This window comes from Pedobacter namyangjuensis (assembly GCF_003313325.1).
Classification (GTDB): Bacteria; Bacteroidota; Bacteroidia; order Sphingobacteriales; family Sphingobacteriaceae; genus Pedobacter; species Pedobacter namyangjuensis.
Genome location: NZ_QMHQ01000003.1, coordinates 651,775 through 767,117, shown reverse-complemented (window position 1 = coordinate 767,117; position 115,343 = coordinate 651,775). Strand labels below are relative to the sequence as shown.

The following is a 115,343-nucleotide window of genomic DNA, read 5'->3' as shown; positions in this document are numbered from 1 at the left end:
TTACCTCACCAAACTGGTAGTATTTATTAATTTGGTTGATTACGGCCGAACCAATTTTACTTAACTCGTATTTTCCATCTAGCTTAGCAGACAAAAGCTCCGATTTTAAATTTAGGCTGTTCGAAGTTTCGTTAGAAATTGCTTTAACCTGTATTGTGTCTACATTAAATCTCCTACCATCTTTTACCAGTTGTAGTCCGGTGGCAAATACCTCTCCATTTAAGTAATCTACATCAGCAGTGCTAATATCTGCGTTTATTTTACCGGCTAATTTTAGTTCTGTAGTGCTAAAGTTAAGCTTTTGTAAGTCAATTTGCTTCAAGTCTACATCGGCAACAACGCTAGGATATTTGCCTGCTAAATTTGCTTTCGCAGTAAGATTAAAATTAGCGTTGGTATCTGGCATATTTCCTTTTACAGAAACCGTCTCATTTACATAACCGCCACTTAAGGTTAAATTTCTGTAGTTATACTTGTTGTAAACTGCGCTAAGAATAGTTGCATTAAACTTTGCGTTTATTTTCTTAGCATCTAAACCGGTACCAACAACGTTAGCTTTTGCAGTAACTCTACCTATTGTAGCCTGTTGTTTTAGAAGCTTGCCTACGTTAAAATTTTTCAGATCTACATTTGCTTTATAGCTTTCTTTGCCTTTAGGTCCGTTCAATGTGGCAGCTAAAACTGCAGAACCCATATCAGTTTGAATATTGAAATTGGTTTTAAAATCAGCCATTGAACCTACAAAATTTCCCCGGGCGCTAATTACATTTGGCAATTCGATACTCGGCGGTAGCGACTTTCTTGGCACTGCAACCAATAGATCGCTTTTGGTAAGGTATATCTTTTTTATATTTAGATTCAAATAGGTTTTGTTGATGTCTGGCAAACCTTTAGCTGTGCCACTAATGTCTATTTGCGTGCTTTTTAGACCTGCAATTTTAAGCTCTGGAATATTCAGGTTGTTCAAATAACCATTAACGTTAGCGTTAAGCGTAATTTTTTCATTCCTGTAGTTTGCTGGAATAGCGTCGCTGAAGAAACCGGCATCCTTTAAGCCGATAACAGTATTTTTAAAGCTTAAATTTAATTTCACTCGTTCCGGATGTTTGGTTAAATCATCCATAGAAGTAAAGTTTAGCTCGGTTGCATTGTCTATGCTCGTGTTTGGCGTTTTAAGTACAAAATTGGTTAGCTTAATCTGTTTATCGTTATAGACCGCATCGCCACGCAAAGCGGATAATATAAATCCACTTTTATCTTTCAACGAGCCATTTTTCACGTTAGCGGTAATTCCTGCGCCGCTATAATTAACATTGCCAGCGCCCAAACTTAATTCGGTAATTTTTAGGTGGTTAAAATCTATACCTTTTGCAAGCGGCTTGGCACCTAAATTATCAAACTGTATATTGTTATTTGCCAGAGAAATGTTTTTGATGGCTAATGCTAAAGGCGACGCTTCTTTAACTACGGTATCTTTAACTTTACTCAAATCATTGATAGGGGCGGGCTTAAAAGCAAATAAAATATTCGAGTTGTTAAGCTTTGCATCATCAACATCGTATTTGCCATTGGCCAAATCAACTTTTAGCTTTACTAAGCCAAGCTCGTTTATTTTAGCAATAGCTTTGGTAGTAGATAATTGATCATCGTAATTTACATTTACATTGTTGAAACTAAATTCATCAACCTCAATTAAAGGAAGTGTTCCTGTTTCTTTCTGCGCACTATCAACACTGTTGGTAATATGTTGTACCAATTGCGTTAAAGGCTTTTGTTGTAGATAGCTTAACGAAGTGTTTTTTAATTCTAACGATTTTATAGCAAAGTGCTGTTTTTGCAAATCAAAGTCTCTGATTTTAGATTTAAACTCACCTAAATATAATTTAACATCGTTACCTGCAACATCATCACGGTAGGTAATACCAATGTCGGTAAATAAGATTTTATCAATTCTAAATTTCAGTGCAGATGTGCTATCGGGATTTACTTCTTCAGGCTTTTTCTCTTCGGACATAAATGCATCTACCAAAAAAGAGAAGTTAAATGTAGTATCCGGATTTACTCTTTTAACATTTGCCCGTATATTTTTTAGTTCAATGTAATTTACTTCAACTGTATTTTTGAGTAATTTAAAAAGACTAATATCAACCTGCAGTTTTTCAGCATAAAGCAAAGTATCACCTTGTCTATCTTCGATGTAAAATTTGTTTAAAACAACGTCTTTAGGTAGCGCAATCTTTACGCTTTCTAATCTAACCTCGGTTTTAGTCTTGTTCTTTAGATAGGTAATGGCTTTGTCTTTTACAAAGTTCTGAACGGCAGGTATGTTTAAAGACAATGCAACGGCAAGTACCAGCACAATTATACTGGCAATAATCCAAAGCAATACTTTTAAACTTTTACGTAAAATCTTCTTCAAGCGATTAGAATTTGAGATGGTAAATGATGTTTTTAACTAAAACTATGCCATAGCGCAGTTAATTTTCAAACAAACAAGTATTTAAAATGTTCATTATTTTTTTCAGAAAAAATAGCTTAGGTTTATACCCCGCCAATAATTTTGGCATTTAAAATTTATGACTACACAAAGTTTTACAATAAGTTACGAAACATTCAATAATATAAGCGAGCTAAGCGAAGCAGATCAAGTTTTATGCGCTAAGGCAGAACAAGCTTTAGCTACTTCGCATTCTCCATATTCTAAGTTTAGAGTTGGTACGGCAATAGAATTGTCTGATAGCAAAGTTGTTTTAGGAAGCAATCAAGAAAATGTTGCCTATCCATCTGGCTTGTGTGCGGAACGCGTTGCACTTTTTACCATTGGCGCAAATTACCCTGATGCCATAATTACAAAAATGGCAATTACCGCACAAACGGACAGTTTTAAGATTGAAAATCCGGTTACGTCTTGTGGTGCTTGTTTGCAAGTATTGGCAGAAAGTGAACAAAGACAAGAAACACCAATAGAAGTATTATTTTATTGTCTCGGCGGTAAGATTATTAAAGTAAAAGGCGTAAAAAGTCTATTACCCTTTGTTTTTGTAGAAGAACGTTTAGGAAGCTAAGGCAATTTCTGTTTCGAGTTTAGCTAGTTTTTCTCGCAAAGCGATGGCAAGACCCTTATCTATCATATTGTCTAGCTCTTTATAAGCCACTTCAATTTTCGTAGTTGCGAGCTTTTTTTCGTTTTTCAGCAGGGCGATGGCTGCTTCGGTTGCAAAAACTTGTGCTTTCTGCGTCATTGCAGATGGTGTATATTTGCTCCAATACCATTCAGCTTTTTCTAAATCTTTTTTGGCGAATCCGTAGAAAAATGCTGCGTCGATCCAAACACCGCTATTTATGCCTTTGGGCATGTCGTCTACAAAGGCTATATGCGCTAATAAATGTTCTTCTGCAAGTTCAATTTCGTTTTTATCAAATGCTACCTGATGGTAAAATCCGGGAATATAAATTCTGAAAGGCGCATGTAATTTGTCGCCTAAAATTTTCGCTTCTTCTAAATCTTCTAAAGACATTAGTTTTGGTCTAACGCCACTTGTTGCGCTTGCCAACAGTTTCAAAATTAGCGCTTCAAATTTTGCTTTATCGCCACCTTGCAACATGCTTACAATTCTTGCGCCATCTGATGCCAAACCACCAGCGTTATAGGGTATTGCTGTTGTTACCATAATGATAAACGACAAAATGCCGATCATCACCAATAAAAATTTTAGGTTTACAAAAGATGAACCACCAGCATGCAGAGCGTAGGCAACAGCCAACGCAACTATCGACAGAATTAAACTTGCCAACGGTCCGCCGCCGGCATACCATGCAAATTTTTTGTTGATATTAGTTGATGATGTAGGTAGGCAGATTACTAAACCACCTGCCGTATTAATATTGTTATTCCATTTAAATTTCCAACCAGATGCTTCTTTGTTCCATAAAAATGGTCCAACTACATATGTTCTAAAATCAAATTTTACCAAAACCCCAGCAATTGCATGGCCAAGCTCGTGTATACCAATTACCACAATAAAAACAGGGACGAAAAATGCCAACATGTAAACAATGGTGCCTTTTGGTATAGAAAAAGCGCCTCCAAGTTTACCGATAAGGTAACCTGCAGAGGCGCCTATTATTAAAAATGCTATAAAAAAAAGATATTTACCTAAGTTGTTTTTCTTTTTTGTTCCCATAATTAGCTTTACTTAAGAGGCTAAAAATAGTACTATGTTACGGTTTTTCTATTTTTTCAAAGCTTTTCGTACTGCCGGAGCAATTTCATTTCCGTAAATTTCTATCGATTTCATCATTCTCGCATGAGATGGTGCACCGACATCCATGTGTGCAGAAAAGCGTGTTAAACCGAAGTTTTCTTGCATAGCCAAAATTTTATCTATGGCTTCATTTGCATCGCCGATTATTAATGCGCCATTTTTACTTCTGCCAGCGTCAAACTGACTTTTTTGATATGGAGGCCAACCTCGAGATTTGCCAACACGGTTCATCTGTGCGCCATATAAAGGATAATAGTAATCTGCTATTTCGCTACTGTTTTCGCCAAACAATGAGTGCATGTGTACACCAACCTGGAATTTCTCTGGATCGTTGCCATAGCCATCGTATACTTTTTTATAGTATTCAAAAAGGGGTTTAAATTGCGACGGCTCGCCGCCAATAATTGCAAACATTACCGGTAAGCCAAATTTGCCCGCTCTGTGTACAGATTCAGGTGTTCCGCCAACCGCAACCCAAATTTTTAGATCATTATCAATCGCACGAGGCAACACTTGCTGATTAGTTAATTCTGGCCTGAATTTACCTTTCCAGCTGATTTTTTCTTCGCTGTTTATTTTTAGCAATAAGGTTAGTTTTTCTTCGTACAGTTCATCATAGTCTTGCAAGTTGTAGCCGAAAAGAGGAAAAGATTCTATAAAACTTCCGCGACCGGCCATTAATTCTGCACGGCCATTAGAAATCAAATCTATAGTTGCAAAATTTTGGTAGAGTTTAACCGGATCTGATGAACTTAAAACCGAAACAGCACTACCCAATTTAATATTTTTAGTAACCGTAGAAGCTGCTGCTAAAATAATTTCTGGACTAGATACCGCATAGTCTGGTCGGTGATGTTCTCCCATGCCGAAAAAATCCAGACCAACTTGGTCCATTAATTTTATTTCTTCTATAATTTCTTGTAGCCTTTGCTGAGCCGGCTGTATATTGCCATTTGCGTCAACTTGCAAATCGCCAAACATTCCAATACCTAGTTCCATATTCTTAATTTTTAACAAAGTTAATTGTTGTAGCGTTTAAAGATTTTGATGTATGATAAGAAATTTGTTGCTTGTTGGTTTTGTTTATGATGAATCGGGATTTCGTTTTGCTCAAGTTGTTCTGCTCTTCGCGATTTGTAATCACGCAGTATTATCGCTGAATTTTAATCCGGTAATGTTTTGAGGATTTCAAATCCTTAGATAGGGATTTCAGATTGCAAATCTGGAATAGCAGGTTTTGCAAGTGTGGGATAACTTAAAATTCAATTTTTCTGTAGCATTACGATACCCAATCGAGTTGGGTATGACGCAAGTATTTGTGGCTCTCTCTTCGCGATTTGTAATCACGAAGTATTATCGCTGAATTTTAATCCGGTAATGTTTTGAGGATTACAAATCCTTGGATAGGGATTTCAGATTGCAACTGGAATAGCACTTTAATACTTTAATAATAACAATTTTTCTATATAAACTTTGCAACTGCGAATAGGAGTACCAACTTTATTTTTTAGACCTGATGGAAGCGAGCACGAAGTAAAGCGTACAGCAGGAGTGGCTTTTGAATGAAATTACTGCTCTTGTTCTTCAAAATCTACACTTTTGTAGTGGAAACTTAACAGTCTGTTAAAAACTTCGTTGGCAAAATCTGTTTGCAAGCGTTATATTTACGCATCCCAAATACTTTTATAGCGAATGAGTGAAGAATTAGAAAACAATTTAAACGAAGATGCCTTGCCGGCTACGCCGGAGAATAAACATTCGGTTATTCCAATTAACGGACTTTATGAAAACTGGTTTCTTGATTACGCTTCTTATGTAATTTTGGATAGGGCTGTACCGCACATTAACGACGGTTTAAAGCCTGTTCAGCGACGCATTATGCATTCGCTTAAGGAAATGGACGATGGACGTTTTAATAAAGCGGCCAACGTAATTGGGAATACGATGAAGTACCATCCGCATGGCGATGCCTCTATTGGCGACGCAATGGTACAAATTGGACAGAAAGATTTGTTAATAGATTGCCAAGGCAACTGGGGCGATCCGGTTACTGGAGATAGCGCTGCTGCACCTCGTTATATAGAAGCCAGACTTTCGAAATTTGCAAATGACGTTGTTTTTAATGCCGATACCACTATTTGGCAACTGAGTTACGATGGCAGAAATAACGAGCCGGTTACTTTACCGGTTAAATTTCCGCTGTTGTTGGCGCAAGGAGCCGAAGGTATTGCGGTTGGTTTGGCAACTAAGGTCATGCCACATAATTTTGTGGAGCTTTTAGATGCATCTATGGAGATTTTAAAAGGAAATAGAAGTAATATTTTGCCAGATTTCTTTACCGGAGGTATGGCCGATTTTTCTAACTACAACGAAGGCATGCGTGGTGGAAGGATTAGGGTTAGGGCAAAAATTACCGAAAAAGATAAAAAGACTTTAGTAATTACCGAGGTGCCATATAGCACTACTACGGGTTCAGTAATTGATAGTATTTTGGCCGCCAATGATAAGGGCAAAATCAAAATAAAAAAGATTGAAGATAATACGGCAGCTAATGTTGAAATTGTTATTCAGTTAGCACCCGGAATTTCGCCAGATGTAACCATTGATGCGCTTTATGCTTTTACGGCTTGCGAGGTTTCCATCTCACCAAATACCTGTATCATTAAAGAAGATAAACCGCATTTTTTAACGGTTAATGATATTTTAGAGCAAAACACCAAGCATACCAAACAGTTACTAAAACAAGAACTGGAGATTCGTTTGCACGAATTGCAGGAGAAAATTTTCTTTAGTTCGTTGTTAAAGATCTTTATACAGGAAGGCATGTATAAAAATCCTGAGTATGAAAATTCGACTGATTTTGATGGCGTGGTAACGGTGCTACATTTGTTGTTCGATCCGTTCAAACCATCGTTATATAGAGAGATTTTACCAGAGGATTTTAAGAAACTGATCGATAAACCGATGAGTAGCATCACCCGTTTTGATGTGAAGAAGGCCGACGAGCAGATGAAAAATCTGGAGGATGAGATTAAAGTGGTTAAAGGTCATTTACGTCACTTAACCGATTACGCAATTGCTTGGTTTCAGAAACTGAAGGACAAATATGGAAAAGGCAGAGAACGTAAAACGGAAATTAGACTTTTTGATAAGGTAGAGGCCAGTAAAGTTGCTTTAGCCAACGTTAAACTTTATTTAAATAGGGACGACGGTTTTATTGGAACCGGACTTAAGAAAGATGAATTTGTTGGCGACTGCTCTGACATTGACGAAATTATTGTTTTTAGAGAAGATGGTAAGTGTATTGTAACCAAAGTTGCTGATAAAACCTTTGTAGGTAAAAATATTATTCATGCGCAAGTATTTAAAAAAGGCGATGAGCGTACAGTTTATAATATGGTTTACAAGGATGGGGCTAGCGGCACAAGTTACATTAAGCGTTTTTCTGTTTTAGGCGTAACACGCGATAAGGAATATGATTTAACAAAAGGAAGCAAGGGCTCTAAGGTGTTGTATTTTACGGCCAACCCCAATGGCGAGGCAGAGGTGATTAACGTACAGCTAAAACCACATTCGAAATTAAAAAAACTACAATTTGATATAGATTTTGCAGAAACTGCCATTAAAGGTAGGGCATCGCAAGGTAATATTGTTTCGAAATATCCGGTTAAAAAGATTTTATTGAAGAGCAAGGGAGTTTCTACCTTATCGGGATTAAAAATTTGGTACGATGAACTGCTTAAGCGTTTAAATGTTGATGGCCGAGGCAAATATTTGGGAGAATTTGATGGCGACGACAAAATTTTGCAGGTTAACGCTGCGGGTTGGTACGAGCTTACTTCGTTTGATTTGACAAATCACTTTGATCCGGGTATTGTACTGATGCAAAAATTTGATCCTGAAAAGGTTTTTGGCTTGATACATTACGATACGAAGGCTAAAAATTACTTTGTAAAAAGGTTTGTTTTTGAAATGCAACCGGCAGGAAAAGAAGTTAGCATTATAAGCGACGAGCCAGGATCGAAAATGATTTTTATTACCGGCAAGTCGGATGCGCAGGTTCAAATTGATGTAGAAAAAGGTAAATCTAAAACACCAGAAACATTAGTGGTTGATTTAGCTGGTTTGATAGACGTAAAAGGTTTAAAAGCTAACGGGAACAGAATATCTCAGCATGAGGTGAAAAATGTTTTTTTGGTTGATGCAACACCAGAAATAGGGATGGAGGTTGTAGAAGAAATGGTTGTGGAACATGTAGAACCTACAGTTGCCGAAATAGATGACGATACCCAAAACTTCACCGAAGACAATACTACTGAGCCTGCTAAAGCAAAGGCTAAATTCGAAACTGTTGAAAAGATAGTGGTTGAAGAGGTGGTTCCGGAAATAGTTGAAGAGGTTGAATTACCGGAGATAAAAATTGAAGCTGAGCCAGTTAAGAAAAAACCTGTTTTTAAATCTGAAACGATAACTCCAAAAGCTGATGTTGTAAAGGAAGTTGAAAAACCAGAGGTTAAAAAAGCAACAGAAAAGATCGAACAAAAAGCTGAAGAGCCGAAGCCTGTCAAAAAGATAGATTTAGAAATTACCAATCCAGATGATATTAAAGTTGACGATAAAGGGCAATTAGGTTTCTTTTAATTAACTATAACACCACATAGAGGAGCAGAATGAAGAGTATTTTTCTTCATGGCTAAAAACTATGTTTCTATGTGGTTTATTTTGATGCTAAAATCAATATTTTAATAAAATCTTAATTTTTAGCTATTAAAAACTATATTTGTCGCACTCAAGGGGTGCTGGCTTTAGCAAACTCAAATGCAACAAGCCGGCTGAGATTACACCCATTTTAAAGGAGAAGGTAAAGAAGGTAAAAAGGAAGGGAAAACCCTCGACCTTAAGCCCTGTAGCCATTAGCCTTTAAATGTACCTGATCTGGATAATGCCAGCGTAGGAAGAGGTTTAGGATTACGGCTGTTCTGCCCCTGCAACAGTTTTTATTTAGTGTTAGCAGAAAAATTATTAATGGAAAATCTTTTGGATTGGTTGGCCTTGTTGCAAAACCAGATTTTAGCTACTTCTTTTTTGGAGTGGTTGGCCGTTGGCTTTGGTGTATCAGAAGTGTTGCTAGCCAAGCGCAACAATATCTTGCTTTACCCTACCGGGATTGTGTCTATTGTTTTATCGATGTATTTATTATTCAATGCACAACTTTACGCAGAAGTTTTACTGAGCTTGTATTATTTAGGTATGAGTTTATATGGTTGGATAATTTGGAAAAAACGAAACAAAAATCACGTTGAGTTGCCTATTTCGTGGACCACAAAAAACGAGATGACCACCGCTATACTTATCTCTGTTGTTGGCTACTTCCTATTGTATTTCATTTTAGTAAAATTTACCAACTCTGATGTGCCTATTTTAGATGCTTTCATTGCATCTACTGCATGGGCGGGAATGTGGTTGTTAGCTAAACGGAAAATAGAGAATTGGATTTTCTTAAACATATCAAACATCGTAGCCATTCCGCTAAAATTTCATAAAAACCTCCCGTTAATGGCAATGTTAACCATCTTTTTATTTGCGGTTGCCATTTTCGGTTTCATAGAATGGAGAAAAATTTATCGAGAACAGCACACGCCAAAACTTGCCTAAAATGGAATTGAATTGGAAAGATAAAGTAAAAGAACTAGCGTCAGCTTCTGAAGAATTGGGAACCCTACATCCAGAAATTCTGGAAATTGCCTACCAACAAGAATGGTTTAAATTATATGTACCCACAAAATACGGTGGGCCAGGTAAGTTGTTGCCAGAAATTTTAAGATTGGAAGAAGAGCTTGCTTACCTAGACGGAAGTTTAGGTTGGACAATAACTTTATGCAGTGGCGCAGGTTGGTTTGCTGGCTTTTTAGATCCGACCTTGGCAAATGAGGTATTTGCAGATAGAACTGTTTGTTTTGCCGGAAGTGGCGCAGTTGGCGGTACAGCAACCGAAACCAAAAATGGATATATAATTAATGGACACTGGAAATACGCAAGCGGTGCATTACATGCAACCATATTTACAGCAAATTGCAAAATGCTAACTGCAGACGGTTCCACAATGTTATCTGCCAATGGGGAAGAAGTGATAAAGTCATTTATCTTGTTTAAGGATGAAATAAATATTTTACCGGGTTGGTCTTATTTTGGTTTGGTGGCGACGGGAAGTCATGCATTTGATACCGAAAATTTGCTAGTACCAAAAAACAGAACTTTCGAGATAAATAAGGAAATAAAAGTAGATATTCCTGGTTTTGACTATCCATTTTTACAACTGGCAGAAACTACTTTAGCCGTAAACAGTTGCGGAATGGCTAAAAGATTTCTGGAACTAGTACAAACATCATTTTATGAAAGATCTGGATTAAAACGTTACAGCGAAGACCAAATAGTTTTCTTCGAAGCTGAATTTACGCGGTGCAAAAGTGAATTTGAAAACGCTAGAAAAGATTTTTTTGAAGTTTTTGATTTATCGTGGGATAGTTTGATGAACAAGAAAAGCATAGAGGCACATTTATTAACAAGTGTAAGCAAAACTAGTAGAAAATTGGCCCACACGAGCAGAGAAGTGTGTGATACACTTTTTCCATATTGCGGCTTGGAGGCGGCAAAAAAAAATACAGAGATAAATCGCGTTTGGCGAGACATACATACCGCTAGTCAGCATGCGCTGTTAACATTCTAAAAATTAAAACCGGCTCTTGGCCGGTTTTAATTTATTTAAAGTATTCGTATATAATGTTAAGTACATATGCTTCACCATATTCATCATTGTCTCTTTTGCTAAAACTCTTAATGCTAATCGGCTTTCCGTTAGTAATAACGTATTCAAGTTTTGTAGACTTGCGGCTATTTATTTCTTCAAGAACAAGATTTTTTTCGTCGTTTAATTTGTAAGTTATTTCAGACTTGTTGCTTTCATTCTCATAAGAGCGAGTATTGGTTAAGGTTAACGGAAGTTCCCAATTGGTATTGCTATAGCAAGTTTTTAGGGCTAGATCCCGTTCGTCTTGATATTCTGTTACACAGAAATTCGAATTTTTAGAGAGTTTTATATCAGCTCCATTGTTCAAAGTCATATTAGCATAGTTTTCCTTACTGATATTAAATCTTTTTACTTCAAAAAACATTCTATCAACCATTTTATTAACCTTTAAATATTGTTTTTCTTTAATGATAACGGTATCTCCTTGATAACAAAAGTTAATCGTGTTTTTGTAACGATCTATGGCTTGATAGGGTAGATTATCTTTATAGGTAATTACGGTACTATCACTTCTTTCTTTTAGCTGTACAAACTGACCTTTATTATTCAATTTAAAAACAACTTGCTTATTCGCTTCCTTAGCAGATTGAATAGTTATTTTGCTCACTTTATCAAAGTTGAAAAACTGAACAGGCAAAATCGTTTCATCAAAAATTTCCTGCTGTAAAAGCACATTCATGTTGCCTGCAAAATTTGGTGATGGATTTTTCGTTTGCTGAAATTTAACTACTGCAATACTATCTTTAGCGAAATTGGAATAATAAGAAGATGTTTTTTTCTCACCGCGAGCGCTCGCTACAGTTTCAGTTAACCTTGCCATGTCTTTTTTGCTAACTATGCTGTCGTTTTCTTTGCCACTCCAGTACAGAAAACCTTCGTGCCTTTCACCTCTGTCTAAAAGGCTAAGTATTTGCTTTTTGTTAGGTGTAGTTATCAAAGTACTTCTGTACACATAATGATAACTAAAGTCTCCCTCCGGAAAATTTTTTCTCAATTCTTCCCATTCACGCTTACCTAGTCCTTGCAATGCAAAATAGTTATTTGTTAAATCCTTTTCGGTGGGCTGTTTTCTAAACGTTCTACTTTGTCTATCTGCCATCCATTTAACATCGTAAATTATAATACTAGGCTTGTTAGCATCCAATGTTAAAGTGTCGCAATCTTGGCAAATCATGCTTTTTTCAAATTTGCTGACACTAGGGTCTGCCATTATTGTTGGCCCATAGCTTACATCTGGTTTAGGCGGGTTAACGGTTTTCACTTCCATTTGTTTTGGAACGGGTGGGGGAGGTGGAACGTTATAAATTTTTGGCGGTTTTATTTTTGGCGGATTTGATTTTTTTACCGGCGTTTTTTGTTGTGCTAAAGCTACATTAGCAACAGACAAGCAAAAAAATAATAGGAGTAGGTAGGTTTTCTTCATGCAGATAAACAAGAAAAAATCGAGCCAAAACGATGATTATCTATTCTCTGCTAATTTCAAAAAAAATGCTCCGAGATTTCTCGGAGCATTTTTTTATTTAAGGTTTATTATTTTGTAGCCTTTTCGTAAGCACTCGAACCGCCTACTACGGGTAATGTAAGTTGTGATCCGTTTAAATCTATCGAAATTTCGGTTCCAGCTTTTGGCCAAAGTGTAAATTCCTTATCGCTCGAAAATATCATTAAAGCAATTTGTTTTCCCGCTGGGATAATTTGATCGTCTGGCTGTAAGTCGAAACTTAGCTCATAGAACTTTCCGGGAGTTAAGGGTGCACTTTTGGTTAACGATTTATAGTTTTGCGGATCGGCCCAACCACGGGTAATTACATTATCCATTAGTTTCACTTCTTTTCCTTCGCTCCAAGGTAATGCTACTAACCAAACCGAAAAATTTGCTGCAGGTTTACTGCTGGCCAATTTAACTTTAATTTTTGCAAGGCCTGATAGGTGAAGTGCTTCTTTTAACGTTGGACTAACATATAAAAGCCTATGATCAGATTTTTCAGCTTTTGCCAAATCACTACCAGAAAATGAAACATCGTCACTTAATTTTTCTGTAGCTTGTTTTGTTGTTTTTTCTGTAGAAAGTTTGCCATAATTATTTCCGCCATTACCTAAAAATAATTTCACGTCGCTAGCAGCTGGGTTTGGATAATTTGCATAAGAAACCGGATTAGAATTAGGTTGATTTTCCCTTACAATCCAAGCTTTTGGTTCCTTTTCAACTCCATTTTCCACATCATACAAAAATCTGGTAAACCATCTGTTCATCATTTTCAATGGTGGTGGTCCACCATGCCCTTGTTGGTGGTAATAGATCTGAACAGGCAAGCCCTTTGCTTCTGCTGCTTTATAAATACGGTAGCTATGCTCGGGCATCACATTCCAATCGTTAAAACCGTGCGACATTAATAAGGCAGCTTTCATCGGCTTCATGGCATTTAAATAATCTCTTCCAGCCCAAAAGTCGTTATAATCGCCTGTTATGCGGTCCATACCCTTGGCCATTTCACCATCTCTAATAGTTTTGTTGTTGTAAGCTCTCTTGTCCTCAGCACCGCTGTGAATAAAATCATAAAGTACATCCACATCCTCACCTAAATATCCGCCGGGATTTCTAACTAAACCATTAGAGCGATAATAATGATAATAAGATGTATTTGGCGCAACAGGTATAATTGCTTTTAAACCTTCAACGCCAGTTGTAGCTGCAGCAAGAGGAAGCGTGCCATTGTAAGAGGTGCCTGTCATACCCACCTTACCCGTGCTCCAATAAGCTTTAACTTTTTCATTTCCATCTGGTGTGGTATAACCGATGTCTTTTCCAGATAGCCATTCTATTACAGCTTTTGGTGCTAACGATTCGTTAATACCGCCAACGGTCGGAGAACCTTGCGAAAGGCCTGTGCCAGGCGATGAAGAATGTACAACTACAAAACCTCTTCTTACCCATTCTCTAATCAATGAGTTCGAGATAATTGGTCGTTTACCCACACGCTTTACCTCAGGATGTACGCGTGGCACCGTGGTAGCTTCGCCAACTTCGTGTTTCACATCCCAGAATAAACCTTTAACATCGCCAGCAGTACCTGCAAAGTATGGGCTGGTTTCGTAGATTATAGGAAGCTTAAGGCCTTCTGTTTCTGTTTGGAAAGGACGGGTTACGCTTACGTGCATACGATCTAGCTTTCCGTCACCGTCTGTATCAAATGTAGTTTCTACCCAAAGGTCATGACGAATCCATTTGTCTGGCGTTTCAAAAGCACTAACAATTTGTGCCTCGCCATCTTTAATTATTGGTTTCGCTTTTTCTTGGGCGCCAGCCGTAATAGCAAGCAACAACGCAAAACACGCGGTCAGGTTATTTTTTATGTTAATCATGTTAATTGTTTAGGTTTTTCTACCGTTATAATTACCCTAAATATAAAAAATCACCACCTATAAAAGCATAAGTGGTGATTTTCTATCGTTATTTTTACGCTGTTGGCGTATGTTTATATTATTGGTATTGAATATAACTTGGTATTGGCTTAAGTTTCATCAACTCTTCAGGTGTCATTAACCTGTTCGGCGCTTTTTTCAAATCATTTTTGTAAAATAATTTAAATCCGGTAAACTGAACTGGTTCTCCAAAAATAAAATGTCTGTATGTGCCCAGTTTTAAATCTGGTTCGCCCCAACCATCCATGTGCATAACAATTTGCACTTCTGGTCTCAGTTTAATGCTTTGGTAGTTAGTAACCATTTTTTTAGTAAAACGGTGCACAACAAAAACTTTTGGAGGCAAGTTGTATTTCTTTACCATGTCTGCTAATAAACCAGTTACATAGTTTAAATCTGCTGCATCGTAAGTTCCAATTTTTTTACCAGGTAATGATCCATCTTTCATAGAAAATTCTGGGTCGATACCTAAATGCACATTTGGCAATTCTAGGTATTTCTGAATATGAGGAATCTCTGCTTTAAGGTTACTTAGCGCAACTTGCAAATCTAAAAATACAATGGTGTTTGGTTGCATTTTAGCAATTTTTAAAACAGAATCAATTTGCTTGTTACCCATTCTGTTAATGTATTTACCATCTTTACCTGGGGTGCCACTTGCTACTGCTGCAATATAGTGTAAACCAACTTGCACAGGCGTACTCGGATCTACTTTCTCCCAACGTTTTACTTCTGCATTTAATTTTGCCCACATTTCCTTCGGAGCATACTCGCCTAAAGCCCCCATTTTTTTAGAATGAAGATTTCCGTAGTAAACCACAATACGCTTAAACGGCAGAATTGCACCATCAAGTGGGTAAGGTTGGTTTTTTACCGGCCATTTGCCTGTAGTATCGCCGTTGGCTAACTTTTTAATTATCTGATTGTATTTTGCAGTATCAACAGGAGTACGTAGGTTTTCCTCTTCGGCAACTTTTGTAGTGTCGTTGGCCACGGTTTTTCCATCGGTACCTTTCTTAGCTTCGGATGTGCAGTAGGCGAAAGTGCTTATGGTTGCAACACCAATAAGAACTGCACCGGCAATTTTAGTAAATTTCATTAGCAGATATTTTAGGTTAATTTTTTATAAAAGCAAAAGTACAATTTTGTTAAACTATTCGCTTCTGCAATAATACTATTCTTTCTTAACATTAAAAATCCTCTTTTTTAAGTGGTTAAACATTAATTTTTCATTTTATTTGTAATTAGTCTAAATAAGAGTTATAATTGCCTCATTATTTGAAATCATTCTAAATAACTGACGTGAAATTATATTTACTTGCTTTTTTACTGCTAGTCTCCATTTCTTTAAAAGCACAAGACACCAATAAAAATCTAACCATTACAGGCAAAGTTTTAACTGCCGATGGTTTGCCAGCATCAGGCTTGCTAATCGTTATAAAAGATTCTAAAAACGTGGCATTTACGCAAAACGACGGAACATTTAGGATTTCCTCTTCCGCAGGAAGCAAACAAATAATTATTAAGTCGGGCTTATCAACTTTAGAGCAGAATATAGAAGTTGGGCAGAATCAGTTATCTATTCCAACCATCACTTTGAAAGAGAAATCTTATGAGCTTAAGGAGGTTGTAGTTACCGCACAGTATGGACCACAGTCTATGAAAAATTCGGTTTACAATGTACGAACAATTAGTGCCGAAAAGATAAGACTAAGAGGCGCAACTAATGTACAACAGGTTTTGAATACTGAATTAGGTTTTCGTTTTAATAACGATTTAACGTTGGGTACTACCGACGTTGAATTGATGGGAATGAGCGGAAGAAATATTAAAATTCTTTTAGATGGTGTGCCAGTAGTTGATAGATCTGATAGCAGGGAGAGTTTAAACCAAATAGATATAAACACCGTAGAACGAATTGAAATCGTTGAAGGTCCGGTTTCTGTGGTTTACGGGACAGATGCATTGGCGGGGGTAATTAATATCATTACCAAAAATGCAGGAAAGTCACTATTAAACATATCTGCTCGTGTGCAGGAAGAAACAGCAGGCGATGAATATGCAGCACTTAGTGGGGCAGGAGTTCATAATCAAAATATTAGCGCTAGCTGGCAAAATAAAGGTTGGAATGCTTTAGTCGGTTTTAGTCACAATGAATTTGGAGGCTGGAATTTGGCATCAAAAACGGCAACTATTGACGAGGTAAACTCAGTTACAAACCGTTGGAAACCAAAAGAACAATTTTTAGGGAATACTAAAATCGGCTACAGAAATGATAGGTTTAATATTTGGTATCGTTTAGATGGATTAAAAGAAGATATCGATTCTCGTTTCGGTATTAACCCGAATAACTACAGGGGTAAATTACAAACTTATACCACCAATCGTTATACGCAACAAATACAATCAGAATATAGATTTTCTAAAAAGTTGGACGTAACGGGCGTTGCCGGTTATACAGATTTACAAAGAGCTACAAAAACCGTTATACACGATTATACCAACAATACGGAGCAACTTACTGCTGATGCGGGCGAGCAAGATGTTGCAAAATTTAACGCAACGATCGTAAGAATAACCGCACAGTATTTTGCGAGCAAAATGGTAACTATACAACCCGGTTTCGAGTACAATAGAGATGCTGCAAGTGGGCAACGTATAAAAGGTAAGCCAGTAATTAATGATTACGCATTTTTTGCCTCATCTGAGATTAGACCTATGGATAGAATTAATATTCGCCCTGGCGTAAGGTTTATCAAAAACTCTGTTTACGATGCTCCGGCAATTATTCCATCTTTAAATACAAAATTCGGTTTATCTAAAAACTTTGACCTTCGCTTATCGTATGCCAGAGGTTTTAGGGCACCAGCTTTAAGAGAACTCTATTACGATTTCTTTGACGCAAGTCACGCTATAATGGGTAACGAAAATCTTAAGGCAGAGCAATCCAACAGCTTTAATGCATCGTTAGTTTGGGCCGGCATACAGAAAGACGATATGCAATTTAGAAGCACAGCCACTGGTTTTTACAATGTATTTAAAGATAGGATAGATTACGGTATGGATCCGTTGCAACCGACGGTTACAACTTTAATCAATGTTTCGAGATATAAAACTGTAGGCGGTACTATCGACAATACTTTTATCCTTCAAAATTTACAAGTTAATGTGGGCTTTTCTTACATCGGTAGATACAATAGACTAATTGAAGAACCAACTTTAGATGTGCCTGAGTTTATGTGGGCACCAGAGCTAAACGGAAATGCAACTTACAACATCCCAAAAATAAATGGTAGCATAAGTTTCTTCTACAAATACACTGGCAACAGACCGGGTTACCAAGTTACTACTTCAGGTGGTGTGCAAACGGCTAACCTAGTTAAAATAGGCGCATTTAGCTGGGCAGATTTAATGCTTAACAAAAATATTTATAAGCACTTTACGATTAATGCAGGTGTAAAAAACCTGTTTGATGTAACGCAGTTAACCAATACATCTACCGCAAGTGGTGGTGCGCATAGTACAGGCGGCGCAAGTGTGCCCTATAGTTACGGACGTTCTTACGTATTAGGCTTAATCTTCAATTGGAATAAAAACTAATAATTAAAATAAATCAAAAAATAAGATGAATAAATTTAACTCAATTTTTGCCGTAGCATTTTTAGCGGTAACCTTTACAGCTTGTAAAAAAGATAGCGAACCTGTTGTTGTGGTACCACCTTCTGATGGTAGTACGTTAACTTTAAACGGATTAATTGGAGCAGAGGCCGGTCCTTCAGCAGGTAATAGTGTTTTCGTAGATTTTAGTACTGACAAACAAGTTTCTGTAGATAGAACTTCATGGGATTTAGGATTTTACAATGGCGATGAATATAGAGTTATTTTAAATCATTCTGTTGGTGCAACCGCAATTGCGTTAGATAAAACCGATCTGAACCAGGTGACGGCTCAAGATACAATTACACTTGCAACTTCTGCTGCTTTAGCAATAGGTCAAGGAGCTGGAGGTTTTAGTTTAGTTGATGCCGTTGAAGGCTCTAAAGCCATTTATTTGAGTAACACTGTTATCAAAGAAGTATCAGCTACTGATGCTAACAATAAAGTATATATTGTAAATCGTGGTTCATCAGGAGTAACCGGAAATAGAGGTTGGCAAAAGGTGCGTGTATTACGTGCTGGAAATGGATATACGTTGCAATATGCCAAAATCAACGAAACATCTTTTAAAACATTAACCATTACAAAAGATTCTAATTACAACTTTAAAGCAATATCATTTGTTAATGGGGCAGTTAATGTAGAGCCGCAAAAGTCCGACTGGGATATTCAATGGTCATTATCAACTTATAAAGCATCTGCTACAATTCCATATACATTTTCTGACTTCGTTATTTTAAATTTTTTAGCGGGAGCGCAGGCTGCGGAAGTGTTAACAAATACGATTAGTTATGCCGATTTTAAAGAATCAAACCTGGCAACAGTTACATTTAAATCAGAACGTGATGTAATTGCTGGAAATTGGAGAATCACATCAGGAACTCCACTGGGAGTTAAAACAGATCGTTTTTATGTTGTAAAAGATGGCTCAGGAAATGTTTACAAATTGAAATTCAACAGTTTCATCTCTAATGATGGTGGTACTCGTGGTAAACCAGTTATCGAGTACAAGTTGATTAAGCAAGGATAATATAAGTTTATAGTTTGTTTTGTTAAGAGTAGGGCCTCCAAGGATTTGGAGGTCTCTCTTTTTATAAGCTTTGTGTTTTTTAAATATAAGAAAAGCAAAACCTGCAATAAAAACAACGCTAGCCCCGCTTTATGTTACAAGTTTCAATTAGTTTTCGACAAGCTCAAACTGACATTGAAAGCTTTCCACGTCAATCGGGTTTACAAAATCAGGTCTTTACAATTATTTAGGTCTGGGCGTATAACAACCCCAAATAGTATTAGAGACAGATTTTTACAAACGGGATATAAGTGAAAATCCTTTTGTAATCCTGCGCTTGTCGAAGGACAAAAGATTAAAACGGTTAGCCCGAATAACGTTAATAACTTTACTGTTATTGCTTTTCAAAACAAATTGAAAAAAATAAGCCACCGAAACTAATCGATGGCTTATTACAAATCAATAAATATTTTAAACCCTAATAGGTTCTAAATTTGCCGAAAACGCCCAAGGGCAATTTTACGCCAGAAGTAGCTTGCAAAAACAACTCACCGGTTTCTAAATTCTGTACTTGAGGAAAAGATGTTTTAATTAGGTTTTCTACAATAACCGACGAGAAGCCTAAAGAATAGGTGTTTAAAATTAAGAAGTGTTCATTTTCGTCAAGCAATTGAACAACATCTTGCATCATTTCTTGTATATGGTCTTCCAGTTTCCATTTTTCGCCATTTGGACCATGACCAAAAGCAGGTGGATCTAAGATGATACCATTATATTTTTTGCCACGCTTTAACTCTCTTTTTACAAACTTAAGTGCATCTTCAACTACCCAACGTACATCTTTTAATTTAGATAGTTCTTGGTTTTCGTTTGCCCAATTTACCACTTGTTTAATCGAATCTACGTGAGTGGTATCTGCACCTGCAGCTTTAGCAACCAAAGATGCAGCTCCGGTATATGCAAATAAGTTTAAGACCTTTGGCGATGGGGTTTTAAATTTTTTGATGGATGATGAAATATAATCCCAGTTTACAGCCTGCTCCGGAAAAACGCCAACGTGTTTAAAAGAGGTTAAGCCCAAACGTAAATTAATACTAATATCATCGTTTTTATAATTTACATTCCAGCGATCTGGCGTATTTTTATCAACTTTTAACCATTCTCCAGAAGTTGCAGAACGACCTTTAAAATTTATGTGCGTTCTTTTTTTCCACTCTTGCGCAGATAATACTTTTTTCCAAACTGCCTGTGGCTCTGGGCGAGACAAAACTAAGTTGCCGAAACGTTCTAGTTTTTCAAAATCACCACAATCTAATAATTCGTAGTCTTTCCAGTGTGTAGGGGTTAGAAGTTGTATCATTTAAAAATTTTCAGATTTGGGTAGTTTTTAATGTGTTGATCGTCAGTGATTAAAGTTAAATCATCAGCAATTGCTTGTGAGATAATCAATCTATCAAAGGATCTTTATGGATTAGTAGTAGTGTTAAATAAATATGCAATGTTGTTTTTGTATGTTTAGTATAGAAATATTGTTCTTATCTAAAAGCTGATACAACTCACTTACATTTCTTGTTATTGGCAATTTTCCAATGTTTATTTTACAATAATTTCCCATAAGCTAGCTACACTTAAATTTATATTATTTGCAGGATTTTCGATATCCTTTATAATACTTTTGTCTAGTTTTTCGTCACAGCATTAATCAAAAAAAGAAAAATATGTGTATCGACTAAAAATCGCATTACGAATATTCTTTAAAATCATCCAAAGGTTCATTGAAATCTTCTGGGATAATAAATAATCCTTTCGCCGCTCCGTATAATGCTCTAGGTTCTTCAACTTTGGTGTTTTCGGGCAATTGTTTTTTAGAATATTTCGCCTTTAAAAAATCAATACAATCTTCAACCTCGGTTACCAATTCTTTTGGCAAGGTTTCTAATTTATGAATGATGTTTTTTGTGGCCGTAGTCATACACAAAGATAATTAATTATTTAAAAATCGAATACCCGTAAAATTAAATAGGTATGCGACTAAAATTTTCCTTTGGCAGCTTTCATAAATCTACTCGCGAAAACGAAATCGTTTAACTCTGCAATATCCGTTTTTGAAATCTCCTTGTTAGAGCCTTCCCAGAATTTTTTTCCTTCGTACAAAAACATAATATAATCTCCAATACCCATTACCGAGTTCATATCGTGGGTAACCACAATTGTTGTGGTTTTATATTCTTCAGTAATTTCTTTAATCAGTTCGTCAATTACAATAGAAGTTTTTGGATCTAAGCCAGAGTTCGGCTCATCACAAAACAAATATTTTGGGTTCATAGCAATGGCACGAGCAATACCAACACGTTTTTTCATACCACCAGAAAGCTCTGCCGGAAATAATTTATTTTTCCCAGGTAGGTTTACACGCTCCAAGCAAAAATTAACTCGGTCTAATTTCTCAGCTTTGCTTTGGGTTGTGAACATGTTCAGCGGAAACATAATATTCTCTTCAACTGTCATCGAATCAAAAAGTGCCGAGCCTTGAAAAAGCATTCCGATTTCTTTTCTTATTTCAATACGCTCCTCGAAATTTAACTGGGTAAACTCTCGTCCGTCATAATAAACGTGCCCTTGTTCAGGGTGGTGCAAACCAATCATGCACTTTAGCAAAGTTGTTTTTCCAGAACCAGAACCACCAATAATTAAATTGGTAACACCTTCTTCAAACTTTCCAGAAATTCCTTTTAAAACCGCGTTATCGCCAAACGATTTATGGATGTCTTTAATCTCGATCATAATAATAACTGGGTTATAAGGTAATCGCAAGCTAAAATACTAATACAGCTAACAACAACTGCCCTTGTACTTGCCTGCGCAACTTCTAAAGCACCACCTTTTACATAAAAACCTTCGTAAGCCGGTACAGATGTAATAATGAAGCCAAAAACGAAAGCTTTGGTTAAGGCAACTACAATCGTATATGGATTAAAATCTGTTGTAATACCTTGAATGTACTCTGATGCCGTAACCGCACCAGAAAGCGTACCACCCAAATAACCACCACCGATACTTAAAACCATAGAAATGATAACCAACACTGGTACCATGGTAATACCCGCCAATATTTTAGGTAAAATAAGATATCCCGGCGCATTAATACCCATAATTTCTAAAGCATCAATCTGCTCAGAAACACGCATTGTGCCAATTTCTGATGAGATTGCCGATCCAATTTTACCTGCCAATACAATTGCACTAATAGTTGGGCTTAGCTCTAAAATGCTCGAATCTCTATTAACAGAACCAATAATTGTTTTCGGAATTAAATCGCTAACAAGCTGGAAGGCAATTTGTAAAGTCATTACCGCACCAATAAATGTGGATATGATACTGATTAATCCTAGCGAACCTACGCCGATAAAATCCATCTGCTGAAAGATAGCCTTTACGTATATTTTTGTTTTTTCTGGTCGTCTGAATACTGATTTTAATAACAGTATATACTTGCCAAAATTGGTAAAATTCATTTATTTGAAATTAGCTGGAAGGTAAACACATTAATATACAAAGAAACAACAAAAAAAGTTCTGCCATTGTGTATTTATTAAAAAATATTATTGTTTGTTATTATAAACACCGTTTTTTGCTCAAATAATTTAAAAACATGAATGCAATAATTACAGCTGCCACAAAAGGAATTGGTAAAGCAATAGCAATAAAGTTGGCACAAAGTGGATATAACTTATCGCTTTGCGCAAGAACCGCTGCAGATTTGGTAGAACTGCAAAAAGAGTTAGAAACTTACGGGGTAAAAATATTTGTTAAACCAACGGATTTAAGTAGCAAAGCTGATGTTCTGGCATTTGCCGAATTCTCGCTTTCATCATTTAATAAAATTGATGTTTTGGTAAATAATGCAGGTGTTTTTATACCAGGTTTATTGTTAGATGAAGAGACCGAAAGTTTTGAATTGCAACAGGGTGTAAACATTAACGCAACTTATTTAATGAGCAAGACAATAGGTAAATCAATGCAATTGAATAATACAGGCCATATTTTTAACATTTGCTCGGTAGCAAGTTTAGCGCCTGCAGATAATGCTGGTAGTTATAGTGTAACAAAAGCAGCGATGTTAAGTCTTAATAATGTATTGCGAAAAGAACTAGCGCAATATCAAGTAAAGGTTACGGCAATATTGCCCGGGGCTACATTAACATCATCGTGGGGCGAAACAGAAATAGACCCTAACAAGTTTGTACAACCAGAAGATATTGCAGATTCGTTGTTTAGCATTTTGAATTTAAGTAAAGGCGTAAATGTTGATGAAATAGTTTTAAAGCCTTTAAATTTTTAAGTATTAATTAGAGAAGGAGATTTTTTATGGAAAAGAGATTGCACAGAAACGAACACGATAAAGTAGTTGCAGGAGTGGCATCTGGTTTGGCAGATTACATGCAAACGGATGTAACGGTGGTAAGATTGCTTTTTGTACTTTCTACTATTTTTATTCCTACTTCTGGGGCATTAGTATATATTATTTTGTGGATAGTTGTTCCAGTAAATAATGATTTAACTGCCAAATACAACCACTTTAACGATTATTTTAAAAAGAACAATTTCGGGGGTGGTTTTTCTAATCCAGCCGATCCTTTTACACAGCAAAACGAACCACAAACCAAATGGAATACGCCGAATGCGGGTCCAGATTTTAACCAAACCGATATGAATAATTTTAGTCAGAAACAGCAAGGTAATGATACCGGAAGAACCATTGGCGGTTTAGTTTTACTGCTTTTAGGTGTGTATTTTCTTTTGAAACAGTTCGATGTATTGCCAGAGTTTTTTAATATCTGGAAAATTTATAAGCTGTGGCCTTTGGCAATAGTAGCAGTAGGTATTAGTCTTATTTTCAGAAATCAGCGTAAAAGCGAATGGGAAACTTTTAAAAAGGAAACCGAAGAAGCTCAAAAAGCGCAGACAGACAATTTAGGTGTAAATCAGAATTCTGGTAATACGACTAACGAAACTCAAGAAAATAATTCAGTTAATTAATAGATACACTTAACAAGATATAATATGAAATTCGACAGAATAATATGGGGTGTGTTGCTGCTATTTATAGGTGGCGTTCTCTTACTAGATAACTTTAACGTTATAGAGTTTTACTGGCGCAACATTTGGGATTTTTGGCCGCTTATTCTAATTATATTAGGGGTTAACATCCTTTTTAATAGAAATAATTCGCAAACCGGAAATATCATCTCTCTGGGTATATTGGTTATCGGTTTATCGGTGCTTTTTGTTAAAGGACAAGAAAAACCAGAAGGTGGTTGGTGGAACAGACACGTTAAGCATAACATTCAATTTGATGATGATGACAGTAATGACACCGCAAACAGTACGGATAAAAATGTATATAACGAACAGTTTTTGGCTGAATACGGTGATAAAAAAACGGAATTGAATATTTCTGGCGGAGGGGCAACTTTTGAATTAAAAGGTACAGCAGATAGTTTGTTTACCGCTAAAGTAAGCGAACGCAGAAATAATTTCTTGTTTACCAAAACGTTTACCGACAGTTTACATGTTTTAAATTTTAAAATGCGTAACCGTGGCAAAGAGAAATGGAATTTCGGTAATGGAAATAATGATATAGACATTTATTTAAATACAAATCCAATCTGGACGATTAATCTTAAAATGGGAGCGGGTGAAACGAAATTTGATGTGTCTAATTTTAAAGTTAGAACACTAAATTTTGATGGAGGCGCAGCAGAGCTGAATGTTAAGTTGGGTAGTTTATTGCCAATTACCGATGTTAATGTAAAAACTGGCGTAGCCGATGTAAAAGTTAACATACCTGAAGGTTCTGGTTGCAGGATTACCACAAAAACAGGTTTAAGTTCTAAAGATTTTACCGGTTTTACCAAAATTAACGAGGGCCTTTACGAAACGCCAAACTTTCAATCTGCAAGCAAAAAAATCTTTATCAAATTTGATGGTGGTTTAAGCAGTTTTGAGGTAGATAGATATTAAGGTTATAAGTTGTAAGTTTTATGTTTTAAGTTTGGTTGTATTATCGTTTTAGATTTAAATATAACTTTGAACTTAATACGTAAAACTTATTTCTATTTATGGAGTATACTGTAGTAATTAACGGAAAGCCAGAAGGTCCTTACAACTTTGAACAGTTGAAAGGAATGGGATTGCGACCAGAAATGTTTGTACGCAAACCCGGTATGGACGATTATAAAGAAGCTCATGAAATTGCCGAACTGAGGGAATTGTTCGGGTTTAAACATCAAAAAACTGCACCTCAGTATTTCGCATCCTTTGATCAGCGTTTACTTGCGTCGGTAATAGATTACTTTGCTTTACTTGTTATCTACGTTATCGTTGTACTATTTATTTACGTTTTTGTTTCAGAAAAAATGTTCAGAATTGGGACAGCTTTAGGATTGCTACTGCTGATTCCGGTTGCCAAAACAGTTTATTCCATTATAGCCGAGGCATCAGAAAAACAGGCAACTTTAGGTAAAAGACTATTAAATATAAAGGTGACCGATAATGTTGGAGATAGGATTACTATCGGGCTTTCCATTGCAAGAAACTTAAGTAAGATTTTATCTACGCTTCCGGTTTTTATAGGTTATCTGCTATGTTTCACAAATAAAAAACAGCAATGCCTGCATGATAGTTTAGTAGGAACGTTGGTTGTAAAAGACAGGTTGATATAATCTTTCAATTTAACACTCCATCAATATAACAATAAAACATTTAGCCTATCTTTGCACAGCATGCAGAAAGTAGTTGATCCAATTCTATTAGCGGGCGGTTATTGCAACAGCCTAACAGATTATTCGAGGTTTATAACACGCGAAGTTACCATTGGAAATATCCCAATGGGTGGCCAAAATCCAATACGTATCCAGTCTATGACAACAACAGATACGATGGATACTTTAGGTACGGTAGAGCAAACTATTCGTATGGTTGCTTCGGGTTGCGATTATGTTCGCATTACTGCTCCTAGCATAAAAGAAGCAGAAAACTTAGCTAATATAAAGAGCCAGTTACGTGCTCGCGGTTATGATGTGCCGCTAATTGCCGACATACATTTTACGCCGAACGCCGCAGAATCTGCAGCCAGAATTGTAGAAAAAGTGCGTGTAAATCCTGGTAACTATGCCGACAAAAAGAAATTCGAAAATATAGAATATACTACAGCTACTTATCAAGCGGAGCTGGAAAGAATTTATAAAAAATTTACGCCTTTAGTTAAAATTTGTAAAGAATACGGTACTGCAATGCGTATTGGTACAAACCATGGTTCTCTTTCAGATCGTATTCTAAGCCATTACGGCGATACACCCAGAGGGATGGTAGAATCGGCGATGGAGTTTATCCGCATGTGCGAAGATTTGAACTTTTACAACCTATGTATTTCTATGAAAGCCAGCAACACCCAAGTAATGGTGCAAGCTTACAGGCTTTTAGTAGAAACTATGGTTAAAGAAGGGATGAATTATCCGCTGCATTTAGGCGTAACTGAAGCAGGCGATGGAGAAGATGGAAGAATTAAATCGGCGGTTGGTATTGGTACTTTATTGGCTGATGGACTGGGTGATACGATTCGAGTTTCTTTAACAGAAGACCCAGAATTTGAAGCACCTGTTGCAATGGCTTTAGCTAAAAGATTTGAAGCAAATAAGTCAGGAAGTCCGAAGTCTGAAGTCCGAAGTGCTGACGCATTAACCTTCCAACCTTTCAACCTTCCAACCTTCCAACCCCTTTATAGTCCTTTTCAATATCATAGAAGAAATACAGTTGAGCAAGAGAACTTTGGAGGACATCAAGTACCACGAGTTATCATCAACTTAGAAAACCAAAATTTAAAAGACCCAGCAATTTTAAACGCTGTTGGGTTTAATTATTCGGCTTTGCTGGATAAATATAACCTCAGCGATCAAGCCTGCGACATGGTTTATTTGGGCGATAAATTGCCATCATTTTCTTTACCTGGCGGATTAAAACAACTTTATAACTATCAAACTTGGTTGAAATTAGCTGATAAACAGAATTGTCACCCACTGTTAAGTTTACAAGATTATCGGCAGGCTGCGATAAAAGATGAAAAAATAAATTTCGTTAAAATTTTAGCGGAAGATTTTCGTGTAGAGGAGTTGAAGGCCTTAGATAAGGTAGTTTTAATTTTAACTACCAATGCGCTTAATGCGATGCAAACCATCCGCTATGCGTTTGTTAAATTATTAAAAGCAGATTTAAATTTACCGGTAATTGTTGAACGTAACTTTGATGAGCTGAGTGATGTTGAAGAATTTCAGCTTTACAGTTCTACCGATTTGGGTGGACTTTTAATTGACGGTTTCGGTGATGGCGTTTGGATTAATGCAACTTCAATACCGCTTTCGGTAATTAACTCTGCTGCTTTTGGCATTTTACAAGCTACGAGAACTCGTATATCGAAAACAGAATATATATCGTGCCCTAGTTGCGGGCGTACCTTATTCGATTTGCAGGAAACCACACAAGCCATAAGGGCAAGAACATCTCACTTAAAGGGAATAAAAATTGGTATTATGGGCTGTATAGTTAACGGTCCGGGCGAAATGGCCGATGCTGATTACGGTTACGTAGGTGCAGGTGCAGATAGAATTACACTTTATCGTGGGCAAGAGGTAGTTAAGAAAAACGTTAAAACTGCCGATGCTATCGATGAGCTAATTGGTATTATTCAAGGAGATGGGAATTGGGTGGAAGTGGAGTAATATGGTTTAAGTAATACGTTTTTGAGTTGTGCATGCGAAAATAAGCGAGCTTGCGACCATTAACGCATGAATAAAAAGTACAAACTTATTATACTTAACTTAAGACCTATAACTTAACACGTAAACTTACATCTCAAACACCCCACGCCGTTAGTACAATATTTCTATTTCCGCCGTAATTTCTGTGTTCGCAAAGATAAATTCCTTGCCAAGTTCCAACATTTAGTCTGCCATTTCTTATAGGTATCATTAAGGAAGTATCCAGCAAGGCTGATTTAATGTGTGCAGGCATATCGTCAGATCCTTCGTAATCGTGTTTGTAATCTGGGTCATTTTCGGGTACTGCCTTATTAAACCACATTTCAAAGTCCTTGCGTACCGTTGGGTCGGCATTTTCGTTTATAGTTAGCGAAGCTGAAGTATGTTGTATAAAAACCTGTATCATTCCAGTTTTTAATGTCTTGATTTCCTGAAAGGCATCTAATATTTCGTCGGTTATCAAATGAAAACCTCTGCTCTTCGCTTTAAGACTAATTGTTTTCTGAAAAATCTGCATAAAAATAATGTTGACTAAGTTTTAAAATGTTACCAATACGTGCTACGGTTAGCAACTGATTGCTAAGAATTTTCACCTTCAATATTAGCCTGCACAGAATTATGCAGAACTAACCAATTGTGGGGTAATTCCTGATAGTTAAAAATTTCGATTATAGTAAAGCCAACTTTCTGTAAAACGTGATTTGATGCAATATTTTGTACATCAGCTATCGCATAAATTGAATCCAATTTCAATTTTTCAAAACCATATTTTATACTTGCTTTGGCCGCCTCGGTAGCAAATCCTTGCCCCCAATATTTAGGTAAAAAACGGTAGCCCAATTCGTAAAAATTCTTAAAGCCATTCATTTCTTCGGTAATCAACTTTAATCCGCCCCCAACCTATAAAAAGTCCGGTTTCTTTTTCAACAACCGCTAAACGACCTATGCCATTTTTTAAATATTGATTTTGAATAAATTCTATATCTCTACTTGCCTCTTCTAAACTTTTTATAGGCTTATTGCCAACATACCGTTGCACCTCAAGACTCGAATTAAGCTCAAACATTCCATTTACATCTTCGTTTCTGAGCTCTCGTAAAATCAGTCGCTCGGTTTCTATTAAGAATTGCATCGCACAAAGTATATTTATAAAACTATTTTAGTAAAGCCTCTTTAAAAAAAGCTATACTTTTCTCGCATACCTTAAATAGTTGAGCCGGCAAACTTTCTTGTTGGTAGGGATGTGATACTCCGTACACATGATTAGCGCCCTCAACTTTAAATAGCTTAGCATTAAGGTTAGCATCTGCTAGTTGTTGTGCCGTAGAAAAAGGTACGTTTACGTCATCATCACCTTGTACGATTAACCACGGAATATTTATTTGCTTTGCACTTTCTATAATATTCAGCTTTGCCTTATTCGATTCAAAATCAGTTAACAGTTCAATATTTAGTGGCATCTTCTCCTTTGTGCGGGCATTTTCAACGTAAATTTTCCCATTCTTTCTCCAATCATTTTCTTGATCTTTCTTCCAAAGGCTATCAAAAGCAGCAATAGCGCTCCAAGTTACCAAAGCTTGTACACGCGGATTGGCTGCAGCTTGCAAAATGCCCAAACCACCACCGCGGCTGTGCCCAATTAAAAAAACTTCGTTTACATTTAGGTTTTTTAAAGCATAGCTGATAACCAGGTCAACGTCAACCATTTCTTTCGAAACCGTATTGGAAGCAAAAGTTTCGAAGTCGCTAACATCAGTTGGGTTATTTTCTGTAACACCACTGTGCGAGAGGTTGAATTTCAAATATCTGAAACCATTCATCGCAAAATGACGAGCAACAAGGTTGTGTGCTCCCCAATCTTTAAAACCTTTAAAGCCGTGAATAAAAATTACTAAAGGGCCAATTGTGTTCTTATCGTCATAAGTAACATCGCCAAAAATGATTTTATTGTTCGAACCTGCTAGAGAAAAACTGTCTTGTCTGATCAAAATGTACCTCCAATGTGTAAAAATTAAACAATTATAACAATTTTAAAATAACAAGGTTTGTTAAGGAGTTGTTAATTTAAAACCTTTCTAAATTAGGCTAAATTACAGCTTAATGACAGATATACCACTTTGCGTATTTACTTTTGTTACGCAAAAAATAACAGGCACAACCCATTTTGGAATATTTAAAGATTATTGCATTTACACATAAACAAATAGACCTAAAAGCTTTAGGAAAGTTAGTTATATGTGAGCATACGCTGGATGATAGGTTGAGAAATATCCAATCAGAATTAAGCATCAAAGAAATTTTTTATGTAGGCACCTGTAACCGTGTAGAATTTATTTTTACAGCGGCGCAAGCGTTAGACAAAAGTTTTATCACTCGCTTTTTGCAGGTTTTGGATATGGGCTTGCCAGAAGAGTATATGGAAAAGTTTATAGATAACGTTTCCGTTTACGAGAAAACTGCTGCTTTTAACCACCTTCTACGTACATCTTGCTCGTTAGAGAGTTTGGTAGTAGGAGAGAAAGAGATTTTAGCACAAGTACGTAAAGCTTATGAGGCTTGTCGTTTAGCTGGTTTTACTGGCGATTACATGCGTATGATTATGAATCGCGTTGTTAAGACGGCAAAAGAAGTTTACACACATACCAATATTTCTAAAAATCCAGTTTCTGTTGTGTCATTGGCTTATCGCAAATTGCGTGAGCTGAATATGTGCGCTAATTCTCGTCTGCTAATCATTGGTGCCGGCGAAACCAACAACAACATCGCACAATATCTTAAAAAACATAAATATTCTAATTTCTCTGTTTTTAATAGAACTGTAGAAAAAGCAGAAAGCTTAGCAAAAGATTTAAATGGCACTGCTTATCCACTTTCGGCATTGGCCGACTTTAAAGGTGGCTTTGACGTAATCATTACCTGTACAGGTGCTACCGAGCCCATTTTTACGCCCGAAGTTTATATGCAATTATTAAACGGCGATACCAGCAAAAAAGTAATTGTAGATTTAGCTATACCGAATGATGTAAGTGCTGAAGTGGTTAAAAATTTTCCAATTCATTACATCGAAGTAGAATCTTTAAAAGAAACTGCCCGCAAAAATATTCAAGAACGTTATGATGAACTGATTCATGCAGAGCACATCATAGACGAAAATATCAAGGAGTTTGAATCTGTTTTACGCCAGCGCAGAATAGAGATTGCAATGAGCGATGTGCCTAAGAAAATCAAAGAGATTAAGCATACAGCTATAAACGGTGTTTTTGCTGATGAAATTAATGAACTTGATGAAAATTCTAGAGCTATTTTAGAGCGTGTAATGGATTACATGGAGAAAAAATGCATCACCATACCAATGGTAATGGCAAAAGAAATCCTTGTAAAAAACAGTTAATTAAGCTGAGTACATCTCGTTTATAAATATTCTGTCATACCTTAAATATGGCAATCCAACAATACAGCAATTTTCTTAATTTAGCAGAAAAACTAATCATAAAAGGTGAAGAAGATAATTATCGGTACACGCGGAAGCGATTTAGCATTATGGCAGGCAAATAACACTAAAGACAGACTTGCAAGCATTGGTATAGATGCAGAATTAAAAATCATTAAAACGCAAGGCGATAAAATATTAAACCTAAGGTTAGATAAGTTAGAAGGCAAAGGTTTTTTTACTAAAGAATTGGAAGAAGAGTTGCTGGGCGGAACAATTGATATCGCAGTACACTCGCACAAAGATTTGCCTACAACTAATCCTGCAGGACTAATTATAGCTGCGGTAACCGAAAGAGAAGACCCATCAGAATTACTGTTGATTTTGAAGGAAACGGTAGAGGTTAACCAAAAACTATCCTTAAAAAAAGGAGCAATGGTTGGCACATCATCTAATAGGCGTAAAGCACAACTGCTAGCACTTAGGCCAGATTTAAACATTACAGATTTACGCGGAAACGTGCCAACTCGTATTCAGAAATTAAGAGACGAAGACTACGATGCTATTTTATTGGCGAAGGCAGGCGTTAATCGTTTAGGTATAGATTTAAGTGAGTTTCATGTAGAGGTAATTGACACGACAGAGCTTGTTCCTGCACCGGCACAAGGTGCGTTGGCCATACAAATTAGAGAAACAGATACAGCGCTTTTTGAAGCTTTGCAAAAAATACACGATGCGGCAACAGCAGAAGAGATTGCGGTTGAACGTAAAGTTTTGAACCTTTTTGAAGGTGGTTGCCACATGCCATTAGGCTGTTACTGCAAAAAAGAAAATGGTCTTTTCGAGGTGTGGACTTCAAAAGCAGAAACTGATGAAGATTTTCCGGATCGCTTGTTTTTGAGAACAGAAACTACCGAAGGCTTAGCCGAAAAAATTGTAGCAAAATTTAGTGCCGATAGAAAGTTTCCGTCTAAAGTTTTTATTTCTAGGGAAATTGGCGAACACAGCTATTTCAGAAAAGCATTAGCAAAAAACAATATCGAAATTGATGGACGTTCGTTAATTCGTACGTTTCCAATTGTGAATACATTAGATCCGTTTTATTTGAAAAACATAGAATGGATATTTTTTAGCAGCAGAAACAGCGTTGAATATTTCTTTAAACTAAACCCCGCCTTATCTAAAAAGGTAAAATTTGGCGTGGTTGGAAGAGGCTCTGAAGATACGTTGCGCAAGTTTGGTCTTTTAGCAGATTTTGTTGGTGAAGGTGGCGGAATTGAAGAGATTGCGCAAGATTTTGCAAAAGCAGTAGATGGAAAAACAGTTTTGTTTCCGAGAGCTCAAGATTCTTTGTTAACCATACAAAAATCGCTAACCGAAGCTACAAAGGTTGTTGATTTGCCAATTTACGAAACAGTTGTTGAGGATAATATTGATGGCACAGCTGCAGAAATTTTGATTTTTACAAGTCCGTCTAACGTTGATGCTTATTTTGTTGACAATTTGCTTGAGCCAGAGCAACAGGTAATCGCAATTGGCAACTCTACCGGTAAAAAATTGGCAGAAATGGGTGTTAAATTTAATTTGCCTTATTCGCCAGATGAAATAGGTTTGGCCGAAGCAGTGTTTGGAATATAAATAAGGTAAAAGGTTGAAGGCGAAAGGTTTTTAACCGCTAAATCATTGCGGAGAATAGCTTTTGTCAGTTTTCGCAAAACCAATTTTAAAGCTGTGCCAGAAAAAGGATCTTATTAGCACTCAATTTTGTAACCTAAACCTGATAGCAGTGGATCCCGATTTTTCATCGGGAGAAACGAATAGCAGGACTGAAATACCCGAAAAGCACAGCAAATGCTTTTCAAAAATATAAATATAAAATAGACTAAAAGTCTAAATACTTGATAATATTATGCAAAGACCACGTAGGTTAAGGAAAAATCCAGTAGTTAGAGAAATGATTGCCGAAACGCGATTAGCTAAGGATATGTTCGTGTATCCCTATTTTGTGGTGCCGGGCACAAATGTTACAAAAGCGATAGACGCCATACCAGGTATTAACCATTTTTCTACAGATAATTTAATTAAAGACGTAGAGAAAGGATTAAGACTTGGTGTTAATAAAATTATGCTTTTTGGTGTTGGCGACGAAAAAAGTGATGATGCAAAGTCTGCATACGATCCACATTCTTTAGTGCCAGTGGCGGTTAAAGAGCTAAAAAAGAATTTTGGCGACGACCTTTACATTGTAACCGATGTTTGCGTGTGTTCATATACATCTCACGGGCATTGCGGGATAATGAAAGATGATTACATCCAAAATGACTTGTCGGTAGAGCTGATTGCAAAAATGGCCTTAAACCATGCAGAGGCTGGTGCAGATATGTTGGCACCATCTGATATGATGGATGGGCGAGTTAGTGCAATTAGAAAAAAATTGGATGGAAGCGGTTTTGTAAATACGGCTATTATGAGCCATGCTACAAAATTTGCATCGGCATATTACGGACCCTTTAGAGAAGCTGCAGATTGTGCGCCAAATAAAGGCGACAGAAAAGCTTACCAAATGGATTTCAGAAATGGAAACGAAGCCTTAAGAGAAGCCTTGCTTGATGAAGCTGAAGGTGCAGATGTGCTCATGGTTAAGCCTGCTTTGGCTTATTTAGATGTAATTAGCAATTTAAAACAAAACAGTGGTTTACCTATTGCTTGCTACAATGTTTCTGGAGAATACTCAATGATTAAAGCAGCAGCGGAAAAAGGTTGGATAGATGAACAGAAAGTAGTAATGGAAACGATGCACGCTTTTGCGAGAGCAGGCGCTAGTATTATAACCACCTACCATATTAGAGATATTGTAGAAAATAATTGGATGTAACTAAGGTAGAAGGCCAAAGGTATGGAGGTTGAGGGATTATACGCCCAAACCTTTTACCTTTCACCTTCTAATCTTTAACCTTATAATAATGTTAGAACAGTTGAAAAAGATGTTTACTGGAAACGAGGCAGAATTGCCAGTTAATACGGGTAGCAAGCCAGATATTAGCAGAGAGAAATCGGCTGCTTTGTACGAGAAATCTAAAACTTATTTTCCGGGTGGTGTAAACTCTCCGGTTAGGGCTTTTAAATCTGTTTATGGTACGCCATTATTTATACAAAAAGGTGATGGTTGTTTTATTTGGGATGCCGATGGCAACCAGTTTATTGATTTTTGTGCAAGTTGGGGTCCGCTAATTTTAGGGCATAACAACACAAAGATTAGAGAAAAAGTAGTAGAGGTAATGCAGAACGGAATGAGTTTTGGCGCACCTACGGCTTTAGAAAACGAATTAGCAGAACTGATTATAAAGAACAATCGTTTTGTAGAAAAAATTCGTTTTACGAGTTCTGGCACAGAGGCGGTTATGTCGGCGATTAGGTTGGCTCGCGGTTATACGCAAAAAGATAAAATCATCAAGTTCGAAGGTTGCTACCATGGTCATAGCGACTCGCTTTTAGTTAAGGCTGGTTCTGGTTTAGTAACCTTTGGCGAAACTTCTTCGGCTGGCGTTCCAAAATCGTTTGCCGAGGAAACTATTGTTATTCCATTAAATGATAAAAATGCCATTATTCAGGCATTTGAACAATTTAAAGATCAAGTTGCAGCGGTAATTATTGAAGGTATCCCTGCTAATAATGGCTTGCTAATGCAAGATGAGGAATATGTTAAGTTTTTAAGTGAAACTTGCAAAGCCAATAACGCACTTTTAATATTTGATGAAGTAATTACCGGCTTTAGGGTAGGTTTTGAGGGCGCAGCCGCACATTATGGCATTACCCCAGATATTGTAACTTACGGTAAAATTATTGGTGGTGGTTTACCTGTTGGCATGTACGGTGCATCGGCCGAAATAATGGGTCATGTTTCTCCAGATGGTGGCGTTTACCAGGCTGGCACACTATCTGGTAATCCGGTGGCAATGGCAGCAGGTATTGCAACTTTAACCGAATTATTGCGTGCTGGTTTTTACAAGGAACTAAATAATAAAACGCAGGACTTTGTTGCCAGCATACAGCGTTTTGCAGATGCTAGAAATTATAAGTTCAAAGTTTTTACCGTTGGGTCTATCTTTTGGTTTGCCTTTACCGATAGCGATATTAAAACCGCAGATGATATTGATCCAACGAGTATGGAGAAATTTAAAGTGATGCACAGAGAGCTTTTAAATAGAGGGATTTATTTAGGCCCGTCTGGTTACGAAGTTGGTTTTGTATCGGCAGCACATACTAAAATTGAATTGGAAAAAGCTAAGAGGGCTATTTTTGATTCATTGGATTTAGTATTTAGTAAGAAATAATCTGATAACGATGAAAAAATCAATTCTTATCTTTTACTTTCTATTGCTCTACGCCTTGCTAGAAATGTTCTGGTGGGGATCTGTATTAATAGATTTACAACCGCAACGCGTTGGTATGGTGATAGGGGAAGGTGCTGTATTTTTGTTTTTACTAGGTGTTGGCGCATATTTTATTCACGCCTCAATTAAAAAAGAAGATAAGTTAAAGGAGCAACAGCAAAACTTCTTAATGTCGGTAACGCACGAACTTAAATCGCCTTTGGCAGCTATAAAACTTTCGTTGCAAACAATTTTACGTAGAGAGTTAGACAAAGAGCAACGAACAACCTTGATTAGTAATTCGTTAAAAGATGTAGAACGATTAGACGATTTAGTAGAGAATATGCTGTTAGCTACCAAGATAGAAAGTCGTACCTACTCATTCCCAAAAGAAGAATTTGATTTTTCTGAACTGGTTGCAAAAATAGCCGACCGTTTGCAAGTGCACTCTTGTGGTTGCGAGCAAATTATAAAGACTAAAATAGAAAAGGGAATTAGTGTAATGGGCGATAAATTTGCCCTGTCTTCGGTGGTTACCAATTTAATAGAAAATGCAGTAAAATATTCGGGGCCCTGTGCCGAAGTTGCAGTGGAGTTGCGCCAAAATGGCAGTAAGCCTTTTTTAACCGTTTCGGACAAAGGACCAGGCATTCCTGATGAAGAAAAAATGCTTATTTTCGATAAATTTTATCGTGTGGGAGATGAAAATGTACGCAAAGCGAAAGGTACTGGACTTGGCTTGTTTATTGTTAAAGAAGTATTACAAAACCACGACGCTGATATTAGCGTTAGAGATAACGCACCGCAGGGTGCTATTTTTGAAGTAACATTTTAATTGATATGCCACAAAAATTAAGAATACTGTTGGTAGAAGACGAAGATCATTTGTTAGATGCCATTAAATTAAACCTCGAATTAGAAGGCTATAAAGTTCATGCTGTTAAAGACGGCAAAACCGCTTTAAAAGTTTTTAAGGAAGAGCGCTTTAACCTTATTATATTAGACGTAATGCTACCAGAAATGGATGGTTTCCAAGTTTGTGAAACTATTCGTTTAGAAAATACCGAAGTTCCTATTTTGTTTTTAACGGCTAAAAATACTAGCGAAGATCGTGTTATGGGTCTTAAAAAGGGTGCCGACGATTACTTGGTTAAACCATTTAACTTAGAAGAACTAATTCTACGCGTTGGTATTTTGGTGAAACGTAGCCTGAAATCAGATGATTTGAAAGAATTAAATTCTTACAAAATCGGCGATAAAACCATTTATTTTAATTCATTTGAGTTAAAACAAGATGATGGGGTTGTAGTTCCGTTAACAAAAAAGGAAACCATGTTGCTTAAGCTTTTAATTGAGCGTAAAAATGAGGCTGTGTCTCGCGAGCAGATTTTGGAAACCGTTTGGAATTATGATGTTTATCCATCAACAAGAACGATAGATAACTTTATATTAACGTTCCGTAAATATTTTGAGCCAGATCAGAAAAATCCAGTTTATTTCCACTCTATTAGGGGTGTTGGCTATAAATTTACAGATATAGAGCATTAATGTACAATACTTGGAGTAGATATGCGCTAATGGCATTTTTTGTCATCTGTGCATTGGTAAGTTTAAGTTACGAACAATATCAGCTGGCAACAATTGCCGGCTTTCTCTTTGCATTTGTTTTATGGAGCCACTTTAAACACAGCTCTGTTTTGCTGGCTTCAAAGCATTTTAAAAATGCCAATTACGAAAAAACCGAGCAGATACTTGCAGAAGTCGCTAATCCGGATAGGCTAGCGAAAAGTAGACGTGGGTACTACGAATTTATGAAAGCGAATATAGCCTTGCAAAAAGAGGATTTTGAGAATGCAGAATTTCATTTTCAAATTGCAAGTCGTTTCCCTCTGGGCGGAAAAAATGATAAGGCTTTTGTATTAATACATTTGGCCAATCTCGCTTTGCGGAAAAAGGATGGAGAAAGAGCATTGGCTTACGCAGCTAAAGCAAAAGAGCTCGCTACAAGTAGCAGAGCAAAAAGTATTATAGAAATTATAGAGAAAGAGGCCAACGGATTGGCATAACAGACAACATGAAGAATAACTTATTTTTAGACGCAGCATTTTCTAAAGCTACCGAACGCCCACCCGTATGGATGATGCGCCAAGCAGGCCGTTTTATGCCACAATATTGGGAAATTAAAAACAAATACTCTTTTTTAGAGATGTGCAAAACGCCAGAAATTGCTGCAGATGTTACCATGTTGCCAGTAGATTTATTAGGTATCGATGCTGCAATCTTGTTTTCTGATATTTTGGTAACAGGCGAAGCAATGGGCGGAGATTTAAGTTTTACGCAAGGTGTTGGACCAAAATTTGCAAATCCTGTTCGTAATGCGCAAGACATAGAAAAACTGGAAGTTGATGTTTTAGACAGATTGCAGTATGTTGCAGATGCTATCAAAGTTATCCAACAACGTTTAAATGGTTCTATTCCTTTAATTGGTTTTGCCGGTGCCCCTTTTACAGTTATGAGCTACCTGGTTGAAGGTGGTTCTTCTAAAGATTTTAAGTTAACCAAATTGTTGATTCATAATCATCCAGAGTTGGCTCATAGATTATTGGCAAAGATCGCTAAGGTAACTACCGACTACCTTAACCTACAAATAGAAGCTGGCGTTAACGCTTTGCAATTGTTTGATAGTTGGGCTTTAGCATTGTCTTGGAACGATTACCAAGAGTTTTCTCATCAATATAATCAGCAGATTATTGCGGGTTTGAACAGAACAAATACGCCTATCATTTCTTTCTGTAAGGGAAGTTCGGTTTTTGCACCCATTATGGCAGAGGCAAAACCTGATGTGATTTCGGTTGATTGGAATGCAGATTTATTGAATATTAAAAACGCTTTACCTGCCGGGATTGCTGTACAAGGAAATTTAGATCCTCATATTTTATACGCAGACCAGCCGGTAATTAAAAAACATATTCATCAATTATTTGAGAGAATGCGTGGTACCGAGGGGTTCATCTTTAACTTAGGTCATGGTATTATGCCAGATATCCCTTTTGATAATGTGAAATATGCAATTGAGGTTGTAAAGGAATTTAGGTACTAGTTCTTTAAAACATTAAGGCAAAATTATTATATTAGTATAACTTAAATACTTAGCTATGACTGTTAAATCTCTTAAGGATGAAGATAAGCTTCCAATAAAGCAAGTTATTAACGCCATTAATAAAAAAATGGATGATGTAATTCGCGTTATAGATGCCTTGAACTTGGGAGTAACCGAGGTTAAAGAGGATGGCGTATATAGAACATTTAACGATGGGAGAAGTGTGCAAATTGCGGTAGGTTCATTTAAAAAGAAGCGCATCCGTAGTAAGAGAATTAAACTTTTTTAATGTCTCCAAAACCAAAACTGAGAATTTTTGCCGGTCCGAATGGATCTGGTAAAACAACTTTGTTTGATTCTATTCAGTCGATTTACTTTTCTACTAGGTTATTTATAAATGCTGATAATTTAGAGCAATTCTATAAGAAAACTAATTTCATTAACCTTTCTGATTTTGAGATTTCGTGCACTAAAGAACAGTTCGATGACTTCTGTTTAAGTAGTGGGCTGTACAAGAAAGCTGGGTTTGACGAGCAAAGTTGGAATTTGGCGCTCAGATCTAATGTGATTGTTAATGCTAATGGTAAAAAAACTGTTTTTAACTCTTATCATTTTGCGATTATAGCAGATTTTATCAGGCATGTATTAATTCAGAATAAACAATCTTTTTCATTTGAAACAGTTTTTTCTCATCCTTCTAAATTAGATTTAATTGACTTTGCTCATCAAAATAATTATAAAGTTTATTTATATTTTATTGGCACTGAGACTCCAATAATGAATTTGGAACGTGTAAAAGACAGAGTTAAAAAAGGTGGACACGCAGTGGAAGGAGACAAAGTTGAAAAACGATATTTTTTAACGATGGGTTTATTAGCCGATATGATTAAAAAGGCTGATGAAACTTATCTTTGGGATAACTCTGGGTTAAAGCATAAATTTATTGGAAAACTGAAAGATGGCTATGGGGAATTTGAACAGCTTTCTGTTCCTGGATGGGTTAAGACCTATATTTTAGATAAAGTTTAAAATGGAAGAATACTATAGATATTTTACCGCGGTTCATGTCGTATTCGTCATTAGTTGGATGGCGGGTTTGTTTTATATTTTAAGCCTTTTCATTTACCATACAGAAGCGCAGGACAAGCCAGAGCCGGAAAAATCTATTTTAACAGTACAGTTTGTTAAGATGGAAGCGACTCTTTGGAAAATTATAGCTACTCCAGCTATGATTATTTCTGTTTTAGCGGGAGTTACCATGCTTTATCTTAATCCGGGTTTGTTGCAAGCAGATTGGATGCATGTTAAATTAGCATTTGTAGTTGCGCTACTCATTTATCACTTTATTTGTCAAAATATAGTTAAGCAACTAAAGCACGGCGTTTTTAAAATGACTAGCTTTAAGCTGAGGCTATGGCGAGAACTTGCAACTGTTTTTATGATAGCCATTGTTTTTGCAGTGATACTTAGAAATGCAGTAAATTGGATTTATGGCCTTATAGGCATAATGGGTATTGCATTGGTGATTATGTTTGCGGTGAAAATGTACAAAAAAATCCGAGAAAAAAGTAATTAAAATTTTTTACGGCAAATGTTGTAAACTAAATTTGATTGTTCGCCTTTCTTTAACATAACTAACCAAAAACAATCTTAAATTTGCGACTTAAATCGCGATTAATGATTAATCAATTTTGTTCTAAAAGGTATTTTCTGCTTTTTCTTCTTTTAGGCGTAGCATTTGCCACTAAGGCCCAGTTTAACAACGAAACGCTTTACAACCGCATTCGTCCGGCAGATAGTTTAAGCAAAGAATTACACTTGAACATCTACAACTTTAACTACGTAAGAAATTACGAGTACACTAATAAATTTCATGACGGTTACACTTTGTACGGTACACAGTTAGAGCCGCAACTTGTTTATTATGCAAATCCTAATTTGGCTATAACAGCCGGAGCTTATATTCGTAAAGACTTTGGAGATAACGGTATTTACGAAGCAAAGCCATTATTTAATATAAAGTATAGCAAAAAAGACCTAACCTTGGTTTTTGGGAGTTTAGAGGGCAATATACAACATGGTTACATTGAACCTTTATACAATTTTGAAGGTAAAATTACTAACCCAGTAGAATACGGCACCCAACTTTTAATTGATAAACAGAAGTTTAAACTAGATGCCTGGATTGCTTGGCAGGAGATGATTTATCGTGGCGATGCAAAAAAAGAAGAAATTATTGGTGGTCTAGCTGCTGAAACAGATCTGATAAATAGCAATAATTGGAAATTAAGTTTACCAACCCAGTTTTTAGCATACCATCAGGGAGGGCAGATAGATGTTGTAGACAATGTGGGGGTTAGTACTTTAGTTAACGGTGCGGTTGGATTAAAACTACACAAAAAGTTTAACGGAAATATTAACGAGCTGTTTACAGATAATTATTTAGCGGTTTACAAAGATTTCTCGTCAAATAAAGTTAGGGCTTTTGATAATGGTACAGGCTTGTGGCTAAATGCTGGCGTAAATTCTAAATGGGGAAGTTTGGTAGCTTCATACTGGAAGGGCAATAATTTTATTACCATAAAAGGTATGCCTTTATACGCATCGGTTTCAAATACCTTGCATAACACTGGCTATTTGCAAAGTAGCAGAAGTATATTGGCCTTTAGATATGCCTACCAAAAAGAGTTGTTGCCTAAGCTATATTTAGATGTTCGTTTTGAACCACATTTTGATTTAGATAATGCTGACAAACAGTTGCAATTTAACCACTCTTTCTTTTTAACCTACAAAGAGAATTTTAGACTTTTTAAAGCTAAAAGCAAATAGCATAAATTAACAAATAGCCCTTTAACTAAGGGGGGTAATCTTACTAATTACGATTTATGTTGCGTTGACGGGAAAAACGACCTATGAAAAGCTGTTTTTGCATTTTAAACCCGATAGTAGCGAGCACGCAGTAAAGCGTATAGCGGGGCTAGAGTTGTTTGGTGCAGTGACATTGATTTTCGAAAAAAATAGAAATTAAAAAATATTTTAGGATACATGCAACCTTTCTTGCTTAAGGTTCATCTACCCTATACAAACAAAAGATGAAGGTGACTAAAACATATACGATTGATGACTTGATGGATGGCTGCAAAGCTGGCGACAGGAAGATGCAAGAAATGCTTTACAAGCAGACTGCATCTAAAATGTTGGCCGTTTGTATGCGATACGCCAAAGACCGTATGGAAGCCGAGGATTCATTGCAGATGGGTTATGTTAAGGTTTTTAGTAAGATAAAAGAGTATAGGGGTGAGGGATCTTTTGAGGGCTGGATACGCAGAGTTATGGTAAATACTGCGATTGAAAGTTATAGAAAAAACCTACGCTCGTTAAATGTAGTGCCTATTGAGGATGCTTACGAACAACCATCTGCCGGTTTTGATTTTAGCAGCTTAGGCATGCAGGATTTACTGAAAGTAATACAAAAATTAGCAGATGGATACCGAATGGTTTTTAACATGTATGCCATAGAAGGATATTCTCATAAAGAAATTGCGGAAACGTTGGGCATCTCAGAAGGTGCAAGCAAATCGCAGTTGAGTAGGGCGAGAGCAATATTGCAACAAGAAATTATTAAAATGGAGGGCTTTGGTTATGCAACACATGCCGGATAAAGAATTCGATAAATTATTTAGAGATCAGTTTGCTGATGCGGAAGTGGAGCCGTCGGTAAATTTATGGGCTGGAATTGAACAACAATTAGCACCGAAAACTAAACAACGCAAATTGCCTATATTTTGGATGGCGGCGGCAAGTGTTGTAGTGGTGGCATCGGCTATGCTGGTTTTTCAGAAAAAGGAAAAAATTGTGCTTCGTGGAACTGAAAGTTTTGCAGTTGTAGCGCCTGTTAAATCTTCTACGCAGGAAGTACCGATGGCAGCTCAAGTTACTGTTGTTGATGATAATAAAGCTAGTGTTGCAACAAAAGCGGTTTATGTTAACACAGCAAAAGGTGAAGAGAAAAATAACAACGAAAATTTTCTTGCAAGCTTGCAACCATCTAAAGAAAACGAACGTCTACCTATAAAACAACAAGAGGCCAAACCAATTGAGGTAGCAAAAATTGAGGAGACAGTAGTGGATAACCCAATTGTTTATGCACATGTTGAAGTACCGCAAGAGGTAACGGATAATAGCATTAGCGAAGTAGCTGCAGAGCGAAAAGGAATTAGAAATGTTGGAGATCTTGTAAACTATGTGGTAGAGAAGGTTGATAAGAGAGATAAAAAACTAATAAGATTTAACACAGACGATGATGATTCGTCGATAATTGGAATAAACATAGGATTCTTAAAACTGAATTCTAAAAAAGATAGATAAAAAACAGCTTGCAAGCATTTTAATAAACCAAACAAACATTTAAAAAACACACAAATGAAAACTTTTATATTAACAGCAGTTTTAGTAAGTGGACTTACTTTTCTGGCAGGCTCAAATGCACAAGCACAACAAGATAGTACCAAAAAAACAATTAACTACGGTAAAAACATAACCATAGGTATAGGTGGTGGCGATAATGGTTTTATATCTAGAAAAAATCAGGATAGTATTGCTAGCAAGGGCCGTTTTGTAGGGGGCATAACGTTTACACGTTTAGACATCGGTTTTTCTAAATTGATTGATAATGGAAGCTTTACCTTATCGCCTCAAAATGAATTTTTAGACTATAAAGCAGGTAAAACTAGCCACTTGTCTTTTGATGTTGTTCAATTTGGATATAGGTTTAACTCGAACTTTAAAATTTACTTAGCCGGTGGTTTCGACTGGACTCACATTCGTTTAAAAGATGATATTACCATTCAAAAAAACACACCTGAGTTGAGTTATGTAACGGAAGATATTGAGTTTAGTAAAAACCGTTTTTCTAGCAGTTATGTACACGTTCCGCTAAACTTTGAGTTAAGAAGCAAAGAAGATAAACATGGTAGACGTTTCTATGCGGTTGCTGGTCCGGAAATAGCATTTTTGCTAGGCGGTAAAGTAAAACAAATAAGCGATGAGCGTGGAAAAGTAAAAGTTAAAGACGATTATAACTTCGCTCCGTTTAGATATGGAGGCTCATTAAGACTTGGTTACGGAAGTGTAGCATTATTTGCTAAATATTATGCAAGTGATATGTTTGAAAGCGCTCCACAAAAAGAAGTTAAAAACATGGCATTCGGTATTACTTTAGGCTTGAACTAGAAAATAAGTCCGGAAGTCAGTAAAGTCTGGAAGTCAGAGATAGGAGGTTAGGAAATCCCAAATTAATGAACGAATGACAATTGAACCGACAAACACACACAAATAAACCCAATCCTGCAAGCGAAAGTTTGCAGGATTTTTTTGTGCTTTAAGCTTTTGTCGTTGTGCTTTTAGCTTTTTGCTATCTTTACGCCGTGAGCGAAATTATTATCAGCGTAAATAACCTAACTAAACAATATTTGCAAACCCAAAATTCGGGCGTAAATAATATCAGTTTTAATATTAAGCAGGGCGATATTGTTGCAATTATTGGTGAGAGTGGTAGTGGGAAATCAACTTTGTTAAAGACTATTTACGGTTTGATAAAACCTGATAATGGCGAAGTGCTTTTAAACGGCAAAAAAGTTAAAGGACCAGATGAGCAATTGATACCTGGAAATGCGGAAATGAAAATGGTAACGCAAGATTTTTCGCTAAACATTTATGCAAAGGTTTACGATAATATTGCCTCGATGTTATCTAACACCGATATTGCCGGCAAGCAACAAAAAACAATGCAGATGATGGAACATTTGCATATTACGAAGTTAAAGGATAAAAAAATTATAGAGCTTAGCGGTGGCGAACAACAACGCGTGGCCATTGCCAAAGCATTAATTAGCAATACCAAAGTTTTATTATTGGATGAGCCTTTTTCTCAGGTAGATTCTTTGCTGAAAAATCAACTTCGTGCAGATATTAAAAGGTTAGCTAAAGAAACAGGTTTGACTGTTATTTTGGTTTCTCACGATCCAACGGATGGTTTGTTTTTAGCAGACCAGTTGCTTATTTTAAAAAATGGCGAATTGTTGCAGAATGATAGACCTGAAAATATTTATCAGAACCCGAGTAATTTATATACTGCCCAAATATTGGGTAATGCCGTAAGTTTAACCAGACAGGAGGCAGAACAAATAGGTGTAAAAACAGTTAAGAATATGGTAGTTTTTTATCCTGAATGGGTAGAGCTTAAAAGCAACTGGAACAGCAGACGTTTTGAAGTGAAAGAAGTTTACTACAAAGGTTTTTACGACGAACTTTTGTTAGAAAGAAACGGTGTAATTATAAGAGCTCTACAGCTCAATAGCGGTACGCATAAAAAAAACGACCACGTTCAGGCGAACATTGGTCGTTTTTTAGAGTTCTAAATTTTTCTTTTAAGTAACGTTTTCGGCTGCTACGAGAACAACTTTTATTCTAATAGGCGTTGTCGGTAACGTTGCTCTGCTTATCGAGATACCGCCAATATGAGCTTCATAGTCCATTTGGCCATACGGTAATTGATAATAGTTCGTATAATTTGGAGTAGCGGTGTAAACAAGTATACCTTCATCATAGAAATTGATGTCATCAATTTCGGGAATGTTTAAATCAAGGTAGTATGCACCATTTTCTAAAACCCATCTATTTGGGTTTATGTCAAAAACAATTGTTCTGTTTGGTGTAGTTTGATTAATAATAGTGTCTTTTTTGCAAGACGCCAAACCTAGTGTGGCAATGCAAAGTAGGAGTAGGGTTATTCTTTTCATGATTTGTGTGGTTATTTGTGTGTTTGTACTTTTCGTAATACAAAACTACTGCCAAAAACTTACGTGCTTAATTATATTTTATTGGTAGCGTAAATGTTGCAATTTAATTAAAGCGTAGTCGTTCATGAAATCACCTTAGAAACCTAAGAACACTTTAGTAGTATGTCAAATAATACGTCTTAGGTTTGCTAAAATCCCTTAGGTGGTCGAATCTTCTTTTGCTTTACTTATTTGCTTTATTTTGGTGTAATAATTGCATTTGCAAATCGATATGAAAAGAATCTTTCAAATTTTACCTTGGGTTTTGCTAATTGTTGCAGGTTATTTGTTTCTTACAAAAACATTCAGCATTAGCACATCGGTAGAAAACAAGCATCAACTGTTAGTAGAAAAAATAGAAGCTATCGGTAAACTAGAATTAGTTCGTTACCAAATTAGCGATGTTCTTGAGCATAAAGCCAAAACCGATTTTTTGCCAGAAGCTAGTGTTTTGCTCATAATTAAAGCAGAAGCAGTTGGTTGTATCGATTTAACAAAAATTACCAGAGAAAATATTAATGTAGAGGCAGACACCGCAGTAATCGTATTGCCCGAACCTGAGATTTGCTATGTTAAAATAGACCATAAAAAATCTAGGGTTTACGATACAAAGATGGCATTTTTTAGGGAAGCTGATCTTGTAGATGCGGCTTATAAAGAAGCAGAGCGAAAGCTAACAGACGAGGTCAAAAAATCGAATATTTTAGCACAAACTAAAACCAACGCAACAAGTGTACTCAAACCAATTATAGAAGGTTTGGGCTATAAAAATGTAAGGTTAGTTTTTGAATAATTTTTTCAGCCACATTAGCAACCTGAGTTAGCTTGGTAATTATAAAAATTCTTAGGTTACCTTAGGTGGTAATAAACAACTTGGTCTTTACTTTACAAAATCTTCCCGGTGCGGGTTGAAAATATCTATTAATAAGCCGTCTTCTAAACAAATCACACCGTGGAAAACATTGCTAGGAGCGAAGAATACATCACCTTCATTAAGCATTTTTTTATCATCAGCCATGGTAACCTCAAAACTACCTTTAGCTACGTAACTCATCTGTAAATGCGGATGGTTGTGTATAGTTCCAACGGCACCTTTTTCAAACGCTACCTTTACCAACATTAGGCTATCATCATAAGCCATAATTTTTCGTTTTACGCCAGCGCCTAAATCTTCCCAATCAATATCATTGTCGGCAATTAGGGTTTTGTTGCTTAAATCTTTAAAATTCATTTCTTTAAATTTTTTGCACAGATGCTGAACTAAATGCAGCATGACGAATTTTTAAACCAGATATTCAAACAAAGTTTGATCCTGATTTAATTCGATAATCTCAAATTTAAATTCTTTCATCCGTTGTACCAAGCTCGTATAATCATTTTTATTAGTCAGCTCGATACCCACTAGGGCGGGGCCATTTTCCCTATTCGTTTTTTTAATAAATTCAAATCGGGTAATATCATCCTGCGGACCTAAAACCTCGTTCACAAAAAGCTTCAAGGCACCTGGTCTCTGCGGAAAACGAACAATGAAATAATGCTTCAAACCTTCAAATAGTAAAGATTTTTCTTTAATTTCTTGCATTCTTTCGATATCGTTATTGCCACCGCTAACAATACAAACAACCGTTTTTCCTTCAATTTGATCTTTCAGTTGTTCAAGCGCTGCCACAGAAAGTGCGCCAGCTGGTTCAACCACAATTGCGTCTTCGTTGTAGAGTTTTAATATGGTAGTGCAAATTTTTCCTTCCGGAATTAAATGCATTTGATCGAGCAACTGCTTGCAGTACTCGTAAGTTATGTGCCCAATTCTTTTCACCGCTGCACCATCAACAAACCTGTCAATTTCATCCAACGTATAAGGTCCGCCATGTTCCATTGCAGTAACCATAGAAGGCGCACCTAAAGGTTCAACACCAACCAGTTTTACATCTGGTTTAACGGTTTTCATGTAAGCGCTTACGCCAGAAGCCAAACCGCCACCACCAACCGGCATCACAATCATATCCAAATCGGGCAGGTCTTCAAAAATTTCTACGCCAACAGTTGCTTGCCCTTCAATTACTTTTTCATCATCAAAAGGAGGAATAAATGTCGCAGATTTTTCGGCACTGTAAGCCAAGGCTTCTTTTAGGCAATCATCAAAAGTATCGCCAACTAAAACCACCTCTACATTATCGCCACCAAACATATAGGTTTGTTTAACCTTCTGTTTTGGTGTAATCTCTGGCATAAAAATAACACCTTTTATGCCTAGCTTTTTGCAAGAATAAGCAACACCTTGCGCATGGTTTCCAGCACTAGCACAGACTACGCCGTTAACTAAATCGCTTTCAGGTAAAGAGCTTATTTTATTATAGGCACCACGTAATTTATATGATCTAACAATTTGCAAATCTTCTCTTTTCAAATAAATATTTGCATTGTAAAAAGAAGATAAACCCGCGTTAAACTCCAAAGGCGTACGTTTTACAACGCCTTTTAACCGCTGAGATGCAGAACTAAAATCTAGTGTATTTGCTATCGTGTTATTCATATTCTAACCCAAACCCTTAATGGGCTTTTAGTGTTGTGTAAATGTTTTAATAATTTTTTTGAAAAGCAGGTTCCTGTGCTTTTTCGTTATGTCAATCCTGCTTTCCGCTACAATCTTTTTACCACTAAATCCCCTAAAGGGGATTTGGTAAAAAGTATTTCCACTGCAATCAGGTTTAAGTTACGGGCTTCATTGCTACATAGAAGCATTATCTCTACAAAGAATCTTACCTTTCGTTTTTACGATTGCTTTCTCAACAAATCGCGACAGGCTGTACCTAGCAATGACGATTTATCTTTACTCTCGGCTCCTTGCTCCTTTATCTTTGCTCCTTGTTCCTTGTTCCTTGTTCCTTGCTGTTTGTTCTTTTATCTTCGCTCCTTGTTCTTCGCTACTCAACTACAAAAACTTATTAATTGCATCTAAATATGCATTTGCAGAAGCCTTTACAATATCAGTGCTAAAACCGTAACCTACAAAAGATTTACCTTCAAAATCAACCTTCATATTTACTTTACTTACATCATCGCTACCGCCATGCATAGCCTGTATTGTAAATTCCTTAAGTGTAATATCCTTATCAATTATACTTACAATTGCATTTATTGTCGCATCTACAGGACCATTTCCTTCGGCTTTGGCCTCTTTTTCTACACCTTCGTGCTGTAGTTTAATGGTTGCCGTAGGATTAACCAAATCTCCGCAAACTACTTGAAGTAAGTTTAATTTGTAGCCATTTTTATAAGAATCCGTTTCGCCATCGCTCATTAAAAAAAGCAAATCATCATCGGTAATGTCCTTTTTTTCATCAGCTAAAACTAAAAAGCGTTCGTAAACATCATCAATATTTATTTTTTCTACATCGTAAGCTAAACGTTCTAAATGGTGCTTTAGAGCGTGGCGACCGCTACGGGCAGTCAATATAATATCAGCACTGTTTAGTCCAACATCTTCAGGGTTAATAATCTCGTAATTTTCGCGGTGTTTTAAAAACCCATCTTGATGAATGCCAGAACTGTGCGCAAAGGCATTTTTACCGATAATGGCTTTATTCGGTTGTACTGGCATGTGCATCATACGACTAACCATGCCACTAATTTCTGTAAAGTGTTTGCTGTTAATACCTGTATGCAAACCTAAACTGTGTGTTTTCAAAATCATTGAAACTTCTTCCAAAGCGGTGTTGCCAGCTCTCTCGCCAATACCATTAATGGTACACTCAATTTGTCGAGCGCCGTTAACCACCCCAGCTATGCTATTTGCAGTAGCCAAACCTAAATCGTTATGGCAATGTACAGAAATAATTGCTTGGTCTATGTTTTTAACGTTTTCCTTTAAGTACAGAATTTTCGCCCCGTATTGATCTGGTAAACAGTATCCATTAGTATCCGGAATATTAACCACAGTTGCACCTGCTGCAATAACGGCTTCAATCATTTGCGCTAAAAATGCGTTGTCGGCTCTTCCGGCATCTTCTGCATAAAATTCAACATCCTCTACAAATTTTTTGGCGTATTTTACCGCTTCAACTGCTCGTTCCAAAATCTGTTCGCGTGTACTATTAAATTTGTATTTAATGTGCATATCCGATGCACCAATTCCAGTATGAATACGAGGATGTTTCGCATACTTTAAAGACTCGGCAGCAACATCAATGTCACCTTTAATTGCACGGGTTAAGGCACAAATTGTAGGGTTTTTAATTGCTTTTGATAATTCTACCACGCTTTGGAAGTCACCTGGACTAGAAATTGGGAAACCAGCTTCAATCACATCAACACCAAGCAACTCAAGCGCTTTAGCAATTTCAATTTTCTGATTCGTATCTAACTGGCAACCAGGTACCTGTTCGCCATCTCTTAAGGTTGTGTCAAAAATATAGACTTTATTCGGATCGTGTATCATTTTATGCTTGTGTTGTGGTGTTTAACTTTTGTGATAAAAATTTAAGTACTAATTTTCCCATTTCTTGAGTGCCGAGTACTTTGTATCTGTTTGTGGTCGAGTCTGCTATATCGTTGGTTCTAAAACCTTCTTTTAAAACTAAATCAACTGCGTCAACCAATGTTTTTGCTTCTTCCTTAAGCCCAAAACTAATTTCTAGCATGAGTGCCGCCGATAGGATAGAGGCCAGTGGGTTTGCTAAATCTTTGCCGGTAATATCATGTGCCGAACCGTGAATTGGTTCGAAAAACCCAGTGCCATCGCCAATAGACGCAGAAGCAAGCATACCCATAGAACCAGCAATTTGCGAAGCTTCATCGGTCAAAATATCACCAAATAAATTAGCAGTTAGAACTACGTCAAATTGTTTTGGGTCTTTAATTAACTGCATGGCAGCGTTATCGATAAACATGTGCGTAGTTTCTACATCAGGATATTGTTTAGCAATTTCCTGTACGGTTTCTCTCCATAAACGAGAGCTCTCTAAAACATTAGCTTTATCTACCGAACAAAGTTTTTTACTACGGGTTTGTGCAGCTTGGTAAGCTTTGTGCGCAATACGTTCAACTTCATATTTATGATAAATCATCAAGTCTGATGCAGTGTTTCTATCTTCTGAGCGATTTTTTTCGCCAAAGTAAACATCGCCTGTTAATTCTCTAAAGAACAAAATATCGGTTCCTTTTAAAATTCCTGGTTTTATGCTCGACGCGTGCAATAGTTCGTCAAACAATAAAATAGGGCGCAGGTTAGCATACAAACCCAGCTCTTTTCTAATTTTTAACAAACCTTGTTCTGGTCGTACTTTTAACGAAGGATCGTTATCATATTTTGCATGGCCAACAGCACCAAATAGAATAGCATCACTTTCTTTTGCCTTGGCCAGCGTTTCTTCAGGTAGCGGATTTCCAGTAGCCTCAATTGCAACGTGACCCATGAGTGCCTCATCAAAAGTAAAATCATGACCGAAAGCTTCGGCAATGTGCGTTAATGCTGCTTTTCCCCATTGGGTAACTTCTGGTCCTATTCCATCTCCAGGAATAACTAAAATATGCTTCTTCATGATACTAATTGTTTTTTGTATGCTTTTGTATTTTCTATTACTTTGCCTTGGCTCAGTACTAATTTATTTGTTAGGGTTTTAGGTAGTTGGGTATCAAAATGGCCAACGTAGATTACAGTCATGCCATTCGCACATAACTCGTCAATCAGTTGGTTAAAATATTGCGTTTGCTGTTGATCTAAACCTTGGCAAGGCTCGTCTAAAATCAACAACTCAGGGTTTTTTATAATGGTTCTTGCTAGCAAAACCAGTCTTTGTTTGCCTAAAGGAAGATGATTTAATAGCTCGTTTTTGTTCTCCGTTAACTCAAAATACTCGATTAGCTCATCTACTTGCTGGCTTTTGCTGTAAGGTAATTGCTGAAACAAACCTACCGTATCATAAAAGCCAGAGGCGATGCTTTGCCAAACCGTGGCCGAAGCATCAAAATACCAATGAAATTCTGGAGAGATTAAGCCAATATGCTGTTTAATATCCCAAATGCTTTCGCCACTACCTCTTTTGTTGCCAAAAAGGTAAAGTTCATTAGCGTAAGATTGTGGGTGATCGCCATTAATTAAACTTAGCAAAGTTGATTTGCCAGATCCGTTATGTCCTTGCAATAACCATTTTTCGCCAGCTTTAATTTCCCAATTGATGTTTTTTAAAACTTGTTTATCGCCATAGCTAATGTTTACATCAACCATTTTGGCTATTTGTTCTGATGAATAAATAGGAGAGGACTTTAAAAAGTCTGGTATTTCTTTCGATTTATTTTCTACGGTAAGAGTTCCTTTAAACGCTTCAATTTCTAATAGTTGTCCGTCTATTATTTCCGCAAAGCGATTTACGGCGTACGGTAACTCATCATCGTTAGAGATTAAAATTAACTGAACACCCTCTTCTGCAATCTTATCTAGTAATACATTTAGGTTTTTGCGAGACAATGCATCTAAACCAGTGTAGGGCTGGTCTATAATTAACAATTGGGGCTTTAACCATAAGGCCTTAACCAATTGCAGTTTTTTGTGCTCTCCACTAGATAATTCGATTAGTTGAGAACTGGCGAAAGAGGAGAAGTTTAACGCTTCTAAAATTGGTTCTACTTGATTTAAGTGAAGACCTTTTTCTTTGCCATAGCCCACCAATTCGGCATGAACGGTTAACGTATCTTTGGCCTGCTGGCTGGTATACCGTTGTTGATAATAGAAATTTGCAACGCCTTCTAAGTTTTTAAACTGATACCAACTGTCTACAAATAAAACTTCTGCAGGTAGGTTGCTATTCGAATTGAAATTAATTTTTACTTCCCTAACTGCATTTTGTTGTCCGGCAATAATTTTAGCTAACGAAGTTTTTCCACTTCCACTAGTGCCTGTCAATACCCAATTTTCACCACAATTGATAGTCCAATTCAAATCCGTTAACACCGACTTCTGTTGGTATTTAAGGCTTAAATTTTGAATGTTGACTAATGGTTGCATTTTTATTTTTTTACCACCTTAGAAACCTAAGGGCACCTGAGTTTTATTAATCTTTGTGTTGTTTAATCGTCATTGCGAGGTACGAAGCAATCTTGAGCGATGGATTAAAGAACCTAGCGATTTTGTAGGATTGCTTCGTACCTCGCAACGACGTGTGTATTAGCTTTGTGCTTTAAGCTTTAGTTTTTTAGCTTTTCTCAAATTCCTCAATCAATCCCTTTTGCGCCAAAATAAAATCGATATCATCATAGCCGTTAATTAAACAAGATTTTTTATAAGGATTAATTTCAAAACCCTCTGATTTTCCAGTTTCAACGATTGTAACAGTTTGATTTTCTAAATCAACTACTAACGGAGATTTTGCATCATTCTCAACTGCGTTAAAAATTTGCGCTAAAAACTCCTCGCTTACTTGAATAGGAAGTAAACCATTGTTTAGCGCATTTCCTTTAAAAATATCTGCAAAAAAACTGCTAATAACTGCATCAAAACCTGCATCTTGAATAGCCCAGGCAGCGTGCTCGCGACTACTGCCACAACCAAAATTTTTACCAGCAACCAAAATCTGACCGCTGTAAGTTGGGTCGTTTAAAACGAAATCAGCTTTAGGACTATTGTCATTTTCGTAACGCCAATCGCGGAACAAATTTTCGCCAAAACCCTCACGAGTAGTAGCTTTTAAGAACCTTGCAGGAATAATCTGGTCGGTATCTATGTTTTCTATATTTAACGGCACTATTGCCGAAGTTAATTTTGTGAATTTTTTCATCTAACTAGTATTTAGTTCAGAGAGATTAGAATTTTAGACTGTGTCTTTACTCTTTACTCTTTGCTCCTTGTTCTTTTATCTTTTCCAAGCTTTAATTCTCAATCTTCTGTAGTCTGCTGTCCATTCACCTTTATTAAAAAACTTTGGCTTTAAGATTTCTATTGCTAAACTTTTAATAGCCTCCGCTTCGTCGCTTGTTAAATTTTTAAATGCATGGGTGGCAAATTGATTGATCCATTTTAACATCCCATCTTCGCCTGTTAATTTTGTCGGTCTGTCAAAAAGCCAAGCTTGTTCCACTTCGAAACCACGATCCTCTAGTAAGGTTGTATAGGTTGAAATAGAAGGGAAGTACCAAAAATCGTTAATCAATTTAGCTGAAAGTCCAAGATTTTTAGCAGCAACGCTAATTGCATCGGTTATACTTTTTACATTTCCTTTGCCACCAAATTCTGCAACCAATCTTCCTTTAGGTTTTAGTGCATTATACAATCCCTCTATTAAAGCGGGTTGGTCTTCTATCCAATGAAAAGTAGCATTACTAAAAATGGCATCGAACAAGTTTTTGTAAGGCAATTTGGTCGCATCAACAACCTCAAAACCGATATTTGGATGGCTCGCTTTTGCTGTGGCAATCATGTCTGTAGAGGCGTCTATGCCAAAAACCTCTGCACCAATTTCGGCCATTTGCGCTGCCAGCTGACCTGTTCCACAGCCAACGTCCAAAATATCTTCACCCGGTCTTGGTGCAAGCCATTGCAAAACATCTGCACCGTAATCAGATACAAAGTGATGTTGCTTATCGTATAATTTACTATCCCAAACTATTTCTGGCATCTCTACTTATTTTATTTTTTACGATTTAAGAAACCTAAGAGCATCTAAGCTTTAATCTTCTGCTTTTAGCTTTCAGCTAAAAACTCTCTCACATCCGTTATAACTCCCGTAACTGCAGCAGCGGCAGCAGTTAACGGACTAGCGAGTAAGGTTCTTGCATTTTGCCCCTGTCTGCCTTCAAAATTTCTGTTTGAAGTTGACACACAATATTTACCTGCCGGGATTTTATCTTCATTCATACCTAAACAAGCACTACAGCCAGGCTCACGTAATTGGAAACCAGCTGCTTCGAAAATTTTATCTAATCCTTCATTTTTTGCTTGTTGCTCCACTTGTTTCGAACCCGGAACAATCCAAACGGTTACGTTATCCGCTTTGCGTTTGTCTTTTACAAAATCAGCTACTTCGCGTAAATCTTCAATACGAGAGTTGGTACAACTTCCTATGAAAACGTAATCAACTGGTTTGCCGATTAATGACGCATCATCATCAAAGCCCATATAATCTAAAGCCTTTTGGTAAGAAAGTTTTTCTTTCTCAGGTTGCGCATTAGTTGCAGGAATATGCTCTTGGATGCCCATTCCCATTCCTGGGTTGGTTCCGTAAGTAATCATAGGCGCAATGTCTTCTGCTTTGAAAGTTAACACACTATCAAATTTTGCATCAACATCGCTATACAATGTTTTCCAATAAGCTAAGGCTTTGTCCCATTCTTCGCCAACTGGCGCAAATTCTCTACCTTTAATGTAATCGAAAGTGGTTTGGTCTGGAGCAATTAAACCGCCTCTAGCGCCCATTTCGATACTCATGTTGCAAATCGTCATCCGGGCTTCCATGCTCAAACTTTCAATTGCTGAACCCGCATATTCGATAAAATATCCTGTTCCACCAGCTGCTGAAATCTGAGAGATGATGTAAAGGATAATATCTTTTGCACCAACACCTTTTCCGAGTTCGCCGTTGACCTCAATTTTCATGGTTTTAGGTTTCGACTGCAATAAACATTGCGTTGCAAAAACCTGCTCCACTTGCGATGTTCCGATCCCGAAAGCAATTGCTCCGAAAGCACCATGCGTAGACGTGTGACTATCGCCACAAACCATCGTTTTTCCCGGTAGTGTAATACCCAATTCCGGGCCAATTACGTGAACAATTCCCTGAAAAGGATGTCCTAAACCATAAAGTTCAATCCCAAATTCCGCACAATTTTTAGTTAGCATATCCACCTGGTAGCGAGAAAGCTCTTCTTTAATTGGCAACAACTGGTTCAAAGTTGGCACATTATGGTCGGCCGTTGCCACCGTTTGTTGTGGACGAAAAACAGGCAAACCCCTCTTCCGCAAGCCATCAAAGGCCTGCGGAGAAGTTACCTCATGTATTAAGTGTGTATCAATGTATAAAATATCAGGAAACCCCTCTTCACTTTTTACAACGTGTGCATCCCAAATTTTTTCTACTAATGTTTTTGACATTTTGTTTTGTATTTAATGTTGTCAGTCTGAGCCTGTCGAAGACTTCTTAAAGAATAAAAGAATTCCTTCGACAAGCTTAGGATGACATTTTTTTATTCTATGCAGTTTTAATCGCTTTCATTGCAGTCATCGCCTTGCGTAAAGTAGCACCAATTTGTTCAACTTCATGAGAGCGGATTGCCTCGTTAACATCAATTAATTTTCTGTTATCAACAGCGCCATCTTTGCCTTCGTTAAAGTTTTTACCCACTAAATCAGTATCTACTTTTTTCATGAAATCAGCCAATAATGGTTTACAAGCCTGATCGAATAAGTAACAGCCGTATTCAGCAGTATCAGAAATTACGCGGTTCATTTCGAACAATTTTTTACGAGCTATCGTATTGGCAATAAGTGGCGTTTCGTGTAACGATTCGTAGTAAGCAGATTCTGGTTTGATACCTGCCTGAACCATTGTTTCGAAAGCCAATTCAACACCAGCACGAACAAAAGCAACCATCAATAAATAGTTATTGAAATATTCCTGCTCACCAATTTTAACATCACCGGCAGGTGTTTTTTCGAAAGCAGTTTCGCCTGTTTCAGCTCTCCATTTCAACAGGTTTTTATCGCCAGCAGCCCAATCTTCCATCATTGTGCGACTAAATTCGCCACTCATGATATCATCCTGGTGTTTTTGAAACAACGGGCGCATGATGTCTTTCAATTCTTCCGAAATTTCGAAAGCTTTGATTTTGGCAACATTGCTCAATCTATCCATCATTGCAGTAATACCACCTTGCTTTAAAGCTTCCGTAATTACTTCAACACCGTATTGAACCAGTTTAGATGCGTAACCCGCATCAATTCCTTTTTCAACCATTTTATCGAAAGATAGGATAGAACCAGTTTGCAATAAACCACAAAGAATGGTTTGCTCACCCATTAAATCAGATTTAACCTCCGCAACGAAAGATGATTTTAAAACACCAGCTCTGTGACCGCCTGTACCTACACAATAAGCTTTAGCTTGTGCTAGTCCTTTTCCTTGTGGGTCGTTTTCAGGGTGAACCGCAATTAAAGTAGGTACACCAAAACCGCGAACATACTCTGCTCTAACTTCGCTACCTGGGCATTTAGGTGCCACCATAATAACCGTTAAATCTTTACGTATTTGCATGCCTTCTTCCACAATGTTGAAACCATGAGAGTACAATAAAGTGGCGCCATCTTTCATCAAAGGCATAATTGCATTTACAACTGCAGTGTGTTGTTTATCTGGCGTAAGGTTAATTACCACATCAGCAGTAGGGATTAATTCTTCGTAAGTACCAACTTTGAAATTGTTTTCAGTCGCATTTTTCCAGCTATCTCTTTTACCCTCAATAGCTTCCTTACGTAAAGTGTAGCTTACATCTAAACCACTATCTCTTAAATTTAAACCTTGGTTTAAGCCTTGTGCGCCACAACCTACAATCACCAATTTTTTGCCTTTTAATGCACTCACGCCGTCCAAAAATTCAGAACTGTCCATGAAATCGCATACGCCTAATTGGTTTAATTTTTCTCTAAGAGGTAATGTGTTAAAATAATTTGCCATTGTTTTTTATGTTATATCGGTTGATTTAAGTTTAATCGTCATTGCGAGGTACGAAGCAATCTCATGCTGTTCTCGCTTTATTTTTTATTTATTCTTGGTCTTTCAGCTTTCTTTTTTTGAAAATGAATGTCAGTAGTTCTTGGCTTATGCAGTCCTGCTTTTTGCTACAATCTTTTTGTCAATGTCATTCGCTCCTTTTACGTCATTGCGAGGAGGAACGATGTGGCAATCTTTTCAATTTTACCATGAAAAAGTATTTTCGCTTCAATCAGGTTTAGTTAATTCAGTCTGGAAGTCCGAAAAGTCCGCGAGATATGGTGAGATAATCTCAGTCGTTCTAACTTTTCCGACTTTCTGTCTTTCCGTCTTCCCGACTTTCTCCTACATCGTAAATATCTTCTCGCCTTTATCTAAAAACTCATTTTCTACTAGTTCTTCTCCCGGTTCAAAAGCTTCAAACTCTTTCAGTTTTTCGTGGAAACTCGCACTGTCTTTAATAATTGCCACCCTTGCCGAGCGTACAAATTCAATCAGTTCGTAAGGTTCTAAAGCTTTTACCAAAGAATCAGTTTCTTCTCTGTGCCCAGTTACGGCAAAAACGGTATAATCCTTACGGATTACTACTGCACTTGCACCATATTGTCTAAGTAATCTTTCTACCGTTACTTTCTCCGCAATCTCATCGGTCGACACTTTGTAAAGCGCCAATTCTTGCCAGATAATTTCATCAGCAGTATTAAAATACACTTTCAGAACTTCTACCTGTTTTTCAATCTGACGAGCCAATTTGCGTACTACTTCATAACTCTCTGTAATTACAATATTGAACCTGTGTATCCCTTCAATCTCTGAAGGCGAAGTATTTAAACTTTCAATATTGATCTTCCTTTTAGAAAAGATAATAGCAATACGATTAAGCAAACCAATGCGGTTTTCTGCGTAAACAATAATATTGTATTCTTGCTTGCCTTCGTAATCAGCTTTTGCTGGCTGGTATTTTATAGTATCTTCAGTACTCATGATATTTTTTTTATGGAGTGAAGAGCAAAGAACATTGATAAAAGATGTGATGTATAAAACTTGGTCTTTAATCTTTGTTCCTTTATCCTTGTTCTAATTACTTTAATCTAATCTCACTTACGCTACATCCCTGTGGCACCATCGGAAACACATTGTTTTCCCTGCCAACCATAACTTCTAATAAGTACGAACCTTTATGGTTAATCATAGTTTCTAAAGCCGTTCTCAAGTTTGCACGCTCGTCAACTTTATCGGCTTCTATATAGTATGCCTTTGCTAAAGCCACAAAATCCGGACTAGTAATATTCACAAAAGAATAGCGCTTGTCATGGAATAATTGTTGCCACTGGCGCACCATGCCTAAGAAACGGTTGTTTAAAATCAAGATTTTTACTTCGGCGCCAAACTGCATAATGGTACCCAATTCTTGTGGGGTCATTTGAAAACCACCGTCGCCAATAATGGCGATAACCGTTTTGTCTGGAGCGCCATATTTAGCGCCAATCGCCGCCGGCAAACCAAAGCCCATGGTTCCTAAACCACCAGAAGTTACGTTACTACGCGTATTGTTAAATTTTGCATAACGGCAAGCCACCATTTGGTGCTGACCAACATCGGTTACAATAATTGCATCGCCACCGCATATTTCGTTAATGTTGCGCAATACTTCGCCCATCGTCATTTCATCACCCTGTGGATAAAGCTCTGGCGTAATTACCTGATCTATTTCTTGCTGGTTATAATCTCTAAATAAGGCCAGCCAATCTTCGTGTTTACTCTCATTAACTAAGTTTGTTAACAAAGGCAAAGTTTCTTTACAATCACCCCAAACACCAACATCGGCCTTTACGTTTTTATCAATTTCAGCAGGGTCAATATCTAAATGAATAACTTTTGCCTGTTTTGCATATTTATCTAAACGACCTGTAACACGATCATCGAAACGCATACCTATAGCAATTAAAACATCACATTCGTTAGTTAATACATTCGGACCGTAATTGCCATGCATACCCAACATGCCCACATTTAAAGGATGGGTTGTAGGAATAGCACCTTCGCCCATAATTGTCCATGCAGATGGAATTCCCGCTTTTTCGATGAAGGTTTTAAATTCTGCTTCGGCTTTACCTAAAATTACACCTTGCCCAAACAATACAAAAGGTTTTTTCGCTTCGTTAATCAGCTTTGCTGCTTGCTCCACATACTCAATCCTAACTTTTGGTTTTGGCCTATATGAACGGATGTGGTTGCACTTGATGTATTCTGGAAACTCATCAAGTTGTAATTGAGCATTTTTGGTAATATCTATTAATACCGGTCCAGGTCGGCCACTTTTAGCAATATAAAAAGCTTTAGCCAAAACCTCCGGAATTTCCTTCGCATCGGTAATCTGGTAGTTCCATTTCGTTACCGGAGTTGTAATGTTAATTACGTCTGTTTCTTGGAAAGCATCTGTTCCTAATAAATGAGCAAACACTTGACCTGTGATACAAACTAGGGGAGTACTGTCGATTTGAGCATCAGCTAAACCCGTGACCAAATTTGTTGCACCTGGTCCACTTGTAGCGAAAACTACACCTACTTGGCCACTTGTTCTAGCAAAACCTTGTGCAGCATGTATGCCACCTTGCTCGTGGCGAACCAAGATGTGCGTTAGTTTATCTGCGTAATCATATAGTGCATCATAAATGGGCATAATCGCACCACCTGGATAACCAAAAATAGTATGAACACCTTCGCTTATCAAGCCGTTTAGCAAAGCCTGAGACCCTGTTCCCTTAAAAGTTTTTGTTGAGGTTTCTGCTTTAGCCTCGGCCGTTTGTATTGTGTCTTGTGCAGTTTCCATATTTATATTTTTGTGGTTCTATTTATCTTTTATTTTAAACCCAATCCGCTCCCGATCTTTCCATGTTAATTGAGCAATTTTTTCATCAAGCATATTATCCATTGCGTCATAGAGCTCATTTAATTGAACATCGTGTTCTCCAAGTCGCTCTTTAATTTCTAGTAACTGTTCATTAATGTTGCTTTGTTTGAGCAAAATTTTCCGAACATCTACAAACGCTCTCATTATGGCAATATTCATGTTAATCGCCCTTTCACTTCTTAAAACTCCACTTAGCATCGCTACGCCTTGTTCTGTAAAAGCGTAAGGAGTAATACTTGTATTTCTCTTATTTTGGCCAATCATTACAATTCGCGATGATGGTTTCGAGGTTTCTTCATATGCGGTCACAATTTGTGACCGCATACTTTCCCATTCACTTTCGGAAAGCCTAAACATAAAATCATCTGGAAAACGTTCAATATTACGCTTAACTGCTTGATTTAACACTTTTGTTTCAACTTCATAAAGTGATGCCAAATCGAAATCTAACATTACTCTCTCACCCCGAATTGTATAAATTCTACTTTGAATACTTTTGATGATTCCCATAGTAACTCATTTAATATTTAGGTTTTAGTCGGGATGACTATTTTTTGCCATGGTTTGTGTCTCCACGAACCATTATTTTACCTTAGTATTCATCAGTTACACAGCCACTAGCTGCGTCTGATACTGTTTTAGCATATTTGTAAAGCACGCCTTTATTAACTTTTAAAGCAGGTTGAATGTATTTTTTTCTTCGCTCTGCGATAATTTCCTCGCTTACTTGCAAGCTAATAATGTTGTTAACCGCATCAATTAAAACTCGATCTTCATCTTCAACCAAACCAATTAAACCGCCTTTGTAAGATTCGGGGGTAATGTGACCAACCACAAAACCGTGGGTTCCGCCAGAGAAACGACCATCTGTAATTAATGCAACAGATTTGCCTAATCCTGCTCCGATAATTGCAGACGTTGGTTTTAACATTTCGGGCATACCCGGTGCACCAACCGGACCGGAGTTCTTAATCACAATCACATCGCCAGGTTTAACGCGACCGCTAGAAATACCAGCGATTAAATCGTGTTCGCCATCGAATACACGAGCGGGGCCTTCAAATTTTTCGCCTTCTTTACCAGATATTTTTGCAACCGAACCTTTCTCGGCCAAGTTGCCGTAAAGAATTTGCAGGTGGCCAGTGGTTTTAATAGGCTCGCTTAGTTTTTGGATGATTTTCTGATCGTAATCCATAATCGATTTTACATCCGCTAAATTCTCAGCTACTGTTTTTCCAGTTACGGTTAGGCAGTCTCCGTGTAGCAAGCCTTCGTCCAATAAATATTTTAACACTGCTGGGATACCGCCATACTGATGTAAATCTTGCATCAGGTATTTTCCACTTGGTTTAAAGTCGGCTAAAACAGGTGTTACATCGCTCATGCGTTGGAAATCGTCTTGCGTAATTTCTACGCCGATGGCTTTTCCCATTGCAATAAAATGTAAAACTGCATTCGTACTTCCACCTAAAATAATGATCGAACGAATTGCATTTTCGAATGCCTTTCTCGTCATGATATCAGATGGTTTAATATCTTTTTCTAAAAGGATTTTAATGTATTTGCCAGCATCTAGGCACTCTTGCTTTTTCTCTGCACTAATGGCCGGGTTTGACGACGAGTAAGGTAAGCTCATGCCTAAGGCCTCAATTGCCGATGCCATAGTATTTGCTGTGTACATACCGCCACATGCGCCTGCACCCGGACAAGTATGTTTAATAATCCCTTGATAATCTTCTTCAGAAAGATTGCCACATATTTTCTGCCCTAAAGCTTCGAAAGCAGAAACGATATTTAATTCTTCGCCTTTGTAGTGCCCTGGAGCAATTGTGCCACCATAAACCATAATTGAAGGACGATCTAAACGAGCCATGGCCATTATCGCCCCTGGCATATTTTTATCGCAACCCGGAATAGAAATGATGCCATCGTAATATTGGCCACCACAAATGGTTTCGATACTATCGGCAATTACATCACGACTAACTAACGAGTAACGCATGCCGTCTGTTCCGTTGCTCATCCCATCGCTTACACCAATCGTGTTAAAAACCAAACCCACTAAATCATTTTTCCAGACACCAGCTTTCACATCCTTTGCCAAATCGTTAAGGTGCATGTTGCATGTATTCCCATCATAACCCATACTTGCAATGCCAACTTGTGCTTTAGCCATATCGGCATCGGTTAAGCCAATTCCATAAAGCATGGCTTGTGCCGCAGGTTGTGTTGGATCTTGTGTAAATGTTTTACTGTATTTATTGATTTCGTTCATTGTTTGGTTCATTAGTTCAATTGTTCATTGGTCTTGATACTGGATACTCGCTACTTGATGCTCATTTATCAAATCTCATTATCTAAATTCTCACATCTTTTAAATAATCACCTCGTAATTTACTTTCTCTAATACTAAGTTTTTGTAGGCTCTTTGTATGGTAGAACCTATACTGTCGCTCCACTTCTGGCGATAAACGGTATCGTCAATAGTATGGATTCCAATTATTTCTGCAGCAGTTCCGCAAAAGAAAGCGCTGTCGGCATTTTTCAATTGATCTACACTTATGGTTTTTTCAATTACCTCAATATCTAACATATGGCAAAGCTCGATAACTGTTGCACGAGTAATACCAGCTAAAATATTGCCTAATGCAGGCGTATATAATTTTCCGCCTTTTTCGATGAAAATGTTTGCGCCAGAACCTTCAGCAACGTTTTCATTTGCGTCTAAAAGTAAAGCTTCGTCAAACCCTCGTTTTTTAGCATCGGTTGTTGCTAAAATAGAGTTTACGTAATGCCCACTAATTTTTGCTTCAACAAAAGTTGATTTAGGGTTTGGCCTTTGAAAAGGAGAAATGCAAACTTTTAATTGTTTATCGCCTAAATATGCGCCCCATTCCCAAGCACAAATCATAATGTTGGCTTTTTCGGGAGCAATTAAAGTCATATTAGGATCGCTGTACACTAGAGGACGTATATAAGCATCTTTCAAATTGTTTTTTTCCAACAACCTATACGTTTTCTTAATCAGTTCCTTATTATCCCATGGGTAAGGGATTCCAACCAACTCGCATGAGCGTTGCAAACGCTCAAAATGTGCTGCAGCCTTAAAAATTCTGGTTGCGTTATGGGTTTTGTAAGCTCTAATTCCCTCAAATGCAGCCAAGCCGTAATGTAGAGATTGACCATACAAATCTGTTTTCGCCTCTGCGGCTTTAACAAAAGAACCGTTTAAATAGATGACCGAGTTAGAATCGTAGTATTGCATTTTCAATTTGGTTATTTAAAAAAAGCGTCCCGTTTTTAATCGGGACGCTTTAGGTTGTTGAGTATAATTCAGTTTATAGCGACCCTAGCTGCTTATCTAGTAGCAGAATAATATTAACAATAAGAATGACAATCAATACGACTTTTGAAATCGCATTAAAGTTGTTGCTTAAAGTAAAGTTATTAGGGTTATGCATTGTTGTTGTTTTATAAAAACCAATTTAGTTTTTGGTTCATAAACAAGCAAGAGAAATTGAAAATAAATTAAATAAAAATTTAATTCTTAAATAATTGATTTATTCAGAATTTTAATTTGTTTAATAGTTGTTTTACATGCCATACAATGTTAGTAGGTAGACCGAAAGCGAAAACGGTATTCGGTATAGATATTATGCTTGCATTGTAAATTGGCGATATTCTGCCTAAAATTTGAAAAATGCTATGGAAACCTGAAAATTTTTAATGTTTTGAAGCGTAAATTTCTGCATCAATTTATGGCAATCCTGCTTGCCACTACAAGTTTTTAAATTTGTTTTCGCCTGCCTGCGGTTAATGTCATTAAGTTAAGCGTTGGCGGGGACGCCAACGCTGGATTATTCACATGTTGGCGTCCCCGCCAACCTTATAATACCTTAATTAAATTTCCCTGCATTTTGCAGGCGGTCTGGCTGGCATTTAAAAAGCTTTGCGTTTTAATCGGGAGGCTTTTTTATTTAAGGCGGTGCAAATAAACCGCAAATAGTAGCATATAAAGCTATTAATAAACCAGATTGAAGCGTTATCCTTTTTGCGCCTAAAACTTGCGATGTCTGTTATAGGTTAGTAGAGATTTCGTAAGTTTTAGAAAGCGCAAAAAGATTTAGCGTAAAGCGGGGCTATCGTTAAAATGAAAGACTATTATTGCTTTTCGAAAAATGCGCAATTTTTTTCGTCGCCTACTTTTAAACTTTCTATTCTTCTTCTTGAGAAAGTGCTTTTGCTGCCACTTTGCCAACAGTTAGGCCCTGTACGATAATAGAGAATACGACTACGAAATAAGTTACTGCCAATAAAATTGGTTTGTAGGGGCCTTCGTCCATTGAAAGTACTAGCGCAATAGAAACACCGCCACGCAAACCACCCCAAACCAAAACTTTGATAGTGCCTTTACTAAATTTGTTTTTAAACGGAATGGTTTTAACGGGAATGTAAATAGATAAGAATCTTGAGAATAGTACAATTAAGATACAGATAGAACCGATTAACCAATAAGACGTGATGTTCTGAATAATAAGCAATTCGAAACCGATGAATAAGAAAAGCACCGCATTTAAAATTTCGTCTATCAATTCCCAGAATTTGTTCAGATAATCTTTAGTAGTTTCGGACATGGCGGTTCTTTTGCCATAATTGCCAATTACAATACCGGCCGCAACCATGGTAAGCGGACCAGAAATATGTACGGCATGTGCAATTAAATAACCTCCCATTACAACAGAGAGTGTAATTAGTACAGAAACCTTATAGTCGTCTATTTTGCGCATAGCGTTTGATGCACCTAAGCCTAACACCGCACCGAGGGCGAATCCGCCAACTGCTTCTTTGATTAATAGCCAGGAAATGTGCCCAAAAGAAATTTCCATGTCGCTGCCTTGTGTTAACTGCAAAATAACTGCAAATACTACTACCGCAACACCATCGTTAAATAATGATTCGCCGGCAACTTTAGTTTCTAATGATTTTTTAACTTTCGCTTCTTTTAATACTCCTAAAACTGCAATAGGGTCGGTAGGGGAGATTAGTGCACCAAAAAGCAAACAGAATATAAATGGAATGGTTATGCCGAGTAGGGGTGCAATATAAAATAGCAAACCGGCTACCGCGAAGGTAGATATAATTACACTTACGGTGGAGAAAATGATAACGGGTGCCCTTTGCTCTTTGAGATCGACCATATTTATATGTATGGCGCCTGCAAAGAGGAGAAAGTTAAGCATAGCGCCCATTAGCACTTCGGTAAAATCCACTTCTAAAATAAGCTTAGAAAATTGGGTAAACATTGTCGGAAATATGTTACCCGTAATTACCAGAACTATTGACGATATCATGGCAATAATCATGATGCCAATAGTAGAAGGTAGCTTTAAATAGCGAAGGTTTAAATAAGAGAAAAAAGATGCGAGGACAATTAAAACAGAAAACGAATAGTATAACTCCATGAAATTGGTTAGGTGAACGAAAAAAACTTGGCAAGGCTTTCGGAACTGCCTTGTTTGCCCAAAATAGCGATTTTTGAGGCTAAAATCAAGTGTTTTTTGAACTTTAATAGCTAAAAGCCAAATAATAACATTCAGTTAACCGTGTTTTTTAACTATCAAAGGGATTTTAGGAAACCTAAGATTAATTTTGTTGCCATCTCACTTAAGATGTTGTCTTAGGTTTCTAAATTAGTTAAGGTAAACGAAAAATTTAGGCAATAAAAAAGCCTCGATGAAAATCGAGGCTTAAAGAGTTGGTTAATTGATGTTGGATTAAGCCACAACAGCTTCAGCCAATACAATAATTTTATTGTCCAGAACTTCTACCACACCGCCTTTAATATTAAAGATTTCTTCGCCAGTTGTTGCTTTTACAATTACCGGTCCATCTTCTAAAGTAGAAATAATAGGAGCGTGGTCTTTCAAAATCTGAAAAGAACCTAAAGTTCCTGGAACGGTAACCGCAGTTACATCGCCTTCGAAAACTTTTTTATCTGGAGTTAATATTTCTAAAGTCATTTTTAAAGTTTTACGTTTTACGTTTTAAGTTTTAAGTGTTTGCACCCAAACTTAAAACGTATAACTTATTACGTACAACGTACTAGTTAGATTCTGCTAATAATTTTTTACCTTTTTCGATAGCTTCTTCAATGCTACCAACTAAGTTAAACGCAGCTTCTGGATATTCATCAACTTCTCCATCCATGATCATGTTAAATCCTTTGATGGTATCTTTAATATCAACCAATACACCTTTTAAGCCTGTAAATTGCTCAGCTACGTGGAAAGGTTGAGATAAGAAACGTTGTACACGACGAGCTCTAGATACTGTTAATTTATCTTCCTCAGATAATTCGTCCATACCTAAAATCGCGATGATATCTTGTAATTCTTTATAACGTTGTAAAGTTTCTTTAACACGTTGAGCGGTGTTGTAATGCTCATCGCCTAAAACAGCTGGAGAAAGGATACGTGAAGTAGAATCTAATGGATCTACCGCTGGATAAATACCTAACTCAGCAATTTTACGAGAAAGTACTGTAGTTGCATCTAAGTGGGCGAAAGTTGTAGCCGGTGCAGGGTCAGTTAAATCATCCGCAGGTACGTATACTGCTTGTACAGATGTAATTGAACCACGTTTAGTTGAAGTAATACGCTCCTGCATTAAACCCATTTCAGTTGCCAATGTTGGTTGGTAACCTACTGCTGATGGCATACGACCTAATAAAGCCGATACCTCAGAACCTGCCTGAGTAAAACGGAAGATGTTATCAACGAAGAAAAGGATATCTTTTCCAGCGCCTTCACCATCACCATCACGGAAGTATTCTGCAACTGTTAATCCTGATAATGCTACACGAGCACGTGCACCAGGAGGCTCGTTCATTTGACCGAAAACCAATGTTGCTTTTGATTCTTTTAATTTTTCAGTATCAACAGCTTTCAAATCCCATCCACCTTTTTCCATTGAGTGTAAGAATTCATCGCCATAGTTAATAACGCCTGACTCGATAAACTCACGAAGTAAATCGTTACCCTCACGAGTACGCTCACCCACACCTGCGAATACTGATAAACCAGCATAAGCTTTAGCGATGTTGTTTACCAACTCCATAATTAATACGGTTTTACCAACACCAGCACCGCCGAACAAACCGATTTTACCACCTTTTGCATAAGGCTCTAATAAATCGATTACTTTAATACCTGTAAAAAGTACTTCAGTTTCGGTAGATAAGTCTTCAAATTTAGGAGGAGCGTTGTGAATTGGGCGACCATCAGTTTTATCAACTGTGTTAATACCATCAATTGCCTCACCTACAACGTTAAATAAACGTCCTTTAATTTGATCTCCAACAGGCATTTTAATAGGTGCGCCAGTATCAACTGCTGACATACCACGTACCAAACCATCGGTAGAATCCATCGCGATAGCACGCACACGGTCTTCACCAAGGTGTTGTTGAACTTCAAGAACGATCATCTGTCCGTTCTCTTTAGTAATCTCTAATGCAGAGAAGATTTTAGGTAAATGGGCATCGTTAGCAAAACTTACGTCAACTACCGGTCCTATAATTTGCGCTATTTTTCCAATGTTAGGCATATATTGTTTTTGATAAAATTATAAAAATCAAAATGTTAAAGTCGCTTTCAAACGCTCTAATTTCGGTCTGCAAAGCTAAGAGTTTTCTGCGTAAAATTTACATATAAAATAAAAGTTTTTCTGCAGTTTTTTAGCAGGGCTGATGGAGTCCTATTTTTGCCAGATCTATCTTCCGTTTTTTTATGGTGTTTGGTTTGATATTTGCCTGTTAAATAGCATCATATTTTAAAAACCTTTAAACAAAAAACATCTATGAAAAAATCAATTTTATTTTCTTTGGCAATTGCATTAGGCATTTGCTTAACTTCTTGCGGTGGCGACGCAAAAAACGGAAGTTCTGCATCAGGCGACAGCCTTAAAGACGACAAACTGAGCAGTTTTATGCTAGGAGGCATCTATTTTATTCAAGGTTACGGTGGCCAAAACGCAGTAAACGGAATGATTACAGCTACAGATAAGGAAGAAATTGTGGAAAGCTACAAACAATTGTTAGAACTGCCGTTTAAACCCGAAGATGGTACTTCTGGACCACAAAGTACTTTAAAGAGTATGTGGGGAATAAACGGTAAAGAGGATTTGGTTAAAACTTTAGGCGAATTAAAAACTGGCGACGTGAAAAAAAGTACACACAAAGCGTGGGATTATGCCCGATTGGTAAATAACGCTTGTATGGGCTATGCTGCAGGTTACCTAACAGCCGAAGAAACTGAAAAATTTGTTGCAGAGGTTTTGCCATTGGCCAAACAGAACTTTAAAACTTGGCAAGCTTATTACGACGATTTTAATGCAGGAAGAAAAGAGTGGGGAGGTGATCCGTCTGGCGATGCCGAATTTGCAACAGCTACTACAGAAATTTTAAAAGGCGATAAAAGTATTTATCAAATACTACCGTTGAACTAACTGGCTGGAAACAAATGAAAGCCCAAGTCTTTTAGACTTGGGCTTTTTAATGCGCAAAGCTTTTTTTACACCTCAAAATTGAGCATTTTTGTATATATCGCTTTTAATTAATGATAGTATTATGAAAACAGTTTTAGTTACAGGAAGTAATGGGCTTTTGGGGCAAAAGATAACGGAAAAAATTATCAACGAGGGTGGTGTAAATCTTGTAGCAACTTCTAAAGGTATTAATCGTTTTCCAACGGAAGATAGATATGTTTACGCTGAGATGGATATTTTGAATGCCGAACAGGTAAGGGAGGTTATTGAAAAATATAAACCAGATGCTATCATCCACACTGCAGCCATGACAAACGTTGATACTTGCGAAAATCAAAAAGAATTAGCCTATCAATTAAATGTAGTTGCAGTACAAACACTGGTATCGCTTTGCGAAACCTACAATATACAATTAGTGCATCTATCTACAGATTTTGTATTTGATGGGGAAGATGGACCCTACGATGAGCTTTCGGCACCGAATCCTTTGAGTTATTATGGAAAAACAAAGTTGATGGCCGAAGAGGTAATTAAAAATTCTAGCGCAAAATGGGCCATATTGCGCACCATTATTGTTTACGGTATTGTAAGCGATATGAGTAGAAGCAATATAGTACTTTGGGCCAAAGGTGCCTTAGAAAAAGGAGAACCGTTAAAAGTAGTAAACGATCAATGGCGTATGCCTACTTTAGCCGAAGATTTGGCCGACATATCTTTGTTGGCGGTAGCTCATAATGCACAGGGAGTGTACAATGCTTCTGGAAAGGATATGATGAGTATAGCGGAACTGGTTTATCGCGTAGCGGATTTTTGGCGTTTGGATAAAAGTTTAATTACCGAAGTTAGCGGTGCAACTTTAAATCAGGCAGCCAAGCGCCCTAAAAAAACCGGATTTATTTTAGACAAAGCAATGACTGAATTAAACTACCAACCGCGTAGTTTTGAAGAAGGATTACGGATACTGGATAGGCAGATGAAAAGTACAATTAGCTGATGTGATGATTAGCTAATTTCGCCTTCAAAATCAACCCATTATCAAATCAACCCATTAATTTATATAAATATGAGTTTACAAGTAGGCGATAAAGCGCCAGATTTTAAATTGTTTAATTCGGAACTTAAAGAAGTTTCTTTAGCAGACTATAAAGGAAAGAAATTGGTAGTACACTTTTTCCCGATGGCTTTTACAGGCGTTTGCACCACGCAACTTTGCACCATGAGAGATAGTTTTGGCTATTACGAAGGCATGAACGCTGCCGTTGTTGGGATCTCTGTAGATTCGCCATTTACTTTAGCTAAATTTAAAGAAGACCAAGCTTACCAATTCCCATTGTTATCTGATTTTAATAAAGAAGCGTCTAACGCTTATGGTGCAATTTATGAGGAGTTTGCTTTTAACTTAAAAGGTGTTTCTAAAAGAGCTGCCTTTGTAGTTAACGAAGAAGGTAATTTAGCTTACGCCGAAGTTTTAGAAAATGCAGGTGATTTGCCAGATTTCGATGCAATTAAAAAAGTGGTTTCTGCCTAATTAATTATTTAGAAAAGCGAGGCAATTACTACTATTTAAGTAAAGCCCCGCTTTCTGTTTCAATCTTTTTATCCCTAATCACTGGTTGTACCAGTTAGGGATAAAAAGGATTTTCACGGCAATCGGGTTTAGTTACTTTTGCACTGTAACAAATAATGAAGTAGGTGTTTTTATCATGATTTTAAAAGGCAAGAAATAAGCTGTTTAGGTTGTTGTAGGTTGATTTTTTTAAATTTATTTTACAAAAAATTTTGAATATCAAATTGAAACATTACTTTTGCAGTCCGTTAACGAAACGGAAATGCATTTGTAGCTCAACTGGATAGAGCATCTCACTACGGATGAGAAGGTTTGGGGTTCGAATCCCTACAAGTGCACCAAAAGGCTTTGCAATCTGCAAAGCCTTTTTTTGTTTTATGCCATTTTCTGTTCTGGTAGGTAATGATTGGTTGAGAAAACGAATTACAAGTTTAGTACTATTCCAGTAATCATCTATACTTGATCCCTGCTTGATCTATGCTTCATCTATTGATATACATCTTGATAGATATAAAATAAAAATTTTAGTGTGCTATCTCCAAAAGGATTTAAAGAGATAGATTGCTTCCTAAGCTCGCAATGACGAGATTTTATAGAAAATTTCAATTTTTCAAAAACAAAAAAGCCTAAACAGTGAAACTGCCTAGGCTTGTTATGAGTTTTATTTAATCGGAGTATTATTTCGAATTAGCTTTTGCTTCGCCTTTTAATACGCTAATAGTGTACGAATATTTGTATTCCTTTGCTTTAAAGCGATATTGTTCTAAAGGTTTAGCGCCCCAAGAGTTTAAGCCACCTACGCCACGTTGAAATAAATCCACGTTTAAAATTACACGATCTGCCACTTCAATATCCGAAGGATGTTGTTGTTTTTTAGTCGTTCCTGGATCCCAATCTTCTGTACGGTAATTTGTTGCACTTACTGATAATGGTTGTGCACCGGTGATTTGTATACCATTTCCGTTATTATCTTTAAGGGTTAACCATCGAACGTCGGTTTTATTGCCCGCTTCTTGCGGCCGGTAGTGCAAAAATGCCTGATCTTCTACTTTACCATCCCAAACATTCATAAAGGCATCTTGGTTACGGTCTACATAGTTTTCCCATGGTCCGCGACCGTACCAGCTAAAGTTATTGTAACCTTTTCCAATTTCCATGTTCATGCCAAAACGCATCATTTCTGGTAAATCATCAGCCAAAGCTTTATAATGCGCTGTTACGGTTAAGCTACCGTTGGCGTTAACTGTGTAGGCCAAGTTTACGATGGCGCCCATCCCAACAGGTTTAACTTCGTAGTTTAAAGTTACGGCATCAGGTTTTTCATCAATCTCTTTAAATTTGGTATTTTGATTAATAGAAGCATTTTCCCAAGCTCTTAAATTATATTGAGCGGCTTCGCCAAAGTCGTTATCCGTAGGTGCTCTCCAGAAATTCATTTTTGGCATTTTTGCAAATAACCATCTAGTACCACCCTTAACATCGGTTAATGCTCTGCCATCTTTTCCAAATTCGTAAGTAAGTCCGTTCGCAGTAAAAGTGTACTTATCTTTAGTTTCTTTCTTCTCGATTTTGCCACCAGCCATAGTAGTTGCTGTTTTAGCAAAATAGTTGTTAGACTCAAAAGCAAATTCGCCTTTGGCGGTTTCAAATCCAGCTTTTAAGAACTGAGTAGCCGTTTTTCTATAAGCAAATAACTGCAAGAAATATTCGTTCCCCGCCGTTAGGTCTAATTTCGGCAAGTTTAGTTTTACTTCTTTTTTCGAATCAGCTTCTATGTTTACTTCAAAATTGCCTGTTGCTGTTTCTTTTCCATTTTTTAGCAATACCCATTTAAAAGTATAATCTTTATTGGTAATAGGGGTAAACTTGAAGTCGTTGATTACTGTTACCAAGCCGTTTTTAAGATCTTTGTTTTCAAAAAGAATGTTTTGATATACCTTTTTTACGATATGCGTATGCGGCATATATTGCTGGTCTGGTGTAACAATACCATCCATACAAAAATTACCAGCATTTAGTTTATTGTAACCTTTCAGATCGCCTCCATAAGCCCAGTATTCACGTCCTTGCTCATCTTGGGTTTTGTATCCATGATTGTACCATTCCCAAATAAATCCGCCCTGCATGTTTTTACTGGTACGCATTAAATCCCAATAATCTTGAAAATTTCCCATGCTGTTACCCATGGCATGTGCATACTCACACATAATGTAAGGTTTGCCTAAATCTTTTTTAGCATCTCTTTCCATGCTTTCCCAAGATGGATACATGTGGCAAATTACATCAGTATTTCTATCCCTTTGGTAGGCCTGCTCGTATTGTACTGGTCTGCTTTTGTCTCTTGCTTTTGCCCAATCGTACATGTCAAAAAATGCTTTACCATTACTAGCTTCATTCCCTAACGACCAGAATATTACCGATGCATGGTTTTTATCGCGTTCTATTAACCTGGTAATACGATCCATGTGGGCATTTTTCCATTCTGGGAAATTAGAAACGTTGTCCGGTCCATAACCCAAACCATGAGATTCTAGGTTGGCTTCGTCTACTAAATAGATGCCATACTGATCGCATAACTTGTACCACAGTGGCTGTTGCGGATAATGCGAAGTACGCACCGCATTTATATTTAGTTCTTTAAATAGTTGGATGTTACGCAACATTACCGTCGAGTCTACTACCTGGCCGGTTGCGGTATTAAATTCGTGAAGATTAACACCTTTAAAAAGCACCCGCTTACCATTTACAAGAACCTGACCGTCTTTAATTTCTACCTTTCTGAAACCAATACGATGAGAAGTAGCCTCAATTACTTTATTGTTTTCATCTTTTAAGGTAATTAATAAAGTATAAAGATTAGGTGTTTCTGCAGTCCATTTTAAAGGTGCTTTAACGGTTCCAGCAAAACTAATCGAATCAATTTTTCCAGAAGCTACTTGCAGGGTTTTACTTTGTGAGAATACGTTTTTGCCTGCATCGTTACTAATGCTTAAAGTTAAGGTTTGTTTAGTACTTGCTACACCAGCGTTTTGTATGGTAACTTCGGCACTGAATACGCCATCTTTGTAAGTTGCATCAAGATCTGGGTGCGCAAAAAAATCAAGGATACGAGTTTGGGCTGTACTATATAGATACACATTTCTATTGATACCGCCTAGGCGCCACATGTCCTGGTCTTCGAGATAAGTGCCATCACTAAATTTGTGCACTTGGCAAGCAAGTAGGTTTTTGCCCGGTTTTAAGTATTTGGTAATTTCAAATTCTGCCGGGCTTTTAGCATTTTCGGTGTAGCCAACCTTCTGCCCGTTTATCCAAACGTACATCGAATTTGTGCCGCCTTCAAAGTGCAAGAAAACCTTACGTCCGTCCCAATTTTTTGGCAAGTTAAATTCTTGTCTATAAGCTCCGGTAGGTGAGTCTTCTTTGTTAATGTAGGGAGGCTTTACCGGAAAACCGAAACCGTTATTCACATACATCGGTATACCAAAGCCATTAAACTCCCAGTTTCCAGGAACTGGCATTGTGGTCCATGTGCTTGCATTAAAGTTTTCGTTAGCGAAATCTTTTGGCACATCGGCAATTTTATCTACCCATTGAAAGTTCCATTTACCATTTAGCGATTGATAGTAAGGAGAAGTTTTGTAATCGTTTTTAATGGCCTGCGCTTCTGATGCGTAAGGCAATGAAGTGCTTCTGGTTTGTTCTTTGTTTATCGCGAACACTTCTGGGTTTTCCCAGTCATTTTTTGTCTGCGAGAAGACGTTGTAAATACTAGCGAAAACTAGTGAGGATAGGAGTAAAAGTTTTTTTTTCATTCAGAACGAATAAATTTTGGTTAATGATGTTTAGCCGAATACTGCTTTAAGTAAACTTAGAGCTAGATTCTGATAAGCTAAAAGGTTTATGGATAATAAATGTTAAATTAACGTTTATTGACCTAAAATCAAACTTATGTTAAATAATTTATGTAACAATGAAGCAAGGTAGAGCATTAAGGCTTGGTGAATTTTAATTACTTAAGCTAGAGATTTTGCTGCTGCGGTAAAAATATATTGCTAGCAAATAGCCACTATGACGTAATGTAAGTTGGTTTGAAGGAAAAAATCATTCGAATAATTTTAATAAAGTAAAACGAGTTTTTAATAGCTTTTTGGCGTCTCTATTTTTGTAAAAGTTAGCCATTTACGGCAAATAATTATATATTTGCAACTTTTAAGGCCTCATCCCATCACTATAATGAAACGAAGCTTTAAATCTTCTATAATCAACTAAATGTTTTGGGATAAAACCTAAAACCGTTAAACTTATAAAGAAAAACGAATGCTAAATTTAGTTCTGTTTGGCCCTCCAGGTGCAGGCAAAGGCACCCAATCTCAAAAACTGATAGATAAATATCAGTTGGTTCACATTTCTACAGGCGATCTTTTTAGAGCACACATTAAAAATCAAACTGCTTTAGGAAAAAAGGTTAGTCAGTTAATTGCCGACGGCGAATTGGTTCCAGACAAAATTACAATTGACATGTTAGAGGAAGAAATTGATAAAAATCCTGATGCTAAAGGGTTTGTTTTTGATGGTTTTCCTAGAACTATTCCACAGGCAGCAGAACTAGATAAATTTTTAGCAAGCAAAGGAAGTGAGATAGCTGGTGTGATTGCTTTAGATGTAGATAAGGATGAGTTGGTTAAGCGTGTAGCATTACGTCAAAAAGAAACGGGTAGGTTAGATGATCAAGCAGAAAAATCTCAGAAACGTATTGATGAGTATTTTAACAAGATTATTTTAGTGTTACCTTATTACGATGAGCAAAAAAAGTTAACGAAAATTAATGGCATTGGCGAAATTGAAGTGATTTTCAATCAGCTTTGCGAAGTGATAGATACTTACTAAGCTATTGCTATTTTCTTTTTAAATTAGATAATCAAAATAGATTGATTAAAATGTCGGTTAGTTACTATGCCGACATTTTGATTTTTAAACAATTCAAATAATATGTCGCAAGGATCAAATTTTGTAGATTACGTAAAGATATGTTGCCGTTCTGGCAAGGGTGGGGCAGGTTCTGCGCATTTGCATCGCGATAAATTAACTTCTACTGGTGGCCCAGATGGTGGCGACGGTGGTAGAGGTGGTCATATTATTTTGAAAGGTAATGCTCAATTTTGGACTTTGCTCCATCTAAAATATCGTAAGCATATTATTGCTGGCGATGGTTTAAGCGGTGGCAGTAGCAACAAAACGGGTAAAACGGGTGCAGATGAGATTCTAGAGGTGCCATTGGGAACCATTGCACGTGATGCAGAAACTGGAGAAGTTTTATTTGAAATAACCGAAGAAGGCGAAACAAAAATTTTAACTTCTGGCGGTCGTGGCGGATTGGGTAATTCTCACTTTAAAAGCGCTATACAACAAACGCCAAGGTTTGCACAACCTGGCGAAGCCGGACGGGAAGAATGGATAGTATTAGAGCTTAAGGTTTTGGCCGATGTTGGTTTGGTAGGTTTCCCAAATGCAGGTAAGTCAACTTTGCTTTCTGTATTATCGGCTGCAAAGCCAGAAATAGCCGATTATCCGTTTACAACTTTGGTTCCTAATTTAGGTATCGTTAGTTACCGAAACGGGAAGTCGTTTGTAATGGCCGATATTCCAGGAATTATTGAGGGGGCTTCGAAAGGAAAGGGACTAGGATTTAGGTTTCTTCGTCATATTGAAAGAAACTCCGTTTTACTTTTTATGGTACCAGCAGATACCAGCAGAACGATAAAAGAAGAGTACGAGATTTTGCTAAATGAGCTGAAAGAATTTAACTCGGAGTTGATGCAAAAACCGCATCTTTTAGCCATTACCAAAGCTGATATGTTGGATGAAGAGTTGAAAGCGGAAATGAGCACTGATTTGCCTAATATTCCATCAATTTTTATCTCGTCTGTAGCACAGCAAGGAGTAACAGAGTTAAAGGATATGCTTTGGAAAGCAATAAATGAGGAAGCTTAGTGAGGTTATAAGCGACGAGGTTTTATTGCCGATTATCAGTTAAAACGGAAAACGAAAGAACGAAACTGAAGTTAAGAACTACAGGCCTTCCGATTTTTTCATATTGAGTGAGCGTAGCAACAAGCTTTCTCTAATTAGTTTCCCTTGCTTAACACGGATAAACCAAAGACCAACCAACTAATCAGTAGTTGATAAACTAATCAATTACCCTATCCTTAACTTTTGCTGCCGGATTTCCTTGGTAAATGCCATAAGGTTCTAAGTTTTTGGTTGCGGTAGATCCAACCGTTAGTACAGCGTGCGAGTGAGCGGTAATTCCCGGACAAACTATTGCCTTCGCCCCAATCCAAACGCCGTCTTCTAATAGGATAGGTTTGGTTATCAAATCAAAATCAGGAGACTTATAGTTGTGATTACCGGTTAACAGCATTGCTTGCTGAGAAACACATACGTTAGCTCCAATAGTAATAAAATCTAGGTTTTCTATATAACAGGCAGCCAACCAACTATAATCACCAACAATTAATTTCCAGGGATAGTAGATGTGGATATATGGTTTTATTCTAACTTCCTTTCCGATTTTGGCGCCGAAAAAGCGTAAAATCCACACCAAAATATTGCTGAACGGGATAAGCCCTGATCTAAAAAAGAACATACTGGTAAAATACCAGATAACAACCTTGATGGAGGAAGCACCGGTATTAAAGCCCTTCTTGTTAAATGCCTTTTTTAGCTGAGTTTGATTAGTCAACTTTGTTTTGTTTAGGTACAGCGGTTTCAGTATTTCTCTTTATCCAGAAATAAAGCAATGCGAATATGCAAATGTAAACGATGATGTTAAAAATTTCATGGTGATACGTGAAGTTATTTCTTTGCGATTTAAAATGACCGAGTAAAACACCCAAGCCCGCAATACGTAGAACATTAAGCACGTAAATCATAATTGTACCTACGATAAACAATTGAACTTTAGCTTTTATTTTTGCCGGAAAAGCCAATACAAACGCAGTTAGAAAAGACATTACGCCTAAACCAATGCAACTGTAATTTACACGTAAATACGGACCATCTACCACCATAACATCCATTTCGTTATGAATTGCATAAAAACCGAAAAGCTTAATAATCCATGTGGCTGGAATTATTAGCGCAGAGCGAACCCATTGTATATAGTTGAAATGTTCAGTTAAAAATGGGTTGTAATAACGACCGGTGTCGTTTAAAACGCTGTTCATAAACAGATTCCCCTGACTAAAAATCAGATAGAAGACAACAAGTTTAAACACGAAAAATATGGCAACTTTGTTTGCCTTTTTTTTCGCTTCTTGAGATTCAATTTCGCTCATTTTCTAATGTTGATAAGGGTTTTCAATTCTTTGTCTACCAATTTTCTAAACCATAATGCGTGAAGATAATGGAAAAAAATACCTGTTTTACCATCTAATATACCGAGTTTGAATATTAATCGATAACTGAAATATAAATAAGGTCTTAAGCCTAATGGCAAATTCCACCATAAACGTTTAAACCACGCTCTTCTTTGATCGGGGGTGCCGAAAAATAAAGGGTCAACAGTCTGGCTTCGATTACTATATAACCTTTCATATTCTTCTTCGGCTATTAATTTGCTGTATTTACGATGTTTGGCTATCCAAAATTCAGTATCATTCTCTTTCAAGTTTTCCTCTAGTAAGTAGCCATCTTTCCAAATCAAACTTTTTCCCGGCGCTACGAAGCGATGATCCATATTTTCGTTCAGATCTGAAAAACCAATCCCGGTTCTGAACATCTTTAACATGTAAAAAGGGTAGTATCCACCGTGTTTTATCCAAGTTCCTTGAAAAAAATTTTTTCTATTGAAATAAATGGCATTGATGTTTTTGTAATCCTCGTCTTTAAAGTTTTTTAATAAATTAAATAATTCTGGCGTTACAATCTGGTCCGCGTCTAGACCAATAATCCAAGGCGTTTTAACGTCGAAGTTTTTTAAGGCAAAATCCCATTGTTTTGGGTGGTTTTCGAACTTATTAACTTTAACCTGCGCCTTAAACTGCTCGGCTATTTTCAAAGTATTATCGGTACTACCAGAGTCTAAAATATATACAGGCGCAACTAACTCTCTTATTGAATCAAGTAAACGAGGAAGGTGAATCTCCTCGTTAAATGTTAGAATGATAAAGCTATATGGTGGCACCACTAATTTTATCGTATAAATTTAAATACCTAGCGACTAAATTTTCGACTTTAAAATCATTTCTTATAATTTCTGGTGCCGTTAATCTAATTTGCTTTCTCTTCACTGAATTATCAAAAGCATCTAACAACTGTTGTATAATTGTGTCAATATTTAAATCAGTTATCCAACCTAAATTCTTCGCTTCAACATAATCATATAAACCAACTTCTTTCGAAACTAAAACAGCTGTTCCTACACTGAGACTTTCAATTACAACATTTGCGAAGTTTTCATTGTGCGATGTAAGCAAAAGCAAGTGATGCGAAGCCAACAGGTTAAATTTATCTTTCTTATCTATTTGCCCAACCCAATCAATTTTTTTATCAAGCTTTAAGCTTTCTGCATTCTGCTTTAAACTATTTACGTACGTTTCCGTACCCATGCCAGCAATTGTTAACGACCAATTAAATTTAAGCATTGCTAAGGCTTCAAATAGCAGTTCTAACCCTTTTTTTTCTTCTATTCGAGAGAGGAAGATTAATTTGATAGGTTCGTTGTTCGTTGTTCGTTGTTCGTTATTCGTTGTTTTTTCGTCTCTACTTCGGTCTTCAGACTTTGGACTTTGGACTTTTCCAAGTTCAACTAAATTCGGAATTACGGTTATGTTTCTTGGACTGATAACTGAGAGTATATCTAATTTTTCCTTTTCGCTAGTAGCGTGAAAATGGCAGTATCGTAATAATCGTTTTCCAATTAAGTAATGAATAAGACTTTTTGAAAAACTATTTCTATTTCCTAAAGTGTAATTGGTAAGCATTCCTCTGGGAGATAAAAGAACAGGTATTTTATACCATTTTGCAACTAAACAGCTTAGAACAGAAACTAAATTCCACCAAGCATGGATGTGAATGATTAATTCGTTATTCGTTGCTGTTTGCTCGTTGTTCGTAGAGGTTATATTATCAATCTTCGCTCTTTGTTCCTTGCTCTTTGTTCTTTGCTCCTTATTTAACAAAATTTCCTTTCTAAGATTCCAAAGTAAAGCAGGCGAAAAATGTGTATGATCTTTGGTCAGTCTTTTAAAATACCTTACTCTTACTCCATCAACAAGTAATGGTGTTTTGCTATCAATAGTCAGTTCGCTCTTTCCATTTGCAGTTGTTGTAAAAACCTCAACTTTCAAATCCCATTCTTTGCTCTTTGTTCCTTGTTCCTGGATTTCTATTCTTTGTTCCTTATTCTTTGCTCTTTGCTCCTGAGTCTCAACCAACGCCTCACACAACTTAGCTACCGACATAATTGGTCCGCCGTAAATATAGGCAGGTTTATAAGAAGCAGAAATTTGAATGATTTTCAAAGCTTTCTTTTTAAATTAAACCTTTTATCAGCAATCAAATCCATCCGAACCAACTAACCAACTAACCAACTAACCAACTAACCAACTCTTTCTAAAACTCCTTTTGCTTTCAATACCACATAAAAAATATACATGGTTACAAAACTCCAAAAAACAGCATTTACTAAAAATTCAAAACTGTTCCCTCGCCAAAAAATCTGATATAGTCCGGCAAACATTACAGCTGTGCCCATAAAGTAGCCACCGAATAACTGCTCTGCTTTCATAGAGATCCATTGAGCGATGTATCCATATAAAAATAAACCTATCCAAATGCCTATCATTCCGTAAGAGAGGTAGCAGTCAACAATATAGGCTGGTTTAGCAGAAACCATTGATTGACGATCAACAACACCAGCGTTGTAAACCCTTTGCATAACCATGTCTTCTATTATAGGTTTTCCTGGCCAAAAGAAACGAGGGATAATTGAAATCGCAGCATCCTCAACTAATTTTATTTTATAATATGGCACAAAACTAGGCGTAGTGTTAACATATTTAATAAACATATCTATTTCGGAAAATCGATAGATTAAAAATGCCCAGTTATCTTCTTGCAAAGCTTCCTGATCACTATTAAATACCGCATCTATACTTTGATCTCTAACTTCGTTTAATGCCAAACCCTGTCCAGCTAGTTTTCTGAAATTACCAATAAACGTAGGTAGAATAAAGAAAAGCATCACCAATAAAATGCTAAAAACAGGTATTACCTTTTTACCGTAGATAGGCAAAAGAAAAACCCCTAATAGCAAAACACAAATTATAATAGGCTCCTTAAAACCCGATACTAAAGCGTTCATTAAATTACTTACAAATAAAGCCCCTGCAAACCAGAAATTTGTTTTTTTCTGCTCCTTAACAGCAAAGGCTAATGCAATAGTTCCGGCTACAAAACTCAAACCAGTTAACTGTACACTAAACTGACTTAATGCGCCGACTTTACCAAAAACGTAACCTAAGGGTAAACATACAACAGAAATTCCTAACAGCAAATTACTCATGGAGGAAGTATAAACGGTATGTTTTTTTTCTACAGGATAGTCCATTTTAGCAATTATCCCATGAACCAATGCTGCATGACCTAAAACGTAAAACATTTGGCATTTTGCAATCGAAGAATATATATCGTCTTTAAACATTACGCTGTTGCCCGTATAATCCAGGTATTGGTAGCCGATAGCATTAACGTAGTAAAAAATAGAAGTACAGCACATGTACCCTGCAAAAATTACTTGCATTAAAAATATCGGACGCATTAATTGCTCGATTATTTTCATATCGTTGGGTAGCTTTTTTAATAAACCACTATAGCTTAAATAAAAAATGAAAAATGAGCCTAACCAAGCAATAATATACGATGCGTGATATTCTTTTAAAGTTGCCCAAGCTAAAAGAAAAGGTACGTATAACAGTAAATAACGAAGGGGATTGGTAGAATTCATTAGCCGTTTAAGGTTTCTAAAAATGTTGCAACCTGTTTTTCAAAACTCCAGTTTTGTATAATGCAGAAAGATGCCTTTCCCATTTTTTTTAAATCGTTTTCTTTTGATAATAAAAGCGAAATTTTAGCTTTTAAATCTATTAGGTTGTTACTTTCAAAGATATAACCATTTTCGCCATTTTTAACTAAATCTACAGCACATCCAACTTTGTCAGAAACTAAAATTGCCTTGCCAGATGCCATTGCTTCGTTTACTGCCAAACCCCAAGTTTCACTCTGAGACGGCAAACAGAAAAGATCACAAGCTTGATAGATTATTGGCATATGCGTTTGATTTTGAAAACCCATAAAATGTACAGTTGTCATGCTGAGCGTAGTCGAAATGTTATGTCCCCCATTGGAGGGGGTAGGGGGAGAACTTAATACAACCGCAGTTTTTTTCAACTGCTTCTCTAATTCCCCATTTCCTACAAATAGTAAATGAACACCAGCTAAATTCAATTCCTGAATCGCTGCTAATAGTAGCTCTGGATTTTTATTAGCCTCTAATTTCCCTGCAAAAAGTATTAGCGAATTAGCCGGCGGTATTCCTAAACTGTTTCGTAGAGCTAAAGCTTCTACATTTCTATCGCTCGAAAACCTTTTGTTATCTACCGCATGGGGTGCAAACACTAACTTTTTATTTGCAATTCCAAATTTTTGAAAATAGGTTTTGTTAGCGGTTCCAACATAAAAGGCTTTGTCTATATTTTTGTAAACCCACTTTAGAAAAATAGATCGTAGAATTTTTTTCAGCGCTCTTCTTTCACTTAATAAAGTAGAATCTCCTCTAAACCAAAGTGGAATTTTTCCTTTAAAATATCGCATCGCAGATAAATGGCTTTTATACGCCCAACCATAAATCAGTATTGCATCTGGTGAAAAAGAAGATATTTTTTCGTTCAAATCTGAATTAATAATACCTCCATAATGATGCGAACCAGAATCTTTTGATGAATTAGTTAGAAATTCGTAATTATAATCTTCTAGTAAGGGCAAGTCCCAGGCGATAATTTGCTTAAAATCTGGGTCGTATTTTGCTTTCGCTCCAGCCTCGCCCCAAGTGTAAAAAACCTTTAATTCGCATTCTTTAGCCAGCAGTTGAAAAACTGGGACATAGTATTGAATAGGGTGGGTGATGATGATGGCTAGTTTTTTCAAGAATTTACTTTAAATTGTAAGGTGATGTCTAGTTTTATTAACTGTGCTTCATCTATACTAGAGCAATACCTTGAAAATTAAGATTTTTATTTCTAATCTGGGAGTGCTAAAATTTCCGTTTCCTTGATTTCCTTTAGCCAATTACATATCGCTTTATTACCGTATCCATCAATGGTGAAAAATTGATAGCCATATTGGCTTAGAAATTCAAATATAATTTTTGGATTATCATTCAATTTATGCTGATAATTGTAGTCAAACTCGAAAATAATAATAGGTTTGCAATTTTCAATTGTTTTTGACAATCCTTTAAAAACTTCATATTCAAATCCTTCTACGTCTATTTTGATGAAGTGTATTTTTTCAATTTGATTTCCCTCTAAATAATCATCTCCTTTGATACAATCTATAATTGTATTCTTTAGCCCGTTTTCTAAAAGATTAAATGCACCAGGATTTTGATTATCTTGATTAATATGGATCTCCATAGGAGCATTGGTATTCCCTAATGCTTTATTGATAGTAGTAATTTGCGGAAATTGATTTAGCTTGATGTTTCTTTGCAGAGCATCAAAATTAATTGGAATAGGTTCAAAAGAAAATACTTTTCCATTCACTCCAGTTAATTCAGCGAAATAGAGTGTGTGGAAACCGATATTTGCTCCAACATCTAAAATATAATCTCCTTCATTGATGAATTTTTTAAAATGCTTTTTTAAGTACAGCTCATAATCGCCTGTGTAATAAATGCAAGCATCAATGAAATTTTTGGTGTTAAGGCTGATTTTAAATGAGCCCATTACTGGCGAAGTTATGGTTTCAAATTCTTTTAGCCACCTTCTATAGTATAACCAGAGAAATATTCTGAATTGGCCTTTAAATAGTTTTCTTCTTAATAATTTTTTAAGAAAAATGCTTTTCAATTGATAGTTTGATTAAATAAATCACATTGTAGCTTTGTCATGTTTTTAGCATCGTACTTGCTGAAAGCAGCCCAGTTTGTAGAAGACTTTTTATAATTACTAAGCCATTTTGCTAATTCATCATAAATAAAGTTAATAGCATTTTTTTTATCTAAGACAGAAATCACCCTACCTGCGCCACACTCATTGATAATTTTTGAAGCGCTACTTAACGGATGAAATATCGCCATCAACGGTTTGTCTGCTAGAATATACGGATAAATTTTTGATGCCGTATACTGTGGATCATCAGAGCCAACAATAATTAAGGCCTCAGCGTTTAATAGTGAGAAAATGCTATTGTAAAAAGATACTCTATCAGTTTGTTCAAATACAAATTCGCTTAAGCCCATTTCATCTGCAATGGGTTTAATTGTGGGCTTTCCCGTTCCATTGCGGGCATAACTTGTGCCAATAAAGTGAAAACGTAATCGATTGAATATTACTGGATTTTCAGCCAGACCTTTTTTAAATCCTTCAAAAAGTAAACTTACTGAGATTTTTAAATCATGGCCACCTCTACCAACGTAAACAATGTTTATCGAGTCTTTTGTTTTTGAAAAAGGCAGATTGAAAAGATTTACATTACTCTTTACAAATTCGAAATCAGGAGCATATGCACCAAAGGTGATAACTTTGGTAGGGATTGATTTTAAATTTTTATACCTGTTTTGCAAGGTATTTATGTAAGCCTGTGAAACGCTAATCAAACCATCAAGATTTTTCATTGCTATAGGTTCCAAGAACTTATTCAAACGATAAGAAAACCAATATTTTGCAGGTCTCTCGGACTTCGGCCTATTTTCGTAATAAGTAGAATGCCAAGGATCTTGCATGTCGATAGCATACGGAACGTTATATTTTTTTTTCCAATAAGCTCCAAGTATCATTACAGAAAACTCTGTGGTAGAAAAATAGATGAGGTCGTAATGTTTAGCTTTTAAAAGCTTATTCACATGTTTTCTATAAGAATACATTGACCTAAGTCCTAAGCTACCTAAACCAAACTTGCTGGTGAATTTTTTAGAAAATGCATCAACTTGATGAATAACGATGTTGGATGGTATATTTTCCAGTAGTAATTTATCTTTAGATAAATCACTATGTTTTTCAAGCACAGTTACAACTTCTGCTTCCCATCCAAATTTTTTAAAATAAGGTAAACTCATTCTAACGCGTTGCATGTCTGCAGTGTTAGAGGGAGGGAAGTAGGGAGAAATGATTAGTACCTTTTTCAAACTTTTAATACGCTTTTAACGGTGTCTAAAAAAGTAATACTTTCTAATTCCCAGTTCAATTGCGTGGCTGCTAAAGACAAGGCATTTTGTTTAGTTTGTGCTAGTAAGTCTCTATTAATGTCAAACTCAAGTATTAAATTTGCTAATGCATTGCTATCTCCAATGGGGTAACTAAAACCGACACTTGTATTTTTTGCGATAAAAGCTTTTTGCGCATCCGTTTCGGAAGCGATTACGGCTAATCCGGAAGTAAGATAAGTAAATAGCTTATTAGAAAGTGCGATATTATTGTTCTTACAAAAGCCAGTTTCTAATGCTAAACCAATGTCGAAATTTTTTGCAAAATGAAAAATCTCGTCAGGACTAATTGGTTCAACAAACTCTAATTGTTTGACTGATAAGGACGCTTGATTAGCAAACTTTAAAAAATAGTTTTTAGTGTGGTCATCAATCTTTCCCAAAATCGTAAAGCTAATATTGGCATTTTGAAGCTTTCCGATTGCTAAAATTACGTCTTCTAATCCCCTTTTTTTACCCACCGTTTGAGAAAACCAAAATAATCTCATCGCTTTTTCTGGAGACGAATTTTGTTTTTGCAAGAAACGAGAAGGAAATACGTTATTTATCACAATAGGGCGTAAATTTGGATATAAATTTTGGTAGACTTGTGCAATTAAAGGGCTCGCTGCGCTGAAATAGCTGATTTGTAGAAGATATTTGTCTTCAATAAATTTTGCTAGTTGAAAAGCCTCACTTTTAATATCGTCAGTCTGTTCTTGCCTATGAAAATCTTCAGCGTCGAAGCCACATTTTGACCCATATTTTTTACTTGCTGCAACAATTGCTGGTAGTGCACCTAAGTTATGTCCGATGTATAAATCTGCCTTAATAGACTTCGCTTTTTTAACCAAACCAAACACATTTCGTTTAATAGCCAACTCTGCTATCCCATTTCTAATACCAAAATAACGGATTAATAATTGACCAATACGATGCAAATATCTACTGATAAAATAACGAATTATTTGCTTATTGGGCGACCCGCTAACGCATATCGCTTTCCATGTCTTACTTTGTAATAATTCTGCATCTGCAAGTGTTCCCCACTCATTCCAATATTGATAAAGTACTATAACATCAAAACCTTCTGTTGAGAGTGCATCTGCTTCTTTAACTAATCTTGGATTTAAACTGGGTTGACCGGATGTTACTAAAACTATTTTCTTCATTTAGATTACTTGGTCGTCAGTTGCTTGTATAAATTTAAATATTGATTTATAATTACTTCTGCAGAAAAACGTTCTTCAAAATCCTTTCGAACAGCTTCTCTGCTCAACAGATTAACTTTGCCGACCAGTTCTACCATTTCTGCTACGGTATTACACCGAAACCCATTCAGACCATGGTTAACAACTTCTGGTACAGAACCTCTATTAAAAGCAATGACAGGCGTTCCACAGGCCATTGCCTCTGCCATCACAATTCCGAAAGGCTCATTCCATTTTATCGGCATTAAAAATGCAATGGCATTTCCAAGGAGTAATTTTTTTTGTTTATCATTTACAGCGCCGACATATTTAATTTGATCGCTCAATTTTGGTTTGATTTCCTCATCAAAATAAGTCTGATAAGCTGGGGGAATGTTGCCTGCAATCACAAGTTCCTTCCCAGTTTTTTCGGCAATAGCTATGGCAATATGAGTACCTTTTATCGGTTCGATCCTTCCCAAAAAAACCAATGGTGCATTTTGATGAACGGCTGAAACAAAATCATATTTGAATGTTTCAACACCATTATGGATCGCCGTTGATTTTGCATAGGGCATAATTTGCTTGCTGATGTATTCACTACAGCCGGTAAAGGATAACGTATTTTGTCTGAATATTTTTTGTGCGTTGATGATTTGTTTAACCGTCGGTTCACGTTGGTAAGACATCACCTTTGGGATTTTAGAGTATGCAAAAGGCAATAAATAGGCTAATCTTCCAAAACTATGGATAACATCGGGTTGAAAGCTATGCAGCTTAGCAATCGTACGCATGTTTTTAATATGATTTAAAACTCCAATATGTTGTTTTGGAAATTTGAGCAACGGAACATCAATATTTGAGTCTTCATTTGCTACGAGTAAAACCTGATGGCCTTTAGCAATTAGTCCACGCACTAAAAAGTCAATAATACGTTCAATGCCACCGTAATTTTCTGGTGGGACTGGAATAAATGGGTCAGCTATGATGGCGATTTTCAAACTTTTTTTCGGTATAAGTCAAGGTAATTGTTGGCCATATGTGTCGAGGTATAATTTTCTTCGAAGTGTTTTCTACAGGCATTCCGATCAACTTCAGCGATTTTTTGAATGGCCGCTGCCAAATCTTGGAGATTTTCGCCCTTGAAACCATTTATACCGTTGATAATGTATTCATCAAAGCAAAATCGATTGTAGCTGATTACCGGACAACCGCACGCATTTGCTTCAAGCATTGTAGTATTAAATGCTTCACTGTGGATCGTAGGAATCAATAAGGCAGCAGCTTCGTTCAATAGTTTATTTTTCTTAGCATCATCTACAGCACCAATAAATTTAATTTTTTCACCATCGCAGGCTGCCACCACCTGTTCTTCAAACCAAGCAATTTCGTTCGGATAATCACCTACTTTTCCTGCTATAATTAGTTTCCTATTGGCCATTTTCGCTAATTTAATGGCATCGGCAATGCCTTTGCTCTCCTCCATTCGCGAAATAACCACCAAAGGAGCATCTATGCTTAACGGCTTTTGGTTGTAGGTATAGAGATTTTTCGGCAAACCATTATTAACAAAGCTCCAGTTGCCTTTCAAATGTACAGATTTATCTTGGATCCATTTTCCGCAAGGACTAAAGGTGAAATTTCTTGGATTCAAGTCTACAAATCTATGAAATGAACTGCTTTCTAGTTCAGCAATGTGAAAAGTATGAATTTTTCTAGTTTTGCTCCAAATTTTCGGTAAAAAATACACCAGCCTACCGTGGTTATGAATCACATCGTATTTGTTAAATAGGAGGTGCTTCCATATTTTTTTAGCCGTGTTTTTTTGATCTAAAAAAGTACCAATTGGAATAAATTTTACACTTTCTGGAACAATCGAATCGTTGTGGCCCATCAGTGTTATTTCGTGCCCTTTAGCTAAAAGTTCGTCCATCAGGTATTGAACAACCCTTTCTGTTCCACCAACAATTTTTGGTGGAAAGGGAACAACTGGATTTACGATTTGAAGTATTTTCATTGGTGAGGTGATGCTAATTCCAAGCCATGCGTACAGTTAAATTTGATTGGCAATATTCCTTTTCCAAGAGCTGATTATTCTTGCAGTTCTCCAACCGAAAATTTTCGTGATCAGCTGAATAAAATTCCCGCCCATGACAATTTTTAGGCTTGGCTTTACGCCAATCGTTTCGACTGCCATCTTTGCAGTCAGATACACGGCCTTATCGTTGCGAAAACTAATCATTGAAAGTGATAGATATAAATTAGCGAGGGCAGTTCTCGTGCTCACGTTGTCGGCCTTTTTAAGCAGCTGTTCTTTTTTTGAGTTTAAAGCTTCAAGTTGACTTTGAAGAGCCCTGCTGGTCATTGCACCAGAAACAGATTTTGGTCGTTTATATTTTCGATAATAATTGATGCTGCTTCGATCTTTAATAATTCCCTTTGAATTTAGTAAGATTCTGCAAAAAAAATCACCATCGTCATCTAAACTTAAATGCTCGTTCCACAAACCAACTTTTGCTATTAAGTTACTGGGTGTTAACCATGCATTTGGTTGTACCATGGCAATATGACCGTCATTTAGTCCCCACAAATTCGTTAAAAATGCTATCGGATCGTTGGTGCTGAAGATATAGTTGTCTTCCATTGGATTTGGGGCCAAATTCAAATGCTCTTCTCCATCATAAAACTGAACGGTATTACAAACCACTAATTTGTCTAGCTGTGAGCCAATTAATTTGACTTGGTTTTCGATCTTATCCAAGCTTAAGATGTCATCTGCGTCTAGAAACTGAATATAACTACCTTTTGCGTGTTTTATCCCTGTATTTCTAGCTGCAGCAGCTCCTTTATTTTCTTGCGTAATAATCTTGCAATACTCATTTTCGTAGCGTTTGGCAATTTGTATAGATTGATCGGTAGATCCGTCATTAACCAAAATAATTTCTTTTTTTTTCCAGGTTTGGTTAACAGCAGATTGTAAGCATTGTTCTAAATGTGATGCTGCATTATACACCGGAATAATAATTGAAACTAATGGGCTATTCATGAATGATTTTCCACGCTGTTTCCCAATAGAATTTTTTCGACAAATCTACATAGTGATGAAGTTTGGCATTTTCCAAATTCCGAGATGGGTTAACAATATATTCTTCTTTATTCAAGATCGTTTTAGACCTGTTTGCCACTAACATTGCAGAAAGTGCTTGTTCTAGGAAATAAGTAGTTCCTTCTTTTTCTTCCAAATTTTTGCCCCAGTTTTCCAAGTGCTGCCAGCTAATGGCTGATGAGTTAAAGCCAAATGCACCCACATTAACCAGCTTGGGTATTTGTTCTCCAACCAAGTCTTCCATGAATTGCTGAGAATAACCGTAAGATTCTGCACAATCTACCATAAATAAACTACCAGAAGGTGCTTTTAGCCAGTTGATCATTTCGGTAGGTTCCTTAAAAAAAAGCATGTCTGAGTCTAGCACTAATTTATAACCATCATCAATGGTATGTATATCGGTTAACTTCCTTAGATGTGGGTAAACTGCTCTTTTATCTCGCAAGAAAGGATAGTTGTTTGTTGGAAGAAATAAATCTAAATTTCGGTTGATTTGATTCGTATCGAAAATGATCACACCAGGCATTTGTTTTTTAGTGCTACTTTTCAGGTCTTCAGTAAAGCTGCCATCATCAACTAAAGTAAATTGATACTTTTCCTTAGAAAACTTAACCAGAGAATATGCGCAGAAAAGAGTTTGATAGAGGTAATCTTTCCCGGTGAGAAAATAAACCTGTAAACCATCTTTATGGGATGGTATTACAGGCAAAGTTTGACTGGCCTTAATCATTTTATCTCTTCCCTGTAGCATCTGATAATAACTTGAAAAGCCACCAAAACGTTGGATTGTTCTGTATTTTGAACGAGGTGCTCGGTATAAGATATTAATTAAGTGCTGTAGTAGCGATGTTGGTTTCAAGATTTAAATATTAGGAAAGCTGAGCCAAGTGCGTTAAAAATTGTTGATGGATAATTTGTGGATCAAAGGTGTTTCTTCTGAAAAATTCAACCTGTGCCTTAACCTCATCGCTTCCCGCAGTTACCTGAATTAATTGTTTAATCTTATCAAAATCGTAGGTGTCTAAATAAAGTAACCATGAATTTGCTAGGCACCATTTGCCAATTGCTGATTCTGCCGGTGCAATAACTATAGATGGAATGCCAAGCTTACAGTATTGAATGAACTTACTCGGAAAGCAAGTTTTTACCCAAGGCATGGCATCCATCTCTTCTGGGTAGGGGATAATGCAGAACTTGCAGTTTTCAATTAAAAATTGACTAGCCTCTTCTGCTGTTTCGAAGAGTGGCAAATTCGTTACGTTTTCATATTTTTCACCAAGGTAATCTGCATTTTTGTTGTTCCCAATTATGGTAAAAGGAATTTTTAAATTGGATAAACAATCAGAGAATTTTTCTAGCACTGGAATAATCTCATTGTACACTGATCCTGCATAACCAATAGCTAATGGAGGATTTTTGGAGCTTGGTAAGTCTTGATCTTCGGCTGGAATAGGATAGAGTAAAGAGAATTTATTTGAAAATTCCTTCCAATTTTCGGCAAAGCCATCCGAGGCGGTAAGGACAAGCTGACTGGCCTTTAACATTTTGGCGGTGTTACTATTTATCCATTTTGAATCTCTATGAAAATTGAGCTCGTTGGTATCGTCGTGAAAAAAGGAAAGCAAAGGTAAGCGGGTCTTATTTTGCACAAATGCTGTTAATGCCAGCAGGAAGTTTCCATTTACGAAACCGAAGAGCGTATCGATTTTATGTTTTTTGATGATTGGTTTAACAAAGCGGTAATAATAAATATTGAATCTTATGAACTGAAGGATACCATAGGGCTTAAACGGCGGATAAAACCACTCTCTATTTGGAATAACATGTACTTTAAAAAGAGGGGACAAGCCTATTTTCCTACGCTGATAAGAATTTTGATCTGTAATCAAATGTATTTCATGCCCTTCGTCCGCTAACTTGGTGAAATGCCGATAAAACACCACTTCACTTGCATAGGTAGCTAAAGGAAGTATTTCTGAAATAAACAGTATTTTCATTAGTGGTTATTGGGTAATTTGATATGGCTGCTCCAAAAGTCATTATCATATTTTTCCCATGCATGGCAGCCAAATGGTAGGTCGGCATCAGATTTGATAAAATGGGAAGGATACGTTTCTACGGCAAATTTTAGCGCAATCTTTTCTGGAGGTGTTTTAAACCAAGTGAAATTCCTAACGGCGATAAGTCCCCAAAACCGATCTTCATTTTCACTAAAATCATTGAGCCAGTGAAAAGTGTTATTGGAAAAAAATAGACATTTAAGAACAATCTTAACATTTTTTAGGGAAAAATCTTTCGTTAACAAATAATAAAAGTAACCGGGTTTAATTACCAAAGAGAATGATTTCAGAATTCGAATGTGCGAGCTGATTTTCCGAAGGGAGAACCCGCCGTTGCCAACCCCTACAAATTTGCAATTTTGTTGCTGGTTTTCATACCAAGGTGCACCAATATAATCGTAATCTTGATTGCACCAATAGGCTAATTCGTTTCTAAACACCCAAGCATCAAGTTGATAGATCAGCATGAATTTAAATGAACTAAACTGTTGGTAAAATGTTAATGATAGCATTAATTTATTGTAGCCCGCAATAGTTGAAAAGTAAGTCCCGTTAAACCGCTTCACAGAGATATTCACATTCGGAAATTTTACGGTGATGGTTTCATATTCGCTTACATCGAGTTCATTTGCACACACAAAATAAAATTGATAGGCTGATAAAATTGTTAACGCTTGTGTTAAAGCTGCTTTTTCGGTCGTTGATGGAAATTTTTTATAGACGGGAATGATAATCACACAGCGTTTTTCCATCAATTACTTAAATTATATTTTTTGGTAGGTAATAAATCGTTTTGAGTAGAGAAATAGCCCAATTTCTCCACCCGAGCGCTTTCAGTGTTTTTACTTTGAAAAGTACATTAAAAAGCGAAAGTCGGCGATACTTTAATTGATGGGTCTTTAGCATCAGAAATTGATAGGCGCCCAATTCTTCGTTATTTTTCTCTTTTCTGGATAGGTTTTCGGTGGCTCTAGGTAAATCATTTTTCCATTTTTTATGAAGTTTGTAGGTTTCAGCTAACCACTTTTCGGTAAATCCTCCACTTGACAAATGACTGATTAAAATGTTGTTGGCCACCACCACCTGATGTGTTTTTCCAATAGATAATGAAAAATCTAAGTCATAACAATGGTAGTTATCAAAGGTCTTTTCATCAAATTGATTGTTTTTCCACAGACTCGTTTTTGTAGCCATGAAACAACCATCAATCGTTGCTGCGGGTGTAGGCGGATGGTTTTTATTTATTTTTTGTTGATGTGCTGGTAACGAGATTAAATTTGGATCATTTTGAATCACATTCATGCTTATCAGAGGGCTAGCTGGAAAGCTCCATCCCGAAGGTATAAGAGGTTTGTAACTACTTCCCGCCAGCCCAATAAGCCCAATATTTTTATCTTTATCGAAAAGATCGACTAAAAGTTTGCCCCAATTTTGCGTATGAAATAAAATATCTTCGTGACAGAAGCATACATACTCATAAATGGCTTTTGTTGCCCCTAGGTTGTAAGCGGCACAAATCCCCATTTGATTTTGATTCTCAATTTTGATGATTTCGAAATCCTCTCCAAGCGTTTGGTCGATATTGGCTTCAATTTGTTTAAAATTTAACTCATTGTGTGATGAGATAATTATTGAAATCATTTTTTATTGTACAGCATGAAATGGGTAACCCTTGTTGGTTGGATCTTTCGTGAAATTAACTGTCTTCTGTATTAAAAAATTTCAGGAAAGTGTCTGATGAACCTGCTTCAGCTGCAAAAAGCGAGCTTATTTTTAGCGCCTCATCAATTACATGGTGCATGTCCATGTAACGATAGGTGCCCAGACGACCAATAAAGGTGACATTTTTTTCACCTTCTGCCAATTCACGATATTTTTTTAATAGAATTTTATCAGTGTTAAGTCGTTTGGGATAGTAAGGAATATCGGTCGGCCCGGTTTCTTTGCTATATTCTTTAAAATAAATACTTTGTTCGTGGCTTTCCCAAGGAGTAAAATGTTTGTGCTCGTGAACCCTGGTATAAAGCACCGTTTCTTCGCAGTAGTTGATGACGGGATTTCCTTGAAAATCAGGGCCATCATGGAGTTCTTTTTCGAAATATATCGTTCGGTATCCTAACCTGCCTAATTTGAAGTCGAAATAAGCATCAAGTGGGCCCGAATAAAATACATGATCAAAATGCGAATTCATTTCGCTTGTATACTTATGGTTCAGCTTTAGCTTGATTTGTGGATGGTTGAGCAAATTTGAAACCACAGCGGTATAACCATCAATCGGAATTCCTTGAAATCGCGAATTATAGTAATTATCATCGTAACTGTATCTTACAGGTAAACGATTCAATATGCTCGCTGGAAGCTCCTTTGGATCACATCCCCACTGCTTAATGGTATAGCCTTTAAAAAAATTTTCATAGCAATCTTTGCCCATTAACCTTAACGCTTGTTCTTCGAAATTTTGTGGGTCAACAATAGTGGAATCACCTTGGGCACTCATAAAGGCAGCAGCCTGGCTGGGATTTAATGCGGTTTTAAAAAATTGATTAATCGTTAATAGATTGATTGGCAATGAAAATATTCCTTTCGCCGTAACAGCTTTAACCCGATTGGTGTAAGGAATAAATTCTCCGAAATTTTGAATGTATTTCCACACCACTTCATTATTGGTGTTAAAAATATGAGGGCCATAAACATGCTCCATAATATTGGTTTGGCCATCTCTCGCTGTATAGCAATTTCCTGCGATGTGATTTCTTTCATCAACCACTAAAACCTCAAAGTTGTTCGTTACAGCCAGCTCTCTCGCCATCACTGCCCCTGAAAACCCTGCGCCTACAATTAAGATCTTTTTTTTCATTTCTGGTGAATAAAATTCATTTTAGGAATGTGGCTTACTAATCAATTTAATGAAATTTTCAACTTGGGTATCAAACTCTTTTTCTTGGTTCAAGATCGCTGATCTATAATGAGTGAAATTTTGGTGATGTGCATCGAAATTTTTGAATATATCGGCAATCAAATCAAAGATTTGTTGTTTTGATTTTAATGGGTCAGCAAATTTATACTTGTTACTGATTGGTAAATCAAGGTCGTTCTTTGCCGCACCTTTTGTATTTGAAATAACCACACAGTTGTTGATTGCGGCCTCTCTGGGGATTCTGTCTTTACCGGGGTGATTGCCAAAATCAACATATATTTTTGAAGAAGCCAGCAGTAGCCCTAATGCTTTTGGCTGTAGATTGCTTAAGGGCTTCCATATGAACCGATCCCGGGAAGCGTTGATCAACTGCTCAGTGATCTCAAAGCCTTTGATCGGATTATATAAAATCAAATTTTCTTTGGTCGGATTAACATCCGAAATGACATCGCTATTGATAAAATCTTCAAGTGGCAATAGAATTTTCGGATTAAAATGTTTCTTTAAAAATAGTTGAGCATAGGCTGATTGATAAAAGCAACAAAAAAAGTTTGACTTTTTCATCATAGCATTGATGATGTGATACGGATGCCAATTGATTATTTTTTTGATGATTCTTTTCAAGTTGGGCTTCAGGTATTGCTGAACCGAGAGGTTGTTTATGATAAAAAAATTGTCGATGCTCAACCACCAATAACATAATTTTATTTTTTGATAGGTAATATGACCAATCGATATTTCTGGAATCACCAAATAATTAGCCTGATCATCTTGAATTTCCAAAGTAACTTCAGATTCTTTCGTTACATATTTTTTAAATCGAGGTGGCGTAGGGTCATTTGAATTATCAACCTGCTTGTCTGTATAGAAAATAAAAGAATGCATAGACTTTTCAATCAGCTTGGCATGCAATTGATGTAAAAGCTCCGTTCCTCCAGTAGCCATATAAGCTGGGCAAAGAATATAGATCTTCATTAGTGCTTATAAATTATTTTGGTACAGCCATTAGGCTTTCCATTCGAAAGGATTTAACAAAATTCCTCTTACTCCTTTTTCTAGAATTTCATTTTTGTTTCTTGGTTCAACACTGATGGTTAGGTAGCAATCATTTTGCTCAATTACTTCGCCATCATGTTGCCATAATGCACCTTCTAGGTAATAATTCCCAGCTTTGAGCAGGTTGCTCGGGAATTCAATTTTAATAACCTGATTGTTTTTAGCAGCATCAAAGTTGTCAAACACTGGCGTAGACATGACTGCATCGCCCTGCTCATTAAAAATTGTGCATCCAAAGTTCACGCCTTTAGACGAATCGAGGCTAATTTCAAATCTTAAATGGCTTTTCTGATCAAATGAAGTAATCGTGCTAAGTACCTCATCCGTTTCATTGACCAATGAGATCTTGCTAATCTTTTTTTTCACATCAGTCTCATTAACATAAAAACTCTGTTTATTGGACATGATATTTTGGTGATAGATACCTATGCCCAAATTTACCGCCCCATCAAAACGAATTCCACCTTGGTCTAAGATGATGGATCGATTACAAAGCTGTTGCACACTCCCCATATTATGGCTCACAAAAAGCACCGTTCTACCTTCGCCTTTGCTTACTTCGCCCATTTTACCAAGGCATTTCTTTTGAAATTCTGCATCGCCTACGGCTAAAACTTCATCAACAATTAAAATTTCGCTTTCCAAATGAGCGGCTACTGCAAAGGCTAAACGCACATACATACCAGACGAATAACGTTTTACAGGTGTGTCTATGTAACGTTCAATGCCTGCAAAGTCAACAATCTCATCAAATTTGCGTTGAATTTCTTTTTTGCGCATGCCTAAAATGGCGCCGTTTAGGAATATGTTTTCCCTGCCGCTAAGTTCTGGGTGGAAACCGGTACCAACTTCTAATAAACTGGCGATTCGACCTTTTCCGGATATTTTCCCGGTAGTGGGGGCGGTAACTTTGCTCAAAATCTTCAGTAGGGTACTTTTACCAGCACCATTTCTGCCGATAATACCTACTGCACCACCCTGTTCAATTTCAAAATTGATGTCTTTTAAACTCCAAACAATATCACTACTGCCTTTTGTGCTGCGGTCGTTAGTTTCGCCAATCCTTAAAAAAGGATCTTCTTTACCACGCATTCGAGCGTACCAACGCTCCAAATCGCGACTGATTGTGCCTGTACCGATTTGACCTAGTCGATAAGCTTTGGAGAGGTTTTCTACTTTTATAGCGATGCTCATTAGTTGTTCGTTATTCGTCTTTCGTTGTTCATTTATAAGGAAGTAGAATGATGGATAATAATTTAATTAATTCAGAGACTTAATTAATTTGTTCAACATCATTTTTATGCTAATGATTTCAGTATCAATTTTAAAATATGTTTCTTCAGTCAAATAAGCTAAACTTTTAGCCAAATAGAGATGATAATGTGTTTCGGCTAACGATCCCTTTGCAATAAATAAAAACTGTATAAACTCCTTCGTATATTGTCTAGCTTGCCCCTCTACAATATTAGTCGGCACACTCGAGGCACTTCTTCTAATTTGAGCAGTTAAGCCGAACATTTCTTCTTTCGGAAATTGTTTTGTTACCAAATAAATGGATATTGTTAAGTCGTGAGCCTTTTTCCAAACTTCCAATTTATTTTCCATGATATAATCTGAATTTAAGTTATAATCAAGGATGATTGATTTGTACTGAATATAGCTAAAAATAGGCAACATTATATTTGATTTCTAGAACGAAAAACGACAGACGAAAAACGAAACCTACACAGTATCCACAAAATTTCTTTCCACTTTATTAAAAATAACAATTCCGAAGATCAGGAAAAACAAAGTTACACCAGTTGCATAGCCTAAGCTTCCCCAACTAAAACTACCTTCGCCTAAAAAGCCGTATCTGAAGGTTTCTATTATCGGCGTCATTGGGTTGTATGCAATAATCCAGGCATAAGCCGGATACTTATTAAAAGCTTCGGATAGCGGATAAATCACCGTTGTGGCATACATCAATAATTGTACGCCAAAAGTAACAAGAAAGGCTAAATCGCGGTATTTGGTGGTCATGGCCGAAATAATCATTCCTGTTCCCAAGCCTAGCAAAGCCATTAAAACGACAATTAGGGGGAAAAGCGCAATTGCCCAAGTTATGTTAAATGAAGCGCCAACTACAAAATAATAGTAAGCCATCATTAGTAGAAATAAAATCATTTGCACACCAAAGCGAACCAGATTGCTTACCACAATGCTTAGTGGCATAATTAGTCTAGGGAAATAAACCTTTCCAAAAATGTTAGCATTGTCTTTAAACACCGTTGAGGTTTTGGTAAGGCAGTCGGCGAAGTAATTCCAAGCGGTAATACCGGCCATGTAAAATAATGGTTTTGGCAGATCATCTGTAGATATACCTGCCAAATTCCCGAAGATAAAAGTAAAAATAATGGTGGTAAATAATGGTTGAATAAAAAACCACAGCGGACCGAGTACCGTCTGTTTGTAAAACGAAACAAAATCTCGCCTAACCAATAGTCCTAACAAATCTCTATAGGCCCAAACTTCTTTAAGCTTAAGGTCTAAAAGTGAGCTTTTAGACTCAATGGTCCAATTATGTTGGTTAGTTTGCATGTTGTGTTATTAGAGCTTCAACTTTTTCTGCATAACGCTCAAAGCCAAAGTTTGCTATTGCTTTTTGCCTGTTTTCAGCTGTCGTAGTTTTGGCTGGCGGATTAACTATCAATTTGTTAAGCGCATTATAAATGGCGTCATTATCATCTGGATCAACTAATAATCCTAATTCTCCGTTCAAAAGAGCGTCAGTACTTCCATCGGCATTGCCTGCAATTACATTACATCCGTAGCCAATGGCCTCAATAAAAACCAATCCAAAACCCTCACCCTTGCTGGGCATTACAAATATGTCCGCCTTGCGGTAAAACTGTTCCAGTTCTTCATCGCTTACATAGCCAGTTAAGGTAACATTTGCGCTTATTCCTAAACGATCAATTAATTTTTGGATTCTTTCTCTCTCATTTTCATCGGCTTTGCCAACAATAAAATAACTTAGATTAGGGTGTGCTTTAATCAAATCTTTTAAGGAAAGTAAAACCAAATCATAACCTTTGTACTGTTCAAAGGATGAAAGTCTGCAAGTAGTAAGCAGTATTTTGTGGTCGGCAGGTACATTGTATTTTGCTAGCACAGCTGATGAAGGATTCGGCTCATTGTCGAAATTAAAATCCTTTGATAAGCTATTGTTCAGAACGCTAATTTGCTTACTAGGTATTTTATGCAAGCTTATAAGCTGGTTTGCCGTGTAATTACTTACTGCCCAAATCTCCAGCTTTGCTAAAAATTTCACCTTCCAACTTGCAAGTGGCTTCCACACTTCAATTCCATGGGCAATTAAAACAATTCTCTTTTTAGGATTGATTTGTCTGATTGCTTTGGCAAAAATAAGTAAGTGTATATGGCTCAGGATAATTACATCTGCCTTAAATCCTTGTTTTATCGTTTCTAACGCGAAGCTAACTTTATTGCCATTAAAAGCTTTATAGTTGTTTTGGGGCGAAGCTTTATCATAAAGTGATAAGGTCAAATGATTTGCAATGGAAGCTCTGCTTTTTATCAACTCAAATACATCTAAAAAATTACGACAAACTTTTTCTATTCCCCCAATTAAATCGAAGGTGTAGAGGGTTAGAAATAGAACGTTTTTGCTTTTCAATTTTTATGGTTTTTTACCACCTGATACAGTGCAAATGCTTTAGACCAATGCATTTTATTTGCTTTAAACTGTTTTATTAGTTTTTTAGCATAGTCATTATTGTTGTAAATCTTCTCATCCGTAATTTGGTTGCCTTCCAAAAACCATTTTTGCAAAGGGAAACTAAATCCCATTTTAGGCCTGTTCCAAATAGCTTTCGGTAAAATATTTTTAAAAGCCTCGATTAATATTCCCTTTGGTCTTTCTTTAAAACGTTGATTATTGGAAATTTTATTTGTTGTATTTACAAAACGCTGATCTAAAAATGGCACCCGAACCTCTATTCCGTGGGCCATACTCATAAAATCGGTGTCTTTTAATAGCTGATTTTGCATAAACAAATTGGTTTCGAACCAAGAGGCACGTTCTTCGCCTTCTAATTCAGAAATTTCTTGGCCTATCGGGAAGTTTTCAAACAAGTTGTCAATTTGTGACTTGCTGATTTTGAGTACTTTCGCAATTGACTCTGGAATAAAAAAACCTCTTAAAAAAAGATATTCTCCTACCGGATTTTTATAACTGAGGTAATAAATACGTTTCAACTTTTCTGAGGGAAGTTTGGCACTGAGTTTTAAAATAAATCGTGGTAGCTTTTTTAGCTTTTTAATTAATTCCATCCTTTTAAAAGATGGATAACCACCGTATAATTCATCTGCACCGATACCAGATAGAACCGCTTTAAGGCCATTTTCTTTAGCGCATTTGTTAACAAACCACGAATTTATTCCATCGTTAGTAGGCTGGTCCATGCTTGCTAAAACTGAATCAAAGTTGGCTTCAAAATCTTTATTTGTAACTCGGTAGGAGGTATGTTCGCCTGCTATGTTTTCGCTAACTAGCTTTTGATATTTTTCTTCAGAAAACTGTTCTTCAACAAAGTTGATGGAAAGAGAGTTTAGGTTGTTACCAACAACATCGTTAGCTAACAAGGTAATAATGCTTGAGTCTATTCCGCCACTTAAAAAAACACCAATTGGCGCATCAGAAATCAAATGGCTTTTTACAGCGTTTTTTAACTTTTTGTTAATAGCTTCGGTGGCAATTTCTTCTTTAAGAATAGTTTTTTCTGGCTTTGCGGTTTTAAAACTATTTATTTTAAAGCTAGTCGTTTCATGATTCCATTCTAAGAAACTGCCAGGTGTCAACGAAAATACATTTTTTAGCGTAGTGTAAGGGTGGGGGATATGTCCGAATGCTAAAAAATACACTCGCCAATCTTGGTTTTCTTCTAATTTATAATCCGTTTGTTTAAAAGCCTTCACTTCCGACGCGAAAATCAGTTTTTCACTTTGTGTGGTAAAGTAAAGTGGTTTAATGCCCGATTGATCTCTTACTAAGTAGGTGGTATTTTCTGCAGAATTATGCAGCGCAAAGGCAAACATCCCTTCCAATTTTCTGAACACTTTAGTTCCCCACGCTTCGAAACCCGCCAAAATTACTTCAGTATCTGTTTGGGTTGTAAAAGTTAAGCCGAATTCTTTAAGTTCTTGCTTTAATTCTAAGTAATTGTAAATCTCTCCATTAAAACTAACGCTTAAGTTTTTTCGCAACATGGGTTGATGTCCGGCTGGAGAGAGGTCAATTAATGCTAATCGGCGATGCCCAAAAACTGTGTTTGTAGTAGGCTGATAAAACCCTTCATCATCTGGTCCGCCCTGCGCCATAACATCGCACATTCGCCTAACATTTTCGCTAATGGCTAACGAGTTAGAGTTTGGGTCGATAATTCCTGCTATGCGGCACATTAATAATTTCGTTTCTCGTCTTTCGTTTCGCCTGTCTTGAGACTTCGTACTTAGGACTTTAGCCTTGCTGACTAAACACAGCTCCGCCCTCTCAGTCACATGATAGTTCTGTAACCTACTGATTTTTAATTGTTTACCTCAAGCTCTCTATGAAAGCCATAGAAGTGTTTATTTTTATCGCATGGCCTAAAGATTCTAACCTTAAAACAATGCTTTTTTTGCTTCTTAATGATACTAGCTCGGCTATAATCCCTTTAAAAGGTCCAGCTTTTATTAGTACTTTTTCACCTACTTCAAGTTCCTGTTCAATAACTTCAAGATCTGCCTCTTCTGCTAACAGCAATTTTAAATCCTCTAGCTGCTTGTTCGGCATGGAGGCAATTTTCCCAGAAAAATAAATGAACCTGCTTACGCCATTTGTTGATAATACTTCTGTTTGCTCAGCCGAAGAAATGTATACAAACAAATACGATTTAAGCAATGGCTCTTCAACAATTTTTTTTCTATCGCTCCATTGTTTTTCTACCTTTTTTAACGGTAGGTAAGTGGTAATGTTTTTCTTCTCTAGTGCTTCTGCTGTTTTTTTCTCTGCCCTAGAACGTGTATAAATCGGATACCATTTGTAAGTCTTGTCAATCATTAACTAAAAAACTAACCACCTAAAAAACAAAACAACTACTTACTTTTTCTTCCAAAACTCCCACCATTTTTTAGGGTCGTTATCATAATATCCAGAGCCCGAGTATCCTGAGTAATCTGAATAGTAATATGTGCTATTGCCACCACCTCTAGAGTAATCTGTAGTATAATAGTTAGAGTGTAATGCATCATCTCCAAATGCATTTAATACGATGGCCATATTATTTAACCCATATTCGCGTGATAAACGCTCTGGAATTGCCGCTGCCCTCAACTGCGATTTTCCAGATCTAATAACAAAAATATTTACATCGCTTTGGCGGATAACCGGAATAGCATCAGAAACTAAACCAACAGGAGCTGTATCAACTAAAACATAGTCGTATTTAGGTGCTAACAAAGCCAATAACTCTTTCATTTTTTCGGTATGCAAAAGCTCCGACGGGTTGGGCGGAACCGGACCAGATGGCATAAAATCTATCCCATGCATTTGGTCGAACATAATTACCGATTCTATGGTTTCATGACCTGCTAAAACAGAACTTAAACCTTTTTTATTATCGCTTCCAAACGCCTTATGCAATTTAGATTTCCGCAAATCTGCAGCAATAAGGATTACTTTTTTGTCAATTAAAGCAAGTGTGCTGGCTAGATTTATCGTTACAAACGATTTCCCTTCTCCAGAAACTTCAGAGGTTACACATATCGTTTTGCTTTGTTTATGGCTAGCCATAAAGCTTAAGTTTGTTCTAACAGAACGTACCGATTCAGCAAAAACCGATTTAGGCTGCGCCAATGAAAGTGCTTGCCTGCTGTCTTTATCAATAAAGTCTGGGAACTTTCTTATAACTCCGATGATTGGCGTATTAGTTAAGCCCTCAACCGTTTCTTTGTCGTAGATATATGGGTTTAGGAAACGTACGAGTAAAATTAAACCAACTCCGGCAGCTAATCCTAACAACACTGCATAAGTATATATTTTTTCTGAGCCAGGGGCGATAGAGTAAAAAGAAGGGTAGGCGATATTAACAATGGCCGCACCCGGAACTACCGCTGCTGCATTCATTTCTGCCTCCAGCTTTTTCTCCGATAGATAAGAACGCACTTTGTTATTAACCTCAAAATTTGAATTTAACTTAACCAAGTTTTGTTCCTTTGCAGGTATCTGGCTAATATTTTGATTAACCTGCGCAATTTGGTTGTCTAAAAACCTAACGGTAGCTTGGTTACGTTCTCTAAGCGATCTGATGTTACTACGAATAGACTGTTTAATACTTGCAATTTGATTATCAATATCCTTAATAGGCTGCGAATTGGCATTAAATTGGGTTAGTTTCAACTCCCTATTGGTTATTAATGTATTAAGTTGGCCTATTAAACCACCTAACATTGTTCCTATGTTTCCCTCTAAATCTAAGTTAATGTCTATTTTATCTCTGTTATTATTCAGCTGAGATTCGAGCTGCCTAATACCTAAAGCTTCAATATCCAACATCGATTTCTGCTTCTCGAAATCAGATAGTTTTCCTACCGTCATAGAAGTGGCACTGTTCATATCCACAACTTTGTTTTTGGTTTTGTAGTCAGCTAAGCTACTACCAGATTTGCCGGCCTCAACATCAATAAAGCCTAATTGACTATTAATAAAATCAACAGTTTGTTTGGCAGATTTTCTCTTGTCGATGATGTCGTAAGCTATATATTCTTTCATTACAGCATTTAAAGCGTCTGCTGCAAAAACAGCGTTGCCATCCGTCATGCTCAAACTCATAATATTGGTAAAACGAGCAGCTTCACTAACATTTAGTCCGCCTAAAATTCTGCCAATAAACTCTTCCTTACCATTAAATTTAAAGCTGTATTTTGCGCCAACAGGTAGCTTTGTTTTAATAGCAAACTCCATGTTTCCCAAGTTTAACGTCTGGTTATAGGCGTAAGTTACAGGCTTGGCATTGGGCTCATCTGTACTTAAACTAAACTTGTTGTTTTCTAATCCTTCTAGGTGATATATTCCACGGCCAAAGTTTACCGAATCTTGTTTAATAATAGCTATCTCAAACGGAACATCCGGGTATAACTCACTCGTTTTAATCCTTCCTACCAGATAATAGGACACCTTATAATCTAGGTTAGCTATCGCATTTGCGATAACATCATTAGACTTTATTACATAACTTTCTGCCTGGATTTTATCGGTATAATTATAAACCTGCGAAGGCATTTGCGATGTGCCCAATGATGGATTGCTTTCTTGTAATTTCAGCGAAGCTGAAGTCATATAAACAGGAACAGTATAAAGCAATTTAACCTTTGCGCCAGCTAAGGCTAATAAAACACAGGCTAAAATCCAATACCACCTACTTAAAAATACTTTAAATATTTTTAAAAAGTCTATACTTTGACTAGGTTTCTTTATAACTACAGGGTTGTTCTCCATTACTTGCTTAAAGTGAAAATTAAAACGGCAAGGTTAACTACAACGAGAAGCGGCTGTACAATATTGTTAAAACTTTGCAAACGCTCGCTCAAAGCCGAGTTTTTGGTAGGTTGCAAAACTATGATATCGTTATTTTGAAGGATAATTTTTTTGCTGGCCAAACTGTTAATGTCATTTAAGTTAACATAAATCAATTCTGGATTAGCTCTATCCCCTCTAATAATTTTCAGTGTCTTCGGGTCGGCAGTTTTGGTAATACCACCAGCTTCGCCAATAATTTCGATTAATGAGGTATTGTCTTTTTCTAGAAGGAAATTGCCCTGCTTGCTAAATTCACCTAATAGCGTCACTTTTAAATTAACCAAACTCAGCTCGATTATTGGGTCTTTTAACAGTTTTTCGCCGTAAAGATTTTGTATTTTAGCAGCAGCTTCACGTCTGCTTAAACCAACTACAGCTACTTTTCCGATAGCTGGTAAATTAACGTTACCCTCTAAATCCACCGGGTACGACGTTACATTTTGAGCGCTTCCTGTAACGCTACTGCCCGATGAAGAAGCGGTTCCGCCACCTAAATTGCTGTTTGAGGCTCCAAATTCTTTATTTTGTACATTGCGAATAGCAAGCTGATCGTTAGCCTTTATTTTATAGTAGGCGTCTGCCATTCCTTGGTCGTTAACCACATAAACCTGTTTTATGGTATCCGTAACCACATCTGTTTGTGCGTTAAATAGCGTTCTCGATTTTCTAGAACCACAAGAACTCATACAAATAACAAGTATAAGCGCTGACCAAAGAGCTGGTCGTAAACATTTAAACATATAGGATTTTAAAATTATAGCTAAAGATGCTTAAAAAAAGTATTTCAAGCAAATCAATTGATGTTAACCTTTAATTAAAAATTATCATTGTGCAATTTATTACGGATAATGCGAAAATTTTTTCTCAATTCGGGGTGGGCTTTTTAAGTAACTATTTCAATAAATGTGTAAATAGTTAACTGACTGTATTGTAGCTTGTTTTTGTTGTTTAAACAACTTTATGGAATAGGTTTTGACTAGTGCTACCTTTTAGATGATATGCGCAGTTGTAAATTTGTTATAATTATAGTTTTGGTTTTCTTTATAGGAAATATTGCTTCCGCGGCAGAAGGCTGTTTGTATGGAGGTCAAGTTTATCGAGATCAATTATTTACAGGCAGTTGGCAAAATTCTATTTCATCCAGTTGTCCTTCTAATGCTTCGAACTCTACGAATTATGCAAAGATAATCAACGAAATAAAACCTAAGCAGAGTTGTCGTTTAAGTTGGTCTTTGGATTATGGTGTTTTAGTTGAATATGATATTGCGAAGTGCCCAATCGACGATTATATTCCTCAGATGCTTTTGGGTGTTTCCGGATTTGGTTTTTTATTTATTAGAAGACGCTTGTCGGGTAAATCCGCAGTAAAATTTTAAGTGTTAAAACTTATTCTTTTAAAAGTGCGTTAATAAAGAACCATCTCAATTTAAAAAGACGCTTCATATTGTTATGAAACGTATTTGTCTTTTGTTATTAAGTTTGTTTATAGGCATTGGATTCGGTTACGCACAAACTGGATGTTTATCGTCAACAAATAATTTGTACAGAAATTATCAAAATCAACGATACGGCGTGCCGAACTACTATTTTAGGACACTTAACGACAGGGTTGAAGGCGCCTCATCCATTTATTGCTTGAGGCCATTAGGCGGTAGTAATTCTTGTTATATTACAAATACGACCGCCGGTTATGAGAGTATGAGTTCCTATGGGACTTTAGTTAGTTATGGACCACTGCCCTGCCCAATCGATGACTATACCCCCTTGATGATTTTAGGACTGGCGGGGTTGGGGGTTTTAACAATTAAAAAGAAGCACTTATTTTAAAGTGTTTTATAAATGTAGTTACATCTAAAAGTGTTAAACTAGGCTTTTGTTTTGTTTTTCGAAGTCTCAATGGATTTCGTTAAAACAAAATATTTTCGCTCTACTTTATTTGTTGCTTTAATTATTTTTCTATCATGTAATGCTTCTTTCGCAGATCTAGGCTGTAATATCGGAAGCGCCGTTTATGATGGGCCGGCGGGGACTTATCCGGTAGGAGGAGCACCAAATAATGAATTGTACAACGGAACTCGGCATCATATCGTAACACATTCAGGCGATCCCGTATGTGGTATAACATCTAACATGCATAATTTTACAGGGAAGCAGTGTGTAGTGGCAAAAAGTGGTGGTGGCTTCTATTACGGGAATGTTACTAGTTTTACTGAGCAAAATATAAACTGCCCAATCGACGATTATTCAGCGTTAATTTTAATAGCTATTGGTGGCTTATCTGTAAAAGCACTCCGCAAAAGAAATAGTTAGGAAAAAAACGTGCTTGCTAATTTATGGGGAATAATATCTCGTTTAGGGTATTTTTTCCCCGCTGAAAACCTATCATTTAATATCTCCTGGACAGAAAAAAGTTGATTATACGTGTTGAAACATCTAATACGGCTTTAATTTATCTATTTTAAATTATTTAAGATCATGGTACGGAAAATGAATGTTTAAACAATGCAGTTGATGTTGGGGCTGTCGGAAAGAGCAATTTTACAACCTAAGGGAATAGTTTGTTCATTTTGTTCAGTTTCTGATTTTTAATTAATATGTTTGAACACTCATTTGTTTTGTTGTGAATTTATACGTTTTTTTTAAGCTTTTAGCTTCAGCAATATTAGTCTTTTTCGTTTCCAGTGTTAATGGACAGGTCGTAGGTTGTCTTGTAAATAATAGAATATATGTAGTAAGGAATGGTATACAAAGCAATAGCAATCGACCAATTTTCTCATTAGATGGAACTTCTTATCCGTTAAATTATCAAGGGAATGCTAATGCAAACGCGATGCCGGGCTACATTAATTCAAATTGGATGTCTTTTAATTATACCGTAACATATGATGCACCATATGGATGTATTGTGGGCGCTAATACTGGAACACAGGTTACTTCTTATAAAGTAAATCCTGATATGAACGTCCCTATTGATGATCATATTTGGATTGTAATATTACTTACAACAGCCTTAACTGCCTTTTATCTTTCCAAAAGCAGATCAGTTATTGCATCCTAACTCAGAAAGATCAAATTTTGCCGTCTTCTTGAACAAACTGAATAACACCTCTATAGCGTAGCGCTGTTATTTTAGCGACAAACAATGGTTGTTGCTATGTGGCGTTTCAGATTTTCTTGTCTACTTTTTTTTGTATTTGCTATTTCCTATAGCTCCAAAGCGGGTTGTTTAATTTCTGGTAGCCAAATAGTTTATACACAGCCTGACAATAGCTCGCTTGGTGCATTGCTGTCTAATTTGTTAGGTTTCCCAGTTTACAGCAATTCAGTCACGGCCCCAGCTGTTTCAAGTTGTATCAATCTTACGCAAACGAAGTATCAAGCAGGTTCAACCAATTGCGGTGTTTGTCTACAAGGTTATAGTCAGGTATTAGGTTTAGCTTGCGCTAATAATAGTTTGGTACAAGGTAAAGTTGCTACTCCGGCAATGGTTGCTTGCCCAATCGACGATTACGCATGGCTTCTAGTTGTATCATCAGCTTCGATGCTATTCTTCAAAATTCGAAATCGAAAAGACTAATAATTTTAATTTTCGAACAAAATCCATTTCCTAACTCGAAAAAATATTTCCTCTGGCGATTTTTTTAAAATAATTCGCTCAATGTTTATTGTTTTTTATTAAGTTCAATAAACTGATAAATAAGTGCTTATGAAAAAGTTGCTATTTATCATCCCCGTTGTTAAATATTTATTTTCTAGTATTTTTTTGTTTGCCTACACAAGTGCATTTAGTGCTGATGGAGTAGACGGCTGCCATATTATTGCGGGTACTCAGAGTCGTAATTATCATACTCCTTTTACATTAGGTGCAGGTAGTCCTTCTGAATGGATATCTAACTCTTCCGGTGGGGGAGGTTACAATATTATCACTCCTACAAAATGTATTGAAGATGTAGGACCAAGTTGTACTGTTTATAAATATGGTACAAGTGCTAGTCCTACTACTGCCGATATTTTATATGTTGGCACATATGCTATTATGATTAACTGCCCAATCGATGATTATATTCCGCTATTAGCTATCTTTACTTTAAGTTTCGGTTTGTTTAAAATCCGCCGATCCAAGTTAAAGTTGCGCCTATATGAAGATTAGCCTAATCACGGTAGTGTATAATGGAGAGAGGTTTTTAGAAAGCTGTATAAATTCTGTAATTGCGCAAGATTATGCAGATTTAGAGTATATTTTAATTGATGGAGCTTCTACCGATAATAGTTTGGAGATTGCAAATAAGTATCGCGATAAAATTGATGTTCTGTTATCTGAAAAAGATAAAGGTATGTATGATGCATTAAATAAGGGAATTGCATTAGCTAAGGGCGAAATAATAGGAATATTAAACGCCGACGATATGCTGGCTACAAACGATGTGATTTCGACCATTGCAAAAACATTTTCATCAAGTCAAACAGATGGCGTTTATGGCGACTTAAATTACATCGACCCAAATAATACCAATAAGATTATTAGAAAATGGAAAGACAAACCTTATTCTCTTGGCGGTATAAAAAGAGGCTGGATGCCCGCTCATCCCACCTTGTATTTAAAAAGAAGCTTATTTGTAAAATATGGCAACTATTCGTTGAACTTTGGAACCGCGGCAGACTACGAGTTAATGTTACGCTTTTTATTTAAACACAAAATAAAGGCAGTTTACCTTAATAAGTTGATTGTAAAAATGCGTACTGGCGGAATGAGTAATGCTTCGCTAAAGCTCCGAAAACATGCTTTGGATAATGACTTAAAAGCAATCAGGGAAAATGGGATAAAACTTCCTTACCTAACTTTATTTCTTAAAAAAATAAGGAAAATACAGCAGTTTTTCCATTAAATTAATTAATTTAACTGATTGTAAAAATACATTCCTATAATGTTGTTGTTTTTTGTTGATCTGATAATCGGAAATCCTATTATTTATGTCGCTATTGCGATAGTGGCTTTTTCTATCTCCATTGCCGGTATTCCGTCTATCATTCAAACCGCGTTAAAATTCCGTCTTTTTGATACATCAGAAGGTTATCGAAAAAACCATCGTATTCAAGTTTCTAGTTTAGGGGGGGTGGCTATTTTCTGCAGTTTTACTATTGCTATATTGCTTTTTGCCACCACAGTTAATTATCAAAAAGCAAACTTCTTAATTACATCATGTATTATTTTGTTTGCCCTAGGCTTAAAAGACGATTTGTATGGCGTTAGCCCAAGAACTAAATTTATGTTGCAGATAACTGTGGCAACCATATTGGTTCTTTTAGGTAATTTCAGGCTTACCAGTTTTTATGGGGTGTTCTTTATTTGGGAAACTAATATGTTATGGGGGAGTCTTTTCTCAATGGCCGTTATAATTTTTGTTAATAATGCTTTTAACCTAATTGACGGTGTTGATGGTCTTGCTGGTACATTAGGTCTAATTTCTACCTTGGCATTTGGTGTTTTTTTCGCCATAGCTGATGCTTATGCCTATGCTTTTATTGCCTTTGCTATGTTTGGCGCAATAGCAGGTTTTTTAGTGTTTAATTATGCACCTGCTAAAATTTTTATGGGTGATACAGGTTCTTTAATCGTTGGCTTGGTTTGCGTAATTTTGGCCATAAAATTTATAGAGCTTAACAAACTGGGCGCTAAACCAGATCCAAACTTTTACTCGGCACCGGCAATTGCGGTTGCGGTAATGTTAGTGCCAATTTTCGACTCACTGAGAATTTTCTTTATCAGGATTATAAACAAAAAATCGCCCTTTGCTGGTGATAGAAATCATGTTCACCACCGTTTACAAAGCTTGGGGCTAAACGCCAATAAAATTGTAATTGTGTTGGCAAGTTTTAATATTGTAATGATAGGTCTTGCGCTTCTAATGCAAAACTGGGGCAATTTTGCGCTTATTTCCGTGTTAATAGCTATTTGTGTGCTATCGAACGCTTTATTAACTTACATGATCGGGAAGCGGAAAGACCCTGGCTATAAGCTATCGTATATTTTAACTAAAGATACTTTCGGCCCTAGTAAAGCTCAGGCCTAGGCTAACTGTTAATTAAAATATTGTGCCTTTTCAGTTTTGCTTTAAAGAATTTGGTATTTTTGTGGCATGAACATCGCAATAAACGGTTTTGGCAGAATCGGACGTACTTTTTTACGAAATGCTTTAAAGAGAAATCTGAATATTATTGCTATTAACGACATCACAGCGCCAAAAACGCTGGCGCATTTATTCAAATACGACTCGGTCCACGGTGTATTTAATGGTGTGGTGTCTCACGAAGAAAATGCACTGATTATTGATGGCAAAAGAATAACTGTTTATGCCGTTTCTAACCCCGCTGAATTGCCTTGGCAAGAGCTTAAAATAGATTTGGTTATAGAATCCACCGGTAAATTTACAAATACTGAAAAAGCAAGTTTGCATTTACAGGCCGGCGCCAAACAAGTTTTAATCTCTGCTCCTGCAACCGATTCGAAAATCCCTATGGTTGTAATAGGTGTAAACGATTCGCAAATAGATCTAACAGCACCGATTTTATCTAATGCGTCTTGCACAACAAATAACGTTGCACCAATGGTGAAAATTTTAGATGATAATTGGGGTGTGGAAGAGGGGTATATTACTACAGTACACTCGATGACAGGCGACCAAAATTTACATGATTCGCCGCATAACGACTTGCGTAGGGCCAGAGCTGCGTCGTCGTCTATAATCCCGACTACAACAGGTGCAGCAAAAGCAATTACACACATTTTCCCGCACTTAAACGACAGGTTGGGAGGAGCTGGAATTCGCGTACCGGTGTTAAATGGGTCTTTAACCGATTTTACCTGTCTGCTAAAAAAACCAACAACTATACAAGAGATAAATAAGGCGTTTAAAAAAGCATCTGAGTTTGAATTTGTTAATATTATCCAATACACAGAAGACCCAATAGTTTCTGTTGATGTAATTGATAACCCGCATTCTTGTATATTTGATGCACAACTAACATCCATAGTAGGCGATTTGGTTAAGGTAGTAGGCTGGTACGATAATGAATCTGGATATTCTAATCGACTGGTTGATTTGGTGGAAAAAATAACGCAAGCTAATGGTTAAGTTTATACCGTACGAGTTAACTTTGGGTTTGAGAAGCAAGATTTTAAGAAATGGCTTGCCCTTAAATGAATGTGTTTTCCCTACAGACCAAGTAGAAGGTGCTTTTCATTTGGCTGTGTATGTGGGCGATGAAATAGCATGTGTCGCTTCCTTTTTTCCGAAAAAATATAAAAAAGAGCAAGGCGAGGGATATCAATTGCGGGGTATGGCTACAGATACGGAGTTTGCTGGCAAGGGATATGGTAAATCCCTAGTTGAATTTGCGGTAACATACATTAAAAATACCAATGCTTCTTATATTTGGTGCAACGCTCGTAAATCGGCTTTGCCTTTTTATGAAAAATTAGGGTTCGAAACGGTGTCAAACGAATTCGAGATTGCTGGAATTGGGCCACATTATGAAATGATTTTAAATTTAAACTAAAATATGAATACGATAGACCAATTTAATTTTAAGGATAAAAAAGCTTTAATCAGGGTAGATTTTAATGTGCCGTTGGATAAAGATTTTAACATTACCGATGATAAAAGAATGCGTGCTGCATTGCCAACAATTAAAAAAATATTAGGCGATGGTGGCTCAGTGATATTAATGTCGCATTTGGGCAGGCCAAAAGGTGGTCCTGAAGATAAATATTCGTTAAAACATATTTTAGCTGACTTGTCTAGTTTGTTAGGTTTAGAGGTGAAATTTGCTAACGATTGTGTTGGGGAAGAAGCCGCGGCTAAAGCAGAGGCTTTAAATAATGGAGAAGTTTTATTGTTGGAGAATCTTCGTTTCCACCCAGAGGAAGAAAAAGGAGATAATGCTTTTGCCGAAAAACTATCAAAATTAGGTGATGTATATGTAAATGATGCTTTTGGTACGGCTCATCGTGCACATGCCTCTACAACCATTGTAGCGCAATTTTTCCCTACTGATAAATATTTCGGTTACTTAATGGCTGAAGAATTAAAAAATGCTGAAAAAGTTAATCATGGTGCAACTAAGCCTTTTACCGCAATTATGGGTGGTGCCAAAGTTTCAGATAAGATATTGCTAATCGAAAGCTTGTTAGATAAGGTAGACAATCTAATTATTGGTGGCGGTATGGCTTATACTTTTGCCAAAGCACAGGGTGGCGAAATTGGTACTTCTCTTTTAGAAGAAGATAGAATGGCGCTATGTTTAGAATTATTGGATAAAGCAAAAGCAAAAGGCGTAAACTTAATCCTTCCGGTTGATACCGTAATTGCGGATAAATTTGATAACGATGCGGCTAAAGATCAAGTAGACAGTGGTCATATTCCAGCTGATTGGATGGGATTGGATATCGGTACAAAAACAGTTGAATTGTTTTCGGAAACTATCAAAAATTCTAAAACCTTATTATGGAATGGCCCAATGGGTGTTTTTGAAATGGCAAATTTTGAGCAAGGAACTAAAGCTATTGCCGAAGCCGTTGTAGAAGCTACCAAAAATGGTGCATTCTCTTTAATTGGTGGTGGCGATTCTGCTGCGGCTATTGCTAAATTCGGCTTAGAAGATGAGGTAAGCTACGTGTCTACTGGCGGTGGTGCATTACTGGAATATATGGAAGGTAAAGAGTTGCCTGGCGTAAAAGCCATACAAGGATAATCGTTTTCGAGGTTATTAGATAACGATTTATTGCAATTAACAAAAAGGATAGTTCGAAAGACTATCCTTTTTTCGTTTTTGTAAATGTGTTAAACTCATCAGGAATAGCTGCTCGCTCGTTGCAATTGTCAGTTCGCTAATTTCAAAAGAATCTGTTGTTCGTTGTACTTAGTTTTAGTTTTAGAAACGATGGGGCAACTTGCTCGTGTTGTAACTGAAATCAAAGAGAACTAAAACTACAAACCATGAAAAACAAAAGAACTTTATTATTAGGTGTTGTGATAATGATTATGGCAACTATAGCTTTTTTAGGATGTAAGAAAGTAACGGGAGATCGGGGACCTCAGGGAGAACAAGGTATTGCTGGTCCGGCAGGTAGCACAATTCTGAACGGAGCTGGACAGCCTGCTTCTGCACTAGGGTCGATAGGCGATTTCTATCTTGATTTAACTACAAGCAACTTCTACGGGCCAAAAAAGGCAACGGGTTGGGGTGTGCCGTTTTCGATGAAAGGTGCTAATGGTGAAAACGGCGCTACAGGAGCAACTGGTGCAACGGGAGCAACTGGTGCCAATGGAATAAATGGAACTAATGGAGCTAATGGCGCAGCAGGTAGTAGGATTTTGAGTGGTACTGTTGTGCCGAGCTTCGAAATTGGTGCCGAGGGCGACTATTATTTGGATAAAACGACTTACAGTATGTACGGTCCGAAGACCACTACCGGTTGGGGGGTGGCATTATCGCTTAGGGGTACTGCAAATGTAATTTACTCTGGATGGATTAGGGCTGTGAATCCTAGAGATACTACCATTGACGCAACGTTAATGAGGATAGTAGATTTGAAAGCAACTTCATTAACTAGCGAGATTTTAGAACGGGGTGCCGTTCAAATTTATATGAAAATTGCGTCGATAAACCAACCTTTGCCGTACATTAGTAATGCAGGAGGCAAATTAAATACTATTTCGTTTTTGCCTAGGCTAAATCGCTTTATCATCACTAGGTTTACGGCTGATAATTCCAATAGCACGTCCTTACCTACTGCAATAGAATATCGTTACATTATCATTCCGGGCGGTGTTCCCTCTTTGGGTAATATCCCGCAGATTAATTTGAATGACTATAACGCTGTACAAAAATATTATAACATAGGAAATTAGTATAGTAGTAATAGTTGTTTTAAGCCTTGTCAATATTATTGGCAGGGCTTTTTTGTGTTTTTAAGTTGCTAATCTTTTAACGATTGAAAAATCTTCCCACTTTGTAACACTTTTAAGCGATTTTGAGTTTTTTTGAGCGAATGACACATTTTGTTTTCGTATTAGAATGCTAATTCCTATAATAAAACCAACCTGTTCAAATTTTCTATTTTTCTCAAATCCTCAAAATTTATATCGTTTTAGCGGTTTTTAATACTCCTTTTTGTGTTGAAAACTTTTTTGTGGTAAAATGTGGTAAAAAGTGGTAGAAGTATTTATTTTTACACTACATAAAAAGTGCTAAAACCGTAATGACTCAACTAATAGGAGAATTTGATTGTAAACTTGATGCGAAGGGACGCCTTATGGTGCCCGTTCTCCTTAAGAAACAATTAGTTGACGTTGAGCGGGAGGGTCTAGTTGTTAATCGCGGTTTTGAGAAAAATTTAGTGATTTACCCTAAAAAAGTTTGGGACGAAACAGTAGCAGAATTAGCAAAGTTGAATATGTTCGAGGCAAAAAACAGAGAATTCGTTCGTTCTTTCCAGCGTGGTGCTATGCCATTAACGCTAGATGCCGCCGGTCGTGTGCTTTTGCCGAAGTCGTTAGCTGAGTATGCGGGGATTTCTGGTGAGCTTGTTTTGGCTTGCCAATTGGATAAAATTGAGGTTTGGGATAAAAAATCTTACGATTCGCTTTTTGATGACGTTCCGGAGAATTTTGCTGCATTGGCGGAAGAAGTAATGGGTAGTAAAAATAGGAGGGATGAAGATGGAAAATAACTACCACGTTCCGGTAATGTTGCAAGAGTGTTTGGATGGTTTGGCTATTAACCCTTCTGGAGTTTACGTAGATGTAACTTTTGGTGGTGGTGGCCATTCTAGAGAGATATTAAAAAAATTAGGTAAAGACGGTGTTTTGATTGCTTTCGACCAAGATCCGGATGCGCAAAGAAATAAAATTGATGATCCTCGTTTCAAGTTCGTAGATCAGAATTTCGGTTTCCTTAAAAATAACCTTCGTTTATTAGGCTACAAACAAGTAGATGGCATTTTAGCAGATTTAGGTGTTTCATCTCATCAGTTTAACGAGCCAAGCAGAGGTTTTTCTACTCGTTTCGATGCTGATTTGGATATGAGAATGGATCAACAGCGTTCGTTAACCGCTGCGGTAATTCTTAATACTTATGATGAAGATAAGTTGCATAAAATCTTCGGTATCTATGGAGAGGTTAAAAATGCAAAATCATTAGCCAGAACAATTGTAACGGCCAGAATTAGTCAGCCAATAACTACACTAGAAGGGTTTAAAGCAGTTATCGCTTCGCATATCCCGAAAGGAAAAGAAAATAAATACATGGCGCAGGTTTTCCAAGCACTACGTATCGAGGTTAATGCGGAAATAGATGTGTTAGAGAGTTTTTTGGAACAGACGGCATCAGTGATAAAACCGGGTGGCAGATTGGTGGTGATGTCTTATCATTCTTTAGAAGATAGGCCGGTTAAGAGTTTTATTGCAAAAGGCAAATTTAGGGGC

105 protein-coding genes and 1 tRNA gene (2 of these 106 only partly in view) are annotated in these 115,343 nt (G+C 36.8%); 47 read left to right on the top strand and 59 right to left on the bottom strand.

Features of this window, described 5'->3' with window-relative positions:
• Positions 1-2,419: the 5' end (the start) of a translocation/assembly module TamB domain-containing protein gene (locus DUT69_RS15195; RefSeq protein ID WP_113654088.1), read on the bottom strand. 2,573 nt of this gene lie to the left of the window's left edge; 2,419 of the gene's 4,992 nt are visible here — the first part of the coding sequence; the start codon lies at positions 2,417-2,419; its stop codon lies off the left edge, out of view.
• A gap of 157 nt (positions 2,420-2,576) precedes the next feature.
• On the opposite strand from DUT69_RS15195, the gene DUT69_RS15190 reads away from it, so the two are divergent.
• Positions 2,577-3,065 carry a cytidine deaminase gene (locus DUT69_RS15190; RefSeq protein ID WP_113654087.1) on the top strand — a complete coding sequence of 163 codons (489 nt, stop codon included), beginning with the start codon at positions 2,577-2,579 and terminating at the stop codon, positions 3,063-3,065.
• On the opposite strand, the gene DUT69_RS15185 is transcribed toward DUT69_RS15190, so the two are convergent.
• Together DUT69_RS15185 and DUT69_RS15180 are read right to left on the bottom strand one after the other, a co-directional pair.
• Entirely contained in the window at positions 3,054-4,184 is a 1,131-nt protein-coding gene (locus tag DUT69_RS15185) for a M50 family metallopeptidase (protein ID WP_113654086.1), read from the bottom strand. The genes DUT69_RS15190 and DUT69_RS15185 overlap by 12 nt on opposite strands.
• Before the next feature lie 48 nt (positions 4,185-4,232).
• A complete protein-coding gene (locus tag DUT69_RS15180) occupies positions 4,233-5,264 on the bottom strand; it encodes an LLM class flavin-dependent oxidoreductase (protein WP_113654085.1) in 1,032 nt (343 codons plus the stop codon).
• A 693-nt stretch (positions 5,265-5,957) separates the two neighbouring features.
• Between DUT69_RS15180 and DUT69_RS15175 the strand changes: the two genes are divergently transcribed.
• From DUT69_RS15175 to DUT69_RS15165, 3 genes are all read left to right on the top strand, one after another.
• Positions 5,958-8,906, top strand: a complete 2,949-nt coding sequence (locus tag DUT69_RS15175; RefSeq protein WP_113654084.1) for a DNA gyrase/topoisomerase IV subunit A — start codon at positions 5,958-5,960, stop codon at positions 8,904-8,906.
• Positions 8,907-9,290: 384 nt separating this feature from the next.
• Positions 9,291-9,920 carry a nicotinamide riboside transporter PnuC gene (gene pnuC / locus DUT69_RS15170; RefSeq protein WP_113654083.1) on the top strand — a complete coding sequence of 210 codons (630 nt, stop codon included), beginning with the start codon at positions 9,291-9,293 and terminating at the stop codon, positions 9,918-9,920.
• 1 nt (position 9,921) lies between these two features.
• A complete protein-coding gene (locus tag DUT69_RS15165) occupies positions 9,922-10,992 on the top strand; it encodes an acyl-CoA dehydrogenase family protein (protein ID WP_113654082.1) in 1,071 nt (356 codons plus the stop codon).
• A gap of 31 nt (positions 10,993-11,023) precedes the next feature.
• On the opposite strand, the gene DUT69_RS15160 is transcribed toward DUT69_RS15165, so the two are convergent.
• The 3 genes from DUT69_RS15160 to DUT69_RS15150 all read right to left on the bottom strand — a co-directional run bounded on the left by DUT69_RS15160 (position 11,024) and on the right by DUT69_RS15150 (position 15,595).
• Positions 11,024-12,496 carry a hypothetical protein gene (locus tag DUT69_RS15160; protein WP_113654081.1) on the bottom strand — a complete coding sequence of 491 codons (1,473 nt, stop codon included), beginning with the start codon at positions 12,494-12,496 and terminating at the stop codon, positions 11,024-11,026.
• A 107-nt stretch (positions 12,497-12,603) separates the two neighbouring features.
• A complete protein-coding gene (locus DUT69_RS15155) occupies positions 12,604-14,436 on the bottom strand; it encodes a Xaa-Pro dipeptidyl-peptidase (RefSeq protein ID WP_113654080.1) in 1,833 nt (610 codons plus the stop codon).
• A gap of 118 nt (positions 14,437-14,554) precedes the next feature.
• Entirely contained in the window at positions 14,555-15,595 is a 1,041-nt protein-coding gene (locus DUT69_RS15150; protein WP_113654079.1) for a hypothetical protein, read from the bottom strand.
• A 203-nt stretch (positions 15,596-15,798) separates the two neighbouring features.
• Here DUT69_RS15150 and DUT69_RS15145 point away from each other — a divergent pair, with 203 nt between their 5' ends.
• Both DUT69_RS15145 and DUT69_RS15140 read left to right on the top strand, forming a co-directional pair.
• On the top strand, positions 15,799-18,096 hold the full coding sequence (locus DUT69_RS15145; protein WP_162796330.1) for a TonB-dependent receptor: 2,298 nt from the start codon (positions 15,799-15,801) through the stop codon (positions 18,094-18,096).
• A 25-nt stretch (positions 18,097-18,121) separates the two neighbouring features.
• On the top strand, positions 18,122-19,183 hold the full coding sequence (locus tag DUT69_RS15140) for an HmuY family protein (RefSeq protein WP_113654077.1): 1,062 nt from the start codon (positions 18,122-18,124) through the stop codon (positions 19,181-19,183).
• A 457-nt stretch (positions 19,184-19,640) separates the two neighbouring features.
• On the opposite strand, the gene DUT69_RS15135 is transcribed toward DUT69_RS15140, so the two are convergent.
• The 4 genes from DUT69_RS15135 to DUT69_RS15120 all read right to left on the bottom strand — a co-directional run bounded on the left by DUT69_RS15135 (position 19,641) and on the right by DUT69_RS15120 (position 22,677).
• Complete coding sequence (locus tag DUT69_RS15135; protein WP_113654076.1) at positions 19,641-20,522, bottom strand: class I SAM-dependent methyltransferase; 882 nt, start codon at positions 20,520-20,522, stop codon at positions 19,641-19,643.
• 381 nt (positions 20,523-20,903) lie between these two features.
• Positions 20,904-21,134 (bottom strand): type II toxin-antitoxin system VapB family antitoxin, encoded by a 231-nt coding sequence (gene vapB, locus DUT69_RS15130; protein ID WP_113654075.1) that lies wholly within the window; start codon positions 21,132-21,134, stop codon positions 20,904-20,906.
• 59 nt (positions 21,135-21,193) lie between these two features.
• Positions 21,194-21,946: an ABC transporter ATP-binding protein gene (locus tag DUT69_RS15125; protein WP_113654074.1), complete on the bottom strand. Its 753-nt coding sequence runs from the start codon at positions 21,944-21,946 to the stop codon at positions 21,194-21,196.
• Entirely contained in the window at positions 21,943-22,677 is a 735-nt protein-coding gene (locus DUT69_RS15120) for an MlaE family ABC transporter permease (RefSeq protein ID WP_113654073.1), read from the bottom strand. The genes DUT69_RS15125 and DUT69_RS15120 overlap by 4 nt, the downstream gene beginning before the upstream one ends.
• A 137-nt stretch (positions 22,678-22,814) precedes the next feature.
• On the opposite strand from DUT69_RS15120, the gene DUT69_RS15115 reads away from it, so the two are divergent.
• From DUT69_RS15115 to ispG, 5 genes are all read left to right on the top strand, one after another.
• Entirely contained in the window at positions 22,815-23,504 is a 690-nt protein-coding gene (locus tag DUT69_RS15115; protein ID WP_113654072.1) for an SDR family oxidoreductase, read from the top strand.
• Positions 23,505-23,530: 26 nt separating this feature from the next.
• The gene (locus DUT69_RS15110) at positions 23,531-24,202 is read left to right on the top strand and encodes a PspC domain-containing protein (protein ID WP_113654071.1); all 672 of its coding nucleotides are present in this window, start codon (positions 23,531-23,533) and stop codon (positions 24,200-24,202) included.
• A 24-nt stretch (positions 24,203-24,226) separates the two neighbouring features.
• Positions 24,227-25,186, top strand: a complete 960-nt coding sequence (locus DUT69_RS15105; protein WP_113654070.1) for a LiaF transmembrane domain-containing protein — start codon at positions 24,227-24,229, stop codon at positions 25,184-25,186.
• A 98-nt stretch (positions 25,187-25,284) separates the two neighbouring features.
• Positions 25,285-25,887 (top strand): RDD family protein, encoded by a 603-nt coding sequence (locus DUT69_RS15100; RefSeq protein WP_113654069.1) that lies wholly within the window; start codon positions 25,285-25,287, stop codon positions 25,885-25,887.
• A gap of 60 nt (positions 25,888-25,947) precedes the next feature.
• The gene (gene ispG / locus DUT69_RS15095) at positions 25,948-27,939 is read left to right on the top strand and encodes a (E)-4-hydroxy-3-methylbut-2-enyl-diphosphate synthase (protein WP_113654068.1); all 1,992 of its coding nucleotides are present in this window, start codon (positions 25,948-25,950) and stop codon (positions 27,937-27,939) included.
• Between the two features lie 133 nt (positions 27,940-28,072).
• Here ispG and DUT69_RS15090 read toward each other — a convergent pair whose 3' ends face one another.
• The 4 genes from DUT69_RS15090 to DUT69_RS15080 all read right to left on the bottom strand — a co-directional run bounded on the left by DUT69_RS15090 (position 28,073) and on the right by DUT69_RS15080 (position 29,966).
• Positions 28,073-28,495: a secondary thiamine-phosphate synthase enzyme YjbQ gene (locus tag DUT69_RS15090; protein ID WP_113654067.1), complete on the bottom strand. Its 423-nt coding sequence runs from the start codon at positions 28,493-28,495 to the stop codon at positions 28,073-28,075.
• Between the two features lie 62 nt (positions 28,496-28,557).
• Positions 28,558-28,860, bottom strand: a complete 303-nt coding sequence (locus DUT69_RS19505) for a GNAT family N-acetyltransferase (RefSeq protein WP_262511042.1) — start codon at positions 28,858-28,860, stop codon at positions 28,558-28,560.
• Entirely contained in the window at positions 28,832-29,110 is a 279-nt protein-coding gene (locus DUT69_RS19500; RefSeq protein ID WP_262511041.1) for a GNAT family N-acetyltransferase, read from the bottom strand. Before DUT69_RS19500 ends, DUT69_RS19505 begins: the two co-directional genes overlap by 29 nt.
• A 22-nt stretch (positions 29,111-29,132) precedes the next feature.
• Positions 29,133-29,966: an alpha/beta hydrolase family protein gene (locus DUT69_RS15080; RefSeq protein ID WP_113654066.1), complete on the bottom strand. Its 834-nt coding sequence runs from the start codon at positions 29,964-29,966 to the stop codon at positions 29,133-29,135.
• Positions 29,967-30,142: 176 nt separating this feature from the next.
• Between DUT69_RS15080 and hemA the strand changes: the two genes are divergently transcribed.
• The 16 genes from hemA to DUT69_RS15000 all read left to right on the top strand — a co-directional run bounded on the left by hemA (position 30,143) and on the right by DUT69_RS15000 (position 45,300).
• A complete protein-coding gene (gene hemA / locus DUT69_RS15075) occupies positions 30,143-31,369 on the top strand; it encodes a glutamyl-tRNA reductase (protein ID WP_113654065.1) in 1,227 nt (408 codons plus the stop codon).
• A 105-nt stretch (positions 31,370-31,474) separates the two neighbouring features.
• Positions 31,475-33,046: a hydroxymethylbilane synthase gene (hemC, locus tag DUT69_RS15070; protein WP_113654064.1), complete on the top strand. Its 1,572-nt coding sequence runs from the start codon at positions 31,475-31,477 to the stop codon at positions 33,044-33,046.
• A 271-nt stretch (positions 33,047-33,317) separates the two neighbouring features.
• Positions 33,318-34,283, top strand: coding sequence for a porphobilinogen synthase (gene hemB, locus DUT69_RS15065; protein ID WP_113654063.1), 966 nt, complete (start codon positions 33,318-33,320; stop codon positions 34,281-34,283).
• Positions 34,284-34,371: 88 nt separating this feature from the next.
• Positions 34,372-35,742 (top strand): glutamate-1-semialdehyde 2,1-aminomutase, encoded by a 1,371-nt coding sequence (gene hemL / locus DUT69_RS15060; RefSeq protein WP_113654062.1) that lies wholly within the window; start codon positions 34,372-34,374, stop codon positions 35,740-35,742.
• A gap of 10 nt (positions 35,743-35,752) precedes the next feature.
• Positions 35,753-36,616 (top strand): sensor histidine kinase, encoded by an 864-nt coding sequence (locus tag DUT69_RS15055; RefSeq protein ID WP_113654061.1) that lies wholly within the window; start codon positions 35,753-35,755, stop codon positions 36,614-36,616.
• 5 nt (positions 36,617-36,621) lie between these two features.
• A complete protein-coding gene (locus tag DUT69_RS15050) occupies positions 36,622-37,329 on the top strand; it encodes a response regulator transcription factor (RefSeq protein WP_113654060.1) in 708 nt (235 codons plus the stop codon).
• On the top strand, positions 37,329-37,847 hold the full coding sequence (locus DUT69_RS15045) for a hypothetical protein (protein WP_113654059.1): 519 nt from the start codon (positions 37,329-37,331) through the stop codon (positions 37,845-37,847). The genes DUT69_RS15050 and DUT69_RS15045 overlap by 1 nt, the downstream gene beginning before the upstream one ends.
• Positions 37,848-37,855: 8 nt before the next feature.
• Positions 37,856-38,881: a uroporphyrinogen decarboxylase gene (gene hemE / locus DUT69_RS15040; RefSeq protein WP_113654058.1), complete on the top strand. Its 1,026-nt coding sequence runs from the start codon at positions 37,856-37,858 to the stop codon at positions 38,879-38,881.
• Between the two features lie 55 nt (positions 38,882-38,936).
• Positions 38,937-39,170, top strand: coding sequence for a hypothetical protein (locus DUT69_RS15035; RefSeq protein WP_113654057.1), 234 nt, complete (start codon positions 38,937-38,939; stop codon positions 39,168-39,170).
• Positions 39,170-39,910: a zeta toxin family protein gene (locus tag DUT69_RS15030; RefSeq protein ID WP_113654056.1), complete on the top strand. Its 741-nt coding sequence runs from the start codon at positions 39,170-39,172 to the stop codon at positions 39,908-39,910. The genes DUT69_RS15035 and DUT69_RS15030 overlap by 1 nt, the downstream gene beginning before the upstream one ends.
• Position 39,911: 1 nt before the next feature.
• The gene (locus tag DUT69_RS15025; protein WP_113654055.1) at positions 39,912-40,457 is read left to right on the top strand and encodes a CopD family protein; all 546 of its coding nucleotides are present in this window, start codon (positions 39,912-39,914) and stop codon (positions 40,455-40,457) included.
• A gap of 101 nt (positions 40,458-40,558) precedes the next feature.
• A complete protein-coding gene (locus DUT69_RS15020; protein WP_113654054.1) occupies positions 40,559-41,710 on the top strand; it encodes a hypothetical protein in 1,152 nt (383 codons plus the stop codon).
• Positions 41,711-41,973: 263 nt separating this feature from the next.
• Positions 41,974-42,543, top strand: a complete 570-nt coding sequence (locus DUT69_RS15015; RefSeq protein WP_113654053.1) for an RNA polymerase sigma factor — start codon at positions 41,974-41,976, stop codon at positions 42,541-42,543.
• Positions 42,533-43,249, top strand: coding sequence for a hypothetical protein (locus DUT69_RS15010; RefSeq protein WP_113654052.1), 717 nt, complete (start codon positions 42,533-42,535; stop codon positions 43,247-43,249). The genes DUT69_RS15015 and DUT69_RS15010 overlap by 11 nt, the downstream gene beginning before the upstream one ends.
• A 54-nt stretch (positions 43,250-43,303) precedes the next feature.
• A complete protein-coding gene (locus DUT69_RS15005) occupies positions 43,304-44,113 on the top strand; it encodes an outer membrane beta-barrel protein (protein WP_113654051.1) in 810 nt (269 codons plus the stop codon).
• Positions 44,114-44,307: 194 nt separating this feature from the next.
• The gene (locus DUT69_RS15000) at positions 44,308-45,300 is read left to right on the top strand and encodes an ABC transporter ATP-binding protein (RefSeq protein WP_113654204.1); all 993 of its coding nucleotides are present in this window, start codon (positions 44,308-44,310) and stop codon (positions 45,298-45,300) included.
• A gap of 9 nt (positions 45,301-45,309) precedes the next feature.
• On the opposite strand, the gene DUT69_RS14995 is transcribed toward DUT69_RS15000, so the two are convergent.
• Positions 45,310-45,681, bottom strand: coding sequence for a hypothetical protein (locus DUT69_RS14995; protein ID WP_113654050.1), 372 nt, complete (start codon positions 45,679-45,681; stop codon positions 45,310-45,312).
• A gap of 271 nt (positions 45,682-45,952) precedes the next feature.
• Between DUT69_RS14995 and DUT69_RS14990 the strand changes: the two genes are divergently transcribed.
• Positions 45,953-46,513: a DUF4230 domain-containing protein gene (locus DUT69_RS14990; RefSeq protein ID WP_113654049.1), complete on the top strand. Its 561-nt coding sequence runs from the start codon at positions 45,953-45,955 to the stop codon at positions 46,511-46,513.
• 87 nt (positions 46,514-46,600) lie between these two features.
• On the opposite strand, the gene DUT69_RS14985 is transcribed toward DUT69_RS14990, so the two are convergent.
• The 17 genes from DUT69_RS14985 to atpD all read right to left on the bottom strand — a co-directional run bounded on the left by DUT69_RS14985 (position 46,601) and on the right by atpD (position 67,935).
• Positions 46,601-46,951 carry a cupin domain-containing protein gene (locus DUT69_RS14985; protein WP_113654203.1) on the bottom strand — a complete coding sequence of 117 codons (351 nt, stop codon included), beginning with the start codon at positions 46,949-46,951 and terminating at the stop codon, positions 46,601-46,603.
• A 51-nt stretch (positions 46,952-47,002) separates the two neighbouring features.
• Positions 47,003-48,253 (bottom strand): threonine ammonia-lyase IlvA, encoded by a 1,251-nt coding sequence (gene ilvA / locus DUT69_RS14980; protein WP_113654048.1) that lies wholly within the window; start codon positions 48,251-48,253, stop codon positions 47,003-47,005.
• A 399-nt stretch (positions 48,254-48,652) separates the two neighbouring features.
• Positions 48,653-50,158 (bottom strand): 2-isopropylmalate synthase, encoded by a 1,506-nt coding sequence (locus tag DUT69_RS14975; RefSeq protein ID WP_113654047.1) that lies wholly within the window; start codon positions 50,156-50,158, stop codon positions 48,653-48,655.
• A gap of 1 nt (position 50,159) precedes the next feature.
• Positions 50,160-51,260: a 3-isopropylmalate dehydrogenase gene (leuB, locus tag DUT69_RS14970; RefSeq protein WP_113654046.1), complete on the bottom strand. Its 1,101-nt coding sequence runs from the start codon at positions 51,258-51,260 to the stop codon at positions 50,160-50,162.
• On the bottom strand, positions 51,257-52,723 hold the full coding sequence (locus DUT69_RS14965) for an ATP-binding cassette domain-containing protein (protein ID WP_205314280.1): 1,467 nt from the start codon (positions 52,721-52,723) through the stop codon (positions 51,257-51,259). The genes leuB and DUT69_RS14965 overlap by 4 nt, the downstream gene beginning before the upstream one ends.
• A 187-nt stretch (positions 52,724-52,910) precedes the next feature.
• Entirely contained in the window at positions 52,911-53,492 is a 582-nt protein-coding gene (leuD, locus tag DUT69_RS14960; protein ID WP_113654044.1) for a 3-isopropylmalate dehydratase small subunit, read from the bottom strand.
• A 75-nt stretch (positions 53,493-53,567) separates the two neighbouring features.
• Complete coding sequence (locus tag DUT69_RS14955) at positions 53,568-54,329, bottom strand: class I SAM-dependent methyltransferase (RefSeq protein WP_113654043.1); 762 nt, start codon at positions 54,327-54,329, stop codon at positions 53,568-53,570.
• Between the two features lie 65 nt (positions 54,330-54,394).
• Complete coding sequence (gene leuC / locus DUT69_RS14950) at positions 54,395-55,801, bottom strand: 3-isopropylmalate dehydratase large subunit (RefSeq protein ID WP_113654042.1); 1,407 nt, start codon at positions 55,799-55,801, stop codon at positions 54,395-54,397.
• 97 nt (positions 55,802-55,898) lie between these two features.
• Positions 55,899-57,380 (bottom strand): ketol-acid reductoisomerase, encoded by a 1,482-nt coding sequence (ilvC, locus tag DUT69_RS14945; protein WP_113654041.1) that lies wholly within the window; start codon positions 57,378-57,380, stop codon positions 55,899-55,901.
• 381 nt (positions 57,381-57,761) lie between these two features.
• Complete coding sequence (gene ilvN / locus DUT69_RS14940; protein ID WP_113654040.1) at positions 57,762-58,400, bottom strand: acetolactate synthase small subunit; 639 nt, start codon at positions 58,398-58,400, stop codon at positions 57,762-57,764.
• A 97-nt stretch (positions 58,401-58,497) separates the two neighbouring features.
• Positions 58,498-60,249 (bottom strand): biosynthetic-type acetolactate synthase large subunit, encoded by a 1,752-nt coding sequence (gene ilvB / locus DUT69_RS14935; protein WP_113654039.1) that lies wholly within the window; start codon positions 60,247-60,249, stop codon positions 58,498-58,500.
• Between the two features lie 18 nt (positions 60,250-60,267).
• The gene (locus tag DUT69_RS14930; RefSeq protein WP_113654038.1) at positions 60,268-60,840 is read right to left on the bottom strand and encodes an ORF6N domain-containing protein; all 573 of its coding nucleotides are present in this window, start codon (positions 60,838-60,840) and stop codon (positions 60,268-60,270) included.
• Positions 60,841-60,922: 82 nt separating this feature from the next.
• Complete coding sequence (gene ilvD / locus DUT69_RS14925) at positions 60,923-62,605, bottom strand: dihydroxy-acid dehydratase (RefSeq protein ID WP_113654202.1); 1,683 nt, start codon at positions 62,603-62,605, stop codon at positions 60,923-60,925.
• A 99-nt stretch (positions 62,606-62,704) separates the two neighbouring features.
• Entirely contained in the window at positions 62,705-63,595 is an 891-nt protein-coding gene (locus DUT69_RS14920; RefSeq protein ID WP_113654037.1) for a branched-chain amino acid transaminase, read from the bottom strand.
• 949 nt (positions 63,596-64,544) lie between these two features.
• Complete coding sequence (locus tag DUT69_RS14915) at positions 64,545-65,792, bottom strand: cation:proton antiporter (protein WP_113654036.1); 1,248 nt, start codon at positions 65,790-65,792, stop codon at positions 64,545-64,547.
• 312 nt (positions 65,793-66,104) lie between these two features.
• The gene (gene atpC, locus DUT69_RS14910) at positions 66,105-66,350 is read right to left on the bottom strand and encodes an ATP synthase F1 subunit epsilon (RefSeq protein ID WP_113654035.1); all 246 of its coding nucleotides are present in this window, start codon (positions 66,348-66,350) and stop codon (positions 66,105-66,107) included.
• An 82-nt stretch (positions 66,351-66,432) separates the two neighbouring features.
• Positions 66,433-67,935, bottom strand: coding sequence for a F0F1 ATP synthase subunit beta (atpD, locus tag DUT69_RS14905; protein WP_113654034.1), 1,503 nt, complete (start codon positions 67,933-67,935; stop codon positions 66,433-66,435).
• A gap of 252 nt (positions 67,936-68,187) precedes the next feature.
• On the opposite strand from atpD, the gene DUT69_RS14900 reads away from it, so the two are divergent.
• From DUT69_RS14900 to DUT69_RS14885, 4 genes are all read left to right on the top strand, one after another.
• Complete coding sequence (locus tag DUT69_RS14900; protein ID WP_113654033.1) at positions 68,188-68,835, top strand: DUF1266 domain-containing protein; 648 nt, start codon at positions 68,188-68,190, stop codon at positions 68,833-68,835.
• Positions 68,836-68,956: 121 nt separating this feature from the next.
• A complete protein-coding gene (locus DUT69_RS14895; RefSeq protein WP_113654032.1) occupies positions 68,957-69,868 on the top strand; it encodes an SDR family oxidoreductase in 912 nt (303 codons plus the stop codon).
• A 69-nt stretch (positions 69,869-69,937) separates the two neighbouring features.
• Positions 69,938-70,402 (top strand): redoxin domain-containing protein, encoded by a 465-nt coding sequence (locus DUT69_RS14890; protein ID WP_113654031.1) that lies wholly within the window; start codon positions 69,938-69,940, stop codon positions 70,400-70,402.
• A 303-nt stretch (positions 70,403-70,705) separates the two neighbouring features.
• Positions 70,706-70,782: transfer RNA gene (locus tag DUT69_RS14885), tRNA-Arg, on the top strand.
• 336 nt (positions 70,783-71,118) lie between these two features.
• Here DUT69_RS14885 and DUT69_RS14880 read toward each other — a convergent pair.
• Complete coding sequence (locus tag DUT69_RS14880) at positions 71,119-74,256, bottom strand: glycoside hydrolase family 2 TIM barrel-domain containing protein (RefSeq protein ID WP_113654030.1); 3,138 nt, start codon at positions 74,254-74,256, stop codon at positions 71,119-71,121.
• A gap of 505 nt (positions 74,257-74,761) precedes the next feature.
• Between DUT69_RS14880 and DUT69_RS14875 the strand changes: the two genes are divergently transcribed.
• Both DUT69_RS14875 and obgE read left to right on the top strand, forming a co-directional pair.
• Complete coding sequence (locus DUT69_RS14875; protein ID WP_113654029.1) at positions 74,762-75,331, top strand: adenylate kinase; 570 nt, start codon at positions 74,762-74,764, stop codon at positions 75,329-75,331.
• A gap of 102 nt (positions 75,332-75,433) precedes the next feature.
• Positions 75,434-76,435 (top strand): GTPase ObgE, encoded by a 1,002-nt coding sequence (obgE, locus tag DUT69_RS14870; RefSeq protein WP_113654028.1) that lies wholly within the window; start codon positions 75,434-75,436, stop codon positions 76,433-76,435.
• 196 nt (positions 76,436-76,631) lie between these two features.
• Here obgE and DUT69_RS14865 read toward each other — a convergent pair whose 3' ends face one another.
• From DUT69_RS14865 to DUT69_RS14740, 26 genes are all read right to left on the bottom strand, one after another.
• Complete coding sequence (locus DUT69_RS14865) at positions 76,632-77,186, bottom strand: WcaF family extracellular polysaccharide biosynthesis acetyltransferase (protein ID WP_113654027.1); 555 nt, start codon at positions 77,184-77,186, stop codon at positions 76,632-76,634.
• Positions 77,179-77,781 carry an exosortase Y gene (xrtY, locus tag DUT69_RS14860; protein WP_113654026.1) on the bottom strand — a complete coding sequence of 201 codons (603 nt, stop codon included), beginning with the start codon at positions 77,779-77,781 and terminating at the stop codon, positions 77,179-77,181. Before xrtY ends, DUT69_RS14865 begins: the two co-directional genes overlap by 8 nt.
• Positions 77,778-78,629: a glycosyltransferase family 2 protein gene (locus DUT69_RS14855; RefSeq protein ID WP_240186732.1), complete on the bottom strand. Its 852-nt coding sequence runs from the start codon at positions 78,627-78,629 to the stop codon at positions 77,778-77,780. The genes xrtY and DUT69_RS14855 overlap by 4 nt, the downstream gene beginning before the upstream one ends.
• Complete coding sequence (locus DUT69_RS14850; protein ID WP_113654024.1) at positions 78,616-79,968, bottom strand: XrtY-associated glycosyltransferase XYAG1; 1,353 nt, start codon at positions 79,966-79,968, stop codon at positions 78,616-78,618. The genes DUT69_RS14855 and DUT69_RS14850 overlap by 14 nt, the downstream gene beginning before the upstream one ends.
• A 77-nt stretch (positions 79,969-80,045) precedes the next feature.
• Positions 80,046-81,452 carry an exosortase Y-associated Wzy-like protein gene (locus DUT69_RS14845; RefSeq protein WP_113654023.1) on the bottom strand — a complete coding sequence of 469 codons (1,407 nt, stop codon included), beginning with the start codon at positions 81,450-81,452 and terminating at the stop codon, positions 80,046-80,048.
• Positions 81,452-82,651, bottom strand: a complete 1,200-nt coding sequence (locus DUT69_RS14840) for a glycosyltransferase family 4 protein (RefSeq protein WP_113654022.1) — start codon at positions 82,649-82,651, stop codon at positions 81,452-81,454. The genes DUT69_RS14845 and DUT69_RS14840 overlap by 1 nt, the downstream gene beginning before the upstream one ends.
• A 92-nt stretch (positions 82,652-82,743) precedes the next feature.
• Positions 82,744-83,451: an FkbM family methyltransferase gene (locus DUT69_RS14835; protein ID WP_162796329.1), complete on the bottom strand. Its 708-nt coding sequence runs from the start codon at positions 83,449-83,451 to the stop codon at positions 82,744-82,746.
• A gap of 119 nt (positions 83,452-83,570) precedes the next feature.
• A complete protein-coding gene (locus DUT69_RS14830) occupies positions 83,571-84,851 on the bottom strand; it encodes a glycosyltransferase (RefSeq protein ID WP_113654020.1) in 1,281 nt (426 codons plus the stop codon).
• On the bottom strand, positions 84,848-86,080 hold the full coding sequence (locus DUT69_RS14825) for a glycosyltransferase family protein (protein ID WP_113654019.1): 1,233 nt from the start codon (positions 86,078-86,080) through the stop codon (positions 84,848-84,850). Before DUT69_RS14825 ends, DUT69_RS14830 begins: the two co-directional genes overlap by 4 nt.
• 5 nt (positions 86,081-86,085) lie before the next feature.
• Positions 86,086-87,099: a glycosyltransferase family 4 protein gene (locus DUT69_RS14820; RefSeq protein WP_240186731.1), complete on the bottom strand. Its 1,014-nt coding sequence runs from the start codon at positions 87,097-87,099 to the stop codon at positions 86,086-86,088.
• On the bottom strand, positions 87,096-88,115 hold the full coding sequence (locus DUT69_RS14815; RefSeq protein WP_113654017.1) for a glycosyltransferase: 1,020 nt from the start codon (positions 88,113-88,115) through the stop codon (positions 87,096-87,098). Before DUT69_RS14815 ends, DUT69_RS14820 begins: the two co-directional genes overlap by 4 nt.
• 36 nt (positions 88,116-88,151) lie before the next feature.
• Positions 88,152-89,144, bottom strand: coding sequence for a glycosyltransferase family 2 protein (locus tag DUT69_RS14810; protein WP_113654016.1), 993 nt, complete (start codon positions 89,142-89,144; stop codon positions 88,152-88,154).
• Positions 89,137-90,063, bottom strand: a complete 927-nt coding sequence (locus DUT69_RS14805; RefSeq protein ID WP_162796327.1) for a glycosyl transferase — start codon at positions 90,061-90,063, stop codon at positions 89,137-89,139. Before DUT69_RS14805 ends, DUT69_RS14810 begins: the two co-directional genes overlap by 8 nt.
• Positions 90,064-90,073: 10 nt before the next feature.
• Positions 90,074-91,201 (bottom strand): glycosyltransferase, encoded by a 1,128-nt coding sequence (locus DUT69_RS14800; RefSeq protein WP_113654014.1) that lies wholly within the window; start codon positions 91,199-91,201, stop codon positions 90,074-90,076.
• On the bottom strand, positions 91,201-92,016 hold the full coding sequence (locus DUT69_RS14795; RefSeq protein ID WP_113654013.1) for a DUF5672 family protein: 816 nt from the start codon (positions 92,014-92,016) through the stop codon (positions 91,201-91,203). Before DUT69_RS14795 ends, DUT69_RS14800 begins: the two co-directional genes overlap by 1 nt.
• Before the next feature lie 7 nt (positions 92,017-92,023).
• Positions 92,024-92,905, bottom strand: coding sequence for a glycosyltransferase (locus tag DUT69_RS14790; protein ID WP_113654012.1), 882 nt, complete (start codon positions 92,903-92,905; stop codon positions 92,024-92,026).
• Between the two features lie 55 nt (positions 92,906-92,960).
• Entirely contained in the window at positions 92,961-94,121 is a 1,161-nt protein-coding gene (gene glf, locus DUT69_RS14785; RefSeq protein ID WP_113654011.1) for a UDP-galactopyranose mutase, read from the bottom strand.
• 21 nt (positions 94,122-94,142) lie between these two features.
• Positions 94,143-95,156 carry a hypothetical protein gene (locus DUT69_RS14780; protein WP_162796326.1) on the bottom strand — a complete coding sequence of 338 codons (1,014 nt, stop codon included), beginning with the start codon at positions 95,154-95,156 and terminating at the stop codon, positions 94,143-94,145.
• A gap of 30 nt (positions 95,157-95,186) precedes the next feature.
• Positions 95,187-96,431 (bottom strand): ABC transporter ATP-binding protein, encoded by a 1,245-nt coding sequence (locus DUT69_RS19305; RefSeq protein WP_162796325.1) that lies wholly within the window; start codon positions 96,429-96,431, stop codon positions 95,187-95,189.
• A 66-nt stretch (positions 96,432-96,497) separates the two neighbouring features.
• The gene (locus DUT69_RS14770) at positions 96,498-96,842 is read right to left on the bottom strand and encodes a four helix bundle protein (RefSeq protein WP_113654201.1); all 345 of its coding nucleotides are present in this window, start codon (positions 96,840-96,842) and stop codon (positions 96,498-96,500) included.
• A 117-nt stretch (positions 96,843-96,959) separates the two neighbouring features.
• Positions 96,960-97,817: an ABC transporter permease gene (locus tag DUT69_RS14765; RefSeq protein WP_113654009.1), complete on the bottom strand. Its 858-nt coding sequence runs from the start codon at positions 97,815-97,817 to the stop codon at positions 96,960-96,962.
• A complete protein-coding gene (locus tag DUT69_RS14760) occupies positions 97,807-98,916 on the bottom strand; it encodes a glycosyltransferase family 4 protein (protein ID WP_113654008.1) in 1,110 nt (369 codons plus the stop codon). Before DUT69_RS14760 ends, DUT69_RS14765 begins: the two co-directional genes overlap by 11 nt.
• On the bottom strand, positions 98,913-100,700 hold the full coding sequence (gene asnB / locus DUT69_RS14755) for an asparagine synthase (glutamine-hydrolyzing) (RefSeq protein WP_113654007.1): 1,788 nt from the start codon (positions 100,698-100,700) through the stop codon (positions 98,913-98,915). The genes DUT69_RS14760 and asnB overlap by 4 nt, the downstream gene beginning before the upstream one ends.
• 133 nt (positions 100,701-100,833) lie before the next feature.
• The gene (locus DUT69_RS14750) at positions 100,834-101,340 is read right to left on the bottom strand and encodes a UpxY family transcription antiterminator (RefSeq protein ID WP_113654006.1); all 507 of its coding nucleotides are present in this window, start codon (positions 101,338-101,340) and stop codon (positions 100,834-100,836) included.
• Positions 101,341-101,379: 39 nt separating this feature from the next.
• Entirely contained in the window at positions 101,380-103,776 is a 2,397-nt protein-coding gene (locus DUT69_RS14745) for a GumC family protein (protein WP_113654005.1), read from the bottom strand.
• Entirely contained in the window at positions 103,776-104,543 is a 768-nt protein-coding gene (locus DUT69_RS14740; protein WP_162796324.1) for a polysaccharide biosynthesis/export family protein, read from the bottom strand. Before DUT69_RS14740 ends, DUT69_RS14745 begins: the two co-directional genes overlap by 1 nt.
• Before the next feature lie 345 nt (positions 104,544-104,888).
• On the opposite strand from DUT69_RS14740, the gene DUT69_RS14735 reads away from it, so the two are divergent.
• From DUT69_RS14735 to rsmH, 13 genes are all read left to right on the top strand, one after another.
• Positions 104,889-105,233: a hypothetical protein gene (locus tag DUT69_RS14735; protein ID WP_162796323.1), complete on the top strand. Its 345-nt coding sequence runs from the start codon at positions 104,889-104,891 to the stop codon at positions 105,231-105,233.
• A 520-nt stretch (positions 105,234-105,753) separates the two neighbouring features.
• Complete coding sequence (locus DUT69_RS14730; RefSeq protein ID WP_113654002.1) at positions 105,754-106,167, top strand: hypothetical protein; 414 nt, start codon at positions 105,754-105,756, stop codon at positions 106,165-106,167.
• A 520-nt stretch (positions 106,168-106,687) separates the two neighbouring features.
• Positions 106,688-106,915, top strand: coding sequence for a hypothetical protein (locus DUT69_RS19300; RefSeq protein ID WP_162796322.1), 228 nt, complete (start codon positions 106,688-106,690; stop codon positions 106,913-106,915).
• Between the two features lie 84 nt (positions 106,916-106,999).
• On the top strand, positions 107,000-107,434 hold the full coding sequence (locus DUT69_RS14720) for a hypothetical protein (RefSeq protein WP_113654000.1): 435 nt from the start codon (positions 107,000-107,002) through the stop codon (positions 107,432-107,434).
• Between the two features lie 129 nt (positions 107,435-107,563).
• Complete coding sequence (locus DUT69_RS14715) at positions 107,564-108,007, top strand: hypothetical protein (RefSeq protein ID WP_113653999.1); 444 nt, start codon at positions 107,564-107,566, stop codon at positions 108,005-108,007.
• Positions 107,997-108,743, top strand: a complete 747-nt coding sequence (locus DUT69_RS14710; protein ID WP_113653998.1) for a glycosyltransferase family 2 protein — start codon at positions 107,997-107,999, stop codon at positions 108,741-108,743. Before DUT69_RS14715 ends, DUT69_RS14710 begins: the two co-directional genes overlap by 11 nt.
• Positions 108,744-108,782: 39 nt before the next feature.
• Positions 108,783-109,928: an MraY family glycosyltransferase gene (locus DUT69_RS14705; protein WP_113653997.1), complete on the top strand. Its 1,146-nt coding sequence runs from the start codon at positions 108,783-108,785 to the stop codon at positions 109,926-109,928.
• Between the two features lie 66 nt (positions 109,929-109,994).
• A complete protein-coding gene (gap, locus tag DUT69_RS14700; RefSeq protein WP_113653996.1) occupies positions 109,995-110,990 on the top strand; it encodes a type I glyceraldehyde-3-phosphate dehydrogenase in 996 nt (331 codons plus the stop codon).
• The gene (locus DUT69_RS14695) at positions 110,983-111,414 is read left to right on the top strand and encodes a GNAT family N-acetyltransferase (RefSeq protein WP_113653995.1); all 432 of its coding nucleotides are present in this window, start codon (positions 110,983-110,985) and stop codon (positions 111,412-111,414) included. Before gap ends, DUT69_RS14695 begins: the two co-directional genes overlap by 8 nt.
• A 3-nt stretch (positions 111,415-111,417) precedes the next feature.
• Positions 111,418-112,608: a phosphoglycerate kinase gene (locus DUT69_RS14690; RefSeq protein WP_113653994.1), complete on the top strand. Its 1,191-nt coding sequence runs from the start codon at positions 111,418-111,420 to the stop codon at positions 112,606-112,608.
• 245 nt (positions 112,609-112,853) lie between these two features.
• A complete protein-coding gene (locus tag DUT69_RS14685) occupies positions 112,854-113,768 on the top strand; it encodes a collagen-like domain-containing protein (protein ID WP_240186738.1) in 915 nt (304 codons plus the stop codon).
• Positions 113,769-114,118: 350 nt separating this feature from the next.
• Positions 114,119-114,589, top strand: a complete 471-nt coding sequence (locus DUT69_RS14680; RefSeq protein WP_113653993.1) for a division/cell wall cluster transcriptional repressor MraZ — start codon at positions 114,119-114,121, stop codon at positions 114,587-114,589.
• Positions 114,579-115,343, top strand: partial view of a 16S rRNA (cytosine(1402)-N(4))-methyltransferase RsmH gene (gene rsmH, locus DUT69_RS14675; RefSeq protein ID WP_113654199.1) — the 5' portion only. It continues 141 nt past the right edge of the window; only the first 765 of its 906 coding nucleotides appear in the window; the start codon lies at positions 114,579-114,581; its stop codon lies beyond the right edge, outside the window. Before DUT69_RS14680 ends, rsmH begins: the two co-directional genes overlap by 11 nt.

Bases quoted from the DNA above. Each gene is read 5' to 3' on its own strand.
- DUT69_RS15165 (WP_113654082.1), top strand. From the start codon at position 9,922: ATGGAATTGAATTGGAAAGATAAAGTAAAAGAACTAGCGTCAGCTTCT.
- hemB (WP_113654063.1), top strand. From the start codon at position 33,318: ATGCAAAGACCACGTAGGTTAAGGAAAAATCCAGTAGTTAGAGAAATG.
- DUT69_RS15135 (WP_113654076.1), bottom strand. From the start codon at position 20,522: ATGATACAACTTCTAACCCCTACACACTGGAAAGACTACGAATTATTA.
- DUT69_RS14765 (WP_113654009.1), bottom strand. From the start codon at position 97,817: ATGCAAACTAACCAACATAATTGGACCATTGAGTCTAAAAGCTCACTT.
- DUT69_RS15175 (WP_113654084.1), top strand. From the start codon at position 5,958: ATGAGTGAAGAATTAGAAAACAATTTAAACGAAGATGCCTTGCCGGCT.
- DUT69_RS15190 (WP_113654087.1), top strand. From the start codon at position 2,577: ATGACTACACAAAGTTTTACAATAAGTTACGAAACATTCAATAATATA.
- hemL (WP_113654062.1), top strand. From the start codon at position 34,372: ATGTTAGAACAGTTGAAAAAGATGTTTACTGGAAACGAGGCAGAATTG.
- DUT69_RS14985 (WP_113654203.1), bottom strand. From the start codon at position 46,951: ATGAATTTTAAAGATTTAAGCAACAAAACCCTAATTGCCGACAATGAT.
- ilvB (WP_113654039.1), bottom strand. From the start codon at position 60,249: ATGGAAACTGCACAAGACACAATACAAACGGCCGAGGCTAAAGCAGAA.
- DUT69_RS15015 (WP_113654053.1), top strand. From the start codon at position 41,974: ATGAAGGTGACTAAAACATATACGATTGATGACTTGATGGATGGCTGC.
- hemE (WP_113654058.1), top strand. From the start codon at position 37,856: ATGAAGAATAACTTATTTTTAGACGCAGCATTTTCTAAAGCTACCGAA.
- DUT69_RS14705 (WP_113653997.1), top strand. From the start codon at position 108,783: ATGTTGTTGTTTTTTGTTGATCTGATAATCGGAAATCCTATTATTTAT.
- DUT69_RS14825 (WP_113654019.1), bottom strand. From the start codon at position 86,080: ATGAAGAAAATAGTTTTAGTAACATCCGGTCAACCCAGTTTAAATCCA.
- atpD (WP_113654034.1), bottom strand. From the start codon at position 67,935: ATGCCTAACATTGGAAAAATAGCGCAAATTATAGGACCGGTAGTTGAC.
- DUT69_RS14995 (WP_113654050.1), bottom strand. From the start codon at position 45,681: ATGAAAAGAATAACCCTACTCCTACTTTGCATTGCCACACTAGGTTTG.
- DUT69_RS14780 (WP_162796326.1), bottom strand. From the start codon at position 95,156: ATGAAGATCTATATTCTTTGCCCAGCTTATATGGCTACTGGAGGAACG.
- vapB (WP_113654075.1), bottom strand. From the start codon at position 21,134: ATGACTACGGCCACAAAAAACATCATTCATAAATTAGAAACCTTGCCA.
- leuD (WP_113654044.1), bottom strand. From the start codon at position 53,492: ATGAAAAAATTCACAAAATTAACTTCGGCAATAGTGCCGTTAAATATA.
- DUT69_RS14795 (WP_113654013.1), bottom strand. From the start codon at position 92,016: ATGGAAAAACGCTGTGTGATTATCATTCCCGTCTATAAAAAATTTCCA.
- DUT69_RS15100 (WP_113654069.1), top strand. From the start codon at position 25,285: ATGGAGTATACTGTAGTAATTAACGGAAAGCCAGAAGGTCCTTACAAC.
- ilvN (WP_113654040.1), bottom strand. From the start codon at position 58,400: ATGAGTACTGAAGATACTATAAAATACCAGCCAGCAAAAGCTGATTAC.
- leuC (WP_113654042.1), bottom strand. From the start codon at position 55,801: ATGTCAAAAACATTAGTAGAAAAAATTTGGGATGCACACGTTGTAAAA.
- gap (WP_113653996.1), top strand. From the start codon at position 109,995: ATGAACATCGCAATAAACGGTTTTGGCAGAATCGGACGTACTTTTTTA.
- DUT69_RS14810 (WP_113654016.1), bottom strand. From the start codon at position 89,144: ATGAATAGCCCATTAGTTTCAATTATTATTCCGGTGTATAATGCAGCA.
- DUT69_RS14690 (WP_113653994.1), top strand. From the start codon at position 111,418: ATGAATACGATAGACCAATTTAATTTTAAGGATAAAAAAGCTTTAATC.
- DUT69_RS19500 (WP_262511041.1), bottom strand. From the start codon at position 29,110: ATGCAATTCTTAATAGAAACCGAGCGACTGATTTTACGAGAGCTCAGA.
- DUT69_RS14915 (WP_113654036.1), bottom strand. From the start codon at position 65,792: ATGGAGTTATACTATTCGTTTTCTGTTTTAATTGTCCTCGCATCTTTT.
- DUT69_RS15020 (WP_113654054.1), top strand. From the start codon at position 40,559: ATGATTAATCAATTTTGTTCTAAAAGGTATTTTCTGCTTTTTCTTCTT.
- DUT69_RS14835 (WP_162796329.1), bottom strand. From the start codon at position 83,451: ATGGGCTCATTTAAAATCAGCCTTAACACCAAAAATTTCATTGATGCT.
- DUT69_RS14955 (WP_113654043.1), bottom strand. From the start codon at position 54,329: ATGCCAGAAATAGTTTGGGATAGTAAATTATACGATAAGCAACATCAC.
- DUT69_RS15185 (WP_113654086.1), bottom strand. From the start codon at position 4,184: ATGGGAACAAAAAAGAAAAACAACTTAGGTAAATATCTTTTTTTTATA.
- DUT69_RS15125 (WP_113654074.1), bottom strand. From the start codon at position 21,946: ATGATCGAGATTAAAGACATCCATAAATCGTTTGGCGATAACGCGGTT.
- DUT69_RS14965 (WP_205314280.1), bottom strand. From the start codon at position 52,723: ATGCAACCATTAGTCAACATTCAAAATTTAAGCCTTAAATACCAACAG.
- DUT69_RS15120 (WP_113654073.1), bottom strand. From the start codon at position 22,677: ATGAATTTTACCAATTTTGGCAAGTATATACTGTTATTAAAATCAGTA.
- DUT69_RS14900 (WP_113654033.1), top strand. From the start codon at position 68,188: ATGAAAAAATCAATTTTATTTTCTTTGGCAATTGCATTAGGCATTTGC.
- DUT69_RS14990 (WP_113654049.1), top strand. From the start codon at position 45,953: ATGAAAAGAATCTTTCAAATTTTACCTTGGGTTTTGCTAATTGTTGCA.
- DUT69_RS14845 (WP_113654023.1), bottom strand. From the start codon at position 81,452: ATGAATTCTACCAATCCCCTTCGTTATTTACTGTTATACGTACCTTTT.
- glf (WP_113654011.1), bottom strand. From the start codon at position 94,121: ATGAAAAAAAAGATCTTAATTGTAGGCGCAGGGTTTTCAGGGGCAGTG.
- obgE (WP_113654028.1), top strand. From the start codon at position 75,434: ATGTCGCAAGGATCAAATTTTGTAGATTACGTAAAGATATGTTGCCGT.
- DUT69_RS14715 (WP_113653999.1), top strand. From the start codon at position 107,564: ATGAAAAAGTTGCTATTTATCATCCCCGTTGTTAAATATTTATTTTCT.
- DUT69_RS15105 (WP_113654070.1), top strand. From the start codon at position 24,227: ATGAAATTCGACAGAATAATATGGGGTGTGTTGCTGCTATTTATAGGT.
- ilvD (WP_113654202.1), bottom strand. From the start codon at position 62,605: ATGAACGAAATCAATAAATACAGTAAAACATTTACACAAGATCCAACA.
- DUT69_RS15160 (WP_113654081.1), bottom strand. From the start codon at position 12,496: ATGAAGAAAACCTACCTACTCCTATTATTTTTTTGCTTGTCTGTTGCT.
- DUT69_RS14745 (WP_113654005.1), bottom strand. From the start codon at position 103,776: ATGGAGAACAACCCTGTAGTTATAAAGAAACCTAGTCAAAGTATAGAC.
- DUT69_RS14920 (WP_113654037.1), bottom strand. From the start codon at position 63,595: ATGCAATACTACGATTCTAACTCGGTCATCTATTTAAACGGTTCTTTT.
- DUT69_RS15050 (WP_113654060.1), top strand. From the start codon at position 36,622: ATGCCACAAAAATTAAGAATACTGTTGGTAGAAGACGAAGATCATTTG.
- DUT69_RS19300 (WP_162796322.1), top strand. From the start codon at position 106,688: ATGCCGGGCTACATTAATTCAAATTGGATGTCTTTTAATTATACCGTA.
- DUT69_RS15110 (WP_113654071.1), top strand. From the start codon at position 23,531: ATGGAAAAGAGATTGCACAGAAACGAACACGATAAAGTAGTTGCAGGA.
- DUT69_RS15025 (WP_113654055.1), top strand. From the start codon at position 39,912: ATGGAAGAATACTATAGATATTTTACCGCGGTTCATGTCGTATTCGTC.
- DUT69_RS15155 (WP_113654080.1), bottom strand. From the start codon at position 14,436: ATGATTAACATAAAAAATAACCTGACCGCGTGTTTTGCGTTGTTGCTT.
- ispG (WP_113654068.1), top strand. From the start codon at position 25,948: ATGCAGAAAGTAGTTGATCCAATTCTATTAGCGGGCGGTTATTGCAAC.
- DUT69_RS14895 (WP_113654032.1), top strand. From the start codon at position 68,957: ATGAAAACAGTTTTAGTTACAGGAAGTAATGGGCTTTTGGGGCAAAAG.
- DUT69_RS14730 (WP_113654002.1), top strand. From the start codon at position 105,754: ATGGATTTCGTTAAAACAAAATATTTTCGCTCTACTTTATTTGTTGCT.
- DUT69_RS14975 (WP_113654047.1), bottom strand. From the start codon at position 50,158: ATGATACACGATCCGAATAAAGTCTATATTTTTGACACAACCTTAAGA.
- DUT69_RS14875 (WP_113654029.1), top strand. From the start codon at position 74,762: ATGCTAAATTTAGTTCTGTTTGGCCCTCCAGGTGCAGGCAAAGGCACC.
- DUT69_RS15005 (WP_113654051.1), top strand. From the start codon at position 43,304: ATGAAAACTTTTATATTAACAGCAGTTTTAGTAAGTGGACTTACTTTT.
- DUT69_RS15030 (WP_113654056.1), top strand. From the start codon at position 39,170: ATGTCTCCAAAACCAAAACTGAGAATTTTTGCCGGTCCGAATGGATCT.
- DUT69_RS14740 (WP_162796324.1), bottom strand. From the start codon at position 104,543: ATGAGTTCTTGTGGTTCTAGAAAATCGAGAACGCTATTTAACGCACAA.
- pnuC (WP_113654083.1), top strand. From the start codon at position 9,291: ATGGAAAATCTTTTGGATTGGTTGGCCTTGTTGCAAAACCAGATTTTA.
- DUT69_RS15010 (WP_113654052.1), top strand. From the start codon at position 42,533: ATGCCGGATAAAGAATTCGATAAATTATTTAGAGATCAGTTTGCTGAT.
- DUT69_RS15035 (WP_113654057.1), top strand. From the start codon at position 38,937: ATGACTGTTAAATCTCTTAAGGATGAAGATAAGCTTCCAATAAAGCAA.
- DUT69_RS15115 (WP_113654072.1), top strand. From the start codon at position 22,815: ATGAATGCAATAATTACAGCTGCCACAAAAGGAATTGGTAAAGCAATA.
- DUT69_RS15140 (WP_113654077.1), top strand. From the start codon at position 18,122: ATGAATAAATTTAACTCAATTTTTGCCGTAGCATTTTTAGCGGTAACC.
- DUT69_RS15150 (WP_113654079.1), bottom strand. From the start codon at position 15,595: ATGAAATTTACTAAAATTGCCGGTGCAGTTCTTATTGGTGTTGCAACC.
- DUT69_RS14685 (WP_240186738.1), top strand. From the start codon at position 112,854: ATGAAAAACAAAAGAACTTTATTATTAGGTGTTGTGATAATGATTATG.
- DUT69_RS14695 (WP_113653995.1), top strand. From the start codon at position 110,983: ATGGTTAAGTTTATACCGTACGAGTTAACTTTGGGTTTGAGAAGCAAG.
- DUT69_RS19305 (WP_162796325.1), bottom strand. From the start codon at position 96,431: ATGAGCATCGCTATAAAAGTAGAAAACCTCTCCAAAGCTTATCGACTA.
- xrtY (WP_113654026.1), bottom strand. From the start codon at position 77,781: ATGAGCGAAATTGAATCTCAAGAAGCGAAAAAAAAGGCAAACAAAGTT.
- DUT69_RS14680 (WP_113653993.1), top strand. From the start codon at position 114,119: ATGACTCAACTAATAGGAGAATTTGATTGTAAACTTGATGCGAAGGGA.
- DUT69_RS14815 (WP_113654017.1), bottom strand. From the start codon at position 88,115: ATGAAAATACTTCAAATCGTAAATCCAGTTGTTCCCTTTCCACCAAAA.
- ilvA (WP_113654048.1), bottom strand. From the start codon at position 48,253: ATGAATAACACGATAGCAAATACACTAGATTTTAGTTCTGCATCTCAG.
- ilvC (WP_113654041.1), bottom strand. From the start codon at position 57,380: ATGGCAAATTATTTTAACACATTACCTCTTAGAGAAAAATTAAACCAA.
- atpC (WP_113654035.1), bottom strand. From the start codon at position 66,350: ATGACTTTAGAAATATTAACTCCAGATAAAAAAGTTTTCGAAGGCGAT.
- asnB (WP_113654007.1), bottom strand. From the start codon at position 100,700: ATGTGCCGCATAGCAGGAATTATCGACCCAAACTCTAACTCGTTAGCC.
- DUT69_RS15180 (WP_113654085.1), bottom strand. From the start codon at position 5,264: ATGGAACTAGGTATTGGAATGTTTGGCGATTTGCAAGTTGACGCAAAT.
- DUT69_RS15090 (WP_113654067.1), bottom strand. From the start codon at position 28,495: ATGCAGATTTTTCAGAAAACAATTAGTCTTAAAGCGAAGAGCAGAGGT.
- leuB (WP_113654046.1), bottom strand. From the start codon at position 51,260: ATGAAGAAGCATATTTTAGTTATTCCTGGAGATGGAATAGGACCAGAA.
- DUT69_RS14930 (WP_113654038.1), bottom strand. From the start codon at position 60,840: ATGGGAATCATCAAAAGTATTCAAAGTAGAATTTATACAATTCGGGGT.
- DUT69_RS14720 (WP_113654000.1), top strand. From the start codon at position 107,000: ATGGTTGTTGCTATGTGGCGTTTCAGATTTTCTTGTCTACTTTTTTTT.
- DUT69_RS14750 (WP_113654006.1), bottom strand. From the start codon at position 101,340: ATGATTGACAAGACTTACAAATGGTATCCGATTTATACACGTTCTAGG.
- DUT69_RS14890 (WP_113654031.1), top strand. From the start codon at position 69,938: ATGAGTTTACAAGTAGGCGATAAAGCGCCAGATTTTAAATTGTTTAAT.
- DUT69_RS14790 (WP_113654012.1), bottom strand. From the start codon at position 92,905: ATGATTTCAATAATTATCTCATCACACAATGAGTTAAATTTTAAACAA.
- DUT69_RS14710 (WP_113653998.1), top strand. From the start codon at position 107,997: ATGAAGATTAGCCTAATCACGGTAGTGTATAATGGAGAGAGGTTTTTA.
- DUT69_RS14880 (WP_113654030.1), bottom strand. From the start codon at position 74,256: ATGAAAAAAAAACTTTTACTCCTATCCTCACTAGTTTTCGCTAGTATT.
- DUT69_RS14800 (WP_113654014.1), bottom strand. From the start codon at position 91,201: ATGAAAATACTGTTTATTTCAGAAATACTTCCTTTAGCTACCTATGCA.
- DUT69_RS15055 (WP_113654061.1), top strand. From the start codon at position 35,753: ATGAAAAAATCAATTCTTATCTTTTACTTTCTATTGCTCTACGCCTTG.
- DUT69_RS15045 (WP_113654059.1), top strand. From the start codon at position 37,329: ATGTACAATACTTGGAGTAGATATGCGCTAATGGCATTTTTTGTCATC.
- DUT69_RS14770 (WP_113654201.1), bottom strand. From the start codon at position 96,842: ATGGAAAATAAATTGGAAGTTTGGAAAAAGGCTCACGACTTAACAATA.